This window comes from Vibrio sp. YQ_11 (assembly GCF_043103065.1).
Lineage (GTDB): Bacteria > Pseudomonadota > Gammaproteobacteria > Enterobacterales > Vibrionaceae > Vibrio > Vibrio parahaemolyticus.
This window is the reverse complement of sequence record NZ_JBICJM010000005.1, coordinates 1-115,343: the sequence shown is the minus strand read 5'-3', so window position 1 is coordinate 115,343 and position 115,343 is coordinate 1. Positions and strand designations below refer to the sequence as shown.

Below are 115,343 nucleotides of genomic sequence, written 5' to 3'. Positions count from 1 at the left end.
GTACTGCGAGCCGTTTGGCGACTATCAACCTGATCCAAATAGCCGCTTTATGACCCTAGTGTTGTAGCCCGTCGCAACTAAAAGTTAAAGTAGTAATTAGCTCCTGGCGAGATGAGTGATGCACGCTCACGCGCCAGTTGTTTTCTTCTCTCTCTAATACGCTTTGCGTTGTCTTTATCTAAATTTGCATCCAATTGATGATCAAGGCGTGATATCTCCGCATCTAATGCGTTAATGCGTTGTTGACGCTGATATTCTTGATGACCTAACTGATAGTTTTTAAGGAAAAGATCGTTAGAGCAAACGCCATAGTAGGTTTTTCCTTCTACACCCACCGTGTAACCATTGTCTGGCGAACAGTAAAGAATGGTGCCTTTATCAAAACCGTCTTGCCACTCAACGTGATTTGGCGTTACGCCTGCTTCGCGACAGTCTTTAATGTATTCGTACAAAATGTTTGGGTTGTTACCTGAGCGGCCATCTTGGTAGCCGACGCGATACCAATCTGCGGTTTGGCATTGTTCTGGCGACATGCTGCTACAACCAGAAAGTAATGCAAACATGGCAAAGAGAAGCGCAATGCGTTTCATGAAGTGGATTCCTTGTTACTGCGTTAGATTCGCTGATTATAAATGAACAGTGTTCATTTCCAATAGATAAAATTAATAATTACCGACTTATTGATGCGTTGTGCTTGTGAGTTTGTCGGTTTGAAGCAAAATTTTTTGCTTGTGGAACGAGCGTTTTTCGTCAGTAGTGATGTTACGAATAGAGTAGTTTGCGTGAAGGTAGAGGCGAGATTAGTGAGGTGGGAATCTCTTCGTAAGCCGTATCTATAAACAGTTGCCTGCGCGAATGTTACTTTTTCTCAGAGATTCCCATATCAAAAGCCCCTCGATCGAGGAGGAACGGGACTTTCGATAATTTTATGCTTAACTTTCAAATGAAAGTTTGTTGCCAAATGCGGATTTCCAGTCTTTATCAAATTGATCGACAGCCGGCTGAACTGATGGATGAGAAAACATCTGCGCGGCCACATCGACAGGTAAGGTGATCGCTTCAATACCTAACTTCATCACTTCCATCGCTTGTTGGGTATTCTTAAAACTCGCTGCCAAAATTTTTGCAGGCAGTTGGTTTTGATCCAGTAGCAATTGCAGGTCTGCGACCACTTCTACACCGTTTCCGTTCATCGCATCAATACGGTTCACATAAGGCGCAAGATAGTCAGCGCCGCACAATGCCGCAAGGAAACCTTGCTGAGCAGAGTAAATAGCAGTGGCGAGTACTTGAATTCCCTCTTTTTTCATTAACTTAATTGCCGATAAGCCTGTTTCGGTTGCTGGCACTTTGACGACCATATCATAAGGTAATTCATGGATTTGGCGCGCTTCTTCCACCATGCCTTCTACCGTTATGCTCACCACTTGAGCATGGAAACGGGGTGTGCCCCCTAGCGCTTCTTGCATGCCAGCTAAGGTTTGGTTCAAGCCTTGTTTTGACTTCGCCAAAATACTTGGATTTGTGGTTACCCCTTTCAGAGGTAGGCATTGGTTAAAGCGTTTTACTTCTGCCACGTCAGCAGTATCTAAATAGAGTTCGATCATGGGTTCTACCTTATACAAAATCTTCGTTTTGATGATGGGATCACTATAGATCTGACAATCCGCTGAGATCTTGATTTTGATCAATTGAAATTTCAATTGAAACTATAATAATTTCATAAAACGAAAATTAAGTGGCAATATTTCATTATCAAATGAAGCTTTCAGAAAAAGAAAAGCGTGAAAAGTAGAAGAGCAAACCAAGAGGCGGACAGCAATGTATTTCAATATTCAGAGGTTCTCGACCCACGATGGTGATGGTATTCGCACCATTCTGTTTCTGAAGGGATGCAGTCTATCCTGTCCTTGGTGCCAAAACCCAGAAAGCCGCAGTGCAAAGCACTCTCTGCTGTTTGATGAGCGCAGTTGTATGGCGGACTGCCAGCTTTGTGTGTCGGCTTATAAACAAACCGTAAACGGCGACATGGCAAGCGATGGTATCCGACGCATTGACGATCAAATCATCATCAATCGAAAAGCCATGAGCGAGGCGCAGATCATAGCGCTGCGAAACGTATGTCCAACACAAGCGCTCAGCATATGTGGAGAAGCGGCGAAATCGGACGACTTGTTTGAAGTGTTGATGAAAGACAAGCCTTTTTACGATCAAAGCCAAGGTGGCGTGACGTTTTCTGGTGGCGAGCCGCTGATGCAGCCAAATCTTGTGGCAGAACTTGCCGAACGTTTGCATCAAAACCATGTGTCTACGGCGGTGGAGTCGTGCATGCATGTTCCGTGGAAAAACGTAGAAAAAGTCGCGCCATATATTGATTGCTGGTTAGCGGATCTTAAACACACCGACGAAGAAAAGTTTCTCTGCTGGGCGAAGGGATCGTTAAAACGCATCAAAGCCAATTTTAGAAAATTGGCACCAATTGCCAAACGCATTGTGATTCGTATTCCGGTTGTGCCGGGCTTCAATGACACCATTGATGAGCTCAAAGCGATCATTGATTTCGCAGCTTCATTAGAAAGCTGTCAAGAACTTCACTTGCTGCCGTATCACACCCTCGGCATCAATAAATACCGTTTGCTCGATATGCCTTACGAGTGTTCTGACAAACCATTAAATAATCCAGAACTGCTAGAAAACGCAATGCAATACGCAAGCGAACATACTCAACTTAACGTGATTGTTAGAGGTTAACCATGGACCTACATACCCTTCCAGAGCGAATCAAAGCCCACAAATCTGCACTGGTCAACATCGTAACGCCGCCTATCTGTACCGAGCGCGCAGAGGCTTACACTCGGGCGTATCAGACAAATGAAGACAAACCTGTGATTGTGCAACGAGCGCTGGCGCTACAAGAGCACTTACGCACTCGTACCATTTGGATTAAGCACGACGAGCTGATTGTAGGCAACCAAGCGAGCAAAGTACGCGCTGCGCCGATCTTCCCTGAATACACGGTGCGTTGGATTGAAGCGGAAATAGACGAACTGGCCGACCGACCTGGGGCTGGTTTTGCGGTAAGTGAAGAAGACAAACAAAGCATTCACGCCATTACGCCATACTGGCGCGGTAAAACGGTTCAAGATCGCTGCTATGGACTTTTTACCGACGAGCAACAAGAGATCCTAGCCAGCACCATCATTAAAGCCGAGGGCAACATGACTTCGGGCGACGCGCACCTTGCAGTGGATAACGAAAAAATCCTGAAGATCGGTATGAACGGTTTGCTGGGTGAGGTTCGTCAGCATCGCGCTAATAACGACGTGTCGACGTATGAAGGATTGAAGAAAGAGCAGTTTTATAAGTCCGTCGAAATTGTCTTGCTTGCGATTCAGGAGCACATGGTGAGTTACGCTGATCTCGCTCTGGAAATGGCACAAAACGAAACGCGACCAGAGAGGAAAGCGGAACTGAAGACAATCGCAGAAAACTGTCGTCATGTGGCTTTCCATGCGCCAACCAACTTCTGGCAAGCTCTGCAACTGAGCTATTTTGTGCAGTTGATGTTGCAAATTGAATCGAATGGCCACTCTGTTTCATTCGGTCGGATGGACCAGTTCCTAAACGACTACTACGTGCGTGATCTTGAAAGTGGCGCGATGAACAAAGCGTTCGCCCTTGAGCTATTGCAAAGCTGTTGGTTGAAATTGCTTGAAGTAAACAAGATTCGCTCTGGTGCGCACTCAAAAGCATCGGCAGGTTCTCCTCTGTACCAAAATGTCTGTATCGGTGGCCAAAAGCTGAATGAGAATGGAGAACCTGAAGATGCCGTAAACCCGCTATCTTGGGCGATTTTAGAGTCCTGTGGTCAGCTACGTTCCACGCAACCGAACTTGAGTGTTCGCTATCATGAAGGTCTGAATCAAGAGTTCTTGATGGGCTGTATTGAAGTGATCAAATGCGGATTCGGTATGCCTGCATTCAACAACGATGAAATCGTCATTCCAGAGTTCATCAAGCTAGGTGTCGAGAAAGAAGATGCTTACAACTATGCGTCTATTGGCTGTATTGAAACCGCTGTTCCAGGCAAATGGGGTTACCGTTGCACGGGCATGAGCTTTATTAATTTTGCGCGTATTTTACTGGCGGCGCTTAACGAAGGTGTGGATGCAACGACGGGCAAAGCCTTCTTGCCGCATGATAAGTCGCTAGCAAAAGGCAACTTCGAGAGTTTTGATCAAGTCACAGCCTCTTGGGCGGAGCAAATTCGCTACTACACACGTAAATCGATTGAGATCGATACCGTAGTCGACAGTGTGCTTGAACAGCAAGCGCAAGATATTTTCTGCTCATCGCTGGTGGATGACTGTTTGGCGCGTGGTAAAACAGTAAAAGAAGGCGGAGCGAAATACGATTGGGTATCTGGCCTGCAAGTGGGTATCGCCAATTTGGGTAACAGTTTGGCGGCGATCAAACATTTGGTGTTTGAAGAAGCACAAATCAGCCAAACGGAATTGGCAAAAGCATTAGAAGAAGACTTCGATGGTATTGAGAACGAACAACTTCGCCAACGCTTAATCAACTTCGCGCCAAAATACGGCAATGACGACGATTATGTCGACCAATTGCTGGCTGATGCTTACCAAGTTTATATCGATGAGTTGGCGCAATTTGTCAACACACGTCATGGGCGCGGACCAATTGGTGGTGGCTACTACGCGGGAACATCGAGCATCTCTGCTAACGTGCCATTTGGCGCATCCACGATGGCAACACCAGATGGTCGAAAAGCGAAAACGCCACTGGCGGAAGGCGCAAGTCCAGCATCGGGCTCTGACCGTTTGGGACCAACGGCGGTGTATAACTCAGTCGGTAAAATTCAAGCCAATAAAATCCTAGGTGGCGTGCTGCTTAACCAGAAGTTAAGCCCAGCGGCTGTCGCTTCAGAAGGGGATAAGCTCAAGCTTTCAATGCTGATTCGCACCTTCTTTAATTACCATAAAGGTTGGCACGTGCAGTACAACATCGTCTCTCGTGAAACCTTGCTGGCAGCGAAGAAGAACCCTGAGCAATATCGTGACCTTGTCGTGCGAGTTGCGGGCTATTCAGCCTTCTTTACCGCGCTATCACCAGACGCGCAGGATGACATCATCGCCCGTACCGAACACGAGTTGTGATGATCTCAACCCCAGTTAATGCAGAAGGCACCGATAGGTGCCTTTTTGTTTGAATACTTAATTAGCTAATTACTACGCCTGAACGCATTACAGCTTGTGCAAAATTTCCACGCATTTCTTTGTGACGTCGTCGTACTCTTTTGTCATGTAAGCGGTGGTGATGGCACCTTCTTTCATGATGCAGATGGCATCGAGTAATGATGTGTTGTCTGATTTGAGAAAGCGTTGAATTAGCTCTCGAACCTGTTGTTTATGGTGGCGGCAATACGTTGCAATCTCGCCGCTGTCGTCACTGAATTCGGCGGACGTGTTGATGAAGAAACAGCCGCGAAACTCGCCCAATTTTTCCTCAGAACCATGAAACCAGCCGTTAAGCGCGGTAAACAACTGGTCGATCACGTCTGTGCTCGATTGTGCTGATGACAGTTTCACCTCTAGCCACGCCATGAAGATTTGGTGGCGTTGTTCTAGTGCGGCGAGGATGAGCGCTTCTTTGCTCTCAAAATGGCTGTACAGCGTGCGTTTAGCCACGCCAGAAACTTTAAGGACTTCATTGATACCAATGGAGTTGATGCCCTGTTTGTAAAACAGCGACAACGCGGTGTCGATCAATAACTGTTTCTTTTTGTTCATAACTACGTCCTCAAAAAGTTCTACAAACACATATTGACAAAGGTAGACAGATTTGTCTATTTTAATTTGTAGACAATTCGGTCTACTTTGAGGTGTTTATGAATAATTTAATTTTATCGTTGGTCGCGGGGCTTGGTGCGACATTGGCTATTGGTGTGTTGTCTTACGCCGAGGTATCTCTTACTGAGGTTGTACTTCTCATGGCGCCATTTGGTGCTACGGCGGTGTTGGTGTTTGGGGTGCCTAGCAGCCCTCTTGCTCAACCAAAAAACGTGATCATTGGTCACTTCATTACGGCATCTATCGGTATTGCGTTTAGCCAATACGCTGAGATCACGCCAATCACGCTCGCGATTGCGACTGGGTTAGGTGTGTCAGCTATGCTGATTACGAAGACAACGCATCCACCGGCGGGCGCAAATCCTATCTTGATCATGGCATCTGGGCAGGGGTGGAGCTTTCTGTTCACGCCAGTACTGATCGGCGCGGTGGTGATTGTGCTGGTTGGTAAGGTGTTGCAGTTGCTACAGAGTCAGTACTTAAACCCTCGTTTGAACGGTCAAAAGACCTAGGTGGGTTGCAAGTAAGGCCGCATTGGGGGATGACCTCTTTTGCGGCTTTTCCCTTTCGTGGATGCTTAAAAATAAAATCTGATTCTCTCTTGGTATTCAGTCGTATACATAAAGATGATAGCTAAATTGGTATACCGCGATGAATAGAATTCACCCAAAGAAACTATTGCACAGCAAATGGACGGCGACGTCACCTAAAAATAAAGAGAAGCACTTTGTGGTAACTGAAATGGAATTGGATGAAGACGGCAATGTTGTGAAATGTGTCATTGAAGCCGTTATGAATAAACGTGAGCAAGAGATGAACTGGCAAGATCTGAAAGACCCAGAGTTATGGCGGCAGGGTTGGAAGTAATTTGGGTTTTGCAGTAGATGAATCAAGCAAAAACGGTTGAGATGGATAGGCAAAACCGGTGTGGTCTGATACGTTGAGAAATTCGTTTTTCAGCCTATTTAAAGGACGACTCATGATCGATTTCGACAACTCCTCTGTGTTCAAGCTTAAGCCTATGGACGTTTCCAAAGTCAGAGATGATTTCCACAAATTTTTGATTGATGGTGAGACCATTTTCACCGCTTTTAAAACCGTTCGTGATCAAGTGGTGTTTACCAACAAACGAGTGATTGCGGCGAATGTGCAAGGGATTACGGGTTCAAAAGTGGATTACACGTCGCTGCCTTACAGCAAGATCAATGCATTCTCTATTGAGACTTCCGGCACGTTTGATCTCGATTGCGAAATTGAGTTTTTCTTAAGTGAAGTGGGACGAGTTCGGTTTGAAATTAAAGGCTCATTTGACCTCGTTGCGTTCAATCGTATGATAAGTGAACGCGTGCTTGATTAGGTTATGGGGCTCTTAAACCAGAAAAAAAAAGTAAAGGAAGCAGACAAAAGCGAGTAACGTTGCTGATAACACTGGGTAGATGATGTATGAGTCTTGCTTGTTGGTTCGTTGAAAACACAACGACACAAGCAGAACATTGTAAACCACGAGCAGCAGGCTGATCATGGTGCCACTGTTTAGGTTGAGGCTAGAGAGTTGAGTAAGAAAAAACGCCAATAATAAATAGTCGAAGATGATTAGCCATAAAAAGGCTTTCTTCAACACATCACGTCTTTTTGTGTCGGGCATTGGCTCGTGCATATTGAACTCTACTAAAAGTCACGGCAATTGGATTAGGGATTAAAAAGGTCACCAGCAGGGCGAGGTGACCTTTGTGGTTTATGGCGTTGACAAGCGTTATAGTGCTTGGATTTTCGCTTCTTGTTTTTCTGCGTCCGCCGAGTAACGGATCACTTCTTGTCGAATAACGGGTTGGTTAAATTCCGCTTTTTGTTTCGCTTTTTTCAGCTCGCTGTCATCTTGATTGCCAAATAGGGTCTCAAGAACTTTTGCTGCTGGTGTTGTCAGAACAAACAGTTCGATTCGACGGTTTTCGCTTGAATCTGGCTCATCTGGGTTCAGCAACGCTCGATCTGACATGCCAGTAACTTGCATGACGCGATCATCGGGCATTCCACCTTCAACCAGCGTTTTTCTCGCCACATCAGCACGCGATGCCGATAGCGCCCAGTTCGACTGACGGCCAAAACGTTTCTTAAACGGAATCGCATCGGTATGACCACTGATGATCAATGGGTTGGTTACTCGCTCGAAAAGAGGGGCAAGTGCCAACAGTAAATCTTCAAAAAATGGCGTAAGCTCGGCTCCACCACGACTGAACATGTGCTGTTTGTAGTCGTCTTGCAACACGATACGCAAGCCTTGCGGTGTCACAGTAACGTTGACGTTTCCTTGCGCGTTGATCTGCGCGGTCATCTCTTCGATAACTTTTGCCAGTGCAGCAAGTTGCTCTTGGGTGTCGAAGGTGCCAGGAACTAGAGAGTTAATTTCTGGACCATCACCGTCACCTTGAAAATAAGAGCTCACAACGTGATTGGAGTTGTGTTTACTTGGCACAGAAGAGTCCTGTGCCAAGTCGATAGGAGAGATACTTTGTGAGGTATCAAATGGGTTGCCGTAACTCTTGTCGAACACGCTTGAGCTATGCAAGTGGGCAACAATCGCTTTACGCTCTTCTTTATCCACCACTTGCATGACCCAAAGCACAAGAAACAGCGCCATTAGGGCGATCATGAAGTCAGCAAACGCGACTTTCCACGCGCCGCCATGAGGTTCGTCATGGCCGTGAGCTTTGGCACGTTTGAACACTACATGCTCTTGTTTTTGCATTATCCCTCCTGTTCAGCTAACCACTTCTCCATTTGGTTGAATGTTGGTTTGATGTCTAGCTGAATGTGTTTACGGCCAGCGTCGATGGCGAGCAATGTTGGCTTTTTAGCGACGTAAGCAACGAGCGTTGCGCGTACGCATTCAAAAGCGGTCATATTACGTTTCACTCGCTGAGCCATGGCGTTACTTAGTGGATCTAGACCACAGTAACAACCAAAAATACCAATGAATGTACCTACAAGGGCAGCGGCTACGTGATAGCCAATGAGCGCAATAGAACCATCTATGGCTTGCATAGTGATGATGATGCCACCAACTGCGGCAAGAATACCGAAACCAGGTAGTGCTTCTGCGGTACGCTGTAATGAGCGAGAAGGCAGCAGCAGCTCGTTCTGGATAGCTTCGATTTCTTGTTCTAACAGTCCCTCTAATTCATGAGGCGACATTTGTCCCATCGCCATTAAACGTAAATTATCAGTAATGAACGAAATCAGACGATGATCCTCAGAAACTTGCGGGAACATCAGGAAGATAGAGCTTTGTTCTGGTGCTTCGATGTGAGAATCCAAAAACTTGAAACCACGGCTACGCGCTGTTTCTAGCAGGTTGTTTAATAGCGCCATCAGCTCCATGTAGTACTCGTACTCTTCAGTTGGACCTTTGATGGTTGCTGGCACTTGTTGGCGCATCTCTTTCAGCACGTGTGGTGGGTTACCAATAATGAGAGAACCCGCTGCCGCGCCGATGATGATCAGAAATTCTGCTGGTTGCCAAATTGCACCTAGCTTACCGCCAGCCCACATGTATCCGCCGAAGACACACACAAGGATAGTGAGGACTCCTAAAAACTTTTGCATCTTGTGACTCCTAAGAGGACATTAATTGGTTGAGTTGTTTCAGCGCTTGTTTATGAAGCTGACAAATTCGAGGTGGCGTCAGATCCAAGACGAGGGCTATTTCGTGTAAATTGAGTTCGTGTTGATAAAACAGCGTCAGTAGCAATTGATCTCGCTTTGACAGTCGGCCTAGTGCGCTGTCTAAGCTACGACGAATGTGCTCGTGCTCCATGCCGTCGTATTGCCCACCAAAGTGGCTGTCGGTGCTGTTTTCCATCAGTTGATCGAGACTTTGCATTTCACCTGCAAGCGCCGCGTTTTGACGGTTGTAATAATCTTGCTCGTCGGTGCCGAGAGCTTTGATGATTTCTGAGTCCGTTGGCATGCGACCTAACGAGCGGGTGAGGTCACGTGTGACGTCATTAAGCTCATGGGCTTGCTGACGTGTTTTACGTGAGCGCCAGTCTAAACGGCGCAGTTCATCTAAGATCGCGCCGCGTACACGGCAAACCGCAAACGCCGGGAAGTGAGTATCGTCAATGTCTCCATAACGACGTCCTGCTTCAACCAGCGCGATAAGACCAATTTGCTGCATATCTTCGATACTGCAATGGGAAGTGGCATGAACGCGAAGCTGGTTAACTACGCGTTTCACCATCACTTGATGACGTTGCAAAAGTGCGTTTTCATCAATCGGGAGTGATGGTGTGTTCACTTCCTCTGGTGCGGTGTACGTTTCTTGAGGGTTCATGTCTAACATGGTTGTGCTCCGTTATTGCACAACGTATTTCGTCAGCAGTACATCATCGATATCACGCACGATGTCAGTCTTCGCAAAGGCTACCAACAGCGTTTGCTTCACTTCGTTTTGCAGAATATCGATCGCGCCTGTCTGTTGCAGTTCATCGAAAGTTTTGTCGCTAAACAGCTTCAAAAGCGAGTTTTGAACCATTGGCATGTAGTTATCGATGTCTTTAATACGTTCTGGTCGACGCGTCTCAATAGCCAGCTCTAGCATGACAAAGTGCGTCTGTTTCTTGCCTTTAATGCTCAGTACAACTTTGTCTAGAGGGTGAAAGCTTGGGCCTTTGCTAGTTGGTTGTTCAGTCACAAGAAAAGACAAAGGAGAGTTCTCAAGCAGTGAGCTGGTTTCACCTGAATCTTGTGCCTGTTTATTGAGATACCAAATACCACCCATGATGGTGGCGGCCGAAACGAGGGCGCTGGTGATGATCATGGCGATAAACATGGCGATCATTTGTTGTTTGGTCATAACCTTTTTCCTCGATGACTAACTTAGGCTTGAGTGTTCAGCCAGTGTTCTGAATAGTTTGTTGTTGTATTGGATTGAAATGCGCTGGACTCACGTGCAGCGAAAATTGTGGTGTCTTCGTCATTCATCTGTTGTTGATGGCGCTCTTGACCTTGGTCGGCACCTACATTGACATCAACATGGACGAAGTTTTGTTCTTGTAGTTCAGTGCGTAAGCGTTCCGATACTTGCATCAAGGCTTCACGTGTTGCCGCCGTGTTTGCGTTGATCTGTACGCTCAATCGATCGCCCTCAACACGAACGAGTAAATCCAGTTTGCCTAGATCGGGCGGATCGAGACGGATTTTCGCTTCCTGAACACTTTGCTGTGCTTGCAAGGTGACTCGGTCATGCAGCACCTGCATCATCTGCTCGCCCCATTTGCCTGCACTTGTGTCCACTTTCACTGCTGCCCACTCTGAGCCTTGCGTATGAGCATGAGCTACTGTCGCAGCGCTCACTGCTTGAGCGGACGGAGCAGAAGTTTGAACGTTCAGTGGTGCAGTCGTTGCTTGCCCTTGCGCTGGTTGGTTCAACAATGCTTGAAAGTCTGCGGTAGAGGTATTCACGCGTGCATTCGCAGAAGCTGTTTGGCTAGTTTGAATATCTTGTTGTTGCGGTGATGTGTTTAACAAGGCATTAGCTTGCGCTGGGCTTGTTGTTTTTGCTTCACCTTTTACTTCCAACGGATTGACTTTGTTGAATGACGCAACCGATTTCTCAGCCATGTTTAGCATGCCTTGCGTCAAGGTTTGCGCTTGCGCTGCAAGGTCTGGTGTTTCAGTTGGTGTTGTTGCACTCAGAAGAACATTCATTCCTGTGGTGTCAACAGCAGCATTTTCTTCCGTTGTTGCAGTTGTCGCCTCTTTGCGCTCTTCGCTTGAGAAAGTTTGTGCAGCAAGGCGAAAGCTTGGTACTGCTTGCTCTGATAATGCTGCGGATTGATTCAGAGGTGTTTGCCCTGAAGCATTGCGCTGCGAAAAGCCTTGAACGTCTTTTGCTTGCGTGATTCGGCCTTCTGAAGCCGGAGCGGCATTTGACGATGGCAGTGAAGAAGAAATCATCATTGTGTCATCTCCATTGTCATCGCTAGTTGATATGCCATGGCACGCTCTTGCTGATCGTTCGCCATGTTCATCTCTTTTTTGAGCTCACCAGTGGCTTTCTCTAATGCAGCAAAAGCATCCGCGTGCACGGACTTAGCACGCTGAATCTCAGGTGCTAATTTGGGATCTTTCAAAAACGGCTTATGACTGATAAGCAGCTCTCGAAGCTGCAAATCATGGCGTTTTAGCGCGTGCCAATCCGCCGTCTTAGTGGCGAATTGGATTAGCTGAGATAAGTGACGGAATCGCTCTGGCGACACTTTATGCTTGTTGTCCAAAATTCATCCAACCTTCACGAATATTACCCATTACACGTTCGACGTTCATTAAACGGTCAGCGTCATTTTGTACGCTTGCGTAGTACAGTTCGACTTGACAGAAGTCGTACAGTTGGCGCAAGTTCTCTGCAATTTCGCCACCATTTTCGTCATCAAGGGCACTGGTTAATCCAATTAAAATGTTCATACATTTATTGATGCCAGCGCCTTTCTCTGCCAAGCGATTGGCCAAAAGGTGGCCACGAATACGTTCAACTTCATCGAGTAAGCCATCAATAAGCATGATGACAAGTTGATGAGGGTTTGCTGCTGCTGCTTGAGCGTCAAGGTCGACTTGTTGATATGAGTCGTAACCAGAGTCCATAAGCATGAGATATTCTCCTAAAGCCTTAGCCAAACATTGACATGGTTTGGTTCATTTGAGTCATTAATGTATTCATTTGAGTGAATTGTTTTAGGTAACGCTTGTACGACATGTCGTACTTACGTTCTAAAGTGGTTTGTTTATCTGAGAGGCGATCGATGTTTGCTTGCAGCGCTTCTTTACGAGATTTGAACGCACCAGAAGAAAATTTGAGGAATGGTTCGACCATGGCGTCCATTGAATCAAGTAGTGCACCATCACCATTGAACATCGCTTCTAAGCCAGCGCTGTTGTTTTTTTGTGCCTCTGCAAATTTTTCTTGGTCCACTTTCAGTTTGCCATGGCGATCCAATGTCACGCCGATTTCGCTTAAGCGCATACCGCCATGCTCGCCTCGAACAAGGTTTGATAGTTGGCTTTCAATTGATCGCATGGTTGGATCACTAGCTAACACGCCGCGTTTTTTATCCTCACCACCAAGTTGAGTGTGTTGATCAATGGTTGAAACGAGTTTGTTGTATGATTCGACGAACTTGTTTAGTTGCTCTTTTGTCGCTTCGTCATCAGCGCCGATACCTAGACCAATCGCAGATTCCCCTGAGCTTTGAGCCTTGGTCACGGTAATGTCTACTCCATCAATAACCCCCTCAAACGTATTGCTCGAGTTGGTAAGTTTTAGACCAGTACCTTGTGCTCCTAGCCAGATCACTGCATCTTGTGGTGCACTGATTTGATTGAGGTTTGTGAATGCATCTTCAAACCATGTTTGACCTGTGCCCGTCGCTGACACGTTGATTTGATTGGCAACGCCGGTTTCAGTGCTTGAAAGCATGAAGTGAGTTTGACCGTTTGAGCGGACTAAGGTTGCGTTTACACCAGGGTTGTCTGTGTTGTTATTGATCGCTTTCGTTAAGTCACTCACCGTCGCTACACCATCACCGTCGGTATCGACCGTTGATAGATCAATCGTCATTGTTTTACCGTTGACGGTGAACTCAAGATTTCCCGTTGTTGGGACTTCAGTAGTCGCTTCTAGATTCGCTGGCATACCTGTAGAAACTTGGTGTGATGTTGCTACTTTCTCGACAAAGATCTGGTAGCTACCCGATAGGGCCTTGGCATCTGCATTGGCAGTGAAGTAGCCTTCTTGAGAGATGGAGGCTGAGTTTTTAATGATGCTGCTTGTGCTGCTGTTCATTTCGTTGAGTGCAGTGCGGAATTCACGCATAGCACTCTCAACTTTGCCCAAAGCAGATAGCTGAGCTTGGTATGTATTGGTTTGCAGTTGGTAGCGTTGTTTAAAAGGTTGAACTTCTATCTGCGCCAATTGGGCTGCAAAGGTTGCTGGATCTATTGAACTCACGAGCTTACTCCCTCTCTCATTGGTAATTGGCGTAACTCTATGCCTTGAAAATATGTCTTATCGCAAGATATGTGCCTAACTTAAATGTGCTTGTAAAACAGGGTTTTGCGATATTATTTGAGTTTGAGAGGAAGTAGGTTTTCCACCTTCGGTGTTCCGCCTTCCTCTAGAAAACATCTAGTGTTTCCCTATAAGACAAGGCGACTGAAAAGCTGAAAGTATTTAATCTATTTTAGGCATGAGATGTATTGGTTGAGTTGTCATCGACGCACGGTTTTAGGTGTTTCCTGCTATTTAAATAGGAGTATTCCTACAAAGGGAGTCGCTCAACTTTTGGTATCTTTTAATTAAGCATATTTTGGTGTTTTAGCGCACCTCGCCAACGTCAGGCTATCACTTAGAAAAGAACGAAAGAAATGAATGAATTTGTTTTTCGGCTGATGAAATGCGCTCGATCTTACGAGACGTTTATTAGTGCGAAGTTATTGAGTAAACAAAATATTAATGCGGATGAATTGGCCAGTATTCAGCAGGAAGCGATATCTACTTTCCCTGAGCTAAAAACTTATCAACAAGGGAAGGAAATAGAGACAGTTGAACTGGAGCTATTTAACAAAGTGCTTCACAACATGATGCGAAAAGTGGGCTTCAGGATGCCGGATGAACCGATTGGCAGTGCAAGTTCCATTTACATTCGACGTTAAGAAAGAAAAAGCCTCTATTTTAGAGGCTTTTTCTTTTTAAATAGTGACTTACGATTTCATTTTTGGGGCAATTTCATACATTAATATGTCTGCTAGTGTTGTGAAATCGTGGGCTTCTCGGGCTAGATTGATACGAGACAGCACTTCGAGCAACGCTGTTCTTTCAGCTGACACAGAGAAGAGTTTAGCTAACAGGTTGAGACACTGACCTAGCATCAGATCGCCAGTTAGGTGATCGCCATAGTAATAGACTTCTGCTGTTTTAATAAAAGTATCGTAAACAGAGCTAGCGACGGTTTCCATACAACTCCTCCACGTTAAAATATTCAGCGCCAATGATCTTCGCACCAATACGACTCCAGTTATAGAACTTAGTCTGTGGTGATGCTGCAATAAGGTTCTCTACACCGCTGCCAAACATCCGATAAGCAGGAGAGGTTTTAATCATCTCGCCAAACCCGTTTTCAACACGAGCTGTCATTGTTGCGTTTGGATCATCTGCTCTGTTCTCTCGCCCTGAATGAATAATGTCTCCAGGGAAACCGAAGTCACAGCCAATCAATGAGATTCTTGAAGCACCTTGCAATAATGTAAAGTGGATCAGAGGGTGGATCACAGAACCAAATGAATATGGTCGATATTTTACTGGTAGTTTGGCCGCAAATCGGTCGTAGGTGAAATCACCCAAATGTAAATAGTACTTTTCACCGTGCCAGTTTTGGAAAATACGACTAGGCATATGGCTAGCAAAAACTAAAATGGTGTTTATAGCGAGCTCAAAAGGAATATGTTCGTCACCTAAATCCATATCCACAGCAAACACGACGTCAGGTTTGATGCCGTTCTCCATTAAGCATTTGCATGCGGTTGACGCGGCAATGAACTTTGGACGATTTGGTTGGCTATAAACGACTTTTAACTCTTCAATATGATGTTGGAGCGATGGGCCTGCACCAATGCAAATAGCGTCATCGACTTGATACATCAGATAATGATCAGAGGATTTAATTCGTTTTAAAAGGGGGGCGTTTTCTTCTTCTCTTGTTACTAGTTCAGCGTCGCTATGTCGGTAGTTTGCGTTCGCAAAGCCAATCAAAACACGATTTTCTAGTCGGAAGTAAAGCCATTGATGTGTATAACGAGAAATCGCTCTGTCAGCATTAATAATTATACAATCATCCCAGCACAGGCTTGATAAGTGTTTTCCGATTTCACAATGATCTTCAGAAACTGCGACTAGTGAGACGCGAGGATCGGATAACCAAGGTTGAGGAACAAGAGATAGTACCAATTTTGCTAGCGAAAGGTTGTAAAGATAAACGCAAATAGATCTGGCGCTTTGATCTTGAGCTAACAGGGATGGGACGTTGCCCATACCAATGCCCCAAATATGATATTCGTTGCTAGACGTTAGGCTTCGGTACTGAAAGGCTTCTTCGAGCGGGTCGTAGGCACTACTAAGCTGCACGCCATTGACTTTAAGCGTCATCGCCGCTTTTTCAACGACTTCGAAATGTAGGTCGCTAAAGTCAGCGTTGTCTAGAGCTTGTGCAACATCGGGCCAACGAGATCGAATGATATCAATATGTTGAGAATAAACTGGTGTCATAATATTCAGATAGTAAAAAACCCCACCGGATGGGTGGGGTTATAAGCTTCAACGATTAACGTAGTAGAGACATAGCCATGCCAGGAAGCTGATTAGTCTTAGAAAGAACTGTTGTACCTGCTTGCATAAGCATTTGGTTCTTAGTCATGTTTGAAGACTCTGTAGCGAAGTCTGCATCAGTGATACGGCCTTTTGCTGCAGAAGTGTTTTCAGTCATGTTACCTAGGTTAGTCATTGTGTGTTCTAAACGGTTGATGTTTGCACCGAACTCAGCACGCGCAGTACCAAGTTTCGCTAGCATACCACCAGTGCTTGAAAGCTTGCTAAGTGCAGTAGAAGCAGCTGCTGCAGTGCTGATGCTAGTTAGACCAGCGATAGCTGTTGAAATACCGTTTAGTTCAGTCTTAGCGTTTACAACAAGTTTTTCTGCGCCAGTTGCACCAATTTGGTAGCTCACGCTGCTTGCGCCAAAACCGCCGCCTTCAGCTAGAAGTTTTTGGCCACCGAATGAAGTGTTGCCCATGATGTTGCCTAGCTCAGATGCTAGCTGTTTAAACTCTGCATCCATTGCTGCACGGTCTTCTGCGCTGTTTGAGCCGTTCAAAGATTGTGTTGCAAGGTCGTTCATACGGTAAGTGATGTTAGTCATCTCTTCCATAGCGCCTTCAGCAGTTTGCATCATAGAGATGCCGTCTTGAGCGTTACGCATTGCTACGTTCATACCGCGAGTTTGAGCTTCTAGACGAGTCGCAATTTGTAGACCTGCTGCATCGTCTGCTGCTGAGTTGATGCGGTAACCGGTGCTTAGACGCTCCATCGCAGTATTTAAAAGACCACTTGTGCTGTTTAGAGTGTTTTGAGTTACAAGTGATGCGTAGTTAGTGTGCATTGATAAAGCCATCTTAGTCTCCTTAGTTTATCACTATTTCTTTCAGGCCTTGGGATATTCCCTAGTCACTAACTAGAGGCGGTCGCTTGCCACTAATGATTAATTTGAAAATTAAAAATTTTCTAAAAAAGATCAAAATTGATGATTTTTAGTGACTTGCATTCCACTAAGTTGGGGTTTGCTACCGTTTTAGCGTTAGTTTCCGATGTGCTTTGATCGGCATAAGGTTAAGGCAAAGAGAAAATCTAAAACGAGAAAAGTAAAAAAGCGCGAATCATTCGCGCTTTTTAGTTTAGCCATGAGGGTTGGGTTTCAGCTATTCCTCATCAAAGGAACGGAAAGACAGGGAAGTAGGGATGTCACTGAAGTAACCAAAGTAATAACTTGCACCGAGCAGTCGATAGCGGTTGAGTTCGACTTGGCTTGCAACGCGACCAGCAACCCACTGGTATTTGTGTTTTCTTAGAAATCGCGCAATGGGTAAAAATGAGTGTTGATCTTGTTTGTTCTCTATCGTTACTGAGAGTTTGATCATATCTGGATCAAATTCAGCAATACGCTCAAAATGCGTTTGGGATGTGGCTACTTCAAACCACAATGCAAACGCATTTTCCTTCAGTTTTTCGACAAGCGTTTCCATGCGTTCGTGAAGGCACAATGTTTCATCTGCTTGTAAGGATGGGATTACATGCTGGAAAGCGGCTGAGTGAAACTGAACCATCTGCTCAAGAAAATACACGCCCGGATCCCACAGCAGTGCATCGACACGAATTGGCACGACGACGTTGCTGATTAAATCTGGATGAAAAGCTTCTAATTGAAATTGAGTTTGTCGTAAGGCGAGATAAAGGCTGAACAAATCTAAGCAGTATTGCATTTGTTCGGAAAGCTCAAACTGATAAACGCTTTGCTCTCCGCGCAATCCGAATCTCAAAGTGAGGTGTTGATACACCACCTCACCGGATTGAGTTTCACGAATGGCTTGGCAAGCGTGTTGGATGTCATTATGTTTGAGTGCTTCAAATACCAATTGATCGTCGTCCGTGACGATGTGTTGTACCGCGAGACTACAAAGATATTCGTATATCGCGTGTGTTGAAATAAGATTAACCAAGGTTTCCTACCACATTGATCTGTTTGTTTTCTGGAATTTCGTTGTAAGACAGCACAGCCAATCCTTGAGTGAAAGTACGCGCATAACGCGCCAGTAGTGGGCGTAATTGCGGCATTACAAGTAGTATTGGCGGTAAGCCTTGCTGCTTAAGTTGTTGTCGAATCAAAGGTAAGTTTTGTTGGAACTGACCAAGAATATTCGGTTCGATTGGGAAACTATCGAGAACCACTGTACCTGAAGCTTGCGCTTGTTGCAGCGACGTCAGTAGCATTTGCTCCAACTCATCCGATAAAGCGTAAACATTGAGCTCAGGTTTTTGCCCTGCAATTAAGTTAACCAGCGTGCGCTTTAGTGCGCAGCGAACATCAGCAGCTAACAAAATCGGGTCTTTCGTGTTTTCTGAAGACTCCAGCATGGTATTCGCGATGGTTCGGATGTCTTTTAGTGGCACCTGATCAAGCAATAGCTGGCGGTACACTTTGAGCTGTTGAGCTGGGTTAAGTGCAGCGGCTAAGGCTTCTGCCAATTTCGGCGCTTGTTGGGTTAAGCGCTGCGTCATCGCTTCTACATCATCGTGTGTAAACAATTCTGCAAGGTTGGTTTTCATGATTTTGCTGATGTGCGTTGCGATCACGGTACCGTCATCCACGACTTGGTAACCCATGTTGAGCGCTTTCGCCTTGTCTTGGTGTTCAATCCAAACTGCAGGAAGTTGGTAAGCAGGATCGCTCCCAAGAATGCCATCGATTTCACCGTAGGTGTCGCCAACGGCAATTGCCATTAAACGCTCTGGTTCGATGAAGCCCTGCTCAATCACTTCACCATTAAGCGAAATGGTGTATTGGTTCGGTTTGAGGCTTAGGTTATCGCGAATGCGAACTTCGGGTAGAAGAAAACCTACCTGTTCTGAGAGGTTACGACGTACACCACGAATACGTTGCGAAAGTGGCGCACCTTGATCCTTGTTTACTAGGTGAACAAGACGGTAACCAAGCGCAAGAGACAGTGTGTGCACGTGTGGGATGTCGTCCCATGTGAGAGGTGTGTCTTCCTCTTGCATGGCTTGAGAAAGTGCTTCCACCTGTTCGATTTGCGTGTCTTGAACTGGTTTCTTACTTTGTCTCCAGCCTGCAAACCCTAATGCGCCAGCAAATGCAAAGAATGCAAGGTGCGGCATGCCCGGAACCATACCAATGACGGCCATGATCCCTGCAACCGTAAACAAGGTCGCTGGAGTTGCGAGCAACTGTTTCTGCATGGTTTCTGACATGCCGTTGTCGCTGTCATTGATGCGAGTCACGATGATTGCAGCTGCGGTTGCCAGTAATAGCGATGGAATTTGTGCTACCAAGCCATCACCGATGGTTAGCAGTGCATAAGTTTTGAATGCTTCAGACGCTGGTAAGCCGTGTTCGAAAACACCGATGCTGATACCACCGATGATGTTGATGAATAGAATCAACAGACCTGCGACCGCATCACCACGAACAAATTTCGACGCACCGTCCATTGAACCGTGGAAGTCGGCTTCGTTCGCAACTTCTTTACGGCGCAGACGAGCGGTTTCTTGATCGATCAAACCGGCGTTTAAGTCCGCATCGATTGCCATTTGTTTACCCGGCAGGGCATCCAATGTAAAACGCGCGGAGACTTCTGAAATACGTTCACCACCTTTGGTGATAACCACAAAGTTAATGATCATTAAGATGATGAAGACCACCATACCGACAACGTAGTTGCCGCCGATCACCACTTCACCGAAAGCTTGAATGACTTTACCAGCGGCATCGCCGCCGTTATGGCCTTCTAGTAATACGATTCGGGTTGAGGCGACGTTCAGCGTTAGGCGAAGTAAGGTTGCCACCAACAAAATGGTTGGAAAAACAGAAAAGTCGAGTGGTCGCTTTGCTGTGGTACTGACCAGCAATACCAAGATCGCCAATACGATGTTAAAAGTAAACAGCGCATCCAATAGCAATGGTGGTAATGGCAAAATAACCATCGCCAGAATCATCAGCAAAACAATGGGGATGCCAATGTAGCCTTTGGTTGAGGTTTGAAGTTGTTTTAACCGAGTAAGCATACTTTCGTGTCCTTGGATAAACGCGGGTTAATCAGTGCTGCAAGTGTTTTGGAATTGAAAAATGAGGCAAAGGTGTCGGCTTTTTTCCGTCTCCTTTACGAAAGGCTTTCAACTGCAAAACGTAAGTAAGAATGTGTGCCACGGCGATATAAAGTTGGCTTGGAATTGCTTGCTCTATCGCGGTGGTGTGATAAATCGAACGTGTCAGAGGTGGGGAGTTAATGATTTCCACCTGATTTTCTCGCGCGATACGTTGAATGTGCATGGCAGTTTCATCGACGCCTTTGGCGACCACAAATGGCGCATCTGAGAGCGACGGCTCATATTTTAGAGCGACCGCATAGTGCGTCGGGTTTGTGATCACTACGTCGGCGGTCGGTACCATTTTGTCGATTTTTCGGCGCGCAAACTGCTGTTGAATTTGGCGTATACGTTGCTTGACTTCCGGGCGGCCTTCGTTGTTTTTGAATTCTTCCTTCAATTCTTGCTTCGTCATGCGAAGTTCTTTGAGGTGTTCCCAACGTTGGTAAGGAATATCAATCACACCAAACAACAGCAAAGCAAATCCCATCAAGAGCAGTCCTTCAAACAAGATAGACATCACCATTGAAAAACCTTGGTTAAGCGGAAGGTTTTGAATGCCTAACAATGGCTGAAGGTGATTGTCCAAATAGCCGTAAAGGATGCCGAAAATCACTGTTACTTTGATTGTCGACTTAACCAGCTCCACCAACGAACGCGTTGAGAAAATACGCTTAATGCCGCTGAGCGGGTTGAGTTTACTCAGCTTTGGTAACATGTTTGCGGGACGAAACATCCAGCCGCCCAAGACCATACTGCTACCGAACGTCACGATGATGATAACCGTGAAAAGTGGCAACAGCATTTCGATGATCATGCCAAGGCTCTGACCCACTTGTTCTACCATTTGCTGTGGGTTTTCTAGGTCGGCTTTCGTCAACGACATGTTATAGCGGAAAATGCCGAACATGCTTTCCCAGATGCTATTGATTTGAGAGTAAAAATACAGCGCTACAGCCATAAAAATGACTGCAGTGGTGAATTCTTTCGCTCGTGGAATTTGGCCTTCCTGGCGGGCTTTTTTGACTTTCTGGGGGGAGGCCTTTTCGGTTTTGTCTTGTGACGACTGATCGCTCATGCGCCCCCCAACATAAAGTTGTTTAAGTGTCGGATCGTCTCATGCACCAGCGCGGTGTAGCGGCCCGGAACACCGGAAACAGAAATCAAAACACTGAACAGGCCAAGTAGCATGGTCATCGGAAAACCTAGCGCATAAACGTTCAGAGACGGTGCGGCGCGGTTCATCACACCAAAGCTGATGTTCGCCAATAGCATTGACACGATGGCGGGCAGCGCAAGTGCGAGAGAAGCCGCAAACATCCAACCAAACACATTGATCACGCCTTGCAGTGATAGGGCCGTGATGCCTGAGCCAACAGGCCACACCACAAAACTTTGGATAACAATATCGATCACCAGTAAGTGCCCTTCTAGTGACAAAAAGAGTAAGGTCGAAAAAATTAAAAAGATACGGCCTAGAATCGCCACCGACAGACCATTCACAGGGTCGTTCATCATTGCCATACCTAAACCCATCTGCAAAGAAATGGTTTGGCCGAGCATGGTGAAGACGTTAAACAGCATGTGCAGAATCAGACCGAACATCAAACCCCAAATCGCTTGCTCAAATGCGATAAACAAAGAGGTTAATGAGAAGAGTTCAACCGTAGGCATTGTTGGCATTAATGGCGCTGTGATGACCACGATAGAGAGTGCTAATAAGCTGCGAACCCAAATCGGAATCAACGCGTCACCAAAAAATGGCATGGATAAAAATACCGCTCCCACACGAAAAAACGGCCACCAAAGTTGACCGAGAATCGCGGAGAGGTCTGCAAATGTGATGGCCATCAGCCAATCATCCCCGGAATGTTGTGGAACAAGAAATCAAACAACTCCATGATTTTGCGAAGAATCCAGTGTCCTGCAAAAATCACCATCAACAGAGTGACGATCAGACGTGGTAAAAAGCTCAATGTCTGTTCGTTGATTTGCGTTGCCGCTTGGAATACCGCAATACCCAAACCCACAATCAGGCCTGGCACTACCAGTACGGCCACCATCAAGATGATAAGCCATACAGCATCAGAAAATAGAGTAACGGTTAATTCAGGTGTCATCATGAGCTCCTGTTAACCGAAACTGGCTGAAAGAGTGCCGACCGTCATCGCCCAGCCATCGACCAGAACGAACACCACCAACTTGAATGGCAAAGAGACGATAAGTGGTGAAAGCATCATCATACCCATGGCCATCAAGACGCTAGCGACCACCAAGTCGATGATCAAAAACGGAATGAACAGCATAAAGCCGATTTGGAACGCAGTTTTAAGCTCACTGATCACAAACGCAGGAAGAACAACGGCAAACGAGATGTCTTCTACTTTTTGATCGAGCGGCTCATTGGCAATTCGCAACATTTGCTCAAGAGAGCTCTGATGGGTTTGCGCCAACATGAAGTTGCGAACGGGCTTTTCCGCCACGGAAAATGCTTGAACCAGCGTAATTTCACCATTGTCGTATGGTTGGAACGCGTTCTCGTAGATATCCGTCCAAACTGGGCGCATGATGAGCAGAGTAAGCGTTAATGCAATACCCACTAACACGCGGTTTGGCGGGCTCTGCTGCAAACCAAGCGCTTGGCGCAAGATAGCCAGCACCACAATAATGCGTGTAAAGCTCGTCGCCATCAAAATGAAAGCAGGAAGGAAACTGAGCGCCGTCATCAACAAAAGAATTTGTAGTTTAACGCTGTACTCTTGTTGTGCGTCGCCGTCCGTAACGGACAGAATTGTTAAGCCGTTGTCTGCTGCCATTGTTGGGAATGCAAACAAAAGTGACACCAATACCAACAAAGGTAACCAACGATGCCAAGCGCTCAGATTGTTCATTGTACTGCCTACCAAAAATTATCGACCAACGCCGCTTAATGCTGAATCGTGTACGTCAATCAAGCGAAGACCGTATTTGTCATTAACGACAACTACTTCCGCATGGCCAAGTAGGGAACCGTTCACTTTTACGTCCAACGGTTCGCCGTTCAGCTTTTCAAGTTCAATGACGGTGCCTTCGCCCGCTTTCATCAAATCACCAAGTGGGATCTCTTTACTTGCGACTTCAAGCGTGACAGTCACAGGGATGCTTTTGAAAAAGCTCAGGTCGCGCTCTGCAGCAACAGGCTCAGGTTGGCGCGTTGTTTCAGCTTCAAAGTCTTCTAATTGAAAATCATCAAAGTTCAGTTCATCTGTGTCGAACGCTTTAGTTTCAGGCGCTTCGCTCATCGCTGCGTTTCCTTATCCGGGTTAAAAATCAAAACAAGCTGTCCGTCTTGCTCAGCAATACGGCCAGTAAAGAGAGGTTGATTGCCAATGCTTACCGGTACGGTATTCAGTAATTCGATTGGCATGATGTCATCAGGTTTTAGGCTGACCACGTCACTTAGAGCCATCGTTTTTTTACTCAATACCACGTTAAGACGAACTGGCGTTGATTCTAGGGAACGACAAAAAGGTTCATACAAATCCACGTCTGATTGCAGCTCAAGCTGTTCAATCAAGGTTTGGATCAGATGCGTGTCCAGTTTTAAGTACATCGACCCTTGATAACCTTCAAAGGTGATATTTAATTGGACACATAAGCCTATGCCGCGTGGAGCTTCATACTCACATGCTTCCCACATGTCTTGCGGTGCTAGCCAACCGATAATAATGCGGCTGATTCTTTCCTGTAGGCGAAGATCACTGGCAGTCAGTGTTGCGACTGAACGCTCTGTATTAGCGCCATAAAAACGGTCTGCTAATTTAACGAGAGTCTGAGTATCACCGTGAACAAATACCATGCCACCTTCTTGGTGCTTATGGGTGGATGTCTGATCTTTGTCCATCATTGCAGGAGAGAATCGATGCAGGTCTACGGAGGTTAAGCTAGCTTCCACTTTGTTTGTACTGAGCCAATTTTGCAATTCATTCGTTAGGCTTGAACAAGATTCTGAAATTAAATTTTCAAGCTTATCTCGAATGATATGAATAGGCTTGCCTAATAATTCGACATCAAGAGGTTTGATATCGGAAATAGACTCACTAACTCTAGTTTCCATTTATATTTTACCGTGCGTTAACAAACTAAGTTCTTCTAACTTAATATTCGGTAGTCTACACAGAGTTTTTCATGATGTTTTAGTTTTAACTTCGAATTATGTGACTTTAGTTCACATGTTGCTTATGTCAGTACATGCGAAGCTTTTAATAAAAATTAAAAAGGGTTAGTTTCATTTATAAATCGGTTAATAAGTAAAAATAACAATTTTTGAGCAATCTTTGTTGTTATTTCACCAGGATCCTCTATCTGGTGACTAACGTGATTATTATAAAAATATTAATATAACTAGTTGTTTTATTGGTTTTATCTCGTTTGTTTTATGGGTGTTCCAGCTCATGCTAAACGTTTGCCAATCAATTTAAATATTTCAGAATAGGTAATTAACATGATTAGCTATGCCAGTTATAGAGCTTCAGTGGCAAATTTAATTAAACTGCTTAAGTCATGGAAATGTAAGATATACCTTTCCTTTCGTAGTTTGATAATAATTTGTAACGTCTTTTTTTCTTTGGGTTTGGTCAATTTTAATCCAGCCATGTCTGGTGAGGTGTTGACAGTTCCAATGGATATTTCTAATTGGTCTTTCAAAGGAAATAAATTTGAGTGCAACCTGATGCATTCAAAGGTTCCAATGGGGAAGTTTTATTTCCGTGCGGAACCAAATAATCAAATTTTATTTATTTCCGATATACGCAACGAAGGGAATAAATGGCAAGGTGTGACATTAATTAGTCAAAATGCACCGTGGGATAAAGAGCTTTATAGAAAAGTTGAATCTTCTCTTACGGTTACCAAGCCTTCTCGTCGATTTGTATTCCGTAAAGGCGCACCCTCACTAATGAAGGCGATTGCCGGTGGTAGTTGGATTACGCTGGTATTGGAAGGAAAAGATGCTTCCGCTTTGTCAGAGGTCAGAATCCCAACAATTCAAATTCAAAAGGCACTGAGCGAATTTAATGCGTGTCTTGAGCGACTACCGAAACTGTCGTTCTCACAAGCAAGAGACATCGTTTTGCCTTTTCAATTCGGTCAGAAAACACTAAATGCGACTCAGCAACAGACGTTAGCTGCGCTCTATAGCTATCTTTCTGTTGATGACCGAGTGACGAAAGTGCTAATCGATGGCCATACCGACAATGTTGGACCAAGGCTCACCAACCTTTCGGTATCACGTTTACGTGCTCAACAAGTGGCCGATGCACTGATTGCTCACGGTGTAAACCCAAATATTATCGAAGTCAGATCTCATGGTGACCGATATCCGGTCGCAAATAACAATACAGCAGCTGGTCAGGCAAAGAATCGACGTGTGACGTTACGCCTAGTCAGAGACAACGAACGCACCATAGAAAAAAACACCATGTACGTACAACAACAGACTCAACAAAAGAAGGTTAAGGTTCAATGATGACGAAAACGAATATTTTGTTGGTTGAGCCGAACGAACACCTTGCTCAACCTGTACTGGATGTGCTGAAGAATGCCGGTTACACCGCAAAGCACACACGTACAGGGCGAAGCGCACTGTTAGAAGAGCGCGCAAGCATCACGTTAGTGAGCTCTACGCTACCGGATATGTGCGTACGTGAGTTTGTTGCGTGTCACCAGAAGCAGCGTAATGCTGGCGTTGTGATTGCGATTGTGGATCAAGAACAAGGCATTTTGGCGGCAGAGACTATGAAGTCGGGCGCGACCGATTACTTGTTGCGTCCATTTGAAGCGAATCAGCTCATCAATTTGCTAAAGCGTGTTGAAGCTCTTGGCAAACCAATGGCGAACATTGTGGCTGAGTCGTGGCGCAGTAAGCAGGTGCTTCAATTGGCACACCGTGCAGCGTGTACGAACGCGAGTGTGTTGATCACGGGTGAGTCTGGTACGGGTAAAGAGGTGCTAGCTCGATATGTACACGAACACTCTCCTCGCATTAATGGCCCATTTGTTGCAGTGAACTGTGCCGCGATTCCTGAATCGATGCTAGAAGCGGTGCTTTTTGGTCATGTGAAAGGCGCGTTTACTGGCGCGACGAATTCGCAAAGCGGTAAGTTTGAAGAAGCAAACGGCGGCACGATTTTGTTAGATGAAATCGGTGAAATGTCTCCTGCAGTCCAAGCCAAACTTTTGCGCGTACTTCAAGAGCGAGAAGTGGAACGTGTGGGCAGTCACAAAGCCATCAAGCTTGATATTCGAGTGATTGCAGCAACCAACAAAGATTTACGAGAAGAAGTGCAAAAAGGCACCTTCCGTGAAGATCTTTACTACCGATTGGATGTGTTGCCATTGCATTGGCCACCACTTCGCGAAAGAAAAGAAGACATTTTACCGATCAGCCAATTCTTTGTTGAAAAATATCAAGATAGCAGCCGCTGTCACTTATCTCAGGATGCGATCAGCGCTCTGAGTCAGTATCACTGGCCGGGCAATATTCGTGAATTAGAGAACGTTATTCAACGTGCATTGGTGATGCGCCATGGTGACTACATTACAGCGCATGATCTGATGTTACCGATTGAACTCATTGCCCCAGTGCCTTCCATGGAGCCAAAGTCCAGCTTTGGTCATGTGGAAGCGAAGAAGCAGGCTGAATACCAATTTATTTTGGACAAATTACGTCAGTTTGGTGGAAACCGAACCAAAACCGCAAACGCCTTGGGAGTATCAACCCGAGCGCTACGTTACAAACTCGCAGCCATGCGAGAACACGGTATTGATTTACAGTCGGCTCTAGGCTCGGCTGCCTAATAGGAGAAAAATATAGATGGCAAGTCAACCTACTAATGCGGTCTCGGCAGAGCAACTCATGTTGTCAAAAATGCAGGCGATGCAGGCTCAAGTGCAGCCGCCTGAATTTATCGTGAGTGCCAACCCTTTAGATCAACAAGCACTGAATGCTCCACTGTCGTTTTCTCAAGCGATGACGAACGTGTTGGATACAGTCAATCAACATCAATCTGCGGCCAGTCAAAAAATGACGGCGGTAGAAACTGGGCAAAGTGACGACTTAGTTGGCGCAATGGTCGCAAGCCAGAAAGCCAGCTTATCGTTCAACGCTCTTATGCAGGTGCGCAACAAAGTGGTTGCCTCTTTTGAAGATATTATGAAGATGCCGGTGTAATTCATGTCAGAACTAACCCCCCAAGTTGCCGGAAATACGGCCATGACGACCAGCACGACACAAGCGTTCTCGCCAGCAGGCAACATGGACGACGTGACAAATAAGCTTAAGCAGCTATGGTCAAGTAGCCAACGAAATCTTGTTCTATCCGCTGTTCTCGCGGCGATTGTAGCGGCGATCATTGTGGTTGCGCTTTGGAGTTCTTCTCAAAGCTTCCGTCCGCTTTACAGCCAACAAGAGCGATTCGATATTGGCGAGATTGTCTCGGTCTTAGAGAGTGAAGGTGTGAGCTACCGCATGCAGGAGCAGAACGGCCAAGTGCTGGTTCCTGAAGGTGAGGTGGCTCGCATTCGTATGTTATTGGCGTCAAAAGGTGTAAAAGCGAAACTGCCAACCGGACTGGATTCGCTGAAAGAAGACAGCTCATTAGGTACCAGCCAGTTTATGGAGACTGCGCGTTACCGTCATGGCTTAGAAGGTGAGTTAGTACGCACTATCATGTCGCTAAACTCGGTAGCGAATGCGCGTGTTCACCTTGCGATTCCTCGTCAAACGTTGTTTGTACGCCAAAACGGTGAAAACCCGTCTGCATCTGTCATGCTCGAACTCAAACCGGGTGAAGACCTTAAGCCAGAACAGGTTGAAGCGATCATCAACTTGATCGTAGGCAGTGTGACGGCGATGAAGCCTGAGTTTGTTTCTGTCATCGATCAATATGGCCGATTGTTGAGTGCAGATGTGGCGTCGGCAGAAGCGGGCAAAGTAAACGCGAAATATCTGGAATACCAAAAGAACGTTGAGAAGCAAATCATCCAACGTGCGGCAGACATGCTAACGCCGATTGTTGGCCCTAGTAATTTCCGCGTTCAGGTTGCAGCCGATATGGATTTCAGCCAAGTGGAAGAAACGCGAGAAATCCTTGATAACGCGCCAGTGGTTCGTAACGAACACACCATTCAAAACAATTCGATTGACCAAATCGCGCTTGGCGTACCAGGTTCTCTCAGCAACCAGCCTCCAGTGACTGGTGAGGCGGCGACAAACGACAGCCAAAACACCAATGCGCGCTCTGAAGTGAATCGTCAGTATGCGGTTGGCAGCAGCGTGCGCCGTACTCAGTACCAACAAGGTCAGATTGAGAAATTGAGCGTATCGGTTCTATTGAACTCAAAAGCATCGCCAGACGGCGTGGCTTGGAGCGATGCAGACAAAGCGCAAATCTCTACCATGATCACCGATGCCGTTGGCATTTCAGCTGCGCGTGGTGACAGCTTGAGCTTGATGAGCTTCAACTTCACACCGATTGATATCGATGCGCCAACAGCTCTGCCTTGGTGGCAAGACCCTACGGTTCAACAGCCATTACGTTACGTGATCGGCGGTATGTTGGGCTTGGCGATGATCTTCTTTGTGCTGCGTCCATTGATCATGCACCTAACTGGCGCAGACAAGCCAGTTCCTGAACTGAACTTTGCTGAGCCGCCACAAGAAGAGCCAGATTACGACAACTTACAAACACGTGAAGAGCGTGAGCATGAAGAAGTGCTTAACCGTCGTCTGTCTGAAAAAGGCATTTCTGCCTCGACGGGTCTGGATGTGAACAGCGACATGCTGCCTCCTGCAGGTTCTCCACTAGAGATTCAATTGAAACACCTACAGCTTATTGCTAATGAAGAGCCAGAGCGCGTAGCCGAAATACTGAAACAATGGGTAAACATCAATGAACACAGCTCAGTTGACGTCAAAACAAACGCTTAGTTATGTAGAACAAACCGCGCTTGTGCTACTGGGCATGGGCGAGGATGCGGCGGCCAAAGTGTTGCAGCATTTCACCCGCGATGAAACACAGCGTGTGACTCGCGCAATGGCGAAACTGAATGGCATAAAAAGTGATTCAGCACGCGGCGTGATTCAAAACTTTTTTGAAGATTTTCGTGAGCACAGTGGTATTCGTGGTGCATCGAAAGAGTACTTGTCGAACACCTTGCGTAAGGCGCTCGGCAATGATCTTGCTAAAGGTTTGTTGAACAACCTGTACGGTGACGAAATTCGCAACAACATGCAGCGTCTGCAATGGGTAGAGGCTGAAACGCTGGCGCGATTTATCGTCAACGAGCACCCGCAGATGCAAGCCATTTTCTTGGCTTATCTGCCAGCGGATAGCTCATCTGCCGTGCTGAAACATCTGCCGCAAGACTACCATGATGAAATCATCTTCCGTATTGCGCAGCTACAAGACATCGATCACCAAGTCGCGACCGATCTGCATGAACTGGTTGAACGTTGTATCGAAAAAGTGTCTGCAAGCCAAAGCGTACCGCTTTCTGGCGTTAAGCAAGCGGCAGACATCATCAACCGCTTTGAAGGCGACCGTGGTTCATTGATGGAAATGCTCAAACTGCATGATGAAGAAGTGGTTAACGCCATCGAAGAGAACATGTTTGACTTCATGGTGCTGGGCCGTCAACGCGAAGAAACCATGGACATGCTCGTACAGCAAATTCCACTCGAGCTTTGGGCTACGGCACTGAAAGGTTCGGATATCACGTTGCAGCAAGCGATCAAACGCTCAATGCCACAACGTATGGTGAAAGCGCTAGAAGACGATATGGAAGCGCGTGGTGCAGTTGCACTGAGTCGAGTTCAGAAAGCACGCCAAGACATCATGCAAATGGTGCGCGAGCTTGATGAGTCGGGCGAAGTTCAGTTGCTTCTATACGAAGAGCCAACGGTGGAATAAAGCATGGCAGAACAAAGATCGAACATTATGCGACTGCCTCCAAGTGGTTACCGTTTACACCGTTTTCCGCCGCTGGCTCAGCCAGTTGCGGTTGATGAAGAGTTCGGCTTGGACAACCAAGGTTGGCAAGAGTCGCAAGTGGACATTCAGCAGCAGCTTGAAGCAGGTTTCCAACAGGGGCTGCAACAAGGTCATGAAGAAGGTTTACGCCAAGGCATCGAGCAAGGTAAGCAACAAGGCTTGCTCGATGGCCAGAAAGAAGGCTTTCAGAAAGGATTTGTTTCTGGTGAACAAGCTGGTAAGCAAGGCTTTTTAGAAGCGGCGAAGCCAGTTAATGACTTGTTCCAAGCCTTGTCTCGCTGGCAAAGTGAAAAAGAGCAGCAGCAACGCCACATGATTTGTGAGTTGGTACAGAAGGTGGCTCAGCAGGTGATTCGTGCCGAGCTTACTCTGATGCCACAGCAAATTCTGGCGCTGGTGGATGAAACACTGTCTGCGATGCCGGGCAAAGCGGAAACCGTGACGGTTCATCTCAACCCACAAGATCTAGAACGCATTACGCACATTAACGCGGATCTGCCTAAGTCTTGGAAGCTGGTTGCCAACAACGAACTGCCAATAGGTGGTTGTCAGTTAGTGACGGATGATGCGGAAGCAGACGCCAGTTGTGACTCACGCTTAGAGGCGTGCATGGACAACGTAAAACAGCACTTGTTAGACGAAGTCAGCATTCCACAGGTTGAGTCTGAAAATGAGTAGTACATTAAGCCACGAACTATTAAGTGAGCGTTTGAGCGATGCATTAGCATCGCTTGATTCTATTCCTGTTGCGCGAGTAACCGGACGCTTGATTAAAGTGAACGGCTTGATGTTACAAGCGGTTGGATGTCGTTTTAAGCTTGAGCAACGTTGCTTAGTGGAAACCGCCGAAGGCGATATGATCGAAGCACAAGTGGTCGGCTTTGATCATACCGTTGCGTACTTAATGCCAATCCGCCGTTTAGGCGGTTTGTTTGCCGGTGCGAAGGTGATCCCATTAGACGGCGACAGTACCGTGCAACTCAGCTCTCAGTGGATGGGGCGCGTGGTGAACGGCTTAGGCGAGCCATTGGATGACGGCATGCCGCTTAAAGGAGGCGATCGTGTTTCACTTGAACCTAAACCGATCAACCCCCTTAAGCGTCGTCCTGTCGATACCCCGCTTAATGTTGGCGTTCGTGCGATCAACGGTTTGCTGACGGTCGGTAAAGGTCAGCGTATTGGTCTAATGGCGGGCAGTGGTGTCGGTAAAAGTGTGTTGATGGGGATGATCACCAAAAACACGGAAGCGGACGTCATTGTGGTGGGTTTGATTGGTGAGCGTGGTCGAGAAGTTCGTGAGTTTATTGAACGCAACTTAACGCCAGAAGCGAGAGAAAAAGCCATCATCATTGCAGCTCCTGCAGATGAATCACCATTGATGCGACTTAGAGCGACACTGCTTTGTCACCGCGTCGCGGAGTATTTCCGAGATCAAGGCAAAGATGTACTTTTGTTGATGGATTCCCTAACGCGTTACGCGATGGCTCAACGTGAAATCGCGTTATCTTTGGGGGAACCGCCAGCGTCGCGCGGCTATCCGCCTTCGGTATTCAGTGTGTTACCGCAGCTATTAGAGCGAGCGGGTAACAGTGAAAACCCTCATGGCAGCTTAACGGCGATTTACACTGTACTGGCGGAAGGCGACGATCAGCAAGACCCAGTCGTGGACTCTGCTCGTGCCATTTTGGATGGACACGTTGTGTTGTCGCGCCAGCTGGCGGAACAAGGGCATTATCCGGCGATTGATATCAACGCTTCTATCAGCCGTTGTATGAGCACTTGTACGCAACCTGCTCATTCCACCATCGCAAACAACTTCCGCCAAATGTACTCCAATTACCTTCAGGTGAAAGAGTTACTGCCGCTTGGTGGCTATCAACCGGGTCAGGACCCTGAGTTGGATCAGTCTGTGTCGATGTATCCGCATTTGCGTTCGTACTTACAGCAATCAGCGAACGAGGCGGTGGATTACACCACCAGTTTGACTGAGCTGGCTCAAATGTTCCAAGGCGCACAGTAGAGAGCGAACGCAGCGATGAAAGCCAAACTTAAAGCGGTCGGCAAACTGCAACAAATGGAAGAAAAGCAGCGTGATAGGGTCGGGCAACAGCTCGACGCTATGCGTCAGCGTCACAATCATCTTTCAACGCAGTTGCAACAACTTTCAGCTCTCAAAGGACACGCTGGTCAATCGGCGTTGTCCTCTCCGTCTTTGAATAGCGCGGCGTTGATGAACTTCAACCGCGTTGATCAGATGCTGCAAAGAATGCTTCGTCACCACGAGCAAGAGCAAGCGGTGATGCAAGCCGAATGTGCATCAGTACAAAAAACGTTAGAACACAAACACGCTCGCGTTCAAGGGTTGGAAAAGGTATTAGAGAGATGGCGTACCAAGCAAAATTATGAGAAAGCCAAAAAAGAGCAAAAGCTGATTGAAGACATCATCAACTCTCGCGTGAAACGCAAAACGTTGTAAGCGTTTTGCGTTTATTTTTATCTAGTAAAGAGAAACGTTACGTCGTTTTTCTGCGTCGCAGCCACCCTAATAATCCTCCAAAGAACAACACCCCTGCACCTATTGCACCGCCGCTGCCGTTATCGCTAAATCCTGAAACATTAGTGTCTTCTGGATCAAAGCCTGAATCACCTTCGCTATGGTAATCCTCTAAGGCTGCTAAGCTTGCGTTATAAACGGTTTTGACCCCAGAACTGGTTCTTGCCTCTATCCACGAGGTGTAATTCAGAATCTCTGTGAAGACGCTCGGAATGGCCGCCGACTCACAAATGGATGAGCCGTAGCTCACAATCCCGATTTGCTGATACATACCGTTGCTGTCTTGATAGGTGAGTGGGCCGCCAGAGTCTCCGCTACATATTCCGGTATAGCTACGGTCTGGAAAGCCATTTGCACAAATGTTTTCTTGGTCGTTATACCCCACAACGAGAGAAGCACATTGGGCATCAGAAAGCGGTTGAACCTCCGCCCATCGTAAATAGTTCGGGCCACTGGTGTCGGTCGTGGACGTTTGTCCCAATCCAAAGATTTGATAAACCGATTCGCCGCTGTAATCGCCAAAATCTTGAGGCAGAGTGATGGACTGAACGTTATCGGTAATTGGTCGGGTTAACTCCAATACCGCCAAGTCGTTAATCCATAGGTCATTAGGATCATAGTTGGGATGAATCGTAATAGTGCGAACGTCTTTGAACTCTTCGACATAAACATCGTTCATGGTTGGATTTTTTACCAGAACACGAAGATCGTTCGCTGTCCAACCGTCAGTAAAAACCGAGGATTCTACGCAGTGGGCGGCCGTTAATATGAAACGATCATTAACGATAGAACCACCACAAATATTCGCGAATTGTCGGTCGCCCGTTTTGTGTAAAATTAGCCGAGCAAAGAAGGGGAGCTGATTTTGAGACGCTTGCTGGCCTCCAATAATCGCGGTTGAAATGCCTTGCTCGTCAAGCTCCGACCCGTCACGGGCATTACCCACTGCTGGTACAACGAGACAAGCCCCAATCACTACTCTATGAAACAATCGCATAGCCTCATCCTTGAGTTTTTTCGCACTCTATTTACTTTAGCCGAGAGTTCAACAAGCTCAAGTTAACGTATTGAGTACCAGGCTCAGTTACGCAAATTCTTGTTTTAACCACGAGCGCAATAGGTGAAAGCTTTCTTGCTTGAGCTTATGCGGTGGGCACACAAAATAAAGCTGCTGATTAGGATTGATCACAGGCTCACCAAGTTCGATTAGCTGACCGTACTTGATGTCGTCTTTCACAAACAAACGGTGAGTCACCAACACACCCAAACGACGCGTGGTTGCCTGTACCGCTTGAATCGACATATTAAAAGTGATCGGCTTTTTGTTTTTTGGACGAGCGACTCCTATCGCGTCTGACCAGACTTGCCAATCGTGTTTTCTGCGCTCATTCGTGACCTCAATGAGCGGATACGTCTTTAAGATGTCAGAAAGGTTAACTGGATTGCTGTGGTCGATGAGATCAGGGCTGCACACTAATACCAGTTCGTCTTCACTGAGCTTTTCGCAATAGTAGTCTTGCCACTCTTCAGGTTTGCCATGCACCAACGCAGCATCAACGCCTTCTTGTTCCAAATTGAACCGTCCAGAAAGGTTAGATAGGCGCACATCAAGTTGGGGCGCATAGGCTTGAAGGCGTGGCATACGTGGGATCCACCAATGCAGTGCCAAGGAATTCACCATGTTTAGCGTAATGCGTTGAGAGTTTTGATCGTGCATCAGTGCTTCGGTTGCATCGACGATTTGTTCTAACGCTGGCGCGACTTTGCGGTAGTATTTTTTGCCTTCGGTATTGAGGTACACATGGCGTCCAATACGGTCAAAAAGCGGTTTGTTTACTTGGCTTTCGAGAGATTTAATCGCTTGGCTGATCGCCGAGTGGCTAACGCTCAGAAGCTGGGCGGCTTCCGTCATACTGCCTGATTCCGCCACCGCCACAAACGCGTAGATGGATTTTAATGGTACTAATTTGCGCATGGAACGAACCTGTTTTCAATGTGTAAGTTTTACTTACAATAGTGGTTAATATTACTCGCTATTTCTATAAAGTCACTTTTCATAAAATGCTCCGAGAATTAAGGAGTATCTAATGAATCACGTTCACAAACCCATCGTATTTATGTTGATGTCTACATTAAGCTTATCTGTTACGGGCTTGCTAGCAAAGCAGCTGTCTGAGGCGCTTTCGGTAACCATGTTCAGCTTTCTGCGATTTTTCCTACCTGCGCTTATCTTGCTCTTAGTTCTGATCCCGAAAGGCATCAAACTGCCGAAATCGACCGAGTTGAAGCCCACTTTGCTACGCGCACTTTGTATTGGTCTGTCTCAATTGTGTTTTATTGCGTCTCTTCAAACGTTAACGCTGGTCGAAAGTGTGGTCCTTTTTGCTACAGGCCCGTTGTTTATGCCTGTGATTGAGAAGCTTGTCTGGCATGGAAAAATTCGTGCGTCCACCGTTTTTGGTATTGTGATGGCGTTTAGTGGTGTGGTGTTGTTGGCTGGAACGGAAGGCGAATTTACTTTGCGATACGACTTACTGCTTGGTTTGGCCGGTGGCCTGTTTAACTCCGGCTCACAATTGACGCTGTATAAAGTCAGCAAAAGCAATATGTCGCCGCTAGAGATCAACTTCTGGGCGTTTAGCTTTGCCGCGTTATTTATTCTGCCTTTGGCGCTTATCAACGATGGCTCTGGAATGTTGGGGGCTCATTCATTCTCACTATCCGTTGAGTCTAGTGTGCTGTGGCTATTAGTCATGTCGATGTTGATCATCAATACTCAAGTGTTTCGTGCAAAAGCCTATCAACTAGCCAGTAGCGGCTCTCAACTCGCACCACTGATTTTTACCAACTTGTTGTTTACGGCCGTTTGGCAATCACTTTTTTTCGCTGATGTAATGAGCCGCACTCAAATCGCGGGCATGGGCTTAATTGTGCTCGCGACGGTATTGAATGGGTGCTGGGATGTATTGGTCAAGTATCATCAAAGCAAGGCGTTACAAACGAGAACATCTTAGTGTCTCGTAAAAGTAAGTTGAGATAAGCATTTAAAACGCAAGCAAATTTGATTTTTCCTGAGAATAAACTAGCGTCAATGAAGGTTCAGGGAGAGAAAACATGCTTACATTAAACTATTACGTAGAAATAACCGCGACTCCGCAGCGCGTATGGAGAGTGCTGACGGATGCTGAGCTTTACAAGCGTTGGGCGCAGGCTTTTTCACCTCAATCTCAATTCGAAGGGGAGTGGGAAGAGGGCAGCGACATCACCTTTTTTGATCCGGATATGGGCGGCACTCGCGCAGTGATTGATTCTGTGCAGCCACTGCATCGGCTAGAGTTTCATCATGTTGCCATCTTTAACCCCGACAATAGGCAACAGTTGGACGCGGATATTGCCGCCAAGTGGATTGGATCTCGTGAGATCTATCAGATCGACACAGAAGACGAACGCTTGTTGCTCAACATCACCATTCACACTCACAGTGACTTTGTATCGATGTTCAACAATGGGTGGGAAAAAGCGTTGCCATTGATTAAAAGTATTTGTGAGGAAACGGACTCGCAATAGCACTAAATATCGAGACGCACTTTTTCCATTTCTAGGCTGAGTAAGAGAGCGTTCACCGCCGCATTTTCGGTGTTCGCTACATCTTGACCGCACGAGGGTATACAATACCCGCAAATTTGAGCACTCAAGAGACTGGATGATGGAATTTAAGGTTGATACCCACACGCATACTTACGCGAGTGGTCATGCGTATAGTACGTTGATTGAAAACGCAAAGTCGGCAAAAGAGAACGGGTTAACCATGTTTTGCACGACGGACCATGCGGAGTCGATGCCGGGTGCGCCTCACTACTGGTTTTTCTCCAACCAAAAAATTCTGCCTCGTTTTCTTGAAGGTGTTGCCATCGTTCGCGGAGTGGAATCCAACATACTTAACATTGAAGGTGAAATTGATATTCCGCCAAGCGTCGATCGCAATTTGGACTGGGTTATTGCCAGTTTCCACGAGCCCGTTTTTCCACCTGCCAATAAAGAAGCACATACTGAAGCGCTGATAAATGTCATCAAAAGCGGTCGCGTTGATGCGTTAGGGCATTTGGGGAACCCGAACTTCGACTTCGATTTTGAACAAGTGCTGAAGTGCGCTAAAGAGCACAATGTAGCGATAGAAATCAATAACACTACGCTCAAAGGCAACAGTCGTGTTGGCAGTGTGGAGCGTTGCCATGAAATTGCGCAAATCGGCAAAGCGTTAGATGTGTATTTCACCACGGGAAGCGATGCGCACTTTTGTCATGATGTGGGCAATCTGGATCTTGTCAGTGAGCTGATGGACAACCTTGATATTGATAACAACAAAGTGATTACTCACTCTGCTAAGCAGTTTTTGTCATTCCTTGAACTGCGTGGCCGCTTGCCAATCGCAGAGTATGACGAGATTCGCAACGCATAAACTTGATTACATTTTAGGTATGCACCCTAGGTAAGATTGCTTTAAACTGCTCCTCTTAAATACCCGAATATTCCTACAATGCGTATTAGCGTGGCGAGTTATTTGGGTAAACGAAGCCGACACAGAATTCGGCACTAAAATGGAGAAGTGAAAATGTTACGTCCTTTAGTTCTAGGGTGTGCGATTGCGTTTGGCTCAACATACGCGATGGCAGAAGCGGTTGATTTGAAGCAAAACATGAAGCAGATGAAGATGGAATTCAAACAGGCCGCAGAAGCGTCTGACGTGGAAACCATGAAATCAGCGATTGATAGCTTACAAGCCATTGTAGAACAGTCAAAACGTGGTAATTACCCACCAGAAAAGTTTGATACTTACCTAGAAGGTTTCAACAAACTGTCGGTAACGCTAGACAAAATCGAAGCGGATCTGGATGCAGGTAATTTGACAGAAGCAAAAGCGCAACTGCGTGAGATCGATAGCCTTCGTGAAGAGTACCACGACAAGCGTAATCCAAGCATTTGGAGCAAGCTGTTTGGTTAAGCAGCGCTTACGTGCATGAATGATTGAAAGAAAGCCCGCAAATTTGCGGGCTTTTTTGTCTCTGTCAACATAATGATTGTGAGGTAGTAATCACTTATTGATCCTCTTTTTGAGCTGAAACTCAGAATTGGCTACTCTGTGTGAAATTTGTTAAGTCACCGTTATGCGTAGATTAATTCCTTTTTATCGCTCCATGTTATTCGCTAGCGCCTTAAGTTGGGTGCTCGTGACACTGATGCCTGTTATCAATGCTCATGGTAACAGCATGGGCGTGTGGGCGACGCTTTGTACGCTAAACGGTTTCGAGCTGGTTCAGATAGAAGAGGGCGACAGCTCGGTGACGCACAAGGGCAAGCCGTGTCCATTTAGTCACTTTTCCACTTTCCACCAAGATTCACTTCCAACTACACCGATACTTTCACGACTGAGCTCGGTAATTTCTGAACGTTACACTTTTTTGGCTCTAAGTGTACGATTTGAAACGCCAGTTCCACGTGCGCCGCCTGTGGCTTCTTTTTCATAATCCATAAAAACAATAAGTAAAGTCACACATACACTGCTCATTCAAGCAGTCGCACTCCCAAACCTGTCCAAATTTCACCGCATAGAAAAGCATGTGGGGGGGAAGCATTTGGTCTGCGTTTAGGCGTGCAAAAATGAAAAGGAAATAAACATGTTGAGAAACTCAACAAAGCCTCAACTCAAGGAAACGTCGCGCGCAAAATCGATCTACTTTATGACGTGGCGATGGCATTTCTACGCAGGATTATTCGTTATCCCATTTATGCTCATGCTGTCCGTCACCGGACTGGTGATGCTATTTGATGATGAGATTGAACTGGCTCGTTATGAGACTACGCTAAAAGTGGTGCCGCAAGAGCACAAGGTACCAGTGTCCATCCAGTTAGAGTCGGTTAAGCAAGCCTATCCCGATTTCAGCGTTACTCAATTTGTGCCTGCCAAAACAGCGCATCTTGCCAACCGGTTTTCAATTAAAGCGGAAGATGGACGTTCGCTCGTTGCTGCAGTCGATCCATATACGGGCGAGGTTCAAGGCACCATTGATCGCTCAGACAGCGTTTATGAGCTGATGAATAACATTCATGGCACCTTGCTAATTGGTGAGTTTGGCGATCGTTTAATCGAAATATCAGCCAGCTTAGGTATTTTACTTTTGGTGTCGGGCTTGTATCTCTGGCTTCCTCGCGACAACGCCAGTCGAGCAGGCTTTTTGAAAATCCGTATTGCCCAAGGTTCTCGTATTTTATTGCGCGATGTGCACGCTAACCTAGGTGGTGTGTTGTCCCTCGTTTTACTGTTTTTCCTGATTTCTGGTTTGTCTTGGGCTGGAATTTGGGGGGCAAAGATGGTTCAAGCTTGGAACACGTTTCCGACTTATTACACTTGGGGTGAAAAGCCAGAGTCTACATTGACGCATAAGGATCTTAACCACGGTTCGTCAGAAGAAATGCCTTGGAACTTAGAGCTTGCTGCCGTACCTGAATCGAAAGATAAACCCGCCCATGATCACGCGAACATGGAAAAGGGGGCGTCTTATACGGCGAGCCATCGCGCGTTATCGATTGACGACATTATTCTTAAAGCCGAAATGATGGGCTTTACCAGTTACAAAGTATTCTTGCCTCGTTCAGATGACGGTGTTTACACCGTTGCAGCCAACTCAATGGGAGGGGACATCTCTGACCCAAGGCAAGATCGAACCAGCCATTTTGACCAATACTCAGGTCGTTTGCTGGTTGATGTGACTTGGCAGGATTACAGCTGGTTTGCCAAGTTAATGGCTGCGGGTGTCTCACTTCACCAAGGAGACGTAAGCATCATCAATAAGGTGTTGAATGTGCTGTTCTGTTTGGCATTTATTCTGATTGCTATTTCCGGAGTGGTGATGTGGTGGTTACGTCGACCAAGTCGCAGCGCATCGCTTGGCGCGCCGCCACAATTTCAACATGACGGAGTGTGGAAATTGGGGTTAGCCACATTGGTTGCCATTTGTGCCGCGTTCCCGATGGGCGGTTTAGCCATTGTGAGCGTTTTGCTGTTGGACTGGGTGGTGTTCAACCGTGTCGAGAAGCTAAAAGCAGCACTGAACTAAGGTGTCGTATTGGTATAAAACAAGAGCCAGCGAATTGCTGGCTCTTTTTACTTCTGATAAAGCTCCAATGGTAAGCCATCGGGATCTTGGAAGAACGTAAATGCTTTTCCCGTAAACTCATCAATGCGAATGGGTTCAACAGCGATGTGTTTGGACTCGAGGTACGTTTTTACTTCTTCAACGTTGTCGACTTGAAACGCCAAATGTCGCAAGCCTTGCGCCTCCGGAAAGCTTGGTCGCTCCGGTGCGCCGGGAAAGCTGAACAGCTCGATTTGACTTCCGTCCGGCAACGCAAGGTCGAGTTTGTAGGAATCTCTCGTTTCACGATAGTTTTCTGCGATGATTTTTAGCCCTAGCACTTCGGTGTAAAAATGCTTTGATGTTGGGTAATCACTGCAAATGATAGCGACGTGATGAATCGCATTAAACATGGTTGGGTTCCTTAGACACGAGATGTTCGTTTACAAAGTCGAGAAATACACGCAGACGCGCAGGCATGTATTTGGTTTGTGCGTACTGCATGGCGACCGCACCGTGGTAGTTACTTTTGATCATCCAATCGGACAACACTTCGACCACTTCTCCGCGCTCTAATGCCTCTTTCACCACGAAATCGTGGAAGATGCCAATCCCTAAACCTGCTTTGACGCCATTTAGGCGCATTTGCGAATGGTTGACCGCATACCGACCACTGACCGCAATGGAATGAAACGCCTCTTCTTTAAAAAACGACCAAATGTTGTCTTTGTCGTTTTCTGCTAGGTAAATACAGTCGTGCTGTTCAAGTTGCGTAGGATGTTCTGGCATGCCTCTTTGTGCGAGGTAGTCTGGTGAGGCACACAAAACCAGATTGGTTTTGCTTATCTCTTTGAGCACCAAATTTTCATCCGGTTTATCGGTGAGCTTAAAAGCGACATCAATGCCCTGACGAAACAGGTCGATTTCCCCGTCGGCAGCGCGCAGCTTGAGCTGAATTTTTGGATAACGTTGCAAAAAAGGCAGCACGAACGGTTGCAAGACCGAGTTTAAAAACGCCTCTGGTGCCGCCACCGTGAGCGCGCCTGTTGGTTCGGCATGTTCTTCCGCAGATAGCTCAACGGCTTGCTGCGCGGCATTAACCATCGCAATGCTTTGGTCATACACTTTTTGCCCTGCTTGAGTAATGATCAGCTTGCGCGTGGTGCGTTCAAACAACTTCACGTTGAGGGCTTGCTCCAAACGGGTGATCAGTTTGCTTAACGCAGATGGGGTAACGCCAAGCTGTTTGGCTGCGGCAGTAAAACTGCCTTCGTTGACCACCAAAATAAAGGAGGCCAAATCGGGCAGTAGAGCAATGAGTTTTGGATTAACCATAAAGATTCCGTTCTACGCGGCGTATTAAAAGTATTGTCTGGCAGGGCTTTACGAGGTGCAAGTGTGCCAGTCTCGCTTTAACGATATTTTGCCAAAAAGGCGTGAAGAATCGGCAACCCAGACTCGTTAGCTTGATAACGCTGCCAACATTGATAAATAGCGGTTTCATGTTCTGCGACAAAATCAAATGCAGTTTGAAAATTGACAGCGTTTGAATTCTTCTCTATCGCGAGAGTTTGCCATTCTCGGTATGTCACTTCGTACGGCTCAACCCAATTGAGTAGCGTGGCAACCAGCTCTGACCAAGGTAAATCGATCCACTTTTCTGCATCGGAAAGACCTTTTTCCATCATTTCTTGATGACGGTTTTCTATCTCCATTCCATGTGCTTGCAAAACAGGTTTGAGTTTTTCAGCGGTCAGTTTTTCCACGTCTACTAAAGTTTGCCAAAGCGCGCGTTGCTCTGCCTGTTTGTAGTTGTTGAGATAGTGACTGAAAAAGGCAATACCGTAGATTTCTCCATAGTATGCAGTAAGTAAATTGTTGAGCATTTTAATGTGCGTTTGGGGAACTGATGGGCGCTATTTTATAACGGAATGAAAGAGATAAGAAGTTGTGAGAATTTTATGAGAATTCGATGAAGTTACCGAGATATTTGCTCGTCATGCTTAAAGACAAGAATGACAAACGTTCGAAAGCAATGCTGCTCAAGCCAACAAAAGACGATGTTCAAGGGCTTGGGTTTCACTCTCATAAAAGGATGGATTCACAATGAAAAAACGTACCCAACTTAGTCTTGTCATGACGTCTGTTGCTCTGGCGGTTGGCGCGGCATCAGCTCAAGCGGCGGAACTAGAAATTACGGTTACCAACGCAACCAAAGGCATTTACTTTACACCGCTTATCGTCGCGGCGCATGGCTCAGATCTACATATGTTTAAAGTCGGAGAATCCGCCACATCAGAGCTTGAAGCGATGGCTGAAGGTGGGGATATTTCTGGATTATCGACCGTGATTGGCAACGCAGGCGGCGCAGTCGTAGAAAATCCTGCGGGCGGTATTCTCAATCCGGGTGCTGCGACCACGTTTACTTTGGATAGTGGCGATCACGGTTACCTCTCACTTAGCGCGATGTTATTGCCAACCAATGATGGTTTTGTCGGTTTAGACAGTTGGAAAATTCCAACCGAAGCGGGCACTTACAAAGCGACCTTGAACAGTTACGACGCAGGCACCGAAGCGAACGACGAGTTAGCGTCCAGCATTCCTAATCCTCCTTTTATTACCTTCGGTAGCGGTGGTACTGGCGTAGAAACGGCGGTGAGCAACGACAAGGTTCACATTCATCCGGGTAATTTGGGTGACAGCGATCCAGCTGGTGGCAAGAGTGATCTCGATAGCAGTCATCATCGTTGGTTAAACCCAGTTGCAACCATCACAATTGTTGTGAAGTAAGGAGGAGGTATGAAATACAAAATCTTACTGGTAGCGGCCTCTGTCGGAGTGCTCGCTGGTTGTCCGAATGATGACGATAATGATGTCGCGAAGTCATACCGATATACGGTGAATGTCGAGAACTTAACGGCGAATCAACCGATGTCTCCGCTGGCGGTGCTGACTCACAATAGCAATTTTCAGCTATTCGAAATTGGTCAAAGTGCGTCGGTTGAGTTAGAACACTTAGCCGAGGGTGGCAGCAATGCCGAGCTGATTGCTCTGATGAACAGTGACGACAACGTCTACCAAGGTGTCTCTGGTAACGGTTTGCTGCTGCCGGGCTCATCGGACGAAGTCACCATCACAGTCAATCCTCATCGTTATGGTTATTTGTCGCTGGCTTCGATGCTCGTGAACACTAATGATGCCTTTGTTGGCGAAACGGGATTATCGCTCAAGTCACTCGCAGTGGGTGACAGTTACGAGATGAACATGAACGTGTGGGATTCTGGCACAGAGCTTAATGATGAATTGGCAGCCACGACTCCCGGCCCTGCGGGTGGCGGAGAAGGATTTAACTCAACCCGAAACGATATGAATGATGCGGTCGCGTTTCACGCCCCGGCCCTGCGGGTGGCGGAGAAGGATTTAACTCAACCCGAAACGATATGAATGATGCGGTCGCGTTTCACGCTGGGGTCATCAGCCATGATGATGGACTGGCGGATTCAACCTTGTCGGCAAACCATCGTTTTCTAAATCCTGGAGCGAAGGTCACGATCACGCGCGTTGAATAACTCATCTGCTCTGGTGGCGGATCCTTTCCTAAAAGTGTTTGTTCATGCTTTTATCCCTCATTCCACCACCAGAGCACTTTTTGACCTTGTGGGAATCTGACCTTGTTGAAAGCTGACCTTGTTGAAAGAAATACGGCTTCGTCCCGGTCATTTGCAGAATGAGGCGTCTCCCAGACAAGGAAAGGATCATGGAACGGCATACAACCAACGTGGTGGCGAACATATTGTTGATTGAAGACGATGATGACTTGGCCGAACTGGTTCAAATGCATCTCAAGTTTCAGGGGCATCAAGTCAGTCGAGAATCCAGCGTTGCAGCGGGTAGAAATACTTATCAGCAGCAGTCGTTTGATTTGGTGATCCTCGACAGAGGTTTACCCGATGGTGATGGTTTAGATATCTGCCATCACTTGCGTCAACAGCAAGATTGGACGCCAGTTTTGGTGTTGACTGCAAGAGACGGTGAGATGGATAAAGTGGATGGATTGGAAGCTGATGTCGACGATTACATCACAAAGCCGTTTAGTGTTTTAGAGTTTCAAGCTCGGGTGAGAAATGTACTTCGGCGCGTTAATCAAGTCGCTGAAAAGCCGACTCCAGAAAAAGCAGAAGATGGGGCACTTAACTTTGGTGACTTGAAGATCATTCCCCAATTGCATCAGGTTTCGCTCAACGATAAAAACGTCGCGCTGACGGCAACCGAATTTACCTTGCTACAGTTTCTCGCCACTCGTCCCGGTCGAGTCTACAGTAAGGACGAGCTGTTGGATCATGTCTGGAACACCAATCATGCAGGGTATCATCACACGGTTTGTAGCACCATTAATCGCTTGCGCAGTAAGCTGTCGTTGTCGGACTCAGAGCATCATTTTATTCAAACGGTTTGGGGTGTTGGGTACAAATTTCAGCCGCGCCCATAATAGGCGGTGTGAGGAGGCGATAGGATGAGCTTCAAATCTCGTTTGGTGGTATTCACCACGGTTTGGTTTTGTTTGGCGATGGCGGCCATTGCGCTGACTTACAATTGGCAAAAAGAGACCATTGAGCTTCGCACCAAGCAAAGCTTACATCAAGATCTAGCCAGTCACATGCGGGATGACAATCCGCTCATGATTGGTACGGACTACAATCCCAAAGCGCTCAAGTCGATTTTCCACACCCTCATGTTGATAGGGCCTGATTTCGAAATCTATTTTCTTGATAGCCAAGGCAACATTACTACGCACGCAGCGCCAGAAGGGACGGAATTGATGGGAGCGGTGAATCTGGCTCCTATTCGTCAGTTTCTCAGTGGTGAACCTTTCCCGATTCTAGGCGATGACCCGCGTAATCGTGATGAACATAAAGTATTTTCTGTCGCAGCGATAGAGGAGCTTGGCTCAGCCATTGGTTATTTGTACGTGGTGATCGGGAGTTCTCGTCATACGGCCATTGCCAATGCTCAAGTGGATTCGCCGTACTTGGCGCTTGCGGGTTTAGTGCTTATTTCGATTTTAGGTTTCGCTTTTGGCTCATATTTCTTGGTTAAGCGCAGCTTGTTAAACCCGATTGAACGTGTGACCGATCAACTGCAAAAACAAGCCGAACACGACTTTCGCCTACAACCGGATTTTGCACATCAAGTGCCGGAGCTAGTACCGATTGCTCGTTCTTATCAATTGATGGCAAAACACATCCAGCAGCAATTTTTGCAACTTGAATATCAATCCTCTCATCGCCGCCAAAGTCTTTTGCAATTGAGCCACGATTTAAAAACGCCGCTTTCGAGTGTGCTTGGATATTTGGAAACTTGGCGTTTGCAGCATCCTGACCCCGATCCGCTCATTGAAGTGGCGTTTCGCAACAGTGAAAAACTCTCCCAGCAATTGCACGCTCTGTTGGATGTGGCAAAACAAGAAGCTCCGCTGCCGAGCTATGAGTATTTTCCGATTGATATTAGCCAACTAATGGCAGAATGCGCCGAAACCATGCAAAGTCAGTTTCAACGTAAATGCGTGACGTTGAACATTACCGTAGACGAGCCACTCCAAGCGATAGGGGATAAGGGATTATTAGAACGATTGATATTGAATTTATTGGAAAATGCTCTTCGGCATAGTCCGTCGGATGCGACCGTGAGTTGCGATGTAAAACGGGGCGATAATACATCTCAAGTTCGTTTTGCTTTTTCCAACCAAATAGAGCTGAATGCGCAAGCTGGCGCGCTAGGCATTGGTACTAAAATTGTCCAGTCCATTTTAATGCTGCATCACAGTCATCTTGAAACCGATGTGACATCGCATCAGTTTACACAACGATTCACACTTCCTGCCGCATGAGGAAGTGTGAATCAGACAGATCATGATTTAATCGATCACGCCACACACAATGCGTGCACCGCCGCCACCTAATTTGGCTGGTTGATCCGAGTGATTGTCCCCACCGGCATGAATCATCAAGGCTCTGCCTTTTAAATCCGACATTTTGAGGCGCGGAGCTAAAACCGGTTGGCTGGCGTTTCCTTCCATGTCGGCGTACAACGCTGGCAGATCGCCAAGATGGTTACCATCGGTCCATGGAAAACCATGTTGGCCCGTATTGTCTGGGTCATGATGGCCGCCCGCACCGCCACCTACTACGGTTTTACCGTCCTTTTCTGCACTGTCACAGGATGGGTTAGCGTGGACGTGAAAGCCATGTAGTCCGGCAGGAATTCCTGACAGATTTGGCGTGAATACAATTCCGTAGTCACTCTCTGATAATTCCACCGTACCGACGGCTTGGTTAGTACCCAAATCGGTCATGGTGATTGATTGGGCCAACGCGTTTGGTGTCATTACGAAAGCAGCCGCCGCTGAGATGCACAGCAATCCTTTTAACATGCGATTTCCTTCTTTATAAAGTATTCATTTGAGCGTATATCCAAGTGGTTTGTTCTCGCAGCTAAGAGTTAGACCGTACATTTGTTTGAACTACTTTAGATCTCGCTATATATGATCTAAAAATTAACTGTTCATTTAAACATCAAGCCATTTTATGAAACTTAACATATTGAGATTACTTGGCTATAAAAAGAATAGTCGCAGTTGAACAAATATGACGCTGAATTTTCTAATTAATACAAAGTTAAATTTTTAATGAATTTATAACAAGGCTCACTGCTTGTTTATAGATAAAACTATTATTAAGCGTTTGTCATAAAAATAGTCAATTTAATGAATATTTTAATATGTATTCAGTTGTTCATTGGTTGGAAGCGAAACTGTTGCTTATGTCATCAAATAAGCTAAAAAAGTGGAACTAAAGTCACTTAATAGCAGAGTAAAAAATTAAAGTCTGGTTTGAATAGGTAATAATGTTTTAGTAACAGATAGTTACGCGTTTAAAAATTAATAATATGGCTAATTTCCGACAAGGATCGAAAAAATGAGCGACAAGGATTCTATTCAGACTAATCGCAGCCGACGTAATTTTCTTAAAGGCGCAACGGGTGCCGTTGTAGCTGGTGTTGGTGCTTCTGCTTTTTCAGGTGTAGCACAAGCTCGAGAACAGAAAATTGATTGGAGCAGCCGCGGGCTAGGTAGAAAGCACGATAAGCGTTTTTGGCGTAAAGTGCAAAAGCAGTTCGTTTTGGATAAACGAACGACTTACATGAACATTGGTACAACAGGCTCAATGCCGAAACATGTTCTTGAAGGCTATGAAGACAACAACAAATTAGTGGCGAAGTATCCATGGGACATGAAAGGTAAGTTTGGTAAGTTCCCTTACGTTTCAGACATGATCGCAGAGATTGCACCAGCTTTTGGCGCAAATGCTGACGAAATCATCTTAAGCCGCAACACGACTGACGGTCTATGTTCGATCATTAATGGTCTGCATTTCGAGCCGGGAGACGTGATTCTTACTACGCACCACGAACACATTGCAGCGACATCTCCGCTGAATGTTGTAAAACACCGCTTTGGTGTAGAAGTCGTGGAAATTCAGTTACCAGTGTTTACGGGTACTGAAGACGTTTCTGAAGCAGACTACATTCAAGCATTCCGTGACGCTATTGAAGCGCACCACAATGTTCGCCTGATTGTGTTCTCTCACATCACATACAAAACCGGTACTGCGCTGCCAGCAAAGGCAATTTGTTCTCTTGCAAAAGAGCACCAAATTCCAACGTTAGTGGATGGTGCTCACACGGTGGGTATGTTCGATCTTGACCTACATGATCTGGATTGTGATTTCTACTCTGGTTCTGGACATAAATGGCAGTGTGGCCCGGGCGCAACAGGCATTTTATACGTGCGCGACAACGGTAATCGTTTGAACGAATACTGGAGCGACCGTGAAAATCCATTGTGGTTGATAAACTCGTCGCTTTCTCATGCGGATTACTTAGGTAAGCAAATCCAAATGCAGTACATTGGTAACGACAACTACCCAGCTAAACAAGCTCTGGCTGATAGCTGTAAAATGTGGGATGAGATTGGTCGTGACCGAATCCAAGACCGCATTCTAACGTTGAGTGACCAATGTAAAACCTCACTCCAAGACGTGCTGCCACATGCGAAAATGTTCTCGCCAAATGTGGAAGGGCTGACGAGTGGATTAACGACGTTCAACCCATTTTATGATGTGACGAACGAAGAAATCCTGACTGAGTTCCGTGACCGTCTGCGTGAAGAATATGGCTACATCATCCGTACAACGAACTTCAAGCTGTACAAAGATGATGGACACGACACGTACGCGCTTCGTATCTCTACACACTTGTTCCATGATGAGCGAGATGTAGAAGGATTGGTCGAAGCGATTGCTGATCTGTACTACTCGTTCTAACGTCGTTGTTTATCACTCAAGCGCCCATTTATGGGCGCTTTGTTGAAGGGAAGGATATACACAATGTCAGTCAAAACACTTAAACGAACCATCACTTCTGTGGCGATTTTTGCCGCGTCCGTGATGTCTTCTTCGGCTTGGTCTAATGACCTGAAAGAAATCCGTGAACGTGGTGTGCTTCGTCATATCGGTGTGCCTTATGCCAACTTTGTTTCTTACATCGAGCAAGGTGAAATGCACACGCTGACAGGATTAGATGTCGATATCGTAAAAGGATTTGCGAGCTCGTTAGGTGTGCGATATGAGTACGTACCGGCTCAATGGAGTGACATGGTCGGTAAGCTGACAGGTCAAGATGTTCAATACCGACACAACCGCGCAGTAGTAGGTGGCAGTGTGCCAATTGAGGGTGATCTGATTGCCAATGGCGTGACGATTTTGGATTGGCGGGAAGAGGTATTGGACTTTTCTCAGGACTACTTCCCATCGGCGGTATGGCTTGTTTCTCGTACCGATTCAAGTTTAAGTCCAATTAAACCAAGTGGTTCGATCGACGAAGACGTCAAGACAGTGAAAGAGTTGATCGATGGACGAGAAGTGTTGGCGCTAGAGCATTCGTGCCTAGACCCAAACCTTTACGACTTGTACGACACGGGTGCCAAAGTGATTTTGCCCGATGGCAAACGACTCCTAAACGAAATGGTACCTGCCATCATGAAAAATGATGCTGAAAGTACCTTATTGGATGTAGCAGACACATTAATTGCTTTAGAAAAATGGCCGGGAGAAATAAAAGTCATTGGCCCTGTTTCTGAAAATCAAAAAATGGCTGTTGCGTTCCGTAAAAATTCACCGGAATTACGCGATGCGTTTGATCGTTATTTAGATTCTATTAAAAAAGATGGGACGTATGAAAAGCTCGTTAAAAAATACTACCCGTCCATTTACTACTTTTATAACGATTACTTCTTAGAAGATAGTAAGAAAATTCGATGAAAAAGGCTGTTAAAAAAATATCCAGTAAAAAGATAATAACGATAAGCGCAATAATCGTTTCTATTTATTTAGCGATACTTATTGTTGTTACAAGTCTTGGACAGAATAAATTAAAAGACTCTCAATATAGAGAGCTGGATTTAAAAGTAAAAAGCTATGCAAGCACACTAGACAACTTATTTACTATCGCAAGTGAAGACGTAGATAATTTATCGAGTGACAAAACCGTTCAAACATTTTTTGCAAACTTAGCATCTGGTATGTCGATGGAATATGGCCTAGGTGCAAGTTTAATCAACTTAAAGCGTAGATTTGATGAGAAGATTGACGGCAAGTTGATCAACAGTAGCAACATCTACAACAAGTTAACGCTGGTGGGCAGTGACGGAACAACCATCGTCACGACTGGCCCAAAAGATCTCAAGCCAATGGATATCCATGATTTGATGACCCAACACGGGCATCCGGAAGAAGTTTGTGCCACTCGTGATGGTGACAACATTCGGATTCAAGTGATTAAGCAAGTCAAATTTTCTGGGAAACCAGTGGCTTTTTTAATTGCGGACATCAATAAAGATATTGTTATTGAGCAATTAACCAATCAAGAGCACGAAGACAGCTACAGTCGTATGGTGCTAAAAATAAAAGATGTTGAAATGGTGGTGTGGGATTCCATCACTAAAAATTCAACCACTAATGCAGATGAGAATCATTTTCTTTCTAAGGTTTTGGATGGGAAAATATATTTCGAAGTGCCAGTGGAACAACATCACTTTAAATTGATGGCATGGTTTGAACCGCTCAACGAGCGAGATATTTTTACTTCTCGACTCTTTATTTTTGGGCTAAGTATTCTCGCCGTGATGATTGTTATTGCGCTGTGTTATGCATTTATCGCAAACAATAATAAATTGGAATTAAAGATTAAGCTTGAGGAAGAGAAAAAGCGTAAAGATATTCTTTCTCAACAAAACCACAAACTCACCAAAGAAATAGAGCGCCGAAAAGCATCGGAGAAAGAGCTTGCATTCCAAGCCAAATACGACACCTTAACAGAATTGCCAAATCGCAGTTATGGCTCAGAACGATTGGCGTTGGAACTTATTCGTGCATCTCGTACGGGGTCAAAAGTATTGGTGATGTTTATTGATTTGGACCACTTCAAACAGATCAACGATTCTATGGGCCATTTTGTCGGGGATGAAATTCTCAAACTCAGTGCTCAGCGTCTTCAAAACGTCGCGAGAAAAACCGATTTGCTCGCCAGAATCGGTGGGGATGAGTTCCTGTTGGTGATTCCAGATTTACCAGATAACGATACCGCGAAGCGCGTTGCTTCGAGTGTGTTATCGGCCTTTAGTGAACCGTTTGTTTGGAATAATCACGAGTTTTTCCTGACGGGCAGTGTCGGCATGTCGGTTTTCCCAGACGACGGTGATAACGCCGAGCAACTGTTGGCGTGTGCCGACATGGCAATGTACCGCGTGAAGCAAGATGGCCGCGATGCGTTCTGTTTCTACAACCACAACATGAACCAAGATCTACAGCGTTACTTGGATCTAGAAAGTCGATTGCGTAATGCGATCTCGAACCAACTGCTCGAAATGTACTATCAGCCAATCATCGAACTGAAAAGCGGCAAAATTGTTGGCGCAGAAGCATTGATGCGTTGGAACGATGAGAAGTTCGGCTTCGTCAATCCAGAAGAGTTCATCTCGATTGCAGAGAAAAACGGATTGATTCATCAACTTGGCGAGTTCGCCATTCAGCAAGCGTGTTATCAAGCAGCACAGTGGCAATCCATTTCGCCGTTGTTTGTATCGGTGAACTTCTCTAGCGTTCAATTCCGCTATTGTGATCGCTTATTGGCGTTCATTAGGCAAAGCTTAGAAGAATCGGGTTTGCCTGCTGAGCAATTTGATGTCGAGGTAACCGAGAGCTTGTTGTTTAACCATGATGATGAATTGGTAGACATGCTGGATAACCTACGTGCGCTTGGTACCAAACTGACGATTGACGACTTCGGCACGGGCTATTCTGCACTGAGTTACTTGCAGAAGTTCCCGTTTGACCGTCTGAAAATCGACCGCAGTTTTATGCAAAACGTGTTTGAGAACGACTCTGATCGTGAACTGGTCAACGTGATCATTGCTATGGCCAAAGCCTTGCGTCTTAAAATTGTCGCAGAAGGTATCGAAGAGCAACGCCATGTGGATTATCTCAACGAGCTAAACTGTGAGTTCGGCCAAGGTTTCCACTATAGCCGCCCTGTGCCAGCGAAGGAGTTTGAGCAACTTCTAAACCAACCTACTTGGTCATAACTCCTTTCAATACAACCTCATAGAAAAGCATTGATGTTATTTGTTCCTCAAATTCATTAATGCTTTTCCACCTTGAGGGATAATCGTTTTCCTTTCCTTGTTTTACACTACAATTAATTGATAGCTGATGGCCTGTGACGCCCGTCACGTAAAGGCTAAACCAAATTCGAAATGAGTGAAAACTCGTCAAAACAACTAGGAAGGAATTGCGAATGTCTTCTGCATTTTACCAACAGATTCAACAGCAAATTGAAGAAGTGAAGGCTGAAGGTCTTTACAAAGCAGAGCGTATCATTACCTCTCAACAGCAAGCCGCTGTTAAAATCTCGACAGGTGAAGAAGTACTGAACTTTTGTGCGAACAACTACCTAGGCCTAGCAAACCATCCAGCGCTTATCGAAGCAGGTAAAGCTGGCATGGATGAGCACGGCTTCGGCATGGCATCAGTACGTTTTATCTGCGGGACTCAAGACATCCACAAAGAGCTAGAACAAAAGCTTTCTAAATTCCTCGGTAAAGAAGATACGATTCTTTACACCTCTTGCTTTGATGCAAACGCAGGTCTGTTCGAAACCATTCTTGGTAAAGAAGATGCGATCATTTCTGATGCACTGAACCACGCATCAATCATTGACGGTGTTCGTCTATGTAAAGCAATGCGCTTCCGTTACTCAAACAACAACATGGAAGAGCTAGAGCAACAACTGATCGCAGCGAAAGAAGCAGGTGCTCGCCACATCCTTATCGTAACGGACGGTGTGTTCTCTATGGATGGCGTAGTAGCAAACCTTCCAGCTATCTGTGACCTAGCAGAGAAGTACGGCGCATTGACGATGGTTGATGATTCTCACGCAGTTGGCTTCATGGGTAAAACGGGGGCAGGTACGCACGAGCACCACAACGTGGTTGACCGTATCGACATCATCACTGGTACGCTAGGTAAAGCAATGGGTGGCGCTTCTGGCGGCTACACATCTGGTAAAGCGGAAGTGATTGACTGGCTACGTCAGCGCTCTCGTCCATACCTATTCTCTAACTCTGTTGCACCAGCAATCGTAAACGCTTCTATCCGCGTTCTAGATCTACTAGAAGAAAGCGGCGACCTACGTGACCGTCTATGGGAAAACGCAGCGCATTTCCGTGCTCGTATGGAAGCAGCAGGTTTCACAATGGGCGGCGCAGACCACGCGATCATTCCAATCATGTTGGGCGATGCAAAAGTTGCAGCGGAGTTCGCTGAGCGTGCTTTAGAAAAAGGCATCTACGTAATCGGCTTCTCATTCCCTGTAGTACCAAAAGGCCAAGCGCGCATCCGTACTCAAATGTCAGCAGCGCACACTCGTGAGCAGCTAGATCGTGCGATCGATGCGTTCATCCAAGTTGGTAAAGACATGGGCATTATCTAAGTTCGATATCTCTCATGTTGATGCGGTTTGATGACAAAGGCTTGCCCAAATCTCCGTTGGAGCAGGCTCATTGGGTTAAGCCTTTTATCCCGCATTGTTGAGTGATGATGAACCTTATAGAGATTTTTTGTTTCGCACTGAGCGGGGCAATATTTGGTGAATACTATGAAAATTAAAGCACTATCAAAGCTAAAGCCTGAACAAGGCATCTGGATGACTGAGGTTGATAAACCTGAAGTTGGCCATAACGACATTCTGATCAAAATTAAGAAAACTGCGATTTGTGGTACAGACGTACACATTTACAACTGGGACGAATGGTCACAAAAAACCATTCCAGTACCTATGGTTGTTGGCCACGAATACGTGGGTGAAGTGGTCGCGATTGGTCAGGAAGTTCGTGGCTTTGAAATCGGTGACCGTGTATCTGGTGAAGGTCACATCACGTGTGGTCATTGTCGTAACTGTCGTGGCGGTCGTACTCACCTATGCCGTAACACTATCGGTGTGGGTGTAAACCGCGAAGGCGCATTTGCAGAATATTTGGTTATCCCAGCGTTCAACGCGTTCAAGATCCCAGACGAGATCTCTGACGATCTAGCGTCTATCTTTGACCCGTTTGGTAACGCAGTACACACCGCACTTTCTTTCGACCTTGTGGGTGAAGACGTGCTGATCACAGGTGCTGGCCCAATAGGTATTATGGCGGCAGCGGTTGCTAAACACGTTGGTGCTCGTCATGTGGTTATCACAGACGTAAACGAATACCGTCTAGAGCTTGCTCGTAAAATGGGCGTAACACGTGCAGTAAACGTGGCTGAAGAGAAGCTTGAAGATGTAATGGCTGAACTAGGCATGACAGAAGGCTTCGACGTAGGTCTTGAAATGTCGGGTAACCCAGCTGCATTCAACTCAATGCTAACAACAATGAACCACGGTGGTCGTATCGCTCTGTTGGGTATTCCGCCATCAGACATGGGTATTGACTGGAACCAAGTGATCTTCAAAGGTCTGGTTATCAAAGGCATTTACGGCCGCGAAATGTTCGAAACGTGGTACAAGATGGCTTCACTGATTCAATCTGGTTTGGATCTATCGCCAATCATCACGCACCACTACAAGATTGATGATTTCCAAGAAGGCTTTGACGTCATGCGCTCTGGCATGTCGGGCAAAGTTATTCTTGATTGGGAATAATCAGTTCTAGTAAGAAAAGCGCTCCAAAAGGGGCGCTTTTTGTTTTCAGCCCTAAACCACCTACTTCAGTAGGTGGTTATCATTCGTTGCGGCTTTGCCTAATTCCCAAATTTCTTACTTTTGTATCGTACTCACCAGAAGTAAGTCAAAGCACTTCAGTACACATCTTCAACGAACTCAATAGTTTTGTTTAGTTGCACTCTATAAGTGATGCCATAAATTTAGTGTTGGAGAGTGAAGAGAGACTGCGGTGCCACATCGAGGTTCTGGTCTAGGCCCCCTTTTAGGGGGCTCACACAAAGCCACCTTCTTTAGAAGGTGGTAATTTACTTATTTTAGCTCTATCTTTTTCGTCCATTTTCTTAATTTAAGCCTAGAATTTTACTGCCGTTTAATAACCAATTTCCTGCTCGACTCTGTTCAAATCGACTTTATTTTCTTCTGAAACTTCAGCAAAGCTTCACTTTCCGTATTTAGAATAACCAAATTACTTTTTTATTTTTAAGGGCATTTTGTGGTTTTATATCTCGTAAAAGTTGTCTTTTGTGGTTATTTATTTTTAAAGTGTGCCTGTTTTTATACCTAACTTACTTCTTTTATATGTTTCGTATTTTATATGCACTTAGTTTGTAATGCTTGAGCTATAACTAATAAAACAATCATCGATATACAGTGGAATGTTAGAAAATGGAGCTTTATATGGGCTTTGTTGCTTAATTCATAGAGAAACCATGCCTGCCCCATCGTGCCTCGTGGGCTCAGTTTCGAGGAGGGCTCAATGGTACCAGTGGGAATTATGATTATTTTGCGGAAATAGCGGGTTCAGTCTCGACATTGGATGGCAAAATCTTCCCTGCTAACGAAGTGTATGACAGCTTTGCCGTGGTCAGCACCAGTGGTTTTGACGGTATTCCGGTTAAATATGAAAACCAAATTGTTGGCGTGACTGACGAGGATGGCTATTTGCTAGTGCCTTGGGCTACCGCGTATTACACCGCCAAATATGAAATTGACCCACTCACTTTACCAGCGAATGCGGCATTTTCGACGACAGAGCAGTTCGCTTCGATACATGCAGGTTACGGTTATTTATTAGAGTTTCCCATTGAGCTGCAAATTGCATTGAGTATGACCGTTGTGGATGAAAATCACCTAGTCCTGTCGCTTGGCACGTTTGGGCGTTCAGAGACAGGATTAGTCAGTCAAATTGGGTGGGATGGGTTTACCTACTTTGAAGGCATTGATCCGGGCAGTTACATTCTGTTTTATCCTCAAGGGCAGTCACCATGTAAAGTTTCAATTGAAGGGTTGTATGAGCGCGAGAGTCAAAAAAATACAAACACTGAATAGTCAGGTTTGCCTCAAAACAGAAGATGAGGCGGCACTATGATTTTGCATCGCTGGCTGGCTAGTCTACTTCTCTTTTTCTCGTGCTCGACAATAGCTTGTCAGCTCACTGCGCTAACACCTTCAATCCAGTTTGGCAATGTTTCTTCATTTACGGTGTCGAGCACTCAGCAACAAAGTTCAGCTCAGCCTCATGCCGGGATAACGTGTGACTTTTCGACACTTGTGTCGTTGTTGAGTGGCGACTATGTGTCCGTCACATTTACCAGCCTCAATGGTGGGCAGATGACCACCCAAGGAGATGCCAGTTCGGTAATTAACTATCAGATCTTTGGCGATTCAAGCCTTTCACAAGAGTATGTTTTTGGCCAATTGCACACCTTCACAGACACCGACTTGTTAGATTTGTTGGGGCTGTTTGGAGACCAAGTTGAGTTCCCTCTTTATGCTCGGACGGGAGCTGGAAGTAACCTTTCGGCCGGAATTTATACAGACCAAATTATGGCGTCTTGGAATTGGAATTACTGCAAGGGCGTAGGTCTACCAGGAGTATGTATTATGCGGACTGAGGGGAGTGCTCAAAGTACTATTACGGTCGAGTTGGAAGTGACTCCCGACTGTATGATCACCGCGCCGGATATTGATTTTGGTTCATCCCCATTGGTGGCGGGCTTCGATCCCGTTAGTCAGGTTATATCGTTAACTTGTACCAAGAACAGTTCCTTCACCATTGGTTTAAACGATGGCGTAAATGCTTCAGGAGGCCAACGAAGGATGGCATCTGATGGTAACTATTTGGATTATGAAATCTATAAGTCTTCATCGACGGAGCGCTGGGGCTCGGCTGGTGCTGAGCGCCGCGAACAGAGCGATGTCGATACTGGCGATGCCATTCCAGATGGTATTACTCCACAGAACTACAATTATCGCGCGCAGATAATGACAAGCCAAAATACCCCTCCAGCGGGCACTTATACCGACTCAATAATCGTTGATGTTCAATTTTGAGCATCATATCAATTGCATGACTAGAGGAGTTGATTCCAAAGTTTGTTTGCAATCATAGTTTCCACTCTGTAACGACCGAATCCTGTGAGATTAGTATGGCTTTGCTTTTACAACACTTCACTTGAAGGGATAAGGAAAATCATGAAAAAGTCACTTACAGCGATTGGATTGTCTTTGGTATTCGTTGGTTCGGCCAACGCAGCAAACTGGGGTTACGAAGGAAGTCACGGACCAGAGCATTGGGGCGAGTTTGCTTCTGAATGTGCGCAAGGTAAAAACCAAAGCCCGATTGATATTCATTCGGCAACGCAAGCTGAATTAGCAAAACTGCAATTGGATTACCAAGGCAAAGTGGTTGCACTAACAAACAATGGTCACACATTGCAAACCAGCATTGAGGGAGAGAATGTTCTGACCATTGATGGCAAAGCGTTTGCTTTAAAGCAGTTTCATTTCCATACACCATCTGAAAACCATGTCGACGGCAAATCTTACCCATTGGAAGCGCATTACGTCCATGCCGATGAGCAAGGCAATTTAGCAGTAGTGGCGGTATTTTTTGAACAAGGCAAAGCCAATCCGGCGTTGGCTAATCTGCTAGAAAATGTACCGGAAAGAGATCAAAACGTAGCGATTCGCGCTCCTTTCGATGCAAACGCGTTGATTCCTAGCGACAAAGATTACTACCGATTTAACGGCTCGTTGACCTCGCCACCATGTTCAGAAGGCGTGCGTTGGCTTGTGATCAAAGATCCACAAAGCATTTCGGCAGAGCAAATTGCGCAATTTGAACACGTCATGGGGGAAAACAATCGTCCAGTTCAACCGCTCAATGCTCGTATGGTTCTTACCAAATAACCGATGTTTTTTGAGGTTTGGTAAGCCCGAAATAAAACAAAGCCCACTCAATGTTGAGTGGGCTTTGTGTGTTTAAGAGCGAATTAAAAACCGCTGTCTTCTTGATTTTTCGCCATTTGAATCGGGTCGAGCTTCAGTGTTTGAGTTGGGAACGCTATATCTGCGTTGTGCTCTTTAATGATGCCGACGACTTTCAATAAGACATCTTGTTTCACTTCGTGGTATCTCACCCAGTTCACGGTTTTCGTGAAGGTGTAGATAAAGAAGTTCAACGATGATGGGCCAAAGGTATCAAAGTTCACAATCAAGGTTTGGCGCGTATCGATGTCTTTGTGATTCTTTAACATTTCGCGCACTGCGGTGATGATTTCTGGCACTTTGTCGGCATCATCGTAACGCAAGCCCACCACTTCGTAGATTCGACGGTTTAGCATTCGGGAAGGGTTTTCAACCACGATGTTGCTAAACACGGAGTTCGGCACATAAAGTGGGCGTTTATCAAACGTGCGGATGCTGGTCATGCGCCAACCAATGCGCTCTACGGTGCCTTCGATTTGACGATCTGGAGAGCGAATCCAATCGCCTACTTTGAATGGACGATCGAAGTAAATCATCAAACCACCGAAGAAGTTCGACAGCAAATCTTTTGCAGCAAGACCTACGATTAAGCCACCCACACCACCAAACGTCAGCAGACCAGACAGAGACAAGCCAAATGCCTGCATGATGGTTAATACGCCGATAGTGATGATGAATAAGCGCCCAACTTTTGCGATGGCTTGAACGGTGGTTTCGTCTCGGTTTTTCTGTTCCAGAACGAAATCTTCGATATTGGTGATCAGTCGCATGACGGTCCATACGAAGACGCTGATAATAAGAATCAGCTTGAGCGTGCTCAGCCAGTTGATCTTGTCATTCAGTTCGCTTTCTAAAATGATGCCGAGTGACACCGTAGCAGGCCAACACCAAATGAGTGTGCTCACTGGCGCTTTGAGCGCATCAAGCAACATGTTATCCCAATGAAAAGGGGTTTTCTCGACAAGAATTGCAAGACGGGAACGGATCACTCGCCAAGCGATCCATGCGATAAAACTGGCTAACGTGATAAAAAGAACACTTCCGCTCCAATCCTGACTATGCGCTTGTACATAGTTTTGTAAATCGGTAAACCACTGTGACATAAGTAACTTTTATTTCTGATGAACCATGGTGGGAAAGGTAGCAGATATTGAAGTATCACCCCAGTAATTTCCGGGATTTCATCCATTTATCACTATTATCTGATGAATTTTGAATCGAAAGCAGACGTGTGCAAGCCTTGCCATACCTTCGCTGAGCGCAAATATTCGAACGATCAATTATAAGTTCTCTGACTTATCGCTAACATTTATCTCAAGCAAGTGTGAGAGTGTATTGGCACTTGAATTATCGGAGGCAGATATGGAATTTACAGAGCTGGATAGAAATGCGCTCTACGACATCTGGATGTCACAAAAAGCCAAAATGCACATCACTCAAATGGAAATGGCAAAGCGCCTAGGTTTGAGCCTACATGAGTTTTCTGGCTTGTTACGTGGTAATTCGCCACTGACGCTAGGTTTTATCAAACAACTTTGTGAACAGCTGCATGTGCGTCCTGGGCAAGTGATTCCATCATTGACTGAGAGAGAACTGTCGGCGGCGGGATCGGTTCATTTGCAAAACCGAGTGACAGTGGATGGTGACATCCGCAATGTGTTCATTGAAGGCAACCAAGTCGTCATTGAGTACGTTCACCAAGTTAGCTAACTTACTCGTCAAATTATCGGGTTGAAGAGCAATAAAAAAACGAGCCAATTGAGGCTCGTTTTTTCGTTTCTGCTTTCTGCGTATTCGTAAAGATTATGGGATTTTCACCAACGAATCGCGAGATAGGTCAGCAATGGTTTTTGCGCCAGTCAGCGTCATAGCCACGCGCATTTCTTTGTCGTATAGGTCGAGTAGGTTTTCTACGCCAGCGCCACCTTGTGCAGCAAGCGCGTAAACGAATGAACGACCAAGCAGCGTACAGTCTGCGCCAAGTGCAAGCATACGAACAACATCCAAACCAGTACGAATACCAGAGTCTACGAAGACCTTCAGATCGCCTTTTACGGCGTCCGCAATGCTTGGCAGAGCTTTCGCTGTTGATAATACGCCATCGAGCTGACGACCACCGTGGTTTGATACCACAATGCCATCTGCACCGAAACGTACCGCATCTTTCGCGTCTTCTTCATCCAGAATGCCTTTGATGACCATTGGGCCATCCCAAAAATCACGAATCCACTCAAGATCTTTCCAAGAGATCGATGGGTCGAAGTTCGCGCCCAACCAGCCGATGTAGTCTTCTAGTTTCGTTGGTTCACCACGATACGTTGAGATGTTACCAAGATCGTGTGGCTTCCCTAGCAAGCCAACATCCAGCGCCCAGCTTGGGTGGCGCATGGCTTGGCATACGCGGCGCATTGCTGCGTTAGGGCCACTCATACCAGAGTGCATGTCACGGTAACGCGCACCTGGAACTGGCATGTCTACCGTGAACACCAATGTAGTAACGCCTGCTGCTTTTGCACGCTCAAGAACGTTTTTCATAAAGCCGCGGTCTTTTAGTACGTATAGCTGGAACCACATTGGACGCTCAATGGCTGGTGCCACTTCTTCAATCGGACAAACCGACACAGTCGACATGGTAAAAGGAATGCCTTTTTTCTCTGCCGCTTTTGCTGCTTGTACTTCACCACGGCGAGCGTACATGCCAGTTAGACCAACAGGTGCCAGTGCGATTGGCATCGCAAGTTTCTCTCCGAAAATCTTGGTCTCCAGACTCAAGTCTGTCATATCGCGTAGGACGCGCTGGCGTAGTGCAACATCGCCTAAATCGTCAGTATTACGCTTCAGAGTGCGTTCGTCGTAAGAGCCGCCATCAATATAATGGAATAGAAACGGAGGTAGCTTGGCTTTCGCGGCAGCGCGGTAATCGGTAGAAGCTGAGATAATCATAATTGTGTCCTAGCGGTTATTCTAAGCAAAGTTGTGGAGCATTTGCTCTTAAGTGAGCTTTCATCGCACAAAGCGCTAAAAGCATCAAAATGAGTATAGTTACCTTTGCATCACTTACTTTTGAATCGGTGATTTAGGTAACCCACTTACATAATTGGTTGAACAATCTTGATTTAATCGCTCAGTCAGTTATGCAAACTGGAAAGGTGACACAGCTGCCGGGGGAATTGATGTAGCAAGCTAAATCAACATGTCGGGGTAGTAGTGCTGACAGCTGTGTCAAATCGGGCAGGGCAGTGAGCCCTGCATTCGTATTACTTCATCAAGACGTCGGTGAGTTGGAATCCGTAAATCAGAACCAAACCGATGATGCCTGTCATTACTAGGTAGTAGAACGTTGGGATGATCGTCTTACGCAAGGTTGCGCCTTCACGACCTAGTAGACCGACGGTTGCAGATGCCGCCACCACGTTGTGAATGGCAATCATGTTACCCGCAGCCGCGCCAACGGCTTGCAGTGACACTACAACCACGCTTGAGATAGATAATGTCTGCGCGACTTCGAATTGGAACTGGCTGAACATCATGTTCGATACGGTATTCGAACCCGCGATGAATGCACCTAGTGCACCAACCGTTGCACTCAGTGCTGGGAATGCAGAGCCAACGAGGTCTGAGGCAAAGTTCGCGGTTGTTACAGGCATACTTGCTAGGTCAGCACCGTTCACTCCTGAGTTGATGAAGATACGTACCATCGGGATAGTGAACACCAATACGAAGCCTGCACCGATTAGCGTTTTGCTTGATTCGCCGAATGCTTCACGCAAAGGTTTTGCGCTACCGCTTTGCAATACAGCAGCAAGCAGAGCAACGAACACCAGTACACCACCAGGAAGGTAAAGCGGCTGAATGGCAGCGCTAACGCCAGTCTCGCCTAGAATGTTGCTAAACGACACGCTGATGCTTTGCAGTAGACCTTTAAACTCCGAGCTTACGCGGCTTGCTACCAAAATAACGGCCAGCATTACATAAGGAATCCACGCTTTTACCAAGCTCATTGGCTTACCGGGATTGTCGTGCAGATCCACTTTCAAAGAGCCTAACCACTCTGCAGGCCATTTGTCTTCGCTTTCAAAATCCCATTTTGTTTTAGGAACTAGGAAACCTTTTTTCGCAGCAGTTACGACGATAGAAAGACCAACCAAACCACCAATCAGCGATGGGAATTCAGCACCCAAGAACACGCCAGTTAATGCGTAAGGAACGGTAAATGACACACCTGCGAATAGCGCAAACGGTAGAATATCCAGACCTTCGCTCCAGCTTCTGTTCTTGCCGAAGAAACGTGTTAACATCATCGCCATCAATACAGGAATTATCGTACCAACCACGGCATGAATTACGGCAACGTTAGCCGTGATGTGCTGTAGGTATGCTTCCCATGTTGAGCCTTGAGCTGCCAACGCTTCACTGATGTTGTGCGTATCCAAACCTTTGTTTACACCCACGATAATCGGCGTACCCACCGCACCAAACGATACTGGCGTTGATTGAATCATCATGCCCATTAGTACCGCCGCTAGGGCAGGGAAACCGATCGCAACCAATAGTGGTGCGGCGATCGCTGCTGGTGTACCAAAGCCCGATGCACCTTCGATGAATGAACCAAAACACCAAGCAATAATGATGGCTTGAACTCGACGATCGGCAGAGATATCGGTAAATCCGTTACGGATAGTGGTGATCGCTCCAGTGTGTTTTAAAGTGTTGAGCAAGAAGATGGCACCAAACACGATCCAAAGAACAGAGACAGTAATTCCTAAACCTTGGAATACTGATGCCAGTACGCGAGTAGCTGACATATCCCAAAACATTAGGGCTATAGCGACGGTTAAACCGAACGCAACAGGCATAGCTTTTTTAGCAGGCCAGTTGAGACCAACCAATAAAATGGCGGCAACAACAATTGGCGAAAAGGCCACTAGGGCTAGTAGGGTTTCACTCATTTGTACATCCTTCGTACGCTGACTTCTCGAACGGTGTCAATCCGCTGTAGAGGCGACTTTTTGTTGTAATGGTTTTGTTAATTTGGCGTGAATTTACTCCTTTATTTTTTATTGATATAGGGAAATAATGAAAATAATTAATTCCAAAAGTGACATAATTGTATGCGAGCAGACGACTTAATCCTGTTTTCTCAGGTCATCGAATTAGGCAGTTTTAGTAAGGTTGCAGAGGCAAATAACCTTACAAATTCGGTAGTTAGCAAAAGAATGGCGCGACTAGAAGAAGAGATAGGTGCACAACTATTATATCGAACTACGCGCAAATTGACCCTGACCGAAGCTGGGAAGGTGTTGTTACACAGTGCTAAAAATGTGAAGCAAGCCACTCAGGAGGCTATGGACGCTGTTGCAGGCTTTGGAGAGAATGTGAGCGGTCATATCAAGATGTCGGTGCCGACTATCTCCGGTGACTTGATTCTTGCCGACGCGGTGGCGGAGTTTTGTAACCTTCATCCGGGGCTCACTGTCGATATGTCGCTCGATAATCGCTTTGTTGATCTTGTCGCAGATGGTTACGATTTAGTCATCCGAACCGGTTACTTGGAAGACTCCAGTTTAATTGCTCGGCACATACTCGACTCTCAATGGGTGGTATGCGCATCGCCTTCTTATATTGCTAAAAACGGCAAACCTATCGAACCTATCGATCTGACTTCGCACAACTGTTTGCAATACGCTTATCAAACCACCGGTGCATCGGAGTGGGAATTTAAGAGTGACGAAGGCAATTATATTGTTCGAGTCTCTGGAAGCTTTTCAACCGACAATGCCACCGCTCTGCGCAAAGCAGCATTAGGCGGACACGGCATTGCGTATGTGCCTCGCTGTTTGGTGTACCACGATATTCGTAATGGCCAGCTGGTGGATATTTTCCCTGAACTGGTCGGCAAAAAGCTGGGCATTTATGCGGTATATCCGTTTACGCGTCAGCCGCCGAATAAGGTTAAGCTGCTTATCGAGCACATTCGCGAACGTTACCTCACCATTTCTCATTACTTCTAGGTGCTTCATATTGTTTGCATTTTTTTGTTGAATTTCGCCACTTGAGCCCTAATCTAGCTATTGAGAATAAATCTCAATAAAAACAAAACACTTCAAACGGAGTAACACGGACGTTATGCATTACCCAAAAACACGTAAAGATTCTGTCGTGGATACTTATTTTGGTCACGACATTGCCGACCCTTATCGCTGGTTAGAAGATGATCGCAGTGAAGAAACCGCACAATGGGTTTCGGGTCAAAACTCAGTGACCTTCGATTTTCTTGGTCAGATCCCGTACCGCCAACAGATCCGTGACTTAGTCGCGAACAGCCAAAACTACGAAAAATATTCCCAGCCATTTGTACGTGGTGACTACACCTACTTCTACAAAAACGACGGTTTGCAAAACCAAAGCGTATTGTATCGCCGTAAAGACGAGGGAGAAGCCGAGGTCTTCCTTGACCCAAATACGTTCTCCGAAGAGGGCACGACCTCTCTTGGCGAAGTCAGCTTCTCGAAAGACTATCGTTTGGTGGCATATTCCATCTCGGAAGGAGGCAGTGACTGGCGTAAGATTTTTGTCATTGATACGGAAACTAAAGAACAGCTAGAGCCAGAGATCGTTGATGCGAAGTTTACGTCGATTTCTTGGCTGGGCAGCAAAGGCTTCTATTACTCAAGTTACGACAAGCCGCAAGGCAGCGAGTTGTCTGCTCGAACTGAGTATCACAAGCTTTATTATCATGAACTTGGTACCCCTCAATCTGAAGACAAAGTGATTTTTGGTGAGCAGGGCGCTCAGATTCATCGCTATGTGTCTGGTACGACGACGACGGATGATCGCTTCCTCATTATTTCTGGCGCAGAATCCACATCGGGTAATCGTCTGTTTTATGTCGATTTACAGTCTGACTCCCAAGCGATTGTAACACTGCGCGATACGACGCAAGGCGACACCTACTTGATTGATAGTCAAGACGAAACTTTGCTGCTTTACACCAACCTAGATACGCCGAACGGCAAAGTTGTCAGCTACAACACTCAGACAGAACAATGGGCTGACGTGATTGCTGAACAAGAACAGCCGTTAGAAATCAGCAAAGGTGGCGGTTATCTGTTTGCGACTTATATGGTGGATGTGCTTTCTAAAGTGCAGCAGTTTACCTACCAAGGTGAGTGGATTCGAGATGTAGAACTGCCGGGAGAAGGCACGGCTTACAGTCTAGCGGGTAAAAAAGAAGAAACCACGCTGTATTACACCTTTACTAACTACGTGACACCACCGACGATCTTCTCATTTGATGTCGAATCTGGTGCATCGACGCTTTACCAAGAATCAAAAGCGCCGTTCGATCGTAATGAGTATGAGTCAAAACAGGTGTTCTACACCTCAAAAGATGGCACGCAAGTTCCAATGTTCATCTCATACAAGAAGGGCATCTCACTTGATGGCAGTGCGCCAACCATGCTGTATGGTTATGGCGGTTTTAACATCAGCCTCACTCCGATGTTTTCTGGCAATGTGGCCAACTGGCTAGAATTGGGTGGCATTTACGCTGTCGCCAACATGCGAGGCGGCGGTGAATATGGTAAAGCTTGGCACAATGCGGGCACTCAGCAGCAAAAGCAAAACGTGTTTGATGACTTTATTGCGGCAGCGAAATACCTAATTGAAAACGACTACACCAGCTCGGAGCGACTAGCGATTCGTGGTGGTTCTAACGGTGGTTTGTTAGTTGGAGCGTGTATGACGCAACGTCCTGAACTATTCAAAGTTGCGCTGCCTGCGGTTGGTGTGCTTGATATGCTGCGTTACCACACATTTACGTCTGGTGAAGGCTGGAAGTACGACTACGGCACGTCAGAACAAAGTGAAGCGATGTTCCGATACTTACTTGGGTATTCACCTGTTCACAATGTAAAAGAAGGCGTGCAGTACCCTGCTACCTTGGTGACAACCGCTGATCATGACGACCGAGTTGTGCCTGCCCACTCGTATAAGTTTATTGCCGAACTGCAAGACAAACAGCAAGGCGAAAATCCGGTGTTGATTCGTATTGATGTGAATGCAGGTCATGGTGCCGGTATGCCGCTCAGCAAGCAAATCGATCTCACGACCGATGTGTACGCATTTACGCTATACAACATGGGTATTGAGTCGATTTGACGGTTTTGAGCTTTAGAGAATAAAAAATGCCGCGACAGAATCGCGGCATTTTTCATGGTTGGGGGAACTCAAGTAATACTATTTTTCAGTATTGTTGAGTCAGGTTGACTAAGTCTGACTCGATGAACCAACCAGTCTCGGCGGCCAAACCGAAAGGCAGCTACGCCATTCTCAAGTAAAGATGAAATAATCATCTTTACTTAATCCTAGTTCATTAATATGAAACTGTGATGAATCTAAGCAGCATCATTTTGATTTTCATTGTTTTCAAGATCAAATGAGGCATCAATCAGTTTTCTAGTGTACTCACTTTTTGGGTGATGGAAAATCTCTTGTGCGCTTCCTTGCTCCATCACTTCTCCTTTTTGCATCACTAATACGCGATCAGAAAGCGCCTTAACCACTGATAAATCATGGCTTATGAACAAATAACCAATATTGTGTTTTTTCTGCAAGTCTTTGAGAAGATCGATGACAGTGAGTTGCACTGAGCGATCTAAGGCTGAGGTCGGCTCATCAAGCAAGATAAACGACGGTTCCAAAATCAAGGCTCGTGCAATCGCAATACGTTGACGTTGCCCACCGGAAAATTCGTGCGGATAGCGGTTTATAGATGCGGGATCCAAACGTACTTCGCGCAGAACATCACGTGCTTTTTGCATGCGTTCTTTCTTGTTTAAATATGGTCGGTGGACGGTTAATCCTTCAGTGATGATTTCCCCGATGGTCATACGTGGTGAAAGCGAACCGTATGGATCTTGGAACACCATTTGTACGTCTTTTTTCAGATCGAACCGCTCTTTATCACTGAGTGAGGCCATGTTTTGACCTTTAAACTCAATTTTTCCGGTAGACGGTAGCAAACCGATCAACGCACGCCCTAACGTGGATTTACCCGAACCGGATTCACCAACAATGCCTAGTGTTTCGCCCTGTTTTAGTTGTAACGAGATGCCTTTTACCGCTTCGAAGTACTCGTTTTTGCTTGGGATGAAGTGAGGCGTCACCAAAAACTTCACACGAATGTCTTCAGCGTTGAGCAATTCCGACGCTTTCTCATCAACGGGGGTTTTGCTTCCTTTCGGAATCGAGTTAATCAGCATTTTGGTGTATTCATGCTGAGGTTCAGAAAACAAGTGCTCAGTAATGCCTTCTTCAACGACCTCACCTTTGCACATCACCAACACACGATCGGCAAAGTGTTTCACCACGCCTAGGTCATGGGTGATAAATAAAATAGCCATCCCCATTTTTGCTTGAATCTCTTTAATCAGCAGTAGCACTTCCGCCTGAACAGTAACGTCAAGCGCGGTTGTCGGTTCATCGGCAATTAAGATGTCTGGTTCGTTAATTAGCGCCATGGCAATCATGATGCGCTGTAACTGACCACCAGAAAACTCATGTGGATACTTATCATAGGCTTGTTGCGGGTTCGGCAAATGAACCAAATCAAACAGTTCAAGCACACGTTCTTTGGCTTTGCGCTGATTGACGGAGCGATGACACATCATGGCTTCCGCCACTTGAATACCGACCCGTATGTACGGATTCAGTGAAGTCATCGGCTCTTGGAATATCATTCCGATGCGATCGCCGCGAATGCGCTGCATTTGTCGCTCAGTTTTGTCCAGAATGGATTCGCCTTCAAACATGATTGACGAGTCTGGATGGACAATGGCGTTGTCTGGTAGCAGCTTCATTAAAGCGTTGGTGGAAACTGATTTGCCGGAACCAGATTCGCCGACGATAGACAGCGTTTCACCCGCTTGTAGCTCGAAGCTAACATTCTTTACTGCATCGACGATCCCATCGTTTGTCGTAAAGCTGACAGACAAGTTGTTCACCGAAAGAATGGTTTGAGAAGACATCACGTATCCTTGTGTTTGATATAGCAAATAAACCTAGAGCAATGGTGATGGCGCTTAAATCCTGCTGCTTTCCATTGCTCTGGTACTCATTAGTTGTAGAGGTTGGGAGCAACCGCTTCTGCTGAGCTCATCGCCTGTAAATGCAAAAACTGTTCATGGGCGCGAGTGACATGGTCCAGCTCTATCATCCATTGAGCATTGCGCTGCGCAGAGCAAAATGCGGCCATGTGTGCAAGTAAGTCCTCACTTTGCTGACCGAGTAGGTGGCCAACACGCTCAATCAGCTCATGGCTTTCAAGCTGCAAAAATTGGAACAGCGCATAAGTTTGGTTGAGGGCTGAAAATGCGTCGCGCTGTAATCCCAATTTGTTGAGGATCTCAGATTGCGCCACGCTCGCATCGCGTAATCCGCTGACCAGACACACAAATTGGCAAGGCTTGGTAAGGTCATTCTCTAGCGCCTTATGGATATGGCTAGGCAAGTGATTGAGCACATCTTCGTATAAGCGATGAGCTTCTGGCCAATGGCCTTGCTCCATCAATTGCTCCGCTTTCAAATAGCGCATCCAGCATTGCTCAATATTCATGTCCATCTCCACAAAAGTTGATTTGCTGAAGATATTAAATGAAATTGATTATCAATTGCAAGTGCGTATTATTTTCATTTTGATGGTCATAAAGTGTGCGATTAAACCATGGTGTAAGCTAAATCACTTAAAATTAAACAAATAATCTCTACACTCAAGTTACGACAATAAGAAAAAGGAAGCGGATATGGCAATACTAAGATTGGAACCTCAACAGCTGTATTCTGTAGCGGATCTAGAGAATATGCCATGTAAGTCGACCAAGGAACTGCCTCCTATTGACGAAATCGTGGGACAAGAGCGTGCGCAAAAAGCGGTCGAGTTTGCGATGTCAATTAAGGAAAAAGGGTACAACATTTACGCCATCGGTCAGAACGGGCTAGGTAAGCGCACGATGATTCTGCGCTATTTGAATCGTCACCAGCATGACGCCGGTGCGTTGTTTGACTGGTGTTACGTCGCGAATTTTGAAGATACACGCACGCCTAAAGTGTTAAAGCTCCCTTGTGGAATCGGTAACAAACTGCGTGTTGATATTGAAGCCTTAATGGGGAAATTGCTTAATGCGCTGCCATTAGCTTTTGATAACGAAATGTACTTTAGCCGTGCTGATCGTTTGAAAAACCAGTTGGCAAACAAACAGCAAAATGAATTGGACCGCATTAGCCGTGAAGCAAAAGAGCACGGCATCAGCCTGACGATCACATCGCAAGGCGATTATCAATTTGTCGCCATGAATGGCGATGAGTTGCACACTGAAGAATCTTTTGATGCCTTGAGCAAAAAAGAGCAAGAACAGTTTAGTGACAGCATTGACGCGTTAGAGGTGAGTTTACGTTCCATGGTGCGTGAACTGACCGAGTGGGAGGATACCTACAGCGACAAAATCAAAAAGCTGAATGATGAAGTTACGCTCGATGTGATTACTCACTTCATTAAAAAGCTCAAAGTGGATTATTCGGAATACTCCGAAATCAAAACCTATTTGACGGAGTTGCAAAAAGATATCGTTGAAAACGCGGATATTTTCCTCGATCAAAGTGGTGAACAAGGTGAGATTGCTGCTGCGTCTTTAGATAAAAAGTTGCCTCGTCGCTACAAAGTGAACGTGTTAGTGAGTCGTAACAACAGCGATTTCCCAATCGTGGTGGAAGAGAACCCAAATTACCACTCACTGTTTGGCTCGATTGAAACTGCGACATTCAAAGGAACAGTCTTTACCGACTTCTCACTGATCCGTGCAGGTAGTTTGCACAAAGCCAACGGCGGCGTTCTGTTAATGGACGCGCAAAAAGTGTTGGAGCAGCCGTATGTCTGGGATGGCTTAAAACGTGCGCTGCGCTCTCGCCAACTAAGCTTTACGTCATTAGAAAAAGAGGTGACGTTGACGGGGGCGGTTTCATTAGATCCTGAACCGATTCCGCTTGATATCAAAATCATCTTGTTTGGGGATTACCGAACTTACCAATTACTCCAACATTACGATCCAGAGTTCAGCGAGTTGTTCCGTGTGACGGCAGATTTCGAAGACGAAATGAAACGTACGCCGGAGTCTGAGCTGCATTACGCGCGCTTTATCTCTAGCGTGGTGCATGACAACAATATGCTGCATTGCGATCGCAAAGCCATTGCTCGAATCATCGAATACAGCTCACGTTTGTCTGGCGACCAATCCAAGCTATCTCTGCATTCGGCTAATATCGCCAACTTGCTTCGAGAGTCGAACTACGTGGCTCGCCAAGCAAACTCAAACATGATCCGCATTGGCCACGTCGAAGAGGCGATGAAAAATCAGGAGATGCGCGTCAGCCGTTTGCGAGACAGTGTGATGGAGACGTTCTTAAACGGCACTACGTTGATTCTCACTGAGGGTTCGGCGATAGGGCAAGTGAACGCGTTGTCGGTGTTGAGTACCAGCGATTATATGTTTGGTGCGCCTAACCGTATTACTGCCACGACATGCTACGGCGATGGCGACGTCATCGATATTGAACGCAGCGTCGATCTTGGCGGCAGTATCCATTCAAAAGGTGTGATGATCCTATCGGCTTATCTGTCTTCCGTATTCGGAAAAACCGCGCGAGTGCCACTCACGACGACGATTACCTTTGAGCAATCTTACGGTGGTGTCGACGGAGACAGCGCGAGCATGGCGGAGTTTTGCGCGGTCGTTTCGGCTTTTTCTAAACAACCAAATCGACAAGATATCGCGATCACGGGGTCAATGAACCAATTTGGTGAAGCGCAGCCGATTGGTGGCTTAAACGAAAAAATCGAAGGTTTCTATGATGTGTGTGTGATCAAAGGTCGTCACTCCGGACAGGGCGTGATCATTCCTCGTTCGAATGTTCATAACTTGATGCTACGAGCTGACATCGTGAAAGCGGTAGAAAAAGGGGAGTTCCATATTTGGGCAATTGACCACGTTACTGAGGCCATTGAACTGTTCACCGGCAAGGTGGCAGGTGAGCCGACAGATGAAGGTTCTTACCCGATTGATACGATTTTTGGCCTTGCTCAAGCGAAGCTCAATTCGCTGAGAAAGTAAGCGATATTTGCTCTGGATGTGAATAAATATCATCACAATTAATCACAACCTGTAATAACGACAATATCCCGACACTAGTGTCGGGATATTGTCAATAACAGATTGAAAATGGGGACTTTTTGTACTAGACAAAAGTGTGATCGACCTCTAATATTCGCCACTTGTTTATTCGTCCGGGAACAATCCCGTCGCATGGAAGCAAGTAGGCATCACGCATATAACTGAGGTCCAGTCATGCAGCTATCACTGAAAAACTTGTCAGTACGAACCCAAATTTTGGTTCCGGTATTATTTACCGCTATTGTTTTGTTTATTGCTCTGTGGATTACTAAAAACAATCTTCAAGCGGAGCAAGACGTTATTGCTTCTAACCAAGAGTCTTTGGTTTTCCATAAAGACACTTTGGCGCGTATCGACGATCAAATTTACCCATTGCGCATCAGCGCGGTTTACGCAATTTACGATGCTTCTCGTCGTGAAACTTTCTTAAATGAGCTAAAAGCAGGCTTGAAACAAGTTGAAGCGGATCTAAGTGCGATCGAAGCGCGCAACCTGTTTCGTGAAGATGCGATTGAAGTGCGTAAAGCGATTGAAGCGTATGTGCAGTACTCACAGCGCTCTGTAGCGTTTTTCAACCAATACGATCAAGGTCTGAAATCAGACAACGAATACCGTGCATTTATTTCTGAGTACCGCCGTGTTGGTAATGAAATGGTGCAAGGCATCAACACTTTGTCTAAACACGTGAACGATCAAGCGGTTGAATCAACAGCAAAAAGTAACGCACAAAACGAGCGTGTTCAAACCAATGCTATGCTGACGGTTCTTGCTGTGTTTGTGTTCTCGCTTATTGGCGCATGGTTCCTATCTGGCATGATTGTTACACCAATCCAAAAGCTGCAACGTGTGATGCGTGAACTGGCGGCTGGTAACCTTTCTGTTCGCGCGGATGTCGAAGGCGACAACGAGATTGCTCAGCTAAGCAAAGACGTTAACCAAACCGCGTCTCAACTTTACAGCATCGTTGATCAGTTAACTCGAATCAGTGAAGAAGTGGCGTCTGCATCGACAGAACTTGCTGCAGTAATGACGCAAGCAGAAGCGAACGCTCAACAAGAATTGGCAGAAATCGAGCAAGTTGCTTCTGCGGTAAATGAGCTAGCAAGCACTGCAAACAACGTAAGTGACAATGCGACCTCTGCTGATGCAACAGCACGCGAAGCGGACGGTCTAGCGCAATCTGGTTTGGCTATCTTCCAAGAAAGTGCAGACGCAAGTGCGCAAATGTCTCAAGCATTGAACGATGCCGCGCAAGTTGTACTGCGTCTAAAAGAGCAATCAGTACAGATCAACGATGTTATTGAAGTGATTCGCGGTGTATCTGAACAAACGAACTTGTTGGCGTTGAACGCAGCGATTGAAGCAGCACGTGCTGGTGAATCTGGTCGTGGTTTTGCGGTTGTAGCGGATGAAGTTCGTATGCTAGCGGCACGTACTCAAGATTCAACGCAAGAAATCTCAACAATCATTGAAGAGCTACAAGCGCAATCTGGCCTTGCTAACGACAGCATGCAAGTTAGCCTAGAAATGTTAACTCGTAACAACGAGCTGACTCAGCAAGCGAACGATGCGTTGATCGGTATTACAGAATCTGTTGCGAACATCAACGATTCAAACACGCAAGTAGCGACAGCTGCGGAAGAGCAATCTCAAGTCACTCAAGACATCAACCGCAACGTGGTTAACATGTCTGAACTTGTGAACCAAAATGTAGCGGGCATCAGCCAAAGCGCAAGCGCAAGTAGCGAGCTATCACTACTGGCTGAAAAGCAAAAAGAACAGTTGAGCTTCTTTAAGCTGTAAGCTTTTGCTTTACGTTTTTAAATATGGTCTCAGCAAAAAGGCACCCTCGGGTGCCTTTTTAATGCTCGTTTTTCAAGAACGAATACGTGCTCTAGCAATTTCATCGCTCTAGGTCGTTCGAATTTACTTCAACTTCAGCTTGGTGCCGTCGAATTTGAGATGGCTCAGCAGGCTCTTGGCGTTAGTCTTGCCTACCTCATCAAACTCCATTCCGTAGCGGGCATAGTGAGTCGATTTTTGCAGGTTACAAATACGACCATTCAGTGGCGCTAACATGCGACCATCACTCGGCATGGTGAGGTCTAGAGTGATACGGTCGCCAACTTGTAAAGGTCGGCTCATTGGCGATGTTACAAAACGACAGCCGCTGCGAGACAGGTCTCTTATCTCACACTCACTTCGATATTCATCCAAGCGGACTCGCGCTTTCAAATTCACCTCATAACGCACTTCTTTACGAAGTTGGAATACCTGCATTGTATTGGGAAGGCTAAGCACTAAAATGGGATAAGGGTCGCCCAAGCGATGTTGAAGCTGAGCCCTAAAAGGGATGACTGCGCCTTCGCCACGATGAGAATACGCTTTTACGTTAATCCAAAAGCCTTCTTGAAAATAGAATTTCAAATCTTCATCGGAAATATTCGGAACTTCGATCAATGCCGTATTGTTAGAGTGGCAGCCGACAAACGTACTGGTGGTGATGAACTTCGTTCCAACAGGCGTGGTCACATTGAGAGTGACTTCACTACCATGCTCAACCATCGCCATTGCATCGGTGCTGTTTAATGTGGTGGCCTGACGTTCTGGTGCTCTCTTACTCTGCAGAGGTAGATTGCCGTCTCTGGCACTGGTTATCATATTTCTCATTCTTATTGTCGTACCTGATTTGAGAAGAGGTGACTGCTATGAAATTTAGCACTAAACGACTGGGTGTCTTTGCGTGGTAATGATTTTATTCAGTGATATAGTTTGATTCAATAAATCCGTAACAAAATTAGAGAAGAAGATATGCATAAAGTGATTCACGACACTGAAAGTGGCCTCTTTTGGGTTGATTTAGAGCAAGACTTCAAAGCAAAAGTGGTCTACGAGTTGAAAAATGATGTGATGCACATAACATCGACGGTCGTACCAGAAGAGCTGCGAGGCAAAGGTTATGGCAAAGTAATGATGGAAACGGTACTCCCAGAAATTGAAGCTCTGGGTTATAAAATCGAACCGGTTTGCCCGTATGTGGCGCATTACATCAACCGTAACCAAGCTTGGTCGCATCTTCTTGCTTGAGTATGAATGATCACCACCTTTTGTATCAAAATATCAGCCAGGATCTTGATCTCGGTGCATTACTGTCGAGTGAAGTAATCCAGTCACTTTGGGGCGGTTACGGAGAATTGGTTAGGCTGATATTTGCTAAACGCTCTGTCATTGTAAAACACGTCAAATTACCTAAACCTTCTGAACACCCTAGAGGCTGGAATACAGACCGTTCTCACCAAAGAAAGCTGCACTCTTATCAGGTTGAAGTCAGTTGGTACGCGCATTTTTCCGGAGTCATGGACTCGCACTGTCGAGTACCACAAGGCTTAAAAACGTTCCAGTCGGAGAATGAATGGCTCATTGTGATGGAAGATCTCGCCGAGGCGGGTTTTCCAAAAGTCATCACCGATGCAAAGCTAGAACATCTACGAGCCTGCCTTACTTGGTTGGCGAATTTTCATGCGCGCTACATCGGTGTTTGCTCGGATAAGCTGTGGCATACCGGCACGTATTGGCATTTGGCAACCAGACCCGATGAGCTTGAGGCGTTGCAAGACAGTGAGCTAAAAAATGCCGCTCGATTGATTGATCAAACGCTTTCGCAAGCCAAGTTCAAGACGCTTGTACACGGTGATGCCAAATTGGCGAACTTCTGTTTTGAGCAAGATGAATTGAGCGTTGCTGCGGTCGACTTTCAATACGTCGGACATGGCTGTGCGATGAAAGATGTGGCACTGTTTATGAGTAGCGCCGTCAAGCCAGAGCGTTGTGCAGAGATGGAAGTTTGGGTCTTGGATACGTATTTCGCTCAGTTGCAACAGGCGTTAATGGTTTATCAGCCGAATCTCGACCCCGATGAAGTCGAGCGTGAATGGCGTCCTTTGTTTGCGGTTGCATGGGCTGACTTTCAGCGCTTTGTGAAAGGTTGGAGTTCTGACCACTGGAAGATCAATCCCTACACAGAAGCATTGACTCGCAGAGCGTTGGCTTACTTACGAAAGTGAGTCGAAGTTTAAAAAGAAAAGCCTCCAACTAGTAGGAGGCTTTTCTTTATTTTTTACTTGGTCTGATACGTGCCATGTAATAGGTATTGATGAACTCGCCATCTCGGAAGGAGGCATCAATCGCCTCTCCTTCAATTTCAAAACCATGCTTTTTGTACAGGCCAATCGCGGCCTCGTTGTCGGCATTCACTTCTAACTGAATGCGTCTTACATTCAACCAGTTATCCGCCAACTCGGTGATGGTTTCAATCAACTTACTTCCCACGCCTAGGCCGTGAAACTGGTCGTGAACGCCAATACCAAACGCGGCCGTGTGCGCCGTTCTTGGGCGCTGCGAGTGATGAAAGCCAATGTTACCCACTACTTTACCCTCGATTTCAGCGACGTAGCTGTAAACACCAGCGGGCATATTTGACAATCGTTCTACCCACATTGCGAGCGAAGGTTTTGGGAGTTGCAGGGTTTCACGTTGTGCTTTTGGTTGTGAATAGATTTCTACGAGTGCCGCTGCGTCTTCAACGGTCGTTGGACGTACGATAATTTCCATGCTTCTCTCCTTCGCTTTTTAGTATTAATTTTCAATCTAACCACAGTTCCTTATTTTGGATAGTATTTTTTGAAGTTTGAGAGATAAACACCTTTTAAATTAGGTTGTTATAGCTATGTTTCTCTAAATTTTAGTAGTCATTTATCTTCGAATTTAGCGAATAGATTGCAAAGGTGTTGAATTATTGTACTGAAAATGGCGTGCACGGCAGAGTATCGTGGTGAATTTCATGTTGGAGGAAATAAATGGAATTATTCAAACTGTGACGACGGCACTGTACATCAGTTGACTTGAATCAATTGAGGGTGGAGTTACCTCTTATGAGGTATGGGGAAGAGGTGCGTTTAGCGTTATTTATGCTTAACTTGATAAAGGAGTTTCGTTGAGGAAATAGCATGAAATCCTCTCAGTCTAAAACATCGCAAAGTCGGCGCCGATTTTTGCGTGATACTGTCCGAACTGCGGCAGGCGTTGGCGCAGCGGCGTGTGTGTTGGGCTTACAATCGCTGCAAAGCCAAGCTCGAGAAACCAAAGGTGTGCCTATTCGCCCACCCGGTGCTTTGCCAGAAGGCGATTTCGAATCAGCCTGTATTCGATGTGGCTTGTGTGTTCAAGCATGCCCTTACGACACATTGAAACTCGCGACATTACTTTCTCCTGTAGCCACTGGTTCTCCTTACTTTACTGCGCGCGATATTCCCTGCGAAATGTGCGAAGACATTCCTTGTGTGGTGGCTTGCCCTAGTGGGGCGCTGGATCCGAAGTTAACCGATATTGATGATGCTCGAATGGGCACAGCGGTTCTTATTGACCATGAAACTTGCCTTAACTGGCAAGGGCTGCGATGCGACGTTTGTTATCGCGTTTGTCCGCTAATTGATGAAGCCATCACATTAGAGATGGTTCACAACGACCGAACTGGCTATCACGCCAAACTTATCCCTACAGTGAATTCAGAAGTGTGTACTGGGTGCGGTAAGTGCGAACAAGCGTGCGTGTTGGATGTCGCTGCTATTAAAGTTGTCCCGACGGATTTGGCGAAAGGCAAAGTGGGCAGCCATTACAATTTTGGTTGGAAAGAGATCGACAAACCACTCGAAAATATCCTCCCCAGTGAGACGCCTGTACCGGAAGGTGCGCTTGAATCGCTAAAAGGAGGTAAGTAATGGCAAAGAACTTAGCTCAAAATGCTGGCAAAGAGGCGATTGAAAAGCTTGGTTGGTGGCGCGCGCATCGGTTTCTGGTTTTACGTCGGCTATGTCAGCTCACCATTATTGCGCTGTTTATGGCAGGGCCGACATTAGGGGTTCTAACCGGTAACCTCTCATCGAGTATGTTGCTCGATACGGTCCCTTTAAGTGACCCGTTAATAGTGCTTCAAGCTTTGGCGACAGGGCATATCCCGGAGTTTAATGCGTTGTTAGGCGTAGTGATTGTCGTGGTGTTCTACGCGATTTTAGCACCGCGCGCATTTTGTGCTTGGGTATGCCCGTTGAACATCGTGACGGACTTAGCGGCGTGGCTGCGCAGAAAGTTCAACATTAAAGCGAGCTATCGTTGGTCTCCTGCTATTCGCTATTGGCTGATCCCTGTTTTGATGTTGGGCAGCGCGCTGTCTGGCGCGATTCTTTGGACATGGTTAGATCCAGTGGCGGCACTGCATCGCGGATTGGTGTTTGGTATGGGCGCAGGTTGGGTGCTGATCGCACTGGTGTTCGTACTGGATTTACTCTTAGTTGAGCATGGGTGGTGTGGGCACTTATGTCCACTGGGAGCTACCTATGGCGTGATAGGCCGAAAAAGCCTGTTGCGTGTTACTGCTGTTCGCCGCGAAGATTGCACGAAATGCATGGATTGCTTTTACGTTTGCCCAGAACCAGAAGTGCTTCGGCAGCCTTTGAAAGAGGGAGATCGTCGAGTTATGGATCAAAACTGCATAAGTTGTGGCCGCTGTTTGGATGTTTGTCCAGAACATGTGTTTGAGTTCAAAAATCGCCTTAATGTGAAAAACATCGACTAAGTCGATAAGCCACTCATCAACCTTTTTCTTGCCTTTTACACATCGCGCTCACTTTCATCATTGGGCGCGATGTTTTCTGTATTGGTCATATCCTCAGTGCACTTAGAATCGCAACAGTGCGTATGTGACCATAAATAATAATGATATTGCGAATTTGTTACATTTAAAGCTATGATGATGACTTCATATCTAAAGGATGCATCATGAATACCTCTTCTCACGGCTGGAGAACGCCGCAAAATTTCCTTATGTTGATCTCGATTATTGTGCCCATTGCCTTTTCTACCTGGATGGCTTTGCTGAATAACTTTGTTATTGAAAAAGCGAACTTTGATGGGGCGGACATTGGCTTATTACAAAGCGTGCGTGAGATACCGGGCTTTTTAGCCTTTACCGCCGTGTTTGTGTTGTTGTTTATCCGCGAACAACGATTCATGTTGGTGTCTTTAGCGATGCTAACGCTTGGTACAGCATTAACAGGTTACTTTCCCACTTTGTACGGTTTACTTTTTACGACCTTGTTGATGTCCACTGGTTTTCACTACTTTGAAACATTGAAGCAGTCCCTGTCTTTGCAATGGCTATCGAAAGAAGAAGCGCCAGAAATGCTAGGCAAGTTTATCTCGGTCGGCGCGCTGGCTTCGCTGTTTACCTACGGCGCGATTTGGATTTTGCTAGAGCAGCTTAAATTTGATTTCAAAACCGTGTATTTGCTGGCGGGTGGCGTTGGCTTTGTGTTGATCATCGTGATGGCACTGGCGTTTCCTCAGTTCAAAACAGCAGTGCCACAAAATAAGAAACTCGTACTGCGTAAACGCTACTGGTTGTATTACGCGCTCACTTTTATGAGTGGTGCGCGTCGACAGATTTTCACTGTATTTGCGGGCTTCCTGATGGTAGAGAAGTTTGGCTACTCTGCCGCAGACATTACCTTACTGTTTTTGATCAACTACCTGTTTAACTTTTTATTTGCCAAGCGCATTGGCCGTTTTATCGGTGTTGTCGGTGAGCGTAAGGCATTAACGTTTGAATACGTCGGTTTGATTTTCGTCTTTGTAGGCTATGGTTTGGTGCAAACGGCGGAATGGGCTGCGGCGCTGTATGTTGTCGACCACTTGTTCTTTGCGCTTGCCTTGGCGATTAAAACGTACTTCCAGAAGATTGCTGATCCGGCCGATATGGCATCGACCGCTGGCGTTGCGTTTACCATCAACCACATCGCAGCGGTGGTGATTCCCGTTACATTCGGGATGATTTGGTTAGTGTCGCCTTCTAGCGTTTTCTACATCGGAGCGGGTATGGCCGCCGTTAGCTTGTTGTTGTCACTCAATATTCCAGCGAAGCCGGAAGAGGGGAACGAAACGCGATTGTTAAGGTGGAGTTAGTGCCCACTACTCAAAAGACTAAGCCATAATCTGGATAGAAAAATGGGATGCATCGGCATCCCATTTTTATGATTATCTCGCGTTAAAACGGATACCAGAACAGTTGTGTGTCCAGAACACGCTTGCTGATAGCAGCAATCACTATCACCGCAATCCCCGCCATGCAGATCATATCGGCTTTGGTCAGGGGTTTTAGGCTGTACCAGGTGCGAGATGAGTGACGGCCGAAGCCACGCAACGTCATCGCGTTTGAGATTTGGTCGGCTCTGTCCAAACTAGAGAAAATCAGAGGGCCAAGAATCTTCGCCACGTTCTTCATACGAGTGAACAACGGAGCCTTCTTACTCAGTTCTACTCCGCGTGCTTGTTGCGCGTGCATGATGTTAACAAAGTCCTTTTTCACTTCTGGCAAGTAGCGCAGCGTTAAGCTCACGGCATAGGCGATTTTGTAAGGCACACCTAAGCGGTTCAAGCTGGCTGAAAACTCCGTCGGGTGAGTGGTAAATACAAACACCAACGCGATTGGGAACATGCTGAAGTATTTCAACGTCACTGTTACTAAGTAAAACAACGTCTCTTGTGTGAGCGAGTAATTACCGGGTAACGAGAGTAAAACCGTTGATGAGCCCATGAACTCAGTACCTTGTTGTGGCGCTAACGCGAACATAAACAGGGCATTGATCAGCAATACCGTGCCTGTACCCAGTAAAAGCGGTTTGTAGACATGAAATGGCACTTTGGTCATTTTCAGTAAGCCTAAACCAAGCCCGATCAACAGCGCGATGATTCGCAAGTCAAATGTGGTCAACACCACCGTTACCCAAGCAATGAAAAGCAAGAACTTAGTAATGCCATTCAACTTATGAAGTGGCGATTGGGTATCGATGTAGTTGATACCAAACTTCATCTTATTGTCTTTCATGCCACTGCTTTCTCTGGTTGGTTTACTTCGCCGCTTTTTTGTTGGCGGTGCGCTTTTTCTACATTGATAAAATGCTGCATAAAGCCATTGGTGTCTTCGATGCCAACTTTCGTAGCCAACTCAAACAGACTTGTTGTGGTGAGGTTCGCTTGGTCTAGTAGCTCTGGACTGCTGAATACCCGCGTCATTGGTGCATCAGCGACTAATTTACTGTCTGCAATCACGATAGAGCGCGTGGTGTATTCCAGCACTAAATGCATGTCATGAGAGATGATCATCACGGTTACGCCCAACTCGCGATTGAGCTTTTCGATGAAACTCAGCATAGATGTGTAGTTCCGGTAGTCCTGACCTGCCGTCGGTTCATCAAGGATCAGAAGCTCTGGCTCCAAGACCAAAATTGACGCAATGGTTACGCGCTTTTTCTGGCCGTAGCTCAATGCTTCGATTGGCCAGTGACGGTATTTGCTCAAACCGCACAGCTCAAGGACTTCAAGTACCTTAGCTTCGATTTGTTTCTCTTCAACGCCACGATTACGGAGGCCGAAGGCCACTTCGTCGAAAATCATGTGATGGGAAATCATGTGATTCGGGTTTTGCATCACCACGCCCACTTTCTGGCTGCGCTCGAAGATGGTCAGTTCGTTTAGATCTTGACCATTCATGCTCATTGAGCCGCTATCCGCTTCAATAACGCCCATAATCAGTTTGGTGATGGTCGATTTACCCGAGCCATTTTTGCCAAGTACAGAGACAAACTCGCCACGCTTGATGTCAAAACTCACGTCTTCTAGCGCGTTTTTCTCACCGTCGTAAGAATAGGTGAGGCCACGGACTTCAAGCAAAGTCTCGGCTGGCGTTTTAGGTGGTTGTACTGTTGAACCATCAAACCATGCTTGTACTGCTGGTTTATATTGCTCCAACGGTAAGGTAGTTAAGCTAGAAGGTTTTGCATCGCCCTCAATCGCGCAGCCTGCTTCTTTCAGAGCCGAAATATAAAGCGGTTCGCGGATGCCGTAATCTTCTAGCAGAGGCGACGCTAAAATTTCATCTGGCGTTGTATCGGCAATGATTTCGCCGCTTTCCATCAAGATAATACGGTCAACTGAGCGATGCAGAACGTCCTCAAGACGATGCTCAATGATTACGATGGTTTTGCCCGTTTCGCGGTGTAGATCATCGATGATCTCGATGGTTTTTTTACCCGTTTTAGGGTCAAGCGCAGCTAGAGGTTCATCAAACAAAAGGATATCGACGTCATCGACGAGAATGCCTGCCAAAGAAACACGCTGTTTCTGCCCGCCAGATAAATCGTGGGGAGAGCGATCTAACATCTGTTCCAAGTCGACCATTTTGGCCGTGGCTTTGACCAATGGGTACATGTCGATGTTAGAAGTTAGCTGGTTTTCCAGCGCAAATGCGATGTCTTCGCCAATGCTCAAGCCGACAAATTGGCTGTCCGTATCTTGCAGTACGGTGCCAACTTGCTCAGTGTATTGGTGCATGTCGAAAGGGGCGGTGTCTTGACCATTGATGGTCAATGTTCCACTGGTTTCCCCTTTGATTGCGTGTGGGATCAGTCCGTTAAGACATTGCCCAAGGGTAGATTTACCACTACCACTTGGACCAATAATGACGATTTTCTCTCCTTTCTCTATCCTTAGATTGATATTTTTTAGCGTCGGTTTGTCCAGCGACTCATATCTAAAAGAGAAGTTAGAAAATTCGATTGTCATTCGACATTAAGCCTCTGTTAAGTTACGGCTTTGCTTGTTACGTTTAGCGACAGACTTAAGAATGAAGAAGCCAACAATAGCAATAAGAATGGTGTTACCGATCGCGATAATAGAAAGCTGGGTAAACACTTTAGTGAACGGTTCTGCGTACAAAATCGTGTCGAGGAATGCAGAGCAACCGTAACCAAATACGTTGCCTAATAGTGCAAGTACCACGAATAACGCGAAGTCTTTCATATTGAAATCACCTTTCTCCAAACGGTAGCGCGTTAGAGAGGGGAATAGACCGATAATCAAACCAACAATACCTGAACCAAGTACCCAAGTGAGCCATACGCCCCAACCTGCAAATAGGTCGGTGACCCAGTGGCCAATAAAACCAACCAAAAAGCCAACAAGTGGGCCAAATAGTACTGAGAACAATGCTAATACTGCCATTGCTGGTTTTAGCGTTGTGTTTGCAAACACAGGGATGCCAAACATAGGTAAGCCACCGATGCCGTAAAGTGCAGCACCAATTGCAATAACCACAACGGTTTTAGCAGAAAGATTCATAGATAACCTCAGTTCAATTGTCGATTTTAAAGAACGTTCATTTATATTGTTGGAAAGCATTGGTTATTTGATTGTGTAACATATATCCAAAACAACCAAGCTGCTTATTGTTTGCTCTATTTTTCTTCAGGAAATGTGTGATTTGATTCACGTATCCCTTTGACTGGCTTTGTTTTTTAGCAAGCATTAAAAATAAGGCGCGCATTATACAGAATATTGATAAAAGTGGGAATGCTATCTGTCTGGATGGCTAGAATGAAATCGGAGGCTGATTGTCAGCCCCCGATTACACTTTTTGATGCTATTTTCATCGATAAATGAATGAGCTAGCAGTTCATTAATGGTCTAGGTACAAATAGTTCTGCCAGCTCTTCATGCGAATAAGCACTTTGCGCATTACTGATACGTGAGTAAAGCTGTCTGAGTAAACTGCGACTTCAACCGCAGTACCCATTGGCAGGTGGTATTCGCTCAAATCGTCCGTGATTTTTAGCTTCGCAAATACACGTCCGCTCGTGCGCAAGGCATCGGTACCTAGTAGAGCACCTCTGGCTTGAATTTGACTTTCACCAATGGCCGGAATCACGTCAATGACTTCGCCACGGAACACTTTGCCCGGAATTGCGCGGAACATAAATTCTGCTTCAAAGCCCGGCTTCAAACGTTGTAGCGAGTTTTGTCTGAACGCTGCGGTGTACGTAATGTCTTCGGTATGTACGAAGGTCATTGCAGGAGCAAGCGGTAACGGCACAGCCATCACGCCAGGACGCAAAGCCAATTGCGTAACGTAACCATCGGTTGGCGCACGAACGATAGTTTGTTCTAGGTTAAACTCTGCTTTACGCAGCTCTGCGAGAAGTTGCGCGACTTGAGTGTTTTCACCACCAATTTCAGAGTCCAGAGCGATTTGCGCTTGTTCTTGTTGCAAAATCGCAACGTCTAGCATGGCTTCTGCCGCTTTATACGCTTGGCGTCGAGTATCTAAATCTTGTTCAGTAAACGCGCCGCGATCAAAGCCTCTTTGATATCGGCTAAACTCTCTTTGCGCTTTATCTCTATCAGCTTGTGCTTTTAAAACTGCAGCTTCTGCTTCTCTTAGATCAGACTCTAAACCCAACGCACCTTGGCTTGCTTCTTTGACTTTCGCTTCAAGGCGAGCGACCTCCGCTTCAAATGGCACAGGGTCTATTTTGAAAAGAATATCGCCAGTTTTGAGCGGTTGGTTCGCTTGAACTGGCACTTCCACAACGCGGCCTCGTACACCAGAGACGATAGGCGTAGTTGGGAACACTTGGTTACCTAACTGAGTAAATGGGTGGTTGTAGTTCATAAGCAGCACAAGTGTGCCCACCAACACTACACCACCAAGTACGGCTGTCGGGACCGTCCATTTGTTTAGAGGAATATTGAAGATTTTAAAAATGGCGATACAAAGAGCTGCGTAAGTCAGAATCAGCAATAAATCCATTATTCGTCCTCTTTACTTTGTTCAGTCAAAGGCTTTTGCTGAATCTTTTGTTGTTTCAACATCGATACTTCGTTTTTGAGTGCGTTGACTTCGTCGATGAGTTCTTCAAGACGGTGATGAATGTCGTGTGTTTCTTGCTCAAGTTGTTTGAAACCCCAACCACGCTCTTTGCGCCACAATGTTGCCCATATCCAAAGGAATGGCCAAAGTGCGTGCAGTGTGAACAGGCTGACCCAACCTGCGTAGTGGATTGCGTCTTGGTGCGGGTGTTCACGCTCTTTAGCAATTTCATACGGGATGTCATGGATAACAATGATTCCGTAGAAGATAACTAAAGCAACGAAGATGAGTAACCCAAGTGCAAAATAGTCTAGAAACATCTTACTTACCTGTGCTTGTTGCGAATTGGAAAAACTTACGTAAATTAACGGTTTAAGTATTTGTCTTAACTATAGATGAATCAAGCGGTTTTTATGTGCGAATTATGTTTATGCGATATAAGTACGTACTGATAGTTGTAGGCAAGTTAGGCGAGATTGAGTACAGGTTTAAACAAAAAGTGAATAGGTTCGGGTAGGGCTGATAAAAAGCATGATAAAGCCCCAGATTTCAACTGGGGCGTGGCTTAAAGTTCGGTACAGACTTGGTTTCGGCCATTGGCTTTGGCACGATACAAGGCTTTATCGGCGCGGTAGAAGGTGCGCTGAGTGTTTTCCCCTTCGCGATGGAGTGTAATACCGATGGAAACGGTTAGGCCGCGTTCGCCAAGAATGTCTCGCCATGCATATTTAAAAATACGCTCGCGGTAGTTTTCAGCGTGCATTTCTGCGCGTTCTAATTGGCTGTTCTCAAGAATTACAAGGAACTCTTCACCACCAAATCGCACGCACGATGCACCTTTAAATTTGAAGTAGGCTGCCAGCTCCTGTGACACACTTTTGATCGCTTTGTCACCCACCAAATGGCTCAGTTCGTCATTGATGGATTTGAAGTGATCGATGTCGATGACCATCAATGCGAATGGAGTGTCGTGCAGCAACATGTCTTTCAGTTTTACCTCTAACCAGCGGCGGTTGTGCAACGAGGTAAGGGGATCGGTAAATACGTCTTGTTGTAACTGAGCTACGGTATTTTTGTGTTGTTTGGTCGTCTCTTTAAGCTCTTTGTTTTCAATCTCAGACAGAATGAGCTTTAACTGCAATTCAAAGCGAGACAATCGACGCAGTTGAGCCGCGCCCAATTCGCTGATTGGGATGTGTTTTATTAAGTCTGATTCAATACGAAAAGCGCGTTTCTCACAGCTTAAAGCTTGCTGAAACTGCCCTTGTGACGCACTGACTTTGCTCATTGCGTTGTAAAAACGTTTCGCCAGAATTGGCGAAGAATGCTTTTTAATTCGCTTCCCAATGGACTCCAACAGCAAATTAGCCAACGAAGTGTGGCCAACACCATTCAAGCAATAGGCCGTTTCAATTTTGACCATGGTTGAGAGCCAATAGGTGGTCGCACTTCCGGTGGTGTACTTAATGCTGGATATGGAGAGCAGCGCTTCGGAATACTCTTCTTGCAGACGATGTAATTTAGCGCGATACAAATGCGTTTGAGCGGCGAGGTTTTTGTCGCTTACTAGGATGCTGAGCTCTTCACATTCACCCAATAATTCGCTGGCTTCGGCCACGCGTTTTAGACTGATGTAACAGGCGAGCATATACAGTTTGTAACGCAAACGAAGTGAGCGACTGCTGATGGCGTGATCAATCGCGTCGATCTTTTGGTAGTAACGTAGAGCACGGTTGTGATCGCCATAAGCATCACACAAGTTGCCCATGCCAATGATCGCTAAAACGTATTCGTCGATAAAACCGTATTCCACTGCGATGTTGGTGGAGGCGATGTACTCGGTGAGGGCAGAGTTGTAATCACCAACTTCAACTAAGCGTTCGCTTAAACTTGCTTTGACCGACAGTATATCTTCGACATCCTCAGGTAATGAGAGCAGCTCTAATGCTTGTCTGAGCTCTTCGATACTGTCACAAAGCTGTTTGATTTCGCGGCGGTATTCTGCGCTGATAATTAGGCAATGTGCTTTTTCACGGCTGGTGGACGCAATGTGTCGACCGATATGTTCCCAAAGCGTGATGGCTTCTTCCCCAGAAACAGAAGAAGGATCGATGCCTGCGTCAGTGACTTTGCTAAGCAGTAGTTCCATTCTTCATTACCTCAATATAGCTTTCTTCCAACTGCTCTAAAGTAAATGGGAAAGTCAGGATGTCTTGTAAATACAATGTCGGTTTTGGCCCTTTGAGGCCACGTCGTTCCCATGGATAAATGTCTAACATGGCATGCACGGTTCGGTAGAGCTCTTCTGCGGCTTGATCTTTTTCGGCAATCAACATAGCGAGTCGATCGCTAGATAGGCGTGAAATGAGATCGCTTGGCATCGTTAATGAGTGAACCAGTTCAGTACAAGCATCGAGAAACGCAGGATTGGAGTGGCGAATCATGATCACCGCATGGTTAGAGCGTTTAAGCTCAGTCTTAAATAGAACCAGTTGTTCCCACCAGTACGTTTCAGAAACGACGTTAGAAAACTGCTTTTCGGGATCGTATTCATGTTGAGAGCGAATACGATTGATGAGCTTGCGAGCACGTTGTTCTAGCTGGCGTTTTGAGCCGCGCGCTTTATCCATGCTGACACGATTGGTCTGCTCTTTGAGCATTTTCAGTGCATGTTTGCGGTATTTTTTAAACGCATTAAATGCCGCTTCGAAATCGCCTTGCTCTTCAGCAACGCGAGATTGCTGAAAACAGATCTGACTTAGCAGTTCGCCGTTATCGAAATTAAGCGCGGATTCTTCTGCGGCAAGCAACAACTCGGCTGCGCTGTCCGTGTTTTTACGCAGTAGCTCTAGTCTTGCTCGACTGATGAAAGAGTGTGCTTTCATCCACGTTAGATCGTGCTCAATGGCCAGTTTGTGCGCTTTTTGGGTTGCTTCTTCCGCGGCGTCTAGGCGTTCTAAGCCAAGGAGTGCCAAGCCTTTAAAGTCCCAAATTTCGGCTTGCCAAGTGCTGTCTTCATGGTCTTTGAGCACTTCTGTTGCGCCATCAAGTACCGTTAGCATCTCAATAAAGTTGTTGAGGAGGTAGTAGTCCCAAGCAAGCAGAATGCGAGCTTTACCTTCTAACCATGCAATTCGGACGTTATTTGCCACTTTAACTGCAAGCTCATGAGTCGATGCGGCAAGTTTGTGTTCGTTGGTGATGCGCCAAACATTGCCAAGACCAATCAGGGATTCAATCTGAATCTCAATGTCATCGACCAAAGCCGATTGCTCCAAGGCATTAATCCAATATTGCTGCGCCGAGTAATATTTGGCTTGTCCCCAGTATTGAAGGGCGAAGATATGCAGAATTTCTGGAAGGTGATCGTCGGTGTCCAGTTGGATTTGCTTATTGTAGGCGTCTTTGATGAATTTCAGCCCTTGGCGATATTCCATCAAACACCAACAACTGTGCGCCATGACGAGTAACGCTTTGATTTCACCGTCAATAAACAGTATTTGTTCCGCGCGAATGCGGCACTGCTCGGCGAGGCGAAGAGTGCGTTCAGGGTGCGTTTTCACTTGCCCTTTGAGTGAGTTCAGCTCGTCTTCTAGCTGAATTTGGGTTTTATCCAACGTTCACATCCATGACTATCGAACTGGAATTTACACCTAAATAATAAGTGGTTAGATGCGTACTTCATTACGAGTGCAGCATGAAAGCCACATCATAAAATATCAGGTGCCGTAATGTATACCGTCACTGCCCCTAATTACCACATCTAAATGAGTTAAATAGTTACGATAGGAGCTGCTTAATGGTTAGAGGTGCGTCAGTGACTTCTAGCCTTTGTGCGGCAGTAAGACCTTGTTTGTCCTGATAGCACAAATTATGCCAAGCTCTGAATATATCTAAAAGAGGTAAAATTCCGGCAGGTCGCAATTTGCGACGTGGCTCGTTAATGAAACTTTCGAACAACAGCTGGAAGCGATTTTGATAGAACTGCACATGGCGAGTTGTTGCAACGTTAAACCACTTTTCTGGTTCATTTTTATCGCCAGCAAGGTAGCAAATGCCTTTGTGGCTTTCGCCTTGACTGGAGATCGCCCAGCGATCGCGCCACCAACTCATGTAGGCAATATCCACTTTGCCAAACGGAGCGGTCATGTCCCAGCCAGCGTCTTCTTCTACATACATCAGATCGACGTTTTTCTCTTGAATACGAGACAAACAAACGCTCAACGCTGCAGAGCGGAGCAGGGGATCTTGTGGCATGTAAATCGAAACCCGCTTGTTAGGGCAACACATATCAAGTACATGCAAATAGTGCGCGTACGAGGTGTAAGGAGGACGAACTAACGCGCCTTTCGATGGGTAATGAAATACCGATAAGTTACCGAGCGGATCTTCGACGTTACCACGAGCCAAAATCGTTTGGTATTTTTGGTCAATGCGCTCTCTAAGGTGACTAGAAGGTTCCGCTGGTGGCTCACTTGCTTCCGCTGTGTACTCTTGAGAGACAAAACGAGAAACTTCGTCGTACGGGTTGTGATCCAGCGTCGCGATAGGTTCTTCATCCGAAGAGTAGTTCACGTGTTGGCAAAGAATGTAGCCCGAGTGCGCTTCACCAGACACAATCCAGTACACTCCATTATTGCTGTGTGGCTGCAAGGCAATGTAGCTGGAAGCCAACTCGTAGTGACTGGCGTGATTAACCCAACGAGCATCAATGGTCGCGAGCTTACGACGACAACGACTGGCGATGTGGTCAACGTGATCATAAAACGTTTTTGGGTTGATGCTGAGTTTGCGGCAAATTTCGCGCACGGAATAACCGGTGAACAAAAGGCCCATCAGGTTTTCTTGAAACTGCAGCTTTTTATTGGCGCCAGACCATTTATCGACAAAAGTACTTTGGCACGCTTTACAACGGTAACGTTGACGATCGCCACTGTAACCGAATGCGTGATAGAGGTGTTTATGAGTGTGGACAGAGAGTCCGAAGTTGTCACACGCGTCGTTGCGACAAGCAGGTAGCCCGTCACTGTGGACGTGTCGGAGGCGATGAAGCTCGTTCACGACATCGCGGTTGTTAAGTAAGGGGGGGAAAGCTCCACATTCACGGCATACCATCGCCGGACGCTTAGGGTTCGCATGTTGCAGAACGTAACGCTTTGCATCACTCAATCCAAAGTTGTCACACGCCAATGTTTTACAAAAGTTGAGTTGTAACCCATCTGCGTCTTTTGGCAGTTCGCCGTTAGACACAATCGCCCCCTCGGGATAATTCGGGCAGCCAGTCAGGCACTGGCTGCAAATTATTACTTAATAACTTCTTAGATGTTGATTGCTGTTTCAAGTGCAACTTTCATCATGTCGTTGAACGACTTTTGGCGCTCTTCTGAGCTTAGTTTTTCGCCACGGATGATGTGGTCAGAAACCGTTAGGATAGTTAGAGCTTTCGCGCCTAGGTCTGCAGCTACGCCGTAGATACCTGCCGCTTCCATGTCTACACCTAGGATGCCTAGTTTTTCCATCTTCTCGAAGATGTCTGCTTCTGGTGTGTAGAACAGGTCTGCAGAGAATACGTTACCTACTTTCACTGGCACTTCTTGAGCGCGAGCTTGCTTAACCGCTTCTTCTAGAAGGCTGAAGTCAGCAATTGCAGCGAAATCGTGGTTGTTGAAACGGATACGGTTAACTTTTGAGTCTGTAGAAGCACCCATACCGATAACAACGTCCATTAGGTTAACGTCGTCACGTACCGCGCCACAGCTACCTACACGGATAACGTTTTTCACGCCGTATTCAGCGATTAGCTCGTGTACGTAGATACAGCATGAAGGGATACCCATACCGTGACCCATTACAGACACTTTTTTACCTTTGTAAGTGCCAGTAAAGCCGAACATGTTGCGAACGTCACAAACTTGCTTCACATCTTCAAGGAAAGTTTCTGCAATGTATTTAGCACGCAAAGGGTCGCCTGGCATTAGAACTGTTTCAGCGAAATCACCTGGTTGTGCGTTGATGTGTGGGGTTGCCATAAGTGCTCTCCAAAGTTTTGTTCTGATAAAACGCATCTATTATAGGATGCTATTACCAATTCTGTTGAACTTGTTCGTTTTCGTTGAGGCAATAATATCGGGACGTACAGTGATCCCTTGAGAGGTTAGTCACAAAAACCACCCTTTTCGAAACTAACCAAGCCATTGATAACTAAATCTGTTGAAAGCAAAAAGGCAATCGATTTGCTTTTGAGCGATTTGTTGATTGCGCACACAAAACAGCCAAAGAAAAAGATAAATATTTTTTAAATCGAGCTGATCGAAATCGCGGAGGAGTAAGTAAAACGATTAAATTGTACAATTAATTTTCTTGTACAATTTAGGGTGGTTTGCTATAAGTTATACAACTAAATTTTTTGTACAGGGGTGGCGTTGCTATGGAATCTTCAATCAAAGTAGGTATCAGTTCTTGCGTGTTAGGTGAACGCGTGCGTTTCGACTCTGGTCATAAAGTCAGTAACTTTGTGACTAAAGAGCTTAGCAATTATTTTGACTTTGTTTCTGTATGTCCAGAGGTGGGGGTCGGCATGCCGGTGCCACGCCCGACGATTCGTTTAATCAGTAATGAAGAACGCATCGCGTTGGTTGAAACGAAAAATCCCGACAATGATCACACAGATAACATGCTGACTTACTCTGCAAATAAAGTGGACGAGCTTCAAAATGAGCAATTGTGTGGTTACATCGTTTGTGCCAAATCACCAACATGCGGTATGGAACGAGTAAAAGTGTATAGCAAAAACAACGCTGCAAAAGAAGGGGTTGGTCTTTACACGAAAACGTTGATGGAAAAAATGCCGTGGTTACCTGTCGAAGAAGATGGACGCTTAAATGATCCCGTTCTTAAAGAGAACTTCATTACTCGCATTTACTGTCTCAACGATTTTTATGAATCGATGGCAGGTGAGCCGACACGCGGTAAGATCATCGATTTCCATTCTCGTTATAAGCTAACGCTTATGGCGCATCATCCAGAGTCGTATCGATCTTTGGGGCGCTTAGTCGCAGATGTTGCCAGCTATGAGATTGACGAGTTTTACCGAGAATACCGATTAGGTCTGATGACGGCGCTATCGAACCGTGCCAGTCGCAAAAACAACACGAATGTGTTGATGCATCTTCAAGGGTATTTCAAACGCTCTCTAAACAAAGATGAAAAAGAAGAACTCGCGACCGTGATTCAAGACTATCGTACTGGCACGCTGCCATTGCTCGCGCCACTAACATTAATTAAACACTATCTAAATGCTTATCCAGATGAATATCTGCAAAAACAGAAGTTTTTAGAGCCACACCCGCAGGAGATGAGATTACGCTATGGTTTGTAGTTCAGAAGAAAAACTATACGCAATTCGAGATGTTGCAGAGATTACGGGCGTTAAGCCTGTGACGCTGAGAGCGTGGCAAAGACGCTATAACCTAATCCAACCGCAAAGAACGGAAAAAGGGCATCGCTTATATTGCCAGCAAGATCTCGATACGATTCGTGAAATTCAAGGTTGGTTATCCAAAGGCATTGCGATCGGCAAAGTGAAAGGATTGCTCGGCCAATCGGATGTAGAAATCAGTGCAGAAAACCATACGCTTGAAGAAGTGGAAACCGTACTGTCTGCGTTGTCGCAACTCAATCGTGGCAAAACGGAAAGCGTCCTTTCATCGGTATTGAAAGAGTACCCGCTCAACTTAGTCGTAGATCAGTTTATCAATCCTGTGTTCGAAGCATTGGATTTGGTTAAGGGCTCGCTGCGCTCGTTGCAGATGGGATTGTTCCAAACCTGTTTAATCACGCGTTTGGCATTGGTGATCGATTCTGAAAACAAAGCATCTACTAAGGGGAAATGCCTGTTGATCAGCTTTGAACAAAGTCGAGATGCGGAAAGCTGGATTCAGGCGGCGAAGTTGTGTGAGCAAGGTTACCACATCACCTTAATCGACAAGGTGGACGACGTTTCTGGCTTGGTGGATCACGACGTGATTGAACGCTACCAGCGTGTTTATGTGTTCTCGAATAAAGCGCTACCTGCCAAGCAAGTGGAAGCATTCAAAGCGCTGTTAGCGCGTTATCCTGAGCAAGTGCAGTGTTCGGAAGTTATTGAGAAACTTCATCTTGCACAAACACATATTCAGTAAGGAGACCACATGATTCTGGTTTGGTTTAGGCGTGATTTACGCACGTTAGACCACACGGCGTTAAAGGCGGCACTTGATACAGGACAACCTGTTGTTGCTTGTTTTATTGCAACGCCAGAACAGTGGCAAGAGCACCACATGGCGCCGATGCAGGCGGATTTAATCGCTAGGCGTCTTGAGCATGTTCATCAAGAGCTCACAGAGCTAAACATTCCTCTTCTGTATAAAGAAGTTCCGCGTTTTAACGACTGTACACAAGTCATTTGCGATTGGGCGGATAAGCTCAACGCAACAGCGGTAATGGTCAACATCAATTATGAAGTGAATGAAGTTGAGTTGGATAGAAAGGTATCTCAAACACTGGATAATCGTGGGGTAGAGTTTCACGCCTTTCACGACAAATGCGTTCATGCGCCAACGACCGTACTCAACAAGCAAGGAGAGTATTTCAAAGTATTTACGCCATTCAAACGAGCATGGTTGCAAAAGTTTTCCTTGCCAACGGTATCCAAGCCTCAGAGACAAAATGAACTGCCTAGTGAGCAGTTAGAAGCGGTAAAACAAGACGGTTTTGATGCCGATTTTACGTTCTCTTATCCGAGGGAATCGAGCGAAGCTTGGTGTGCATCGACCAACGACATTCTCAAGCAATTGAGGACGTTTGCACGCGAGCGTAGTGATGGTTACCAGATGAAGCGAGATTTCCCCGCTATCGATGGTACGAGTCAGCTCTCGCCTTATCTTGCCATCGGAGCATTGTCGCCAAGACAGTGCATCGCGAGGTTGTATGCTGAGAATCCACAACCAGATTTGTCAGAAGGCAAAGCAACGTGGCTGAGCGAGATCATTTGGCGTGAGTTCTACCAGCACTTATTGGTGTTTGAACCTAAACTTGTCAAAGGTCGTGGATTCATCGACTGGGAAGATAAAATTCAATGGTCTTACGATGAGCAAGCTTTTGAATGTTGGAAAACGGGGACGACTGGATATCCAATTGTTGATGCGGCAATGCGTCAGCTCAATCAAACTGGCTGGATGCACAACCGACTTCGTATGATTGTCGCAAGCTTTCTTACCAAGGATTTACATATCGACTGGCGCTGGGGCGAAGAATACTTTATGAGCAAGCTCGTCGACGGCGACTTTGCGGCAAATAATGGTGGGTGGCAGTGGTCGGCATCGACTGGCTGTGATGGCCAACCATACTTCCGTATCTTCAATCCAATAAGCCAAGGCGAGAAGTTTGATTCCGACGGTCAGTTCGTGCGTCATTGGGTTCCAGAAATTAAGAGTGTGCCGAATAAGTTCGTCCATAAACCATGGACTTGGGAGGGGTTTTCTTTACTGGAATATCACAAGCCGATGGTTGATCACAAGGTTGAAAGAGAGATAACCTTACGGCTCTTTAAAAGTGCCAAGGAATAGAGTGAAATGCTTAGCAAAAAGCGATCAATGAGTTTTGCAAAACGAACCCTGTTATCTGTCTCGTTATCATTAGTGAGTGGATTGTCATTCGCCAAAATGTACGAGTTACCAGAGGACGGCAGCCGTTTGATTGGTCGCATTGAAAACCACGTCGTGCAAGAAGGCGAGACCATGGCAAACATCGCCAAGCATTACGACGTGGGCATGCTAGCGTTGATGGCAGCGAACAAAGGCGTTGATCCATTTCTTCCTCAAGAAGGGCGCGTGCTTACTATTCCATCTCAACTTATTCTTCCTGAAGTTCCTCACCAAGGCATCGTGATTAACTTGGCAGAGCTGCGTTTGTACTACTTCCCAGAGGGCGAAGATGTGGTGCATGTTTTCCCTGTTGGTATTGGCCGAATTGGGCGAGATACACCAGTGATGACAACCAGCATCAGCCAAAAACGTCCGAACCCAACATGGACGCCACCTGCGTCTATTCGTGCCGAATACAGAGCGAAAGGGGTGGATTTACCTGCGGTTGTACCAGCAGGCCCCGACAACCCGCTTGGGTTGTTTGCACTTCGTCTAGCTTACGGAAATGGTGAGTACCTTATTCACGGTACCAACAAAGATTTCGGCATCGGAATGCGCGTGAGTGCTGGTTGCATTCGTATGGACCCAAGTGATATCGAATGGTTGTTCGACAAGGTTCGTCGTGGTGAAAAAGTAAACATCATCAATCAGCCAGTGAAAGTGTCACTAGAGCCGGATCGTAGTGTGTTTGTGGAAGCGCATGAACCGTTAACTCGCAGCAATGGCGAGAAAGATCATTTACAAGTTCCGAAAGAATTGGGCTGGTGGCTAAATGAATTTGGATTGACGAATGTGAAAGCGAAAGCCGTTATTGCCGCTCAGAATGGGGTCCCAGTAGAAATAACCGCGCCTTAACGGGCGTTAAAGCGCGGAACAACATCTTACTTAGTGTAAGACTGAGCGATGTTATCGATACGCTCGTTAGCACGTGCTGCTTCTTCTTGAGCAGCCATTGCTGCGTCACCTGATTTTTGAACGTCAGATTGAAGAGATTGTACGTCTTGGCTTAGTTGGCTAACTTGGTTGCTTAGTTCGTCTAGTTTAGCTGCGTTTGCTGTTGCTGCGTCATCAGATGAAGCACAACCTGCTAGTAGAAGTACTGAAGTTGCTGCAGCTGCGATCAACGTTTTGTTCATATAAGAACTCCTTGCTTATAGTGAAAGTCTCGCCCTATAACTCTTTTTTTATACAGTAGCGAGGTTAAATGTGGTTACATTTTATCAGTACATGATGTAGCAAAAGTCAAAAAAATCCAAGAATTTCATGGAGTACCTGACGTTAACTTTTACCTGAGCCTAACAAAAGTAATTACTCATCCTTTCGATTGCTCCCACAACAGTCCACATAGCAGGTATTTTTGCCACGTTCCTGATATCAATAATTTAGACGATATTGACACAAATGAAAGTTTCTACTCCTAAATAACTGTAATCGGCTCAGTTCTGCGAAGTGAATTCGACACTTTTATGGGCGTGTTTTTTCTCGAATTCTAGCCAAGGTTTTCGCCAGTTACAGACGACGCTTCTTCTTCACTGGGCTGCAAATGATGTTTTGTTTTCATCCGTGGGAATTAGTTTGTGTGATCTCTATCTATACTCCTATGATTTGCGGTATTATACCGAGCTTTATTTTTTTGCTGCGTTAGAGCGGAAACGACATTACAGAGCGCTCAGACGCTGACTGATTTATTGGAGAATACTTTGCAATTTAAAGATCTAGGCCTAGACAACCGATTGTTGAAGAACCTAAAACACTACGATTTTAAAAAACCGACTGACATTCAAAAACAGGCTATTCCTGTTGCGATTGCAGGCAAGGATTTATTGGCATCTTCGAAAACGGGTTCGGGTAAGACTTTGGCGTTTGTATTGCCAATGCTTCACAAGTCACTGAAGACAAAATCGTTTTCAGCGAAAGATCCTCGTGCTGTGATTCTGGCTCCAACGCGTGAGTTGGCTAAACAAGTGTATGGCGAACTTCGCTCTATGCTGGCTGGTCTATCTTACGATGCAGCGTTGATTCTTGGTGGTGAAAACTTTAACGATCAAGTCAAAGCACTGCGTCGTTACCCGAAATTCATCGTGGCAACACCAGGACGTTTGGCTGACCACCTAGAGCACCGCTCTCTGTACCTTGACGGTTTGGAAACGCTGATTCTTGATGAAGCAGACCGTATGTTGGATTTGGGCTTTGCGCCTGAGCTACGTCGTATCCATAACGCGGCGAAACACCGTCGCCGTCAAACGTTGATGTTCTCAGCAACGTTGGACCACGCAGAAGTGAACGATATTGCTTCTGAAATGCTGAATGCGCCAAAACGTATCGCAGTTGGCGTATCTAACGAAGAACACAAAGATATCACGCAAAAATTCTACTTGTGTGATCACCTTGATCACAAAGAAGCGATTCTGGAACGCGTACTTTCTGAAGCGGAATACCGTCAAGTGATCATCTTTACGGCAACGCGTGACGATACCGAACGTCTAACCGCGAAGCTGAACGAGAAAAAACTGAAGGCCGTTGCACTGAGTGGTAACTTGAACCAGACGCAACGTAACACCATCATGAGCCAGTTTGAGCGTGCGGTGTTTAAGATTCTGGTAACGACTGATGTCGCTTCTCGTGGTTTGGATATTGCAACAGTGACTCACGTCATCAACTTCGATATGCCAAAGCATACAGAAGAATATGTGCACCGCGTTGGTCGTACTGGCCGTGCGGGTAACAAAGGTGATGCGATTTCCCTGGTTGGTCCAAAAGACTGGGATAGCTTCAAGCGTATCGAAACTTACCTACAGCAAGATCTTGCATTCTCAGTGTTTGAAGATTTGAAAGGTAAATTTAAAGGTCTGAAACCACCTAAGAAAGATTTCCGTAATAAGAAATCGACGACGAAAAAATCGCGTCCTCAAGCGAAGAAAGTGGCGAAGCAACCAGCTAAACGCGACAAGAGCTTCTACAAAAACGTATCGGTGGGTGATGACGTGTTCATCCCTAAGAAAAAGCCTGCGGCACCAAGCTCTGAAGAGTCATGATTGCCTCAGTTCTAAACTGATTCTGATGTTTACAAAATCCGAGTGTTTGCACTCGGATTTTTTATGCCCGTCACTTAGCCAACCCTTGTCTTTTCTTACTAACTGTTTCTCCCAATGCTTATATTTGTCTGACTTCATATAAACAGCACAGATTGCTAATTTAGCAAGATGTTGATTGTGTTTACACTGGTTAAAGCAAACGTTTTTTCAAGCAGGTTAGATAAAAATATCATTTAATTGTGAAAATGATAATTGATCTCATTTTTATTTAAGGGCAGAATACGCGGATTCCATTAATCCTATAAATGAATTCGCTCTCTATATGAAATTTACTCATGTTTTTTTAGGGCTCATAGTTACCTCTAGTTTTGGCGTTACTGCCGCTGATGATTTTAACTGGCTGCGAGATGACGCTCGTAAAGATGAGCGAGTTCTTACCTACTTGACGCAGCAAAACCGCAAGACCGAACAGTATCAAAAAAGTTATCAGGCACTGACACAAGATCTGCTGGCACAGTGGGAAACCATGGTGGCAGACAAAGGCGAGCAGCCATGGTCGATTGTGAATGGACGAGAGTGGACGTTAATGCGTCGTAACGATCGCTACGTGTTGTTATCACGTGCAAGTCAGCATGCACCAGAAAACACGGTTTTTGATTTCGCTGAGCGACAATCGGCGCATCAATACTATCAACTTGGTCAGTGGCATGTGAGTGGCGATAAACTGCTTTTCACTGAGGATATCGACGGCAGCGAGCAATATCGAGCTGTGGTCGTTGATTTACTCTCAGGCCAATCTTCGGAACTGGCAACACACGTCGATAGTGGTGCACTGTTATCACAAAATGGAAAAATGGCGTACCTTGTAGCAAAGGACAAGCGTACCCAGCGACCTCATCAGATCCTACGTATTTCCACGGAATCTTTGGCTAAAACAGTAGTATGGAATGAGTACAAATCAGATTGGTTACTCTCTTTTTATCGCGCGGCAGATAGTCGTTACGCCGTGCTGCAAAGCAACAACGAGTCAACAACAGAGCAGAAGCTTGTCGATCTAGAAACGGGCACCGTCACCGATTCATTGCGAGTGCCAGAAGTGGGCGTGGAATATTACGCAGATGTTGCTAAAGGGCATGTTTACCTCAACAGTAATCTTGAAGGAAAGTTCGCGCTTTACCAAGCCGAACTCACTCCGCTTAGCGCAACATGGCAACGCTTTACCAACCCTAGTGAGCCGCTTGAGCAGTTCTACCTTTATGATGCAGGAGTTGTGGCACTTAGTAAGCCAAACAATGTGTCGACGTTGACGGTGTATTCTTATCAAGGTCAGGAAAAAGTGATACTGCCATTGGAACACGATGGCAATGTCGCTTGGTTGAGCACGTTAGGCGATTTTGAATCAAACAAGATTCGTATCCGAAGCATGTCGATGACCACGCCTCCTCAATGGGAAGAGTTTGATGTAAAAACACTGACTAAATCTTTGTACTCTCAAGATGTTTACCAAGATTTTGATAGCCAAAATTATGTTTCCAAAAGAATTTTCATTAAGCACGATGGTGTTTCTGTTCCCGTCTTTTTAGCGTATCGCAAAGACAAATTACACGCACAATCACCCGTGATGATTTATGGCTATGGCGCATACGGTTTTACGATGAAACCGTACTTTATGCCTCAAGTCATAAGCTTGCTCGACCAAGGCGTGATTTACGCTATCGCCCATGTTCGTGGCGGTGGGTACTTTGGCGATGAGTGGCATGAGCAAGGACGTGGTGTGCGCAAAGCCAATTCTATTGGCGACTTTGTCGCAGCCGCTAAGACGATGAAAACGTTTGAACGCGGTAATAGAGAGGTTTTCGCCATTGGTTCTAGTGCTGGTGGCACGTTGGTCGCGGGAGCGGTTAATCGAGATCCTAAGTTGTTTTCAGGTGTCGTGCTTAAAGTACCTTTTGTTGATGTGGTAGCCAGCATGTCGGATACCTCACTTCCGCTGACCACACAGCAGTATGGCGAATGGGGTAACCCAACCAAACCTGAGCAGCTGGCACTAATGAAGGCGTACGATCCAATTCTCAACATTCACAAAGACGCTTACCCACCCATGCTGGTTCAAGTCGGTTTGATCGACCAGCGCGTGCCTTATTGGGAAGGTGCTAAGTATCTCGCTAATGTTTCCGAGCTAAGTGAGCGCACCGGGCCGTACTTGTTGCAGACCGATTTTAACTCGGGCCACCAAATGGACCCACGACAAGCGCAAGAACAACAAGCAAAAGAATACGCCTTTCTTTTATCACTGATTAATACATCTAAAGCGGAGCAGTAAATGAAGCTTACCCCAGTGTCAGCGGCAGTACTTTCGGTACTAGCTGCCAGCCAAGTGCACGCCAAATCTGACGTTTTCTCTATGGAAGAGGTTGTGGTGACGGCGAATCGGATTGAACAACCTGTGTCTGAAGTAGCAGGCAGCGTTGCGGTTGTCACCAGCGAAGAGATTGAACAAAAGGGCGAAACAGAGCTTTATGATGCGCTGCGTCACGAGCCTGGGGTAAGTGTGTCGGGTGGCGCTGGTCGTCCACAAAACATCACGATTCGGGGCATGACGGGTAATCGCATAATGATCATTCGTGACGGCATTCGCTCTGCAGACGGTTTTGGTGCGAATGACAACAATGACAAAGTGGGCCGTGACACGTTCGATCTATCTAATCTTGAATCATTAGAAGTAGTGAAAGGGGCAAGCTCCTCAGTTTTGGGCTCTGGCGCCATTGGTGGCGCTGTGATTCTAAAATCCAAACAGCCGGGCGAGTTTTTAGAAGATCGTGACTTTTATGTTGACGCCACGGGCACTTATACGGGGATCAGCAATAAATACAAAGGCGCGAGCAATTTGGCATTTCGTTCTGGCGATACGGAAAGCTTGGTCAACGCGGCTTATTGGCAAGGTGAAGAGACGCGTAACTTCAGCCAAGATTTGTACAACCGCGATTTGGATGGTTACAGCGCGTCATACGCCATCAATCATTTCTTCAGTGATGAAGTGATGATCAAAGCGCGTGCCGAACTCTATCGACAAGACCAACAACGCCTTGAAGGTTCGTCATCCATACAAAAAGATGGCAAGTGGCATATCGAAGATTTTGCAGAAGATGAATCGACAGAAGAATACAGTGCATATTTAGGTGCAGAGCTAACGCCGCTTGATCCAACATGGTTTGAAGAGTTGGATACCAAAGTTTATTGGCGTCATACCGAAGTGGTCACAGACACCAATCGCTTAATGAACTCTACCGACGCCAATGGTCTGCTGATCAAGCGCCGCGAACTTGAGCACAAAACATTTACCGATAGCACCGTCGGTTTGAGAGCGGATTTCAAACAGACGCTTCACGCCTCATCGGCTGAGCACAAGTTAGCGTATGGCGTTGAGATAGCATCGGATTACTACCAACGTGAAGATAATCAGAAAGTCCTCGATTGGGCGGGTTCCAACGCATCGCAAAAACAACCCTTTGCCGCTGCACGTGCATACAACATTGGGCTTTATTTCCGTGACATGATTGAGCTGGAGAAATGGACATTGACTGGCGGTTTGCGTTTCGATGCGCACCGACTTTCACCTGATGGCCAGAATGATATCGGTGGATATCCATTGAAAGATATCGACAGTTCTGAAATTTCACCAAGTTTGTCGATTTCTCGTGAAGTGTTCGAAAATAACCGCGTTTACCTCTCTTACGATCACGGCTATCGAGCGCCAGAATACGATAAGGCGTATGGCTTCGTAAGCCACGACTTTGTGCCGCTGACGCCTTTTGTTATTGCACCAAATATGGATCTAGAGGCTGAAACTTCGGACTCGTTTGAAATCGGTAACAAATTCGATAATGGCCGAGCGCAACTTTACGTTTCTGCGTTTTACAACAAGTTCCAAAACTTCATTGATGTTGTTACCACGGGTCAAGATAACTTCGGTAACTACGTCAAGCAATACCAAAACTTACACGGCGTTGAAACCTACGGCGCGGAGCTTTCTGCTGCGTATGCTTTCACATCGTCTTGGAAGCTAAGTACCAAGCTTGGTTATGTGGATGGAAAGGACGCTGAGGGCGAATACGTTCGTAGCATCACGCCTTTTGAGGGCAATGTTGGGCTGAACTACCAGCAACAAGACTTTAATGCGTTCGCGACGTGGAATTGGGCTGGTTCGATGGATCGTGTGCCGAGTTGCCAAACGTCGCTCGGACAAAAGACAGAATGCGCACAAACAGAGGCATGGAACACGCTCGATCTGGGGGCAAGTTACCAAATCACCAAAGATTTTCGTTTGAGTGCGACCATCATCAACCTGTTCGACAAAGAATACATTCGTTACCAAGACGTTGCTGGCATAGCAGATGAGAGCAAACGCTACTCAACGGAACCAGGTCGTTACTTTACGGTTAACGCGAAGTTCATCTTTTAGTAGGAGCCCAGCATGAAACTCAAACTTTTAGCGCTTTCTCTTGCGTTGGCAGGCGTTCAAGTGACGAACGCTGCGCAGTGGGATTACCCTAGCGCGGCTGTTACGGTCACGAACCAAGCCGAAGCGCTTCGCTACTTACAAGACAATTACGCTAGCGCTGGCGAACTCAAGTTTCGCTATCAAACCCGTTCTCAGCTTGGAGATCATTACAACTTTGATGTGTGGGTCGATGGTCAGTATCAACCGCAACGCACTATTGTGTTGTCGACTAACCAAGACCGCCAAATCGAGCGTATTTTCAAAAGCCTTGAAGATACGGTTATTCGTAATGGCGAGGCGATGCCAGCCGCAGAACTGGAATTGCCTGTTCGATTGGAAGTGACCGAGCCGCCAGCGTTGAGCTCCGGTGAGTTAGTGACGGTTCCCGTCTCAGTGTTTGATCCTGATTTACGTACGATGCAGCAACAAGCTGCGCCTGATTCCGCATGGAATTCGTTAGAGGATTATCCGCAGCCACTTCAATATGTTGAGAAGCAGATTCAAGTTTTGCAGTCTGGCGGCAAGTTCTACCTAGCCAATGAGCGCGTTAAACAGGTGGATGCACTTGCATTACTGCCTACACCTGCGGTAGGTGCGGAGCCCGTACGCGATACAAGCAGTATTTTGCCGCCTGAAGGTGTTCAATCTTTTGCTGATGTAAAAGCGATGCAAAGTGCTCAGCTTGGCGACAATGCCTTTTTGCAGTTGATGGCATTTTATCATCTTGACAACTCACTGCAGTACTTATCGAGCTTGAGCTATGACTTATTTGAAGAGCCGCTTCGTTTTGATGGACGTGGTTTAGCGCTCGACAACTCTTCTTACTACACAGGTTCGCGTGCGCTGATGTTAGGCATTGGCGGAGTATCTCCGGATGCTGCGGATGCAGATGTGATTTTGCACGAGCTAGGACACGGGATTCACTATCAAATCGTTCCCGATTGGGCGTATGGCCACACTGGCGCGATTGGAGAAGGTGTCGGTGATTACTGGGCGGGCAGCGCGAGCTACCGAACACAGTATTTAGATGCGGCTCGCCGTGGTCAGGAATTTGAGATTGATACCGTGTTCAACTGGGATGGCATGTTTGGCGTTCGCCGCGCAACACGCAGTCTCTGGAACCAACGTGCTCGTTACTTTGAAGGAGCGGAATACCGAGCGCATGAAAGCGTTGGTGGTGAATTGGGCGACGAGTTGTGGTCGACACCTTTGTTCCAAGCCTTAAAAGCGTCCGTTGCTCGTTATGGAGATGGTTCGGATCGTGTTTTCCGTGACTTTGACTCGATTGTGCTTGAAGGCATGTACGGCGTGGGTCGTGGTGTAAAAATGCATGATTTGGCGGAGTCCACCGTGTTTGCCGCGACAATGCTTTTCCCTGAAAAAGAGTACGCACAAATTCTGAAAGATAGCTTCGCACAGCATAACTTATTCAAAGTTCCTTTTAACGCCAGATATCAATCTCGTTACATCAACGCTGGAGAAACGGTCGAGTTGACGCTTTCTCACACCGGCCGATCTGCAAGCGTAAAGGGCAATTGGTCACTGAACAACGACACATCAAAAGCGGTCGATGTGCAACTGGCAAACTCGGCCTCTTTCAGTGCCAACTTACCAACGGGGCTGACGTGTGGTACACCGTTTGAATCTAAAGTTTCGCTGGATTATCAGTTTGCTGAAGGGCTTAAAGCGCAATCTTGGCAAAACGTGACGGCACTAGTGAACGGTATTCCTCTACTTTTGAATAAGCCCAAGACTATCGAGGATGCGCTCACCGATGCGAGTATTAACTCGCGCGGTCAAGAAGTGCAAGGGAACAAAATTTTTGTTCAAACACTATCAGACAAAACGCAGAAAATTGATGACTCATTTGCCGTTTATCTCGATATCGAACACGCGAATTTAGCGGATTTACACATCACGTTGACGTCGCCACAAGGCCAGTCTGTAGTGCTGTTTAACCATCAGCCGAGTCAATCGGGTGGGTTTACGGGCTATTTCACGGTTCAGCACGATCCACAGCTGCAAGCATTGGTTGGAGAGCCTAGTTGGGGAACGTGGCGACTAGAAGTCTCCGATCGGGTGGTCGGCAACTCGGGCGCACTAAAAGCGTGGGGTGTGAGTCACTTTAACCAGTATCAGTGCGGTGCTGATACCACTTCGAAAAGCAACGGCAATGGCTCGGGTGGGAGTGGCTCACCTTGGGCGCTCTTTGGCTTGCTTGTGCTTTCAATGTTGAGAGTGGTTCGCTCTCGTAATAACGATTCATCAAAAAGAAGATAAGACCTATGAAGTTTCAATATTCTCTCATTGCAGTCTCACTGGCCCTTGTTGGTTGTGGTGGCGGTTCTGGTGGTGGTGACGCAACGGCGCCAAGTTACAACGTAGCGGGAACCATTTCTGCGAAAGGTACGTTGTTAGATACACCAGTGTGTATCGATCTCAACCAGAACTTTGTGTGTGATGCGACTGAGCCGAGCACAAAAAGTAATAACGCAGGTGAGTTCTCGATTACCTCGACAAACAAGAACATTTTAACCAGTCCAATTTTGGCTCAGGTTGACCAAGGCGATGAGCTCACACTGAACATGATGACGCCGGGACGTGGTTTGAGTAAAGGTAACGACATTAATGGCGTTACCACATTAATCGCGGCGCTGGTTATTGATGGTAAAACCGTCAGCCAAGCAGAACAAGTTCTAAAAGATTGGCTTGCACATGCTAACGTGAAGCTGCCTGGCACCGTGATGTCGGATCCCAATGCGTCTGAGTTGGAATACATCGAGCAAAACACGGTCGGGTTGCTAAGCAAAATGAAGCCAGAACACATCACACTTGGCATGGCGACGATGGCGCAAACACTCAGCTATAACGACAAATCTCTCGCGGCGTACTTGTTGAGTGATGTGGAGGTCTCTGAGTTAGCGGCTAAGTTGTCTTCTTTATCTGCGCTTGGCTCGGTAGGTAATGATACGGGTACCGTTTTGTATTATACGGTCGCTAAAGGACATTCGAACACAGCGACGCCTCAAGAACTTTTCCCAGGACAAGATGCTGAATTTGGTTTTGACAAATTAGAGAAGCAGGCGGCGACAGGTAATGGCTTCAAGTTTGTTAAGTTAAGTGCAACGGGCGAGAAGCTAAAAGTGGATGCAACCACTTGGGCTTGTACATTAGATGAGCGCACGGGTTTGGTTTGGGAAAACAAAAGTGCTGACGAAAATTCACTTCAGTTTAAAGATCGTCTGTTTGTTTACGAATCAGAAGACTTTAAGCCGTTTTCTAAAGACTTGGAACAGGTTGGCTGTGTCAACGCAAGAGATGATATTTGCTCAACTAAGCAATACATTGAACACATCAACCAGAAATCACTGTGTGGCATCACAAATTGGCGCTTACCGGATTATCAGGAGTTTTATGATGTTCTCGACTTCGGTGAAACAGAGAAAGATGCAAGTGGCGTCGTTTATGGAATGAATTTTAAGTTCTTCCCACAGCAAACGTTAGGTAGTCCTTATTTGGAATACGGTTCTGTTTGGTTCCAGGCGTTTACCTTTACTGAAAATGACAAGGTAAAAACGCCCGAGTACTTAAGAATGCCGTTGGTAACGGTTCGAGGTGCCGACCGTGGACAATCTAGCTCGATTGAGATTTATTCCGATAAAAAAGATCCAACAGCTGATGATTCATACCAATTTCCAATTCGTCTAGTTGCTGAGAAAGGAGAGTAAGATGAAAAAACTTATTACCGCATTATCTCTTGTACTTGTTTCTTACGCGTCGATGGCCGCTCAGGAATGCTCTTTGGATTTTGTGAAGTCAGCGCCGAATTCTCGCTACTTATACTCTGATCTAGGTGTTGTAACAGATTTAAAAACAGGACTCACTTGGATGCGCTGCCCAGTTGGTATGACATGGGATATGGCTCAAAAGGCGTGTTCTGGGGAAGCTCAAAAAGTAACATGGCAAAACGCGCTGCTTACTGCGGAGCAAATTCGGAATGCCTCGGGCAACCATGTACTACACAATTTTGCAGATAAAAAACAGTGGCGATTACCGAATATTAAAGAGTTAGTTACACTCACAGAGCGTGCGTGTTTCCATCCTTCGATGAATGGTACGGCGTTTGAAAGTGCATACTCGCTTGAAACTGGTGATTTAGGTAGCTATATCTGGAGCAACACGCCCGGCACTGACGCTAGACAAATCATGACGTTCGAAAGCGTGAATGGAGATGTTATTGGCTATTCTCCTGAGGCGAACCAGTTTTCAGTGTTGCTTGTCACAGACGAAGATTAATCGACAAGTGGCTGTTAAGACAATGACGTTAAAAAGCTCCGCATTTGCGGAGCTTTTTTCGTATTTCATTCAGTGTTTCGCATGTGTTTACACCACAATGAGTGATTACACTTGGAACTGTCTTAACTGTTGCTGCTGGTTTTCCGCTAGGCCAGAAAGCTCTTGAGCGGCAGCGGCGGATTGCGTAATACCAGTTACGTTCTGGCTCACCAGCTCATAGATGTTTGTTAAGTTGTTATTGATATCAGCCGTGACCTGTTTCTGCTCTTCTGATGCGGTCGCCACTTGAGTGTTGATTGAGTTCAGATCGGCGATAGCGTTACTGATATTAGCAAGTGATTGGCTAACTTCTTGTGCCAGAGCTTGGTTGTCTGACAGCATGGCTAAGCTAGAGTGCATGCTTTCATTCGCGTGACCAGATTGCTGTTGAAGCTCTTCAATGATGGTCTGGATCTCTTTTGTCGATTCCTGAGTTCGCGCCGCTAGCATACGGACTTCATCGGCCACTACCGCGAAGCCTCGGCCACTTTCGCCCGCTCGTGCAGCCTCGATCGCTGCATTCAGTGCAAGCAGATTGGTTTGCTCAGAAATGCCTTCAATCACTTCGATCACGCGACCAATGTGTTCTGATTGATCTTTTAGCGACGTCACGACGGCAGCGGCTTCGTTGAGTTGCTCCGCCATTTTTTCGCTTGCGCGAGTGCTTTCTTCAAACATGCTTAGGCTTTGTGAGGTCAGCATGCGTGCTTGATTTGATGCGCTATCGGCTTCTTGTGCATTGGTCGACACCTCAGCTGCGGTAGATTCTAGCTGGTTGATCGCCGAAGCCACTTGCTCAACTTCTTGTTTTTCTTGATCCGAATTGACGCTGCTTTGAGTCATAACGGTCGCTAACTCGGTCGATGCTGATGCCACATCTTCACTAATGCGAACTAATGCACTCACTGTTTCACGCAGTTTGTCGATGGTTTGATTTACATCCTGAGCCAGCTGCGACACTTCGTTTTTTCCGATGGCTTCGGCTTTAACCAATAGATTTCCCTTCGCGACTTCTTGCATGGTTCCTTGAAGGTTACGAATCGGTGCGACGATATAGCTGGCTAGTATCCAACTAATAAGAGAAGCGGCACTCAAGATCACCGCAAGCAAGACCGCGCTGTAAGTGAGCGTGGTTGAATGCTGTTCGCCATTTGCTTCCACTTCATCGGTGACGATTTGATTCAATTGCTTAGACAGGTTGTCGATGGCGTTGATCATTGCTTCGCCAGCCAATCGATATTCTGCCATCGCAGATTCGTACTTTTGATTGAAATCGGATGTGGTGTAGCCAGAAGAGTGTTTGGTGGTGAGCAGAGGTGTCATGGTGACGCGCGTGAAATCAACATAGTGATCCATGGCTTTGCGCATGGCATTCACTTCGGTTTTAACGCCTGGGAGGCTATCGATGGAATTCAGAAAATCGCGGTTTTTGTTTTGTCTATCAGACAGTTCTTGGTTGAGAGATTGGACATCTTTGGCTCTAAATAGACTGTAAATGGCTTTGATGCGCATGGCGTAGGTGTTGTCTACGATGGCGCTGAGTTCCTCTTTATGAATGATCAGCTTGTTGGTGGAAGTGGAAACCTTATTGAATGCTTGATCGAGCTTGCCGATTCCGACGCTCAATCCAATGACGAGTAATACAACGGTGAATAGAACAGGTAAAAAGACCTGAAGTTTAATAGAAAGCGTACTAAGAAATTGACGCATGATTGACCCTCTATAGTTTTGATTATTATCATTATTATCATTATTATCATTATTATCATTATTATCATTATTATCATTATTATTATTAATAACTTTAAGGATTCTAATGAATACATTTTTCAAATCAATTACTTACTAATGCCGAATTGTTATGAAATGTAGCAAAATTGAAGGACTTGGCATTTTGTATAGATGTAGAAAGGCGCGGAAGTAAGCGAGGAAATAACACAATCTGAAATGTTGCGGAATTAATATACAGAAATGACAACGTGTCATAGAGGGTTCAACTAAGTGAAACACAACTGTCATATTCAAATTCTAAAGTGAGCATCGTTCAAGTGAAACACAACGGCAATAAAGCCACTTAAGGAAATTGTGATGAAAAAGACAGTAATCGGTGCAATCGCACTTCTAGGCGCAATGGCAGTGACTCCTGTTTCTGCTAAAGAAACTATCTCTGCAGTGGGTTCTAGCAGCGTAACTCCACTGATGGAAGTTTTCTCTGAAACATACATGAAAACGAACCCGAACGTATTCATCGAGGTTCAAGGCCCTGGCTCTTCAGCTGGCGTTAAAGCGGCGAAAAACGGTTCAGCAGACTTAGGTATGTCTTCTCGTAACCTGAAGGAATCAGAAAAAGAGCCAACACTTGTTGAAGAAGTGGTTGCTCGTGACGGTATCGCGGTTGTTGTTAACCCACAAAACAAGCTAGCAGGTCTAACGGCTGAGCAAGTGACAGCAATCTACAAAGGCGAAGTATCAAACTGGAAAGAAGTGGGCGGCGAAGATAAGCCTATCGTAGCAATCACTCGTGATACCGCTTCTGGTACTCGTGGTGCATTTGAAGACATCATGGCGCTGAAAATGAAAATTTCTGGCAAGAAAGTTTCAGCAATCTCTCAACGTGCTCAAGTTGCTAACGGTAACGGCGCACTTAAAACAATGGTTGCGTCTAACCCATACGCAATCGGCTACATCTCACTAGGTACGGTAGACAACACTGTTAACGCTCTAGCAATCGACGGTGTTGATGCAACAGTTGCTAACGTGAAAAACGGTTCTTACAAAGTAGCTCGCCCATTCCTTGTGCTTTACAAAGAAGGCAAGCCATCTGCAGAAACACAAAAATTCCTAGATTGGATGCTAACTGAAGATGCGCAAAAGCTAGTTGACCAAAACGGTTACATCTCAGTTCACTAATTTATCGGGACTCTTAAGTTTGCTCAGCCCACCGTTTAGGGCTGAGCCTTTTCTATCCATAGCGTTCATTGGCAATACCCAGAACCGTGAGATTTTTAAATGACCATCGCAACAAATAGTGAAAAGCTTATGAATACTGACGCTAAAGCTATCAGCAAGCCAGGCCTACGCGAGAAACGTCGTGTAGACTGGAAAGAGCGTATCTTCCACGGCTTGTTCCTAACCAGTGCTGTTATCGGCATTGTGTCGTTAGCAGTAATTGCTTACTTTATTGTTCGAGAGAGTATTCCTGCCTTCCAAGAAGCTGGAGTATCGGGCATCGTTCTTGGCCAAAACTGGCTTCCACCTGCGCTTTACGGCGTAGCAACAATGATTGTCGCTTCTGTAGTCTCTACTGCGGGTGCGGTGATGGTTGGCGTTCCTGTTGGTGTGCTTACCGCAATCTTTATCGCTGAAATCGCGCCTAAGCGTTTGGCTGATGTTATTCGTCCTGCGGTTGAGTTGCTAGCGGGTATCCCTTCGGTGGTGTATGGCTTCTTCGGCCTCGTTATCATCGTTCCTTTGATTCAAGACATCTTCAATGTGCCAGCGGGTAACACCATCTTGGCGGGTATTATTGTTCTTGGTGTGATGATTCTACCGACCGTAATCACGGTATCTGAAACGTCTATTCGAGCGGTGCCTCGTGCTTACAAAGAAGGCTCTTTGGCTCTTGGCGCTTCAAAAATCTACACAATCTTCAAACTGCTCGTTCCTGCGGCTCGTTCAGGCATCATGACTGGTGTGATTCTTGGTATCGGTCGTGCGTTCGGTGAGACAATGGCAATCATCATGGTGATGGGTAACGCACCGGCAATGCCAGAAGGCATTCTCGACTCAGCACGTACGCTGACCGCGAACATCGCGATTGAAATGTCTTACGCAAGTGGTGTTCACGCGAACGCACTGTACGCAACAGGTGTGGTACTGCTGGTCTTCATCATGTCGTTGAACGCTGTACTTCTTTACCTAAACCGAGAAAAAGCGAAGTAATCGCTCGTTAAAGGTGACTATTATGGATCGCGCAAAACTGAAAAAAGCACGCCAGTTCAAAGATAACGTCTTTAACGCTTTCGTTTGGATTTCGGCTGCACTAACGGTAGGTTTTCTGTTCTGGATTATCTGGTACATCCTATCAAACGGTCTACAACACGTAGATTGGAACTTCATTACTGACAATTACACTCGTACCGGCGATGAGCACGGTATCTTCCCGATGATTGTGTCGACCATCTACATGGTTATTGCATCCATTGCAGTAGCGGCACCTCTGGGTATCATGACGGCGATTTACCTGACTGAATACGCAAAAGTCGGCAGCCGCTTGGTGAAAGTGATTCGATTCTGTACAGAATCCCTTGCAGGTATCCCGTCGATCATCTTCGGTCTGTTTGGTATGACTTTCTTCGTGGCAATTCTTGGCCTTGGTTTCTCGATTCTATCGGGTGCACTGACGCTAAGTATCCTAATCCTGCCAGTTATCATCCGTACCACGGAAGAAGCATTGATGGCAGTGCCACAAACGTATCGTGAAGGCTCATACGGCCTTGGCGCTTCAAAAATTTACACTATCTGGCGTTTGATTCTTCCGAGCGCGATGCCAGGTATCTTAACCTCGGTCATTCTAAGTATTGGTCGTGTCATTGGTGAGTCTGCTCCAGTATTCCTGACAGCAGGTATGGTTGCACGTATTCCGGATTCTCTATTGGATTCAGGCCGTACGTTAACCGTTCATCTTTACAAACTGACTACCGAGCTGTTTACCATTGAAGAATGGAATCAGGCTTACGGTACGGCAACAGTGCTGATCGTCGTTGTTCTTTTGATCAACATGGTGACTAAACTGATTGCAAGACGTTTTAACACAGCAACTTACTAACAAAACCAATTAAGAACGCACGTTAAAAGACACGAATTCAAGATTTAAGAGATTAAGACAATGAACAAGTTTGATATTGAAAACCTAGACCTATTCTACGGTGAAAACCAAGCACTGAAATCGATCAACCTGCCTATTCCTGTTCGTCAAGTGACGGCACTTATCGGCCCATCAGGTTGTGGTAAATCAACGCTTCTACGCTGTTTGAACCGCATGAATGACCTTATCGAAGGCGTAAAAATTACGGGTAAGCTCGCAATGGATGGCGAAGACATCTACGGCAACATTGACGTTGCGGACCTTCGCATCAAAGTCGGCATGGTATTCCAAAAGCCAAACCCATTCCCAATGAGCATCTACGAGAACGTGGCTTACGGCTTGCGCGCTCAAGGTATCAAAGACAAAAAGACCATTGATGAAGTGGTAGAGCGTTCGCTGCGTGGCGCTGCACTTTGGGATGAAGTGAAAGATCGCCTTAAATCACACGCATTCGGTCTTTCTGGTGGTCAACAGCAGCGCTTGTGTATCGCGCGTACTATCGCGATGGAACCGGACGTAATCCTGATGGATGAACCGACGTCGGCACTTGACCCGATTGCAACTCACAAAATTGAAGAATTGATGGAAGAACTGAAGAAGAACTACACCATCGTAATCGTGACTCACTCAATGCAACAGGCGCGTCGTATCTCTGACCGCACCGCGTTCTTCCTAATGGGTGAACTGGTTGAGCACAACGATACTCAAGTGATCTTCAGCAGCCCTCAAGACGACCGTACGCAAGGGTACGTAAACGGCGACTTCGGTTAACAACCGCATTTTTTGAAATAACCAAATAACTATAAGCGATGGTAACTTTGCCCCTCTTTCTGAGGGGCCTTTTTCTTTTTAAGATGCTGATTTATAAAATCTATCTGCATAAATAATTATTAAAAATTAAGCGACATTGGCCACTTTTATGCAACATGTAATTCTCGTGAAACATGGTGCTAAAAGTGCTGAAGAGTTCTCGAATGTGAAATTTAGTCCGAAAATTTTGCGAATTACTTAACAGCTCAAAATTGATTATATTGATTGCATATCACCACCTGCGTAGTTTTTTATCGAGGATAAAAAAGTAAATTAGGTTGGTAGGGTGAATTTAAAAAGTTTTACGAGAAAAGTGTCTTCAACGAGGGACCACCGGCTGCTGGCCGAAGCAATATTCGATCAATTAGAGAACCTCTTTTCCCCCCACGCGATCGCCATTTTTGAAGACCCTTTAACCAATCCTCGTTGTTCTGTGAGTTTTTCTCGCGGAGAGCTTTACCCTATTCAAAAGTACCCTGAGATTTTCTGGGATTGGGCCTGCCAATTTGATACATCCGAAAGCATTATTCCTCTGGCGATTAACACTTGTAACTGGAATCACACCCAAGATTTAGGTGGCGACAGCTACATAATGATGCTCGACAACACGCCAATAAAACGCACCTATTTACTTATCCAATCTGTCCAAGCTCGCACCGCACACAATATTTACGAAGAAAGCTACGACGCAATGCAGCTCGCGGCTGCGCGTTGGCAATGCATTCGAGCCGAGAAAAATGCATCACAAGAGATGCGACATCGAGACATCCGTGAAGCTCAATACGTTGATGAAATTAGCCAGCGCGAACGCTTTATCGAAAACATGAAGTTAGTTCAGCAAGTCGCACTCGAGATCTCCAACCCTGATTCCTTAAAAGATTTGTATTACAAAGCCGTCGAAGCCCTGCGTGAACGATTGGGCTTTGACCGCACCACACTGATGCTACTGGACATGAAAAAGCGCAGTTTCAGCGGTACATACGGCACAGATGAGTCTGGCGTTACGATCGATGAATTCCACACGCAATACGACCTACATCAACTGAGTGAGGAATACATTGCTGCGCTGTCGAGCCTTGAGAGTAATTTAGTGATCATCGAAGATGCGCCAATATACACGGCGGGCAAAGTGGTCGGGCAGGGATGGAACGCGATGTTAATCCTGCGCGACGGCAATGAGCCCTTCGGTTGGTTTGCGCTCGATAACTTTATTCATCGCAAGCCGATAACGGCGTATCAAAAACAGATGTTGGACTCGTTTGGTTCTCTTTTCTCGCAAATTTATATCCGTAAGCGCCAAGAGCAAAATGTGCGCATGTTGCACTCAAGCATGGTTGAGCTATCACGCTGTACAACCGTTAGTGATGTGTGTAAATCGGCAGTAACTTTCGCGATTAAAAACCTCGGTATTGATCGTATGGCGGTATTTTTGACCGATGAAAACTGCTCATACATGCAGGGCACTTGGGGCACGGACATTCAAGGGAATGTCGTCGATGAGTCCTATTTCTTTGGTGAGACGCAAAACTTTTCTCTGATCAATTTAGCTCGCGCCGTACCGAGTGAAGTCGCATTCGAAGAATCCGTTCCCATTTATCACGACTGTAATATCGTCGGTTTTGGTTGGGCGGCAATGACGGTTCTCACCTCAAACAGCAGTGGCCCCATCGCTTTTATTGCCGTCGATAACTTGCTCACTCGTGCGCCATTAACTTCTCAACTGCGCGAAGTGATTCGTATGTTCTCTTCCAGTTTGGCTGAGGTGCTGCAACGCACTCAAGCTCAAGAGGCGATTCGAGAGTTAAATGAAAACCTTGAGTTAGAAGTGCAGAATCGAACCAAAGAGCTAGAAGAGGCGAATCGCCAGCTCGAAGTGCTATCTAAGCTCGATCCACTTACGCGCCTTGGCAATCGCCGTATGCTGGAGCATGTGATGCAAAAATACTGCGCATTGGATTGCGAAGAGGCGATGTCATTCGGTCTGATTCTGATTGATATTGACCATTTTGGTTTGTTTAACAATCACTATGGTCATCTTGAAGGGGACATTGCACTGATGCGCATTGGGAACATTCTTGAACACCATACCAAAGATGAAGACGAGGTCTTTTGTCGTATTGGGGGGGAAGAGTTTGTGTTATTGATGATCGGCTCGAACCAAGAAGAGGTTCGGTTGAGAGCGGAATGCATTCGTCAATGCATTGAAGATGAAGGCATCAAGCATCAACATAACCCTGAAGGTGAATTGCTGACGGTTTCGGTGGGGTACTCATGCTACAAAACCAAAGGCAAAGACTTCAATTTCGACCACTTGTATCAGTTGTCCGACAAGGCGCTCTATCAGGCGAAAAACAGTGGGAGAAATTGCGTGAAGCGATATGAATTAAAAGACCCTCAAAAAGATCAAATTGTAGCGTGAGTTTGTTTTTGCATACTTCCTGAACATCAGAAACCAAAAATGGCAGCGTTTAGAGCGCTGCCATTCTTATTTATAGTTTTTCTAGCTGGTGGCTAGATTTGTCACGTTTGGCCTTGGCCAGTTTTTGCACTTTTTCCAACAGGACTTTGTGACTCCATGGCTGTTGATTTGGACTAAAACGTGCTCTGTTCATGGCATCGAGTTCGACTTTGACCGCTTGAACATCTTCGGGATTTAGTCGGTCACGATGGGTACTCAAGTACTCGTTTACTGAGCGTTCGATTTTCGCTTCGTCGCCTTCATTAATGATGCGTTTCAACGCTTCAACGCAAAGTGGTTTTTCTGATGCCGACAATGGTTCTGTGGAAGCAACAGGACGCTTTTTCCAAATGACGAATGCAATTGCGGAAGTAAGAATCCACAAGCCTGCAAAAACAAAAGTGAGCGTTTGCCAAAGTTTATCGACGCCATTTTGTTGGGCAGGAGCTGCATTTGAAACGGTTGGTATAGGAAGCGCGTTTTCAGGTAAGGTAATCAAGCCTGCGTCGCTTTGTTCCACATTCAGTTTTAGCTCAGACAAGTTTGCCTGCTTTGCTTCATCGCTTTTACTGTCCCACCAATTCAGTGTGTAGCCTGGCAGCGTGAATTCGCCTGCTTCTGTTGGGATCAGCACTTGTTTTACCGTCATGATTACCGTGCCATCTCTTGCTGTGTCGAATTGAGGCTGTTCAGGGTAAACGCGTAAGGAGTTTGGGTAATCCATAGTAATACGCGGTAAGTATTCGGCTTGTGTACCGCGAGCTTTGATTTGAATGGTACGAGTAATAGACGAACCTTGTTTCACGTTATTTACCGTATTGGCGGATAGCGGCGTATTGCCTTGATCGTCTTGCCAGCTCTGAGTCATTTGCAGTGCCGATGCGGGTAACCAACTGCCTTCAAACTCACTAGGTATGGCTTTTACCGTTATTGGCATTTGCTCCACTTTTGTGCTGATCGGCATGATCTTGGTTGAGCCCGTCAGACTATCGCCATAGATATAAGATCCAGTCAGTTGTGGGCCAAGGAGCGTGAATGTTCCCGGTTGTTCTGCGGTTAAGCGGAAAGATTGCTCCACCACTGTCACTTCAAGCCCAGAAATGACTCGCTGCCCTTGTTGCATTTCACCAACAGGTTCGAGCTTCATGCCTTCAATACGTGGTGGCACAACTTGTGGGTTGTCTAAACGGCGAGTGTCGGCCTTGATGATCAGTTGCATGCGTAAATTCGCAGATTGCTGCGGATATAGCGTATGGTTATCGACACTCATATTGAAGCTGAACAAATCATCCAGATCGGGTGCCGATTTGTTCGCCGTGACTTTTAGCTGAATTGGCTCGGTTTTCATGCCATCGGCCGAAAAACTCGGGATCGTAATTATCCCTTCTTTCATTGGCGCTATAGAAATGCTCCATTCTGTGCGCTGATATTTTCGACCATTGATGTTGTTACTCGAACGCCCGTAGCGAGGCTGTCCTAGGAAGAAGTCTTTTTCCAATACGCTGAAGTCGATGGCGTCGGACGCAACTTCTGAATCTGCCATTATCCGTAGGTTGATGACTTCATTTTTAGCCACTTCAGTTTTGTTGACACTTGCCTGAAGGCTTTGTGCCATCACCGAGAAACTAGATAACAGGCTGGCCACAAGAATAAAGACCAGATGTACGCCTTTTTTCATCACGGGCTTACCACTCCTTCTGAGATTGTTGTGGACGTTGTTTTTGTTGAGCTTGCAACTGCATTTGTGCACGAATCAAAAAGCTTGGATCTCGAGCACTTTCGACAGCTTCTAGGCGGCGGAATTCAGGATCATCCTGAAGTGTTTTTTCTGGTTGGGCTTGCGCCTGCATAGGTTCACCTTTTTTTTGCTCACCTTGCTTTTCTACTTCCGTCTCGGCCTTTTGCTGCTTAGCTTTGTGTTCGGATTTTTGCTTTTCTTTTTTATTTTCAGCGTCTTGCTGATTTTGTGACTGCTGTCCTTGCTCTTGTTTAGTTCTATTCTGAGACTT

103 protein-coding genes and 4 pseudogenes (1 of these 107 running past the window's edge) are annotated in these 115,343 nt (G+C 46.1%); 58 read left to right on the top strand and 49 right to left on the bottom strand.

Going from position 1 to position 115,343, the window contains the following annotated elements:
* A pseudogene (locus tag ACF8EG_RS01070) lies at window positions 1–67 on the top strand (GNAT family N-acetyltransferase) (it extends 380 nt beyond the left edge of the window).
* 10 nt (window positions 68–77) lie between these two features.
* Here ACF8EG_RS01070 and ACF8EG_RS01065 read toward each other — a convergent pair.
* Together ACF8EG_RS01065 and ACF8EG_RS01060 are read right to left on the bottom strand one after the other, a co-directional pair.
* On the bottom strand, window positions 78–590 hold the full coding sequence (locus ACF8EG_RS01065; protein ID WP_005484189.1) for a DUF2799 domain-containing protein: 513 nt from the start codon (window positions 588–590) through the stop codon (window positions 78–80).
* Window positions 591–932: 342 nt separating this feature from the next.
* Window positions 933–1,607 carry a fructose-6-phosphate aldolase gene (locus ACF8EG_RS01060; protein WP_069505476.1) on the bottom strand — a complete coding sequence of 225 codons (675 nt, stop codon included), beginning with the start codon at window positions 1,605–1,607 and terminating at the stop codon, window positions 933–935.
* Between the two features lie 214 nt (window positions 1,608–1,821).
* Between ACF8EG_RS01060 and ACF8EG_RS01055 the strand changes: the two genes are divergently transcribed.
* Both ACF8EG_RS01055 and ACF8EG_RS01050 read left to right on the top strand, forming a co-directional pair.
* Window positions 1,822–2,751 carry a glycyl-radical enzyme activating protein gene (locus tag ACF8EG_RS01055; RefSeq protein WP_005499890.1) on the top strand — a complete coding sequence of 310 codons (930 nt, stop codon included), beginning with the start codon at window positions 1,822–1,824 and terminating at the stop codon, window positions 2,749–2,751.
* A gap of 2 nt (window positions 2,752–2,753) precedes the next feature.
* Window positions 2,754–5,177, top strand: coding sequence for a formate C-acetyltransferase/glycerol dehydratase family glycyl radical enzyme (locus ACF8EG_RS01050; RefSeq protein ID WP_069505474.1), 2,424 nt, complete (start codon window positions 2,754–2,756; stop codon window positions 5,175–5,177).
* An 87-nt stretch (window positions 5,178–5,264) separates the two neighbouring features.
* On the opposite strand, the gene ACF8EG_RS01045 is transcribed toward ACF8EG_RS01050, so the two are convergent.
* Window positions 5,265–5,810 carry a TetR/AcrR family transcriptional regulator gene (locus tag ACF8EG_RS01045; RefSeq protein WP_069505472.1) on the bottom strand — a complete coding sequence of 182 codons (546 nt, stop codon included), beginning with the start codon at window positions 5,808–5,810 and terminating at the stop codon, window positions 5,265–5,267.
* 98 nt (window positions 5,811–5,908) lie between these two features.
* On the opposite strand from ACF8EG_RS01045, the gene ACF8EG_RS01040 reads away from it, so the two are divergent.
* The 3 genes from ACF8EG_RS01040 (at window position 5,909) to ACF8EG_RS01030 (ending at window position 7,227) form a co-directional block, all read left to right on the top strand.
* Window positions 5,909–6,382 carry an HPP family protein gene (locus ACF8EG_RS01040; protein WP_053343954.1) on the top strand — a complete coding sequence of 158 codons (474 nt, stop codon included), beginning with the start codon at window positions 5,909–5,911 and terminating at the stop codon, window positions 6,380–6,382.
* 139 nt (window positions 6,383–6,521) lie between these two features.
* Window positions 6,522–6,737 (top strand): TIGR02450 family Trp-rich protein, encoded by a 216-nt coding sequence (locus ACF8EG_RS01035; RefSeq protein WP_020841479.1) that lies wholly within the window; start codon window positions 6,522–6,524, stop codon window positions 6,735–6,737.
* A gap of 112 nt (window positions 6,738–6,849) precedes the next feature.
* The gene (locus ACF8EG_RS01030) at window positions 6,850–7,227 is read left to right on the top strand and encodes a PH domain-containing protein (RefSeq protein ID WP_069505470.1); all 378 of its coding nucleotides are present in this window, start codon (window positions 6,850–6,852) and stop codon (window positions 7,225–7,227) included.
* Between the two features lie 12 nt (window positions 7,228–7,239).
* On the opposite strand, the gene ACF8EG_RS01025 is transcribed toward ACF8EG_RS01030, so the two are convergent.
* The 9 genes from ACF8EG_RS01025 to fliD form a co-directional block, all read right to left on the bottom strand.
* On the bottom strand, window positions 7,240–7,527 hold the full coding sequence (locus tag ACF8EG_RS01025; RefSeq protein ID WP_005462765.1) for a hypothetical protein: 288 nt from the start codon (window positions 7,525–7,527) through the stop codon (window positions 7,240–7,242).
* A gap of 96 nt (window positions 7,528–7,623) precedes the next feature.
* Window positions 7,624–8,616, bottom strand: coding sequence for a flagellar motor protein MotB (locus tag ACF8EG_RS01020; protein WP_069505468.1), 993 nt, complete (start codon window positions 8,614–8,616; stop codon window positions 7,624–7,626).
* Window positions 8,616–9,473: a flagellar motor stator protein MotA gene (gene motA, locus ACF8EG_RS01015; protein WP_024701027.1), complete on the bottom strand. Its 858-nt coding sequence runs from the start codon at window positions 9,471–9,473 to the stop codon at window positions 8,616–8,618. The genes ACF8EG_RS01020 and motA overlap by 1 nt, the downstream gene beginning before the upstream one ends.
* A 10-nt stretch (window positions 9,474–9,483) precedes the next feature.
* Complete coding sequence (gene lafS, locus ACF8EG_RS01010; protein WP_025532638.1) at window positions 9,484–10,212, bottom strand: lateral flagellar system RNA polymerase sigma factor LafS; 729 nt, start codon at window positions 10,210–10,212, stop codon at window positions 9,484–9,486.
* A gap of 12 nt (window positions 10,213–10,224) precedes the next feature.
* Entirely contained in the window at window positions 10,225–10,725 is a 501-nt protein-coding gene (gene fliL, locus ACF8EG_RS01005) for a flagellar basal body-associated protein FliL (protein ID WP_005462773.1), read from the bottom strand.
* Between the two features lie 23 nt (window positions 10,726–10,748).
* A complete protein-coding gene (locus tag ACF8EG_RS01000) occupies window positions 10,749–11,831 on the bottom strand; it encodes a flagellar hook-length control protein FliK (protein ID WP_069505466.1) in 1,083 nt (360 codons plus the stop codon).
* Window positions 11,828–12,148 (bottom strand): hypothetical protein, encoded by a 321-nt coding sequence (locus ACF8EG_RS00995; protein WP_005478392.1) that lies wholly within the window; start codon window positions 12,146–12,148, stop codon window positions 11,828–11,830. The genes ACF8EG_RS01000 and ACF8EG_RS00995 overlap by 4 nt, the downstream gene beginning before the upstream one ends.
* Entirely contained in the window at window positions 12,132–12,518 is a 387-nt protein-coding gene (fliS, locus tag ACF8EG_RS00990; RefSeq protein ID WP_017447226.1) for a flagellar export chaperone FliS, read from the bottom strand. Before fliS ends, ACF8EG_RS00995 begins: the two co-directional genes overlap by 17 nt.
* 19 nt (window positions 12,519–12,537) lie before the next feature.
* Entirely contained in the window at window positions 12,538–13,875 is a 1,338-nt protein-coding gene (gene fliD / locus ACF8EG_RS00985) for a flagellar filament capping protein FliD (protein ID WP_025631071.1), read from the bottom strand.
* Between the two features lie 416 nt (window positions 13,876–14,291).
* Between fliD and ACF8EG_RS00980 the strand changes: the two genes are divergently transcribed.
* Window positions 14,292–14,579: a hypothetical protein gene (locus ACF8EG_RS00980; protein WP_025631072.1), complete on the top strand. Its 288-nt coding sequence runs from the start codon at window positions 14,292–14,294 to the stop codon at window positions 14,577–14,579.
* A 48-nt stretch (window positions 14,580–14,627) separates the two neighbouring features.
* Here the strand turns inward: ACF8EG_RS00980 and ACF8EG_RS00975 are convergent, their stop codons facing one another.
* The 11 genes from ACF8EG_RS00975 to ACF8EG_RS00925 form a co-directional block, all read right to left on the bottom strand.
* A complete protein-coding gene (locus ACF8EG_RS00975; RefSeq protein ID WP_031850564.1) occupies window positions 14,628–14,882 on the bottom strand; it encodes a hypothetical protein in 255 nt (84 codons plus the stop codon).
* On the bottom strand, window positions 14,866–16,188 hold the full coding sequence (locus ACF8EG_RS00970) for a 6-hydroxymethylpterin diphosphokinase MptE-like protein (RefSeq protein ID WP_025631075.1): 1,323 nt from the start codon (window positions 16,186–16,188) through the stop codon (window positions 14,866–14,868). The genes ACF8EG_RS00975 and ACF8EG_RS00970 overlap by 17 nt, the downstream gene beginning before the upstream one ends.
* 55 nt (window positions 16,189–16,243) lie before the next feature.
* Window positions 16,244–17,089, bottom strand: coding sequence for a lateral flagellin LafA (gene lafA, locus ACF8EG_RS00965; RefSeq protein WP_025631029.1), 846 nt, complete (start codon window positions 17,087–17,089; stop codon window positions 16,244–16,246).
* Between the two features lie 304 nt (window positions 17,090–17,393).
* Window positions 17,394–18,191, bottom strand: a complete 798-nt coding sequence (locus ACF8EG_RS00960) for an EAL domain-containing protein (protein ID WP_011106532.1) — start codon at window positions 18,189–18,191, stop codon at window positions 17,394–17,396.
* Entirely contained in the window at window positions 18,184–20,274 is a 2,091-nt protein-coding gene (gene flhA, locus ACF8EG_RS00955; RefSeq protein ID WP_005478396.1) for a flagellar biosynthesis protein FlhA, read from the bottom strand. Before flhA ends, ACF8EG_RS00960 begins: the two co-directional genes overlap by 8 nt.
* A gap of 31 nt (window positions 20,275–20,305) precedes the next feature.
* Window positions 20,306–21,433, bottom strand: coding sequence for a flagellar biosynthesis protein FlhB (flhB, locus tag ACF8EG_RS00950; protein WP_005462787.1), 1,128 nt, complete (start codon window positions 21,431–21,433; stop codon window positions 20,306–20,308).
* Window positions 21,430–22,206 carry a flagellar biosynthetic protein FliR gene (gene fliR / locus ACF8EG_RS00945; protein ID WP_069505464.1) on the bottom strand — a complete coding sequence of 259 codons (777 nt, stop codon included), beginning with the start codon at window positions 22,204–22,206 and terminating at the stop codon, window positions 21,430–21,432. Before fliR ends, flhB begins: the two co-directional genes overlap by 4 nt.
* On the bottom strand, window positions 22,206–22,475 hold the full coding sequence (fliQ, locus tag ACF8EG_RS00940; protein ID WP_005462792.1) for a flagellar biosynthesis protein FliQ: 270 nt from the start codon (window positions 22,473–22,475) through the stop codon (window positions 22,206–22,208). The genes fliR and fliQ overlap by 1 nt, the downstream gene beginning before the upstream one ends.
* 12 nt (window positions 22,476–22,487) lie before the next feature.
* The gene (fliP, locus tag ACF8EG_RS00935; RefSeq protein WP_005462793.1) at window positions 22,488–23,246 is read right to left on the bottom strand and encodes a flagellar type III secretion system pore protein FliP; all 759 of its coding nucleotides are present in this window, start codon (window positions 23,244–23,246) and stop codon (window positions 22,488–22,490) included.
* Window positions 23,247–23,264: 18 nt separating this feature from the next.
* On the bottom strand, window positions 23,265–23,636 hold the full coding sequence (gene fliN / locus ACF8EG_RS00930) for a flagellar motor switch protein FliN (protein WP_005462794.1): 372 nt from the start codon (window positions 23,634–23,636) through the stop codon (window positions 23,265–23,267).
* Entirely contained in the window at window positions 23,633–24,451 is an 819-nt protein-coding gene (locus ACF8EG_RS00925) for a FliM/FliN family flagellar motor switch protein (protein WP_005462796.1), read from the bottom strand. Before ACF8EG_RS00925 ends, fliN begins: the two co-directional genes overlap by 4 nt.
* 387 nt (window positions 24,452–24,838) lie before the next feature.
* Between ACF8EG_RS00925 and ACF8EG_RS00920 the strand changes: the two genes are divergently transcribed.
* Genes ACF8EG_RS00920 through fliJ form a run of 8 tightly spaced genes read left to right on the top strand, consistent with a single transcriptional unit; the run spans window position 24,839 to window position 32,862 of the window.
* The gene (locus ACF8EG_RS00920) at window positions 24,839–25,861 is read left to right on the top strand and encodes an OmpA family protein (protein ID WP_069505462.1); all 1,023 of its coding nucleotides are present in this window, start codon (window positions 24,839–24,841) and stop codon (window positions 25,859–25,861) included.
* Window positions 25,861–27,192, top strand: a complete 1,332-nt coding sequence (locus ACF8EG_RS00915) for a sigma-54-dependent Fis family transcriptional regulator (RefSeq protein ID WP_021450557.1) — start codon at window positions 25,861–25,863, stop codon at window positions 27,190–27,192. Before ACF8EG_RS00920 ends, ACF8EG_RS00915 begins: the two co-directional genes overlap by 1 nt.
* Before the next feature lie 16 nt (window positions 27,193–27,208).
* Window positions 27,209–27,565, top strand: coding sequence for a flagellar hook-basal body complex protein FliE (fliE, locus tag ACF8EG_RS00910; protein WP_005462799.1), 357 nt, complete (start codon window positions 27,209–27,211; stop codon window positions 27,563–27,565).
* Window positions 27,566–27,568: 3 nt separating this feature from the next.
* Window positions 27,569–29,323, top strand: a complete 1,755-nt coding sequence (gene fliF / locus ACF8EG_RS00905; RefSeq protein WP_011106531.1) for a flagellar basal-body MS-ring/collar protein FliF — start codon at window positions 27,569–27,571, stop codon at window positions 29,321–29,323.
* On the top strand, window positions 29,286–30,305 hold the full coding sequence (locus tag ACF8EG_RS00900) for a flagellar motor switch protein FliG (RefSeq protein WP_005478340.1): 1,020 nt from the start codon (window positions 29,286–29,288) through the stop codon (window positions 30,303–30,305). The genes fliF and ACF8EG_RS00900 overlap by 38 nt, the downstream gene beginning before the upstream one ends.
* Window positions 30,306–30,308: 3 nt before the next feature.
* Complete coding sequence (fliH, locus tag ACF8EG_RS00895; protein ID WP_005478070.1) at window positions 30,309–31,064, top strand: flagellar assembly protein FliH; 756 nt, start codon at window positions 30,309–30,311, stop codon at window positions 31,062–31,064.
* Entirely contained in the window at window positions 31,057–32,406 is a 1,350-nt protein-coding gene (gene fliI, locus ACF8EG_RS00890; RefSeq protein WP_005478244.1) for a flagellar protein export ATPase FliI, read from the top strand. Before fliH ends, fliI begins: the two co-directional genes overlap by 8 nt.
* A 15-nt stretch (window positions 32,407–32,421) precedes the next feature.
* Window positions 32,422–32,862: a flagellar export protein FliJ gene (gene fliJ, locus ACF8EG_RS00885; RefSeq protein ID WP_005462826.1), complete on the top strand. Its 441-nt coding sequence runs from the start codon at window positions 32,422–32,424 to the stop codon at window positions 32,860–32,862.
* A 37-nt stretch (window positions 32,863–32,899) separates the two neighbouring features.
* Here fliJ and ACF8EG_RS00880 read toward each other — a convergent pair whose 3' ends face one another.
* Both ACF8EG_RS00880 and ACF8EG_RS00875 read right to left on the bottom strand, forming a co-directional pair.
* Window positions 32,900–33,937: a trypsin-like serine protease gene (locus ACF8EG_RS00880; protein ID WP_079852619.1), complete on the bottom strand. Its 1,038-nt coding sequence runs from the start codon at window positions 33,935–33,937 to the stop codon at window positions 32,900–32,902.
* 87 nt (window positions 33,938–34,024) lie between these two features.
* The gene (locus ACF8EG_RS00875) at window positions 34,025–34,915 is read right to left on the bottom strand and encodes a LysR substrate-binding domain-containing protein (RefSeq protein ID WP_015313598.1); all 891 of its coding nucleotides are present in this window, start codon (window positions 34,913–34,915) and stop codon (window positions 34,025–34,027) included.
* 112 nt (window positions 34,916–35,027) lie between these two features.
* Here ACF8EG_RS00875 and ACF8EG_RS00870 point away from each other — a divergent pair, with 112 nt between their 5' ends.
* The 6 genes from ACF8EG_RS00870 (at window position 35,028) to ACF8EG_RS00845 (ending at window position 40,055) form a co-directional block, all read left to right on the top strand.
* Window positions 35,028–35,954 (top strand): DMT family transporter, encoded by a 927-nt coding sequence (locus ACF8EG_RS00870; protein ID WP_025793725.1) that lies wholly within the window; start codon window positions 35,028–35,030, stop codon window positions 35,952–35,954.
* 100 nt (window positions 35,955–36,054) lie between these two features.
* Window positions 36,055–36,507 (top strand): SRPBCC domain-containing protein, encoded by a 453-nt coding sequence (locus ACF8EG_RS00865; protein ID WP_005462830.1) that lies wholly within the window; start codon window positions 36,055–36,057, stop codon window positions 36,505–36,507.
* A gap of 139 nt (window positions 36,508–36,646) precedes the next feature.
* Window positions 36,647–37,399, top strand: coding sequence for a phosphatase (locus tag ACF8EG_RS00860; protein WP_021452951.1), 753 nt, complete (start codon window positions 36,647–36,649; stop codon window positions 37,397–37,399).
* Window positions 37,400–37,552: 153 nt separating this feature from the next.
* Window positions 37,553–37,942, top strand: a complete 390-nt coding sequence (locus tag ACF8EG_RS00855; protein ID WP_005462833.1) for a cytochrome b562 — start codon at window positions 37,553–37,555, stop codon at window positions 37,940–37,942.
* Window positions 37,943–38,105: 163 nt separating this feature from the next.
* Window positions 38,106–38,465, top strand: a complete 360-nt coding sequence (locus ACF8EG_RS00850) for a hypothetical protein (protein ID WP_020838202.1) — start codon at window positions 38,106–38,108, stop codon at window positions 38,463–38,465.
* A gap of 150 nt (window positions 38,466–38,615) precedes the next feature.
* Complete coding sequence (locus ACF8EG_RS00845) at window positions 38,616–40,055, top strand: PepSY domain-containing protein (RefSeq protein WP_069505460.1); 1,440 nt, start codon at window positions 38,616–38,618, stop codon at window positions 40,053–40,055.
* A 47-nt stretch (window positions 40,056–40,102) separates the two neighbouring features.
* Here the strand turns inward: ACF8EG_RS00845 and ACF8EG_RS00840 are convergent, their stop codons facing one another.
* The 3 genes from ACF8EG_RS00840 to ACF8EG_RS00830 form a co-directional block, all read right to left on the bottom strand.
* Window positions 40,103–40,486, bottom strand: coding sequence for a VOC family protein (locus tag ACF8EG_RS00840; protein ID WP_021452955.1), 384 nt, complete (start codon window positions 40,484–40,486; stop codon window positions 40,103–40,105).
* Window positions 40,479–41,408: a LysR family transcriptional regulator gene (locus tag ACF8EG_RS00835; RefSeq protein WP_020841459.1), complete on the bottom strand. Its 930-nt coding sequence runs from the start codon at window positions 41,406–41,408 to the stop codon at window positions 40,479–40,481. Before ACF8EG_RS00835 ends, ACF8EG_RS00840 begins: the two co-directional genes overlap by 8 nt.
* Window positions 41,409–41,485: 77 nt before the next feature.
* Window positions 41,486–41,959: a hypothetical protein gene (locus ACF8EG_RS00830; protein ID WP_069505458.1), complete on the bottom strand. Its 474-nt coding sequence runs from the start codon at window positions 41,957–41,959 to the stop codon at window positions 41,486–41,488.
* Window positions 41,960–42,179: 220 nt separating this feature from the next.
* On the opposite strand from ACF8EG_RS00830, the gene ACF8EG_RS00825 reads away from it, so the two are divergent.
* The 4 genes and pseudogenes from ACF8EG_RS00825 to ACF8EG_RS00810 all read left to right on the top strand — a co-directional run bounded on the left by ACF8EG_RS00825 (window position 42,180) and on the right by ACF8EG_RS00810 (window position 45,960).
* Window positions 42,180–42,863 carry a spondin domain-containing protein gene (locus tag ACF8EG_RS00825; RefSeq protein WP_024702149.1) on the top strand — a complete coding sequence of 228 codons (684 nt, stop codon included), beginning with the start codon at window positions 42,180–42,182 and terminating at the stop codon, window positions 42,861–42,863.
* A gap of 9 nt (window positions 42,864–42,872) precedes the next feature.
* Window positions 42,873–43,642: pseudogene (locus ACF8EG_RS00820) on the top strand (spondin domain-containing protein).
* Between the two features lie 188 nt (window positions 43,643–43,830).
* Complete coding sequence (locus ACF8EG_RS00815) at window positions 43,831–44,562, top strand: response regulator transcription factor (protein WP_017447250.1); 732 nt, start codon at window positions 43,831–43,833, stop codon at window positions 44,560–44,562.
* Window positions 44,563–44,586: 24 nt separating this feature from the next.
* Window positions 44,587–45,960 carry a sensor histidine kinase KdpD gene (locus ACF8EG_RS00810; protein WP_031850544.1) on the top strand — a complete coding sequence of 458 codons (1,374 nt, stop codon included), beginning with the start codon at window positions 44,587–44,589 and terminating at the stop codon, window positions 45,958–45,960.
* A gap of 27 nt (window positions 45,961–45,987) precedes the next feature.
* Here ACF8EG_RS00810 and sodC read toward each other — a convergent pair whose 3' ends face one another.
* Complete coding sequence (gene sodC / locus ACF8EG_RS00805; RefSeq protein ID WP_005499824.1) at window positions 45,988–46,503, bottom strand: superoxide dismutase family protein; 516 nt, start codon at window positions 46,501–46,503, stop codon at window positions 45,988–45,990.
* A 544-nt stretch (window positions 46,504–47,047) separates the two neighbouring features.
* Here sodC and ACF8EG_RS00800 point away from each other — a divergent pair.
* From ACF8EG_RS00800 to ACF8EG_RS00765, 8 genes and pseudogenes are all read left to right on the top strand, one after another.
* A complete protein-coding gene (locus tag ACF8EG_RS00800) occupies window positions 47,048–48,454 on the top strand; it encodes an aminotransferase class V-fold PLP-dependent enzyme (protein ID WP_069505456.1) in 1,407 nt (468 codons plus the stop codon).
* 63 nt (window positions 48,455–48,517) lie between these two features.
* A complete protein-coding gene (locus ACF8EG_RS00795) occupies window positions 48,518–49,450 on the top strand; it encodes a transporter substrate-binding domain-containing protein (RefSeq protein WP_031850543.1) in 933 nt (310 codons plus the stop codon).
* Entirely contained in the window at window positions 49,447–51,771 is a 2,325-nt protein-coding gene (locus tag ACF8EG_RS00790) for a bifunctional diguanylate cyclase/phosphodiesterase (protein WP_069505454.1), read from the top strand. Before ACF8EG_RS00795 ends, ACF8EG_RS00790 begins: the two co-directional genes overlap by 4 nt.
* 212 nt (window positions 51,772–51,983) lie before the next feature.
* Window positions 51,984–53,177, top strand: coding sequence for a glycine C-acetyltransferase (locus ACF8EG_RS00785; protein ID WP_005478319.1), 1,194 nt, complete (start codon window positions 51,984–51,986; stop codon window positions 53,175–53,177).
* Window positions 53,178–53,342: 165 nt separating this feature from the next.
* Complete coding sequence (tdh, locus tag ACF8EG_RS00780) at window positions 53,343–54,374, top strand: L-threonine 3-dehydrogenase (protein ID WP_005478141.1); 1,032 nt, start codon at window positions 53,343–53,345, stop codon at window positions 54,372–54,374.
* Between the two features lie 735 nt (window positions 54,375–55,109).
* Window positions 55,110–55,764 (top strand): annotated as a pseudogene (locus ACF8EG_RS00775) (fimbria/pilus outer membrane usher protein); the annotation flags it as partial.
* On the top strand, window positions 55,761–56,729 hold the full coding sequence (locus tag ACF8EG_RS00770; protein ID WP_069505681.1) for a spore coat U domain-containing protein: 969 nt from the start codon (window positions 55,761–55,763) through the stop codon (window positions 56,727–56,729). The pseudogene ACF8EG_RS00775 and the gene ACF8EG_RS00770, both read left to right, overlap by 4 nt.
* A gap of 141 nt (window positions 56,730–56,870) precedes the next feature.
* Window positions 56,871–57,587, top strand: coding sequence for a carbonic anhydrase (locus ACF8EG_RS00765; protein WP_069505683.1), 717 nt, complete (start codon window positions 56,871–56,873; stop codon window positions 57,585–57,587).
* Window positions 57,588–57,670: 83 nt separating this feature from the next.
* Here the strand turns inward: ACF8EG_RS00765 and ACF8EG_RS00760 are convergent, their stop codons facing one another.
* Complete coding sequence (locus ACF8EG_RS00760; protein WP_005462887.1) at window positions 57,671–58,768, bottom strand: mechanosensitive ion channel family protein; 1,098 nt, start codon at window positions 58,766–58,768, stop codon at window positions 57,671–57,673.
* Window positions 58,769–59,027: 259 nt separating this feature from the next.
* On the opposite strand from ACF8EG_RS00760, the gene ACF8EG_RS00755 reads away from it, so the two are divergent.
* Window positions 59,028–59,375 (top strand): helix-turn-helix transcriptional regulator, encoded by a 348-nt coding sequence (locus ACF8EG_RS00755; RefSeq protein WP_005462888.1) that lies wholly within the window; start codon window positions 59,028–59,030, stop codon window positions 59,373–59,375.
* A gap of 93 nt (window positions 59,376–59,468) precedes the next feature.
* On the opposite strand, the gene lldD is transcribed toward ACF8EG_RS00755, so the two are convergent.
* Together lldD and ACF8EG_RS00745 are read right to left on the bottom strand one after the other, a co-directional pair.
* Window positions 59,469–60,608, bottom strand: a complete 1,140-nt coding sequence (lldD, locus tag ACF8EG_RS00750) for an FMN-dependent L-lactate dehydrogenase LldD (RefSeq protein WP_069505685.1) — start codon at window positions 60,606–60,608, stop codon at window positions 59,469–59,471.
* Between the two features lie 314 nt (window positions 60,609–60,922).
* A complete protein-coding gene (locus tag ACF8EG_RS00745; RefSeq protein WP_029829587.1) occupies window positions 60,923–62,614 on the bottom strand; it encodes an L-lactate permease in 1,692 nt (563 codons plus the stop codon).
* Window positions 62,615–62,776: 162 nt separating this feature from the next.
* Here ACF8EG_RS00745 and ACF8EG_RS00740 point away from each other — a divergent pair, with 162 nt between their 5' ends.
* A complete protein-coding gene (locus ACF8EG_RS00740) occupies window positions 62,777–63,676 on the top strand; it encodes a LysR family transcriptional regulator (protein WP_005499789.1) in 900 nt (299 codons plus the stop codon).
* 115 nt (window positions 63,677–63,791) lie between these two features.
* The gene (locus tag ACF8EG_RS00735; protein ID WP_069505687.1) at window positions 63,792–65,825 is read left to right on the top strand and encodes a prolyl oligopeptidase family protein; all 2,034 of its coding nucleotides are present in this window, start codon (window positions 63,792–63,794) and stop codon (window positions 65,823–65,825) included.
* 236 nt (window positions 65,826–66,061) lie between these two features.
* Here ACF8EG_RS00735 and ACF8EG_RS00730 read toward each other — a convergent pair whose 3' ends face one another.
* Window positions 66,062–67,693 carry an ABC transporter ATP-binding protein gene (locus ACF8EG_RS00730; protein WP_069505689.1) on the bottom strand — a complete coding sequence of 544 codons (1,632 nt, stop codon included), beginning with the start codon at window positions 67,691–67,693 and terminating at the stop codon, window positions 66,062–66,064.
* An 89-nt stretch (window positions 67,694–67,782) separates the two neighbouring features.
* On the bottom strand, window positions 67,783–68,280 hold the full coding sequence (locus ACF8EG_RS00725) for a hypothetical protein (RefSeq protein WP_069505691.1): 498 nt from the start codon (window positions 68,278–68,280) through the stop codon (window positions 67,783–67,785).
* A 187-nt stretch (window positions 68,281–68,467) separates the two neighbouring features.
* On the opposite strand from ACF8EG_RS00725, the gene ACF8EG_RS00720 reads away from it, so the two are divergent.
* Complete coding sequence (locus ACF8EG_RS00720; RefSeq protein WP_069505693.1) at window positions 68,468–70,828, top strand: Lon protease family protein; 2,361 nt, start codon at window positions 68,468–68,470, stop codon at window positions 70,826–70,828.
* 234 nt (window positions 70,829–71,062) lie between these two features.
* Window positions 71,063–72,691: a methyl-accepting chemotaxis protein gene (locus ACF8EG_RS00715; RefSeq protein ID WP_005478090.1), complete on the top strand. Its 1,629-nt coding sequence runs from the start codon at window positions 71,063–71,065 to the stop codon at window positions 72,689–72,691.
* A gap of 123 nt (window positions 72,692–72,814) precedes the next feature.
* Here ACF8EG_RS00715 and ACF8EG_RS00710 read toward each other — a convergent pair whose 3' ends face one another.
* The gene (locus ACF8EG_RS00710) at window positions 72,815–73,549 is read right to left on the bottom strand and encodes a flagellar brake protein (RefSeq protein ID WP_005478273.1); all 735 of its coding nucleotides are present in this window, start codon (window positions 73,547–73,549) and stop codon (window positions 72,815–72,817) included.
* Between the two features lie 150 nt (window positions 73,550–73,699).
* On the opposite strand from ACF8EG_RS00710, the gene ACF8EG_RS00705 reads away from it, so the two are divergent.
* Window positions 73,700–73,975, top strand: a complete 276-nt coding sequence (locus ACF8EG_RS00705) for a GNAT family N-acetyltransferase (RefSeq protein WP_029835001.1) — start codon at window positions 73,700–73,702, stop codon at window positions 73,973–73,975.
* 2 nt (window positions 73,976–73,977) lie between these two features.
* Window positions 73,978–74,952: a phosphotransferase gene (locus tag ACF8EG_RS00700; RefSeq protein ID WP_053317715.1), complete on the top strand. Its 975-nt coding sequence runs from the start codon at window positions 73,978–73,980 to the stop codon at window positions 74,950–74,952.
* Between the two features lie 46 nt (window positions 74,953–74,998).
* On the opposite strand, the gene ACF8EG_RS00695 is transcribed toward ACF8EG_RS00700, so the two are convergent.
* On the bottom strand, window positions 74,999–75,499 hold the full coding sequence (locus ACF8EG_RS00695; RefSeq protein ID WP_031429460.1) for a GNAT family N-acetyltransferase: 501 nt from the start codon (window positions 75,497–75,499) through the stop codon (window positions 74,999–75,001).
* A gap of 395 nt (window positions 75,500–75,894) precedes the next feature.
* Between ACF8EG_RS00695 and napG the strand changes: the two genes are divergently transcribed.
* The 3 genes from napG (at window position 75,895) to ACF8EG_RS00680 (ending at window position 78,904) form a co-directional block, all read left to right on the top strand.
* The gene (napG, locus tag ACF8EG_RS00690) at window positions 75,895–76,665 is read left to right on the top strand and encodes a ferredoxin-type protein NapG (RefSeq protein WP_015313573.1); all 771 of its coding nucleotides are present in this window, start codon (window positions 75,895–75,897) and stop codon (window positions 76,663–76,665) included.
* A complete protein-coding gene (gene napH, locus ACF8EG_RS00685) occupies window positions 76,665–77,519 on the top strand; it encodes a quinol dehydrogenase ferredoxin subunit NapH (protein WP_025541390.1) in 855 nt (284 codons plus the stop codon). Before napG ends, napH begins: the two co-directional genes overlap by 1 nt.
* Before the next feature lie 203 nt (window positions 77,520–77,722).
* Complete coding sequence (locus ACF8EG_RS00680; protein WP_069505696.1) at window positions 77,723–78,904, top strand: MFS transporter; 1,182 nt, start codon at window positions 77,723–77,725, stop codon at window positions 78,902–78,904.
* Window positions 78,905–78,986: 82 nt separating this feature from the next.
* Here the strand turns inward: ACF8EG_RS00680 and ACF8EG_RS00675 are convergent, their stop codons facing one another.
* The 9 genes from ACF8EG_RS00675 to deoD form a co-directional block, all read right to left on the bottom strand.
* Window positions 78,987–79,826 carry an energy-coupling factor transporter transmembrane protein EcfT gene (locus tag ACF8EG_RS00675; RefSeq protein ID WP_029844395.1) on the bottom strand — a complete coding sequence of 280 codons (840 nt, stop codon included), beginning with the start codon at window positions 79,824–79,826 and terminating at the stop codon, window positions 78,987–78,989.
* Window positions 79,823–81,562: an ABC transporter ATP-binding protein gene (locus ACF8EG_RS00670; protein ID WP_042764506.1), complete on the bottom strand. Its 1,740-nt coding sequence runs from the start codon at window positions 81,560–81,562 to the stop codon at window positions 79,823–79,825. Before ACF8EG_RS00670 ends, ACF8EG_RS00675 begins: the two co-directional genes overlap by 4 nt.
* Window positions 81,563–81,568: 6 nt before the next feature.
* Window positions 81,569–82,117: an ECF-type riboflavin transporter substrate-binding protein gene (locus ACF8EG_RS00665; RefSeq protein ID WP_005375133.1), complete on the bottom strand. Its 549-nt coding sequence runs from the start codon at window positions 82,115–82,117 to the stop codon at window positions 81,569–81,571.
* A gap of 337 nt (window positions 82,118–82,454) precedes the next feature.
* Window positions 82,455–83,585 (bottom strand): HlyD family secretion protein, encoded by a 1,131-nt coding sequence (locus ACF8EG_RS00660; protein WP_005478401.1) that lies wholly within the window; start codon window positions 83,583–83,585, stop codon window positions 82,455–82,457.
* Window positions 83,585–83,965 carry a DUF3302 domain-containing protein gene (locus ACF8EG_RS00655; RefSeq protein WP_025622344.1) on the bottom strand — a complete coding sequence of 127 codons (381 nt, stop codon included), beginning with the start codon at window positions 83,963–83,965 and terminating at the stop codon, window positions 83,585–83,587. The genes ACF8EG_RS00660 and ACF8EG_RS00655 overlap by 1 nt, the downstream gene beginning before the upstream one ends.
* Before the next feature lie 245 nt (window positions 83,966–84,210).
* Window positions 84,211–85,794, bottom strand: a complete 1,584-nt coding sequence (locus tag ACF8EG_RS00650; protein ID WP_005478159.1) for a GGDEF domain-containing protein — start codon at window positions 85,792–85,794, stop codon at window positions 84,211–84,213.
* Window positions 85,778–87,262, bottom strand: coding sequence for a hypothetical protein (locus tag ACF8EG_RS00645; RefSeq protein ID WP_069505698.1), 1,485 nt, complete (start codon window positions 87,260–87,262; stop codon window positions 85,778–85,780). The genes ACF8EG_RS00650 and ACF8EG_RS00645 overlap by 17 nt, the downstream gene beginning before the upstream one ends.
* 163 nt (window positions 87,263–87,425) lie before the next feature.
* Window positions 87,426–88,895, bottom strand: a complete 1,470-nt coding sequence (locus ACF8EG_RS00640; RefSeq protein WP_053317708.1) for a lactate dehydrogenase — start codon at window positions 88,893–88,895, stop codon at window positions 87,426–87,428.
* 68 nt (window positions 88,896–88,963) lie between these two features.
* Entirely contained in the window at window positions 88,964–89,674 is a 711-nt protein-coding gene (deoD, locus tag ACF8EG_RS00635; RefSeq protein WP_005462930.1) for a purine-nucleoside phosphorylase, read from the bottom strand.
* A gap of 398 nt (window positions 89,675–90,072) precedes the next feature.
* Here deoD and ACF8EG_RS00630 point away from each other — a divergent pair, with 398 nt between their 5' ends.
* Genes ACF8EG_RS00630 through ACF8EG_RS00615 form a run of 4 tightly spaced genes read left to right on the top strand, consistent with a single transcriptional unit; the run spans window position 90,073 to window position 94,183 of the window.
* Window positions 90,073–91,023 (top strand): DUF523 and DUF1722 domain-containing protein, encoded by a 951-nt coding sequence (locus ACF8EG_RS00630; RefSeq protein WP_015313567.1) that lies wholly within the window; start codon window positions 90,073–90,075, stop codon window positions 91,021–91,023.
* The gene (locus ACF8EG_RS00625; protein ID WP_069505700.1) at window positions 91,013–91,825 is read left to right on the top strand and encodes a MerR family transcriptional regulator; all 813 of its coding nucleotides are present in this window, start codon (window positions 91,013–91,015) and stop codon (window positions 91,823–91,825) included. Before ACF8EG_RS00630 ends, ACF8EG_RS00625 begins: the two co-directional genes overlap by 11 nt.
* Before the next feature lie 9 nt (window positions 91,826–91,834).
* Window positions 91,835–93,250, top strand: coding sequence for a deoxyribodipyrimidine photo-lyase (phrB, locus tag ACF8EG_RS00620; RefSeq protein WP_069489762.1), 1,416 nt, complete (start codon window positions 91,835–91,837; stop codon window positions 93,248–93,250).
* A gap of 6 nt (window positions 93,251–93,256) precedes the next feature.
* Complete coding sequence (locus tag ACF8EG_RS00615) at window positions 93,257–94,183, top strand: L,D-transpeptidase family protein (protein ID WP_025535247.1); 927 nt, start codon at window positions 93,257–93,259, stop codon at window positions 94,181–94,183.
* A 26-nt stretch (window positions 94,184–94,209) separates the two neighbouring features.
* On the opposite strand, the gene ACF8EG_RS00610 is transcribed toward ACF8EG_RS00615, so the two are convergent.
* Entirely contained in the window at window positions 94,210–94,464 is a 255-nt protein-coding gene (locus ACF8EG_RS00610; protein ID WP_005462467.1) for an Lpp/OprI family alanine-zipper lipoprotein, read from the bottom strand.
* Window positions 94,465–95,016: 552 nt separating this feature from the next.
* On the opposite strand from ACF8EG_RS00610, the gene ACF8EG_RS00605 reads away from it, so the two are divergent.
* From ACF8EG_RS00605 to ACF8EG_RS00580, 6 genes are all read left to right on the top strand, one after another.
* Entirely contained in the window at window positions 95,017–96,363 is a 1,347-nt protein-coding gene (locus ACF8EG_RS00605; RefSeq protein ID WP_069505702.1) for a DEAD/DEAH box helicase, read from the top strand.
* A 322-nt stretch (window positions 96,364–96,685) separates the two neighbouring features.
* Window positions 96,686–98,686 carry a prolyl oligopeptidase family serine peptidase gene (locus ACF8EG_RS00600; protein WP_069505704.1) on the top strand — a complete coding sequence of 667 codons (2,001 nt, stop codon included), beginning with the start codon at window positions 96,686–96,688 and terminating at the stop codon, window positions 98,684–98,686.
* Complete coding sequence (locus ACF8EG_RS00595) at window positions 98,687–100,825, top strand: TonB-dependent hemoglobin/transferrin/lactoferrin family receptor (protein ID WP_069505706.1); 2,139 nt, start codon at window positions 98,687–98,689, stop codon at window positions 100,823–100,825.
* A 12-nt stretch (window positions 100,826–100,837) separates the two neighbouring features.
* Complete coding sequence (locus ACF8EG_RS00590) at window positions 100,838–103,144, top strand: proprotein convertase P-domain-containing protein (RefSeq protein ID WP_069505707.1); 2,307 nt, start codon at window positions 100,838–100,840, stop codon at window positions 103,142–103,144.
* Window positions 103,145–103,149: 5 nt separating this feature from the next.
* Window positions 103,150–104,592: a DUF1566 domain-containing protein gene (locus tag ACF8EG_RS00585; protein WP_069505709.1), complete on the top strand. Its 1,443-nt coding sequence runs from the start codon at window positions 103,150–103,152 to the stop codon at window positions 104,590–104,592.
* Between the two features lies 1 nt (window position 104,593).
* Window positions 104,594–105,160 carry a DUF1566 domain-containing protein gene (locus ACF8EG_RS00580; protein ID WP_005462950.1) on the top strand — a complete coding sequence of 189 codons (567 nt, stop codon included), beginning with the start codon at window positions 104,594–104,596 and terminating at the stop codon, window positions 105,158–105,160.
* 105 nt (window positions 105,161–105,265) lie between these two features.
* On the opposite strand, the gene ACF8EG_RS00575 is transcribed toward ACF8EG_RS00580, so the two are convergent.
* Window positions 105,266–106,909: a methyl-accepting chemotaxis protein gene (locus ACF8EG_RS00575; protein ID WP_206926023.1), complete on the bottom strand. Its 1,644-nt coding sequence runs from the start codon at window positions 106,907–106,909 to the stop codon at window positions 105,266–105,268.
* Window positions 106,910–107,287: 378 nt separating this feature from the next.
* Between ACF8EG_RS00575 and ACF8EG_RS00570 the strand changes: the two genes are divergently transcribed.
* From ACF8EG_RS00570 to ACF8EG_RS00550, 5 genes are all read left to right on the top strand, one after another.
* A complete protein-coding gene (locus tag ACF8EG_RS00570; RefSeq protein WP_005462954.1) occupies window positions 107,288–108,109 on the top strand; it encodes a phosphate ABC transporter substrate-binding protein in 822 nt (273 codons plus the stop codon).
* Between the two features lie 99 nt (window positions 108,110–108,208).
* Window positions 108,209–109,141 (top strand): phosphate ABC transporter permease subunit PstC, encoded by a 933-nt coding sequence (gene pstC / locus ACF8EG_RS00565; protein ID WP_392419341.1) that lies wholly within the window; start codon window positions 108,209–108,211, stop codon window positions 109,139–109,141.
* A 22-nt stretch (window positions 109,142–109,163) separates the two neighbouring features.
* Window positions 109,164–110,027 (top strand): phosphate ABC transporter permease PstA, encoded by an 864-nt coding sequence (pstA, locus tag ACF8EG_RS00560; protein ID WP_005478161.1) that lies wholly within the window; start codon window positions 109,164–109,166, stop codon window positions 110,025–110,027.
* 60 nt (window positions 110,028–110,087) lie between these two features.
* Window positions 110,088–110,837 carry a phosphate ABC transporter ATP-binding protein PstB gene (gene pstB, locus ACF8EG_RS00555; protein WP_020838153.1) on the top strand — a complete coding sequence of 250 codons (750 nt, stop codon included), beginning with the start codon at window positions 110,088–110,090 and terminating at the stop codon, window positions 110,835–110,837.
* Between the two features lie 379 nt (window positions 110,838–111,216).
* Window positions 111,217–113,295 (top strand): GGDEF domain-containing protein, encoded by a 2,079-nt coding sequence (locus ACF8EG_RS00550; RefSeq protein WP_069505999.1) that lies wholly within the window; start codon window positions 111,217–111,219, stop codon window positions 113,293–113,295.
* A gap of 70 nt (window positions 113,296–113,365) precedes the next feature.
* Here the strand turns inward: ACF8EG_RS00550 and ACF8EG_RS00545 are convergent, their stop codons facing one another.
* Window positions 113,366–115,015 (bottom strand): BatD family protein, encoded by a 1,650-nt coding sequence (locus tag ACF8EG_RS00545; protein WP_175423238.1) that lies wholly within the window; start codon window positions 115,013–115,015, stop codon window positions 113,366–113,368.
* Between the two features lie 4 nt (window positions 115,016–115,019).
* Window positions 115,020–115,343: pseudogene (locus tag ACF8EG_RS00540) on the bottom strand (hypothetical protein); the annotation flags it as partial.

Bases quoted from the DNA above. Each gene is read 5' to 3' on its own strand.
- ACF8EG_RS01065 (WP_005484189.1), bottom strand. From the start codon at position 590: ATGAAACGCATTGCGCTTCTCTTTGCCATGTTTGCATTACTTTCTGGT.
- ACF8EG_RS01060 (WP_069505476.1), bottom strand. From the start codon at position 1,607: ATGATCGAACTCTATTTAGATACTGCTGACGTGGCAGAAGTAAAACGC.
- ACF8EG_RS01055 (WP_005499890.1), top strand. From the start codon at position 1,822: ATGTATTTCAATATTCAGAGGTTCTCGACCCACGATGGTGATGGTATT.
- ACF8EG_RS01050 (WP_069505474.1), top strand. From the start codon at position 2,754: ATGGACCTACATACCCTTCCAGAGCGAATCAAAGCCCACAAATCTGCA.
- ACF8EG_RS01045 (WP_069505472.1), bottom strand. From the start codon at position 5,810: ATGAACAAAAAGAAACAGTTATTGATCGACACCGCGTTGTCGCTGTTT.
- ACF8EG_RS01040 (WP_053343954.1), top strand. From the start codon at position 5,909: ATGAATAATTTAATTTTATCGTTGGTCGCGGGGCTTGGTGCGACATTG.
- ACF8EG_RS01035 (WP_020841479.1), top strand. From the start codon at position 6,522: ATGAATAGAATTCACCCAAAGAAACTATTGCACAGCAAATGGACGGCG.
- ACF8EG_RS01030 (WP_069505470.1), top strand. From the start codon at position 6,850: ATGATCGATTTCGACAACTCCTCTGTGTTCAAGCTTAAGCCTATGGAC.
- ACF8EG_RS01025 (WP_005462765.1), bottom strand. From the start codon at position 7,527: ATGCACGAGCCAATGCCCGACACAAAAAGACGTGATGTGTTGAAGAAA.
- ACF8EG_RS01020 (WP_069505468.1), bottom strand. From the start codon at position 8,616: ATGCAAAAACAAGAGCATGTAGTGTTCAAACGTGCCAAAGCTCACGGC.
- motA (WP_024701027.1), bottom strand. From the start codon at position 9,473: ATGCAAAAGTTTTTAGGAGTCCTCACTATCCTTGTGTGTGTCTTCGGC.
- lafS (WP_025532638.1), bottom strand. From the start codon at position 10,212: ATGTTAGACATGAACCCTCAAGAAACGTACACCGCACCAGAGGAAGTG.
- fliL (WP_005462773.1), bottom strand. From the start codon at position 10,725: ATGACCAAACAACAAATGATCGCCATGTTTATCGCCATGATCATCACC.
- ACF8EG_RS01000 (WP_069505466.1), bottom strand. From the start codon at position 11,831: ATGATGATTTCTTCTTCACTGCCATCGTCAAATGCCGCTCCGGCTTCA.
- fliS (WP_017447226.1), bottom strand. From the start codon at position 12,518: ATGCTTATGGACTCTGGTTACGACTCATATCAACAAGTCGACCTTGAC.
- ACF8EG_RS00980 (WP_025631072.1), top strand. From the start codon at position 14,292: ATGAATGAATTTGTTTTTCGGCTGATGAAATGCGCTCGATCTTACGAG.
- ACF8EG_RS00975 (WP_031850564.1), bottom strand. From the start codon at position 14,882: ATGGAAACCGTCGCTAGCTCTGTTTACGATACTTTTATTAAAACAGCA.
- ACF8EG_RS00970 (WP_025631075.1), bottom strand. From the start codon at position 16,188: ATGACACCAGTTTATTCTCAACATATTGATATCATTCGATCTCGTTGG.
- lafA (WP_025631029.1), bottom strand. From the start codon at position 17,089: ATGGCTTTATCAATGCACACTAACTACGCATCACTTGTAACTCAAAAC.
- flhA (WP_005478396.1), bottom strand. From the start codon at position 20,274: ATGCTTACTCGGTTAAAACAACTTCAAACCTCAACCAAAGGCTACATT.
- flhB (WP_005462787.1), bottom strand. From the start codon at position 21,433: ATGAGCGATCAGTCGTCACAAGACAAAACCGAAAAGGCCTCCCCCCAG.
- fliR (WP_069505464.1), bottom strand. From the start codon at position 22,206: ATGGCCATCACATTTGCAGACCTCTCCGCGATTCTCGGTCAACTTTGG.
- fliQ (WP_005462792.1), bottom strand. From the start codon at position 22,475: ATGACACCTGAATTAACCGTTACTCTATTTTCTGATGCTGTATGGCTT.
- fliP (WP_005462793.1), bottom strand. From the start codon at position 23,246: ATGAACAATCTGAGCGCTTGGCATCGTTGGTTACCTTTGTTGGTATTG.
- fliN (WP_005462794.1), bottom strand. From the start codon at position 23,636: ATGAGCGAAGCGCCTGAAACTAAAGCGTTCGACACAGATGAACTGAAC.
- ACF8EG_RS00925 (WP_005462796.1), bottom strand. From the start codon at position 24,451: ATGGAAACTAGAGTTAGTGAGTCTATTTCCGATATCAAACCTCTTGAT.
- ACF8EG_RS00920 (WP_069505462.1), top strand. From the start codon at position 24,839: ATGATTAGCTATGCCAGTTATAGAGCTTCAGTGGCAAATTTAATTAAA.
- ACF8EG_RS00915 (WP_021450557.1), top strand. From the start codon at position 25,861: ATGACGAAAACGAATATTTTGTTGGTTGAGCCGAACGAACACCTTGCT.
- fliE (WP_005462799.1), top strand. From the start codon at position 27,209: ATGGCAAGTCAACCTACTAATGCGGTCTCGGCAGAGCAACTCATGTTG.
- fliF (WP_011106531.1), top strand. From the start codon at position 27,569: ATGTCAGAACTAACCCCCCAAGTTGCCGGAAATACGGCCATGACGACC.
- ACF8EG_RS00900 (WP_005478340.1), top strand. From the start codon at position 29,286: ATGAACACAGCTCAGTTGACGTCAAAACAAACGCTTAGTTATGTAGAA.
- fliH (WP_005478070.1), top strand. From the start codon at position 30,309: ATGGCAGAACAAAGATCGAACATTATGCGACTGCCTCCAAGTGGTTAC.
- fliI (WP_005478244.1), top strand. From the start codon at position 31,057: ATGAGTAGTACATTAAGCCACGAACTATTAAGTGAGCGTTTGAGCGAT.
- fliJ (WP_005462826.1), top strand. From the start codon at position 32,422: ATGAAAGCCAAACTTAAAGCGGTCGGCAAACTGCAACAAATGGAAGAA.
- ACF8EG_RS00880 (WP_079852619.1), bottom strand. From the start codon at position 33,937: ATGCGATTGTTTCATAGAGTAGTGATTGGGGCTTGTCTCGTTGTACCA.
- ACF8EG_RS00875 (WP_015313598.1), bottom strand. From the start codon at position 34,915: ATGCGCAAATTAGTACCATTAAAATCCATCTACGCGTTTGTGGCGGTG.
- ACF8EG_RS00870 (WP_025793725.1), top strand. From the start codon at position 35,028: ATGAATCACGTTCACAAACCCATCGTATTTATGTTGATGTCTACATTA.
- ACF8EG_RS00865 (WP_005462830.1), top strand. From the start codon at position 36,055: ATGCTTACATTAAACTATTACGTAGAAATAACCGCGACTCCGCAGCGC.
- ACF8EG_RS00860 (WP_021452951.1), top strand. From the start codon at position 36,647: ATGGAATTTAAGGTTGATACCCACACGCATACTTACGCGAGTGGTCAT.
- ACF8EG_RS00855 (WP_005462833.1), top strand. From the start codon at position 37,553: ATGTTACGTCCTTTAGTTCTAGGGTGTGCGATTGCGTTTGGCTCAACA.
- ACF8EG_RS00850 (WP_020838202.1), top strand. From the start codon at position 38,106: ATGCGTAGATTAATTCCTTTTTATCGCTCCATGTTATTCGCTAGCGCC.
- ACF8EG_RS00845 (WP_069505460.1), top strand. From the start codon at position 38,616: ATGTTGAGAAACTCAACAAAGCCTCAACTCAAGGAAACGTCGCGCGCA.
- ACF8EG_RS00840 (WP_021452955.1), bottom strand. From the start codon at position 40,486: ATGTTTAATGCGATTCATCACGTCGCTATCATTTGCAGTGATTACCCA.
- ACF8EG_RS00835 (WP_020841459.1), bottom strand. From the start codon at position 41,408: ATGGTTAATCCAAAACTCATTGCTCTACTGCCCGATTTGGCCTCCTTT.
- ACF8EG_RS00830 (WP_069505458.1), bottom strand. From the start codon at position 41,959: ATGCTCAACAATTTACTTACTGCATACTATGGAGAAATCTACGGTATT.
- ACF8EG_RS00825 (WP_024702149.1), top strand. From the start codon at position 42,180: ATGAAAAAACGTACCCAACTTAGTCTTGTCATGACGTCTGTTGCTCTG.
- ACF8EG_RS00815 (WP_017447250.1), top strand. From the start codon at position 43,831: ATGGAACGGCATACAACCAACGTGGTGGCGAACATATTGTTGATTGAA.
- ACF8EG_RS00810 (WP_031850544.1), top strand. From the start codon at position 44,587: ATGAGCTTCAAATCTCGTTTGGTGGTATTCACCACGGTTTGGTTTTGT.
- sodC (WP_005499824.1), bottom strand. From the start codon at position 46,503: ATGTTAAAAGGATTGCTGTGCATCTCAGCGGCGGCTGCTTTCGTAATG.
- ACF8EG_RS00800 (WP_069505456.1), top strand. From the start codon at position 47,048: ATGAGCGACAAGGATTCTATTCAGACTAATCGCAGCCGACGTAATTTT.
- ACF8EG_RS00795 (WP_031850543.1), top strand. From the start codon at position 48,518: ATGTCAGTCAAAACACTTAAACGAACCATCACTTCTGTGGCGATTTTT.
- ACF8EG_RS00790 (WP_069505454.1), top strand. From the start codon at position 49,447: ATGAAAAAGGCTGTTAAAAAAATATCCAGTAAAAAGATAATAACGATA.
- ACF8EG_RS00785 (WP_005478319.1), top strand. From the start codon at position 51,984: ATGTCTTCTGCATTTTACCAACAGATTCAACAGCAAATTGAAGAAGTG.
- tdh (WP_005478141.1), top strand. From the start codon at position 53,343: ATGAAAATTAAAGCACTATCAAAGCTAAAGCCTGAACAAGGCATCTGG.
- ACF8EG_RS00770 (WP_069505681.1), top strand. From the start codon at position 55,761: ATGATTTTGCATCGCTGGCTGGCTAGTCTACTTCTCTTTTTCTCGTGC.
- ACF8EG_RS00765 (WP_069505683.1), top strand. From the start codon at position 56,871: ATGAAAAAGTCACTTACAGCGATTGGATTGTCTTTGGTATTCGTTGGT.
- ACF8EG_RS00760 (WP_005462887.1), bottom strand. From the start codon at position 58,768: ATGTCACAGTGGTTTACCGATTTACAAAACTATGTACAAGCGCATAGT.
- ACF8EG_RS00755 (WP_005462888.1), top strand. From the start codon at position 59,028: ATGGAATTTACAGAGCTGGATAGAAATGCGCTCTACGACATCTGGATG.
- lldD (WP_069505685.1), bottom strand. From the start codon at position 60,608: ATGATTATCTCAGCTTCTACCGATTACCGCGCTGCCGCGAAAGCCAAG.
- ACF8EG_RS00745 (WP_029829587.1), bottom strand. From the start codon at position 62,614: ATGAGTGAAACCCTACTAGCCCTAGTGGCCTTTTCGCCAATTGTTGTT.
- ACF8EG_RS00740 (WP_005499789.1), top strand. From the start codon at position 62,777: ATGCGAGCAGACGACTTAATCCTGTTTTCTCAGGTCATCGAATTAGGC.
- ACF8EG_RS00735 (WP_069505687.1), top strand. From the start codon at position 63,792: ATGCATTACCCAAAAACACGTAAAGATTCTGTCGTGGATACTTATTTT.
- ACF8EG_RS00730 (WP_069505689.1), bottom strand. From the start codon at position 67,693: ATGTCTTCTCAAACCATTCTTTCGGTGAACAACTTGTCTGTCAGCTTT.
- ACF8EG_RS00725 (WP_069505691.1), bottom strand. From the start codon at position 68,280: ATGAATATTGAGCAATGCTGGATGCGCTATTTGAAAGCGGAGCAATTG.
- ACF8EG_RS00720 (WP_069505693.1), top strand. From the start codon at position 68,468: ATGGCAATACTAAGATTGGAACCTCAACAGCTGTATTCTGTAGCGGAT.
- ACF8EG_RS00715 (WP_005478090.1), top strand. From the start codon at position 71,063: ATGCAGCTATCACTGAAAAACTTGTCAGTACGAACCCAAATTTTGGTT.
- ACF8EG_RS00710 (WP_005478273.1), bottom strand. From the start codon at position 73,549: ATGATAACCAGTGCCAGAGACGGCAATCTACCTCTGCAGAGTAAGAGA.
- ACF8EG_RS00705 (WP_029835001.1), top strand. From the start codon at position 73,700: ATGCATAAAGTGATTCACGACACTGAAAGTGGCCTCTTTTGGGTTGAT.
- ACF8EG_RS00700 (WP_053317715.1), top strand. From the start codon at position 73,978: ATGAATGATCACCACCTTTTGTATCAAAATATCAGCCAGGATCTTGAT.
- ACF8EG_RS00695 (WP_031429460.1), bottom strand. From the start codon at position 75,499: ATGGAAATTATCGTACGTCCAACGACCGTTGAAGACGCAGCGGCACTC.
- napG (WP_015313573.1), top strand. From the start codon at position 75,895: ATGAAATCCTCTCAGTCTAAAACATCGCAAAGTCGGCGCCGATTTTTG.
- napH (WP_025541390.1), top strand. From the start codon at position 76,665: ATGGCAAAGAACTTAGCTCAAAATGCTGGCAAAGAGGCGATTGAAAAG.
- ACF8EG_RS00680 (WP_069505696.1), top strand. From the start codon at position 77,723: ATGAATACCTCTTCTCACGGCTGGAGAACGCCGCAAAATTTCCTTATG.
- ACF8EG_RS00675 (WP_029844395.1), bottom strand. From the start codon at position 79,826: ATGAAAGACAATAAGATGAAGTTTGGTATCAACTACATCGATACCCAA.
- ACF8EG_RS00670 (WP_042764506.1), bottom strand. From the start codon at position 81,562: ATGACAATCGAATTTTCTAACTTCTCTTTTAGATATGAGTCGCTGGAC.
- ACF8EG_RS00665 (WP_005375133.1), bottom strand. From the start codon at position 82,117: ATGAATCTTTCTGCTAAAACCGTTGTGGTTATTGCAATTGGTGCTGCA.
- ACF8EG_RS00660 (WP_005478401.1), bottom strand. From the start codon at position 83,585: ATGGATTTATTGCTGATTCTGACTTACGCAGCTCTTTGTATCGCCATT.
- ACF8EG_RS00655 (WP_025622344.1), bottom strand. From the start codon at position 83,965: ATGTTTCTAGACTATTTTGCACTTGGGTTACTCATCTTCGTTGCTTTA.
- ACF8EG_RS00650 (WP_005478159.1), bottom strand. From the start codon at position 85,794: ATGGAACTACTGCTTAGCAAAGTCACTGACGCAGGCATCGATCCTTCT.
- deoD (WP_005462930.1), bottom strand. From the start codon at position 89,674: ATGGCAACCCCACACATCAACGCACAACCAGGTGATTTCGCTGAAACA.
- ACF8EG_RS00630 (WP_015313567.1), top strand. From the start codon at position 90,073: ATGGAATCTTCAATCAAAGTAGGTATCAGTTCTTGCGTGTTAGGTGAA.
- ACF8EG_RS00625 (WP_069505700.1), top strand. From the start codon at position 91,013: ATGGTTTGTAGTTCAGAAGAAAAACTATACGCAATTCGAGATGTTGCA.
- phrB (WP_069489762.1), top strand. From the start codon at position 91,835: ATGATTCTGGTTTGGTTTAGGCGTGATTTACGCACGTTAGACCACACG.
- ACF8EG_RS00615 (WP_025535247.1), top strand. From the start codon at position 93,257: ATGCTTAGCAAAAAGCGATCAATGAGTTTTGCAAAACGAACCCTGTTA.
- ACF8EG_RS00610 (WP_005462467.1), bottom strand. From the start codon at position 94,464: ATGAACAAAACGTTGATCGCAGCTGCAGCAACTTCAGTACTTCTACTA.
- ACF8EG_RS00600 (WP_069505704.1), top strand. From the start codon at position 96,686: ATGAAATTTACTCATGTTTTTTTAGGGCTCATAGTTACCTCTAGTTTT.
- ACF8EG_RS00595 (WP_069505706.1), top strand. From the start codon at position 98,687: ATGAAGCTTACCCCAGTGTCAGCGGCAGTACTTTCGGTACTAGCTGCC.
- ACF8EG_RS00590 (WP_069505707.1), top strand. From the start codon at position 100,838: ATGAAACTCAAACTTTTAGCGCTTTCTCTTGCGTTGGCAGGCGTTCAA.
- ACF8EG_RS00585 (WP_069505709.1), top strand. From the start codon at position 103,150: ATGAAGTTTCAATATTCTCTCATTGCAGTCTCACTGGCCCTTGTTGGT.
- ACF8EG_RS00580 (WP_005462950.1), top strand. From the start codon at position 104,594: ATGAAAAAACTTATTACCGCATTATCTCTTGTACTTGTTTCTTACGCG.
- ACF8EG_RS00575 (WP_206926023.1), bottom strand. From the start codon at position 106,909: ATGCGTCAATTTCTTAGTACGCTTTCTATTAAACTTCAGGTCTTTTTA.
- ACF8EG_RS00570 (WP_005462954.1), top strand. From the start codon at position 107,288: ATGAAAAAGACAGTAATCGGTGCAATCGCACTTCTAGGCGCAATGGCA.
- pstC (WP_392419341.1), top strand. From the start codon at position 108,209: ATGACCATCGCAACAAATAGTGAAAAGCTTATGAATACTGACGCTAAA.
- pstA (WP_005478161.1), top strand. From the start codon at position 109,164: ATGGATCGCGCAAAACTGAAAAAAGCACGCCAGTTCAAAGATAACGTC.
- pstB (WP_020838153.1), top strand. From the start codon at position 110,088: ATGAACAAGTTTGATATTGAAAACCTAGACCTATTCTACGGTGAAAAC.